The 115,343-nt window shown below is 36.9% G+C and carries 111 protein-coding genes (2 of these 111 running past the window's edge); 65 read left to right on the top strand and 46 right to left on the bottom strand.

The window, feature by feature from the left end; translation table 11 throughout:
• The 7 genes from LZZ90_RS10510 to LZZ90_RS10480 form a co-directional block, all read left to right on the top strand.
• Positions 1-703 carry the final stretch of an ABC transporter ATP-binding protein gene (locus LZZ90_RS10510; RefSeq protein WP_237790654.1) on the top strand. 1,046 nt of this gene lie to the left of the window's left edge, so the window shows 703 of its 1,749 coding nt (coding positions 1,047-1,749); its start codon lies beyond the left edge, outside the window; it ends in the stop codon at positions 701-703.
• Between the two features lie 115 nt (positions 704-818).
• On the top strand, positions 819-1,805 hold the full coding sequence (locus LZZ90_RS10505; protein WP_237790653.1) for a phosphatase PAP2 family protein: 987 nt from the start codon (positions 819-821) through the stop codon (positions 1,803-1,805).
• 141 nt (positions 1,806-1,946) lie between these two features.
• Entirely contained in the window at positions 1,947-3,335 is a 1,389-nt protein-coding gene (gene lpdA, locus LZZ90_RS10500; RefSeq protein ID WP_237790652.1) for a dihydrolipoyl dehydrogenase, read from the top strand.
• 141 nt (positions 3,336-3,476) lie between these two features.
• Positions 3,477-3,917, top strand: coding sequence for a cupin domain-containing protein (locus LZZ90_RS10495; protein WP_237790651.1), 441 nt, complete (start codon positions 3,477-3,479; stop codon positions 3,915-3,917).
• A 143-nt stretch (positions 3,918-4,060) separates the two neighbouring features.
• Positions 4,061-4,843: an ABC transporter permease gene (locus LZZ90_RS10490; protein ID WP_237790650.1), complete on the top strand. Its 783-nt coding sequence runs from the start codon at positions 4,061-4,063 to the stop codon at positions 4,841-4,843.
• A gap of 2 nt (positions 4,844-4,845) precedes the next feature.
• Positions 4,846-5,577, top strand: coding sequence for an ABC transporter ATP-binding protein (locus LZZ90_RS10485; protein WP_237790649.1), 732 nt, complete (start codon positions 4,846-4,848; stop codon positions 5,575-5,577).
• Positions 5,578-5,584: 7 nt separating this feature from the next.
• A complete protein-coding gene (locus LZZ90_RS10480) occupies positions 5,585-6,562 on the top strand; it encodes an MlaD family protein (RefSeq protein WP_237790648.1) in 978 nt (325 codons plus the stop codon).
• A gap of 7 nt (positions 6,563-6,569) precedes the next feature.
• Here LZZ90_RS10480 and LZZ90_RS10475 read toward each other — a convergent pair whose 3' ends face one another.
• From LZZ90_RS10475 to LZZ90_RS10465, 3 genes are all read right to left on the bottom strand, one after another.
• Positions 6,570-7,694, bottom strand: a complete 1,125-nt coding sequence (locus LZZ90_RS10475; protein ID WP_237790647.1) for a cysteine desulfurase family protein — start codon at positions 7,692-7,694, stop codon at positions 6,570-6,572.
• On the bottom strand, positions 7,695-8,603 hold the full coding sequence (locus LZZ90_RS10470) for an EamA family transporter (protein ID WP_237790646.1): 909 nt from the start codon (positions 8,601-8,603) through the stop codon (positions 7,695-7,697). It abuts the gene before it with no gap.
• Positions 8,604-8,673: 70 nt separating this feature from the next.
• A complete protein-coding gene (locus LZZ90_RS10465; RefSeq protein WP_237790645.1) occupies positions 8,674-10,434 on the bottom strand; it encodes an MFS transporter in 1,761 nt (586 codons plus the stop codon).
• A 112-nt stretch (positions 10,435-10,546) separates the two neighbouring features.
• On the opposite strand from LZZ90_RS10465, the gene LZZ90_RS10460 reads away from it, so the two are divergent.
• On the top strand, positions 10,547-11,068 hold the full coding sequence (locus LZZ90_RS10460) for a hypothetical protein (protein ID WP_237790644.1): 522 nt from the start codon (positions 10,547-10,549) through the stop codon (positions 11,066-11,068).
• Positions 11,069-11,076: 8 nt separating this feature from the next.
• Here LZZ90_RS10460 and LZZ90_RS10455 read toward each other — a convergent pair whose 3' ends face one another.
• Together LZZ90_RS10455 and LZZ90_RS10450 are read right to left on the bottom strand one after the other, a co-directional pair.
• Positions 11,077-11,631 (bottom strand): Smr/MutS family protein, encoded by a 555-nt coding sequence (locus LZZ90_RS10455; RefSeq protein WP_237790711.1) that lies wholly within the window; start codon positions 11,629-11,631, stop codon positions 11,077-11,079.
• Positions 11,624-11,806, bottom strand: a complete 183-nt coding sequence (locus LZZ90_RS10450) for a hypothetical protein (RefSeq protein WP_237790643.1) — start codon at positions 11,804-11,806, stop codon at positions 11,624-11,626. The genes LZZ90_RS10455 and LZZ90_RS10450 overlap by 8 nt, the downstream gene beginning before the upstream one ends.
• 103 nt (positions 11,807-11,909) lie before the next feature.
• Here LZZ90_RS10450 and LZZ90_RS10445 point away from each other — a divergent pair, with 103 nt between their 5' ends.
• Positions 11,910-12,182, top strand: a complete 273-nt coding sequence (locus LZZ90_RS10445; protein WP_255702369.1) for a DUF2752 domain-containing protein — start codon at positions 11,910-11,912, stop codon at positions 12,180-12,182.
• 28 nt (positions 12,183-12,210) lie between these two features.
• Complete coding sequence (locus tag LZZ90_RS10440; RefSeq protein ID WP_237790642.1) at positions 12,211-12,543, top strand: CCC motif membrane protein; 333 nt, start codon at positions 12,211-12,213, stop codon at positions 12,541-12,543.
• A 60-nt stretch (positions 12,544-12,603) separates the two neighbouring features.
• On the opposite strand, the gene rocD is transcribed toward LZZ90_RS10440, so the two are convergent.
• Positions 12,604-13,848 (bottom strand): ornithine--oxo-acid transaminase, encoded by a 1,245-nt coding sequence (gene rocD / locus LZZ90_RS10435; RefSeq protein WP_237790641.1) that lies wholly within the window; start codon positions 13,846-13,848, stop codon positions 12,604-12,606.
• A gap of 296 nt (positions 13,849-14,144) precedes the next feature.
• On the opposite strand from rocD, the gene LZZ90_RS10430 reads away from it, so the two are divergent.
• Both LZZ90_RS10430 and LZZ90_RS10425 read left to right on the top strand, forming a co-directional pair.
• On the top strand, positions 14,145-15,593 hold the full coding sequence (locus tag LZZ90_RS10430) for a hypothetical protein (protein WP_237790640.1): 1,449 nt from the start codon (positions 14,145-14,147) through the stop codon (positions 15,591-15,593).
• A 74-nt stretch (positions 15,594-15,667) separates the two neighbouring features.
• A complete protein-coding gene (locus tag LZZ90_RS10425; protein ID WP_237790639.1) occupies positions 15,668-17,434 on the top strand; it encodes a cytochrome c peroxidase in 1,767 nt (588 codons plus the stop codon).
• A 15-nt stretch (positions 17,435-17,449) separates the two neighbouring features.
• Here LZZ90_RS10425 and LZZ90_RS10420 read toward each other — a convergent pair whose 3' ends face one another.
• Together LZZ90_RS10420 and LZZ90_RS10415 are read right to left on the bottom strand one after the other, a co-directional pair.
• Positions 17,450-17,992: a DUF1697 domain-containing protein gene (locus tag LZZ90_RS10420; RefSeq protein ID WP_237790638.1), complete on the bottom strand. Its 543-nt coding sequence runs from the start codon at positions 17,990-17,992 to the stop codon at positions 17,450-17,452.
• A gap of 54 nt (positions 17,993-18,046) precedes the next feature.
• Entirely contained in the window at positions 18,047-18,772 is a 726-nt protein-coding gene (locus LZZ90_RS10415) for a hypothetical protein (protein WP_237790637.1), read from the bottom strand.
• 179 nt (positions 18,773-18,951) lie between these two features.
• Here LZZ90_RS10415 and rlmD point away from each other — a divergent pair, with 179 nt between their 5' ends.
• From rlmD to LZZ90_RS10400, 3 genes are read left to right on the top strand one after another with little or no spacing between them, the layout of a single operon-like run.
• On the top strand, positions 18,952-20,367 hold the full coding sequence (gene rlmD / locus LZZ90_RS10410) for a 23S rRNA (uracil(1939)-C(5))-methyltransferase RlmD (RefSeq protein WP_237790636.1): 1,416 nt from the start codon (positions 18,952-18,954) through the stop codon (positions 20,365-20,367).
• A gap of 13 nt (positions 20,368-20,380) precedes the next feature.
• On the top strand, positions 20,381-20,941 hold the full coding sequence (locus LZZ90_RS10405; protein ID WP_237790635.1) for a DUF6452 family protein: 561 nt from the start codon (positions 20,381-20,383) through the stop codon (positions 20,939-20,941).
• Positions 20,913-21,617 (top strand): DUF6048 family protein, encoded by a 705-nt coding sequence (locus LZZ90_RS10400; RefSeq protein ID WP_237790634.1) that lies wholly within the window; start codon positions 20,913-20,915, stop codon positions 21,615-21,617. The genes LZZ90_RS10405 and LZZ90_RS10400 overlap by 29 nt, the downstream gene beginning before the upstream one ends.
• Before the next feature lie 42 nt (positions 21,618-21,659).
• Here LZZ90_RS10400 and LZZ90_RS10395 read toward each other — a convergent pair whose 3' ends face one another.
• Positions 21,660-21,893, bottom strand: a complete 234-nt coding sequence (locus tag LZZ90_RS10395; protein ID WP_237790633.1) for a hypothetical protein — start codon at positions 21,891-21,893, stop codon at positions 21,660-21,662.
• Between the two features lie 34 nt (positions 21,894-21,927).
• Positions 21,928-23,088, bottom strand: a complete 1,161-nt coding sequence (locus tag LZZ90_RS10390) for a class I SAM-dependent RNA methyltransferase (protein ID WP_237790632.1) — start codon at positions 23,086-23,088, stop codon at positions 21,928-21,930.
• Between the two features lie 109 nt (positions 23,089-23,197).
• On the opposite strand from LZZ90_RS10390, the gene LZZ90_RS10385 reads away from it, so the two are divergent.
• The 12 genes from LZZ90_RS10385 to LZZ90_RS10330 all read left to right on the top strand — a co-directional run bounded on the left by LZZ90_RS10385 (position 23,198) and on the right by LZZ90_RS10330 (position 30,968).
• Positions 23,198-23,929 (top strand): cyclopropane-fatty-acyl-phospholipid synthase family protein, encoded by a 732-nt coding sequence (locus LZZ90_RS10385; RefSeq protein WP_237790631.1) that lies wholly within the window; start codon positions 23,198-23,200, stop codon positions 23,927-23,929.
• A gap of 1 nt (position 23,930) precedes the next feature.
• Positions 23,931-24,626 carry a ZIP family metal transporter gene (locus LZZ90_RS10380; protein WP_237790630.1) on the top strand — a complete coding sequence of 232 codons (696 nt, stop codon included), beginning with the start codon at positions 23,931-23,933 and terminating at the stop codon, positions 24,624-24,626.
• A gap of 30 nt (positions 24,627-24,656) precedes the next feature.
• Complete coding sequence (locus LZZ90_RS10375; RefSeq protein WP_237790629.1) at positions 24,657-25,037, top strand: PH domain-containing protein; 381 nt, start codon at positions 24,657-24,659, stop codon at positions 25,035-25,037.
• 3 nt (positions 25,038-25,040) lie between these two features.
• Positions 25,041-25,853, top strand: a complete 813-nt coding sequence (murQ, locus tag LZZ90_RS10370) for an N-acetylmuramic acid 6-phosphate etherase (protein ID WP_237790628.1) — start codon at positions 25,041-25,043, stop codon at positions 25,851-25,853.
• Between the two features lie 7 nt (positions 25,854-25,860).
• On the top strand, positions 25,861-26,334 hold the full coding sequence (locus LZZ90_RS10365) for a hypothetical protein (protein WP_237790627.1): 474 nt from the start codon (positions 25,861-25,863) through the stop codon (positions 26,332-26,334).
• 20 nt (positions 26,335-26,354) lie between these two features.
• Positions 26,355-26,822 (top strand): hypothetical protein, encoded by a 468-nt coding sequence (locus LZZ90_RS10360; RefSeq protein ID WP_237790626.1) that lies wholly within the window; start codon positions 26,355-26,357, stop codon positions 26,820-26,822.
• Between the two features lie 2 nt (positions 26,823-26,824).
• On the top strand, positions 26,825-27,049 hold the full coding sequence (locus LZZ90_RS10355; protein ID WP_237790625.1) for a DUF6095 family protein: 225 nt from the start codon (positions 26,825-26,827) through the stop codon (positions 27,047-27,049).
• The gene (locus LZZ90_RS10350) at positions 27,039-27,614 is read left to right on the top strand and encodes a DUF1572 family protein (protein ID WP_237790624.1); all 576 of its coding nucleotides are present in this window, start codon (positions 27,039-27,041) and stop codon (positions 27,612-27,614) included. The genes LZZ90_RS10355 and LZZ90_RS10350 overlap by 11 nt, the downstream gene beginning before the upstream one ends.
• On the top strand, positions 27,611-27,982 hold the full coding sequence (locus LZZ90_RS10345) for a DNA topoisomerase IV (protein ID WP_237790623.1): 372 nt from the start codon (positions 27,611-27,613) through the stop codon (positions 27,980-27,982). Before LZZ90_RS10350 ends, LZZ90_RS10345 begins: the two co-directional genes overlap by 4 nt.
• 46 nt (positions 27,983-28,028) lie before the next feature.
• Positions 28,029-28,886: a TerC family protein gene (locus LZZ90_RS10340; RefSeq protein ID WP_237790622.1), complete on the top strand. Its 858-nt coding sequence runs from the start codon at positions 28,029-28,031 to the stop codon at positions 28,884-28,886.
• 163 nt (positions 28,887-29,049) lie between these two features.
• Positions 29,050-30,057, top strand: coding sequence for an NAD(P)-dependent alcohol dehydrogenase (locus LZZ90_RS10335; RefSeq protein ID WP_237790621.1), 1,008 nt, complete (start codon positions 29,050-29,052; stop codon positions 30,055-30,057).
• 92 nt (positions 30,058-30,149) lie between these two features.
• Positions 30,150-30,968, top strand: a complete 819-nt coding sequence (locus tag LZZ90_RS10330) for a cyclase family protein (RefSeq protein ID WP_237790620.1) — start codon at positions 30,150-30,152, stop codon at positions 30,966-30,968.
• 52 nt (positions 30,969-31,020) lie between these two features.
• On the opposite strand, the gene LZZ90_RS10325 is transcribed toward LZZ90_RS10330, so the two are convergent.
• On the bottom strand, positions 31,021-33,732 hold the full coding sequence (locus LZZ90_RS10325) for a DNA gyrase/topoisomerase IV subunit A (protein ID WP_237790619.1): 2,712 nt from the start codon (positions 33,730-33,732) through the stop codon (positions 31,021-31,023).
• A 67-nt stretch (positions 33,733-33,799) separates the two neighbouring features.
• Complete coding sequence (locus tag LZZ90_RS10320) at positions 33,800-35,662, bottom strand: DNA topoisomerase IV subunit B (RefSeq protein WP_237790618.1); 1,863 nt, start codon at positions 35,660-35,662, stop codon at positions 33,800-33,802.
• 192 nt (positions 35,663-35,854) lie between these two features.
• Here LZZ90_RS10320 and LZZ90_RS10315 point away from each other — a divergent pair, with 192 nt between their 5' ends.
• Positions 35,855-38,464 (top strand): TonB-dependent receptor, encoded by a 2,610-nt coding sequence (locus tag LZZ90_RS10315; protein ID WP_237790617.1) that lies wholly within the window; start codon positions 35,855-35,857, stop codon positions 38,462-38,464.
• Positions 38,465-38,500: 36 nt separating this feature from the next.
• Here the strand turns inward: LZZ90_RS10315 and LZZ90_RS10310 are convergent, their stop codons facing one another.
• The 5 genes from LZZ90_RS10310 to ychF form a co-directional block, all read right to left on the bottom strand.
• Entirely contained in the window at positions 38,501-39,184 is a 684-nt protein-coding gene (locus tag LZZ90_RS10310; protein WP_237790616.1) for a TIGR02117 family protein, read from the bottom strand.
• A gap of 412 nt (positions 39,185-39,596) precedes the next feature.
• Complete coding sequence (locus tag LZZ90_RS10305; RefSeq protein WP_237790615.1) at positions 39,597-40,433, bottom strand: DUF4435 domain-containing protein; 837 nt, start codon at positions 40,431-40,433, stop codon at positions 39,597-39,599.
• Positions 40,426-41,712, bottom strand: coding sequence for an AAA family ATPase (locus LZZ90_RS10300; RefSeq protein ID WP_237790614.1), 1,287 nt, complete (start codon positions 41,710-41,712; stop codon positions 40,426-40,428). Before LZZ90_RS10300 ends, LZZ90_RS10305 begins: the two co-directional genes overlap by 8 nt.
• Positions 41,713-42,869: 1,157 nt before the next feature.
• Positions 42,870-43,397: an NADPH-dependent FMN reductase gene (locus tag LZZ90_RS10295; RefSeq protein ID WP_237790613.1), complete on the bottom strand. Its 528-nt coding sequence runs from the start codon at positions 43,395-43,397 to the stop codon at positions 42,870-42,872.
• Between the two features lie 217 nt (positions 43,398-43,614).
• Complete coding sequence (gene ychF, locus LZZ90_RS10290) at positions 43,615-44,709, bottom strand: redox-regulated ATPase YchF (protein ID WP_237790612.1); 1,095 nt, start codon at positions 44,707-44,709, stop codon at positions 43,615-43,617.
• A 230-nt stretch (positions 44,710-44,939) separates the two neighbouring features.
• Here ychF and LZZ90_RS10285 point away from each other — a divergent pair, with 230 nt between their 5' ends.
• A complete protein-coding gene (locus tag LZZ90_RS10285; protein ID WP_237790611.1) occupies positions 44,940-45,479 on the top strand; it encodes a hypothetical protein in 540 nt (179 codons plus the stop codon).
• Positions 45,480-45,518: 39 nt separating this feature from the next.
• On the opposite strand, the gene LZZ90_RS10280 is transcribed toward LZZ90_RS10285, so the two are convergent.
• Positions 45,519-45,869, bottom strand: coding sequence for a 4Fe-4S dicluster domain-containing protein (locus LZZ90_RS10280; RefSeq protein WP_237790610.1), 351 nt, complete (start codon positions 45,867-45,869; stop codon positions 45,519-45,521).
• Between the two features lie 70 nt (positions 45,870-45,939).
• Between LZZ90_RS10280 and LZZ90_RS10275 the strand changes: the two genes are divergently transcribed.
• The 7 genes from LZZ90_RS10275 to LZZ90_RS10245 all read left to right on the top strand — a co-directional run bounded on the left by LZZ90_RS10275 (position 45,940) and on the right by LZZ90_RS10245 (position 51,224).
• Complete coding sequence (locus LZZ90_RS10275) at positions 45,940-46,998, top strand: acyl-CoA reductase (RefSeq protein ID WP_237790609.1); 1,059 nt, start codon at positions 45,940-45,942, stop codon at positions 46,996-46,998.
• A 101-nt stretch (positions 46,999-47,099) separates the two neighbouring features.
• Positions 47,100-47,501, top strand: coding sequence for a phosphoheptose isomerase (locus LZZ90_RS10270; RefSeq protein ID WP_237790608.1), 402 nt, complete (start codon positions 47,100-47,102; stop codon positions 47,499-47,501).
• Between the two features lie 8 nt (positions 47,502-47,509).
• Entirely contained in the window at positions 47,510-48,580 is a 1,071-nt protein-coding gene (gene serC, locus LZZ90_RS10265) for a 3-phosphoserine/phosphohydroxythreonine transaminase (protein ID WP_237790607.1), read from the top strand.
• A gap of 65 nt (positions 48,581-48,645) precedes the next feature.
• On the top strand, positions 48,646-49,602 hold the full coding sequence (locus LZZ90_RS10260; RefSeq protein ID WP_237790606.1) for a D-2-hydroxyacid dehydrogenase: 957 nt from the start codon (positions 48,646-48,648) through the stop codon (positions 49,600-49,602).
• A gap of 165 nt (positions 49,603-49,767) precedes the next feature.
• Positions 49,768-50,325 carry a hypothetical protein gene (locus LZZ90_RS10255; RefSeq protein ID WP_237790605.1) on the top strand — a complete coding sequence of 186 codons (558 nt, stop codon included), beginning with the start codon at positions 49,768-49,770 and terminating at the stop codon, positions 50,323-50,325.
• Positions 50,326-50,430: 105 nt separating this feature from the next.
• On the top strand, positions 50,431-50,868 hold the full coding sequence (locus LZZ90_RS10250; RefSeq protein WP_237790604.1) for a DUF6146 family protein: 438 nt from the start codon (positions 50,431-50,433) through the stop codon (positions 50,866-50,868).
• Positions 50,869-50,897: 29 nt separating this feature from the next.
• Positions 50,898-51,224: a DUF6787 family protein gene (locus LZZ90_RS10245; RefSeq protein ID WP_237790603.1), complete on the top strand. Its 327-nt coding sequence runs from the start codon at positions 50,898-50,900 to the stop codon at positions 51,222-51,224.
• 13 nt (positions 51,225-51,237) lie between these two features.
• Here the strand turns inward: LZZ90_RS10245 and LZZ90_RS10240 are convergent, their stop codons facing one another.
• Both LZZ90_RS10240 and msrA read right to left on the bottom strand, forming a co-directional pair.
• Positions 51,238-51,537, bottom strand: coding sequence for a hypothetical protein (locus LZZ90_RS10240; RefSeq protein WP_237790602.1), 300 nt, complete (start codon positions 51,535-51,537; stop codon positions 51,238-51,240).
• Positions 51,538-51,582: 45 nt separating this feature from the next.
• The gene (gene msrA, locus LZZ90_RS10235; protein ID WP_237790601.1) at positions 51,583-52,227 is read right to left on the bottom strand and encodes a peptide-methionine (S)-S-oxide reductase MsrA; all 645 of its coding nucleotides are present in this window, start codon (positions 52,225-52,227) and stop codon (positions 51,583-51,585) included.
• A 140-nt stretch (positions 52,228-52,367) separates the two neighbouring features.
• On the opposite strand from msrA, the gene LZZ90_RS10230 reads away from it, so the two are divergent.
• The 3 genes from LZZ90_RS10230 to LZZ90_RS10220 all read left to right on the top strand — a co-directional run bounded on the left by LZZ90_RS10230 (position 52,368) and on the right by LZZ90_RS10220 (position 55,351).
• A complete protein-coding gene (locus LZZ90_RS10230) occupies positions 52,368-53,042 on the top strand; it encodes an ABC transporter ATP-binding protein (RefSeq protein WP_237790600.1) in 675 nt (224 codons plus the stop codon).
• Between the two features lie 92 nt (positions 53,043-53,134).
• The gene (locus tag LZZ90_RS10225) at positions 53,135-54,550 is read left to right on the top strand and encodes a T9SS type A sorting domain-containing protein (protein WP_237790599.1); all 1,416 of its coding nucleotides are present in this window, start codon (positions 53,135-53,137) and stop codon (positions 54,548-54,550) included.
• A gap of 33 nt (positions 54,551-54,583) precedes the next feature.
• Positions 54,584-55,351, top strand: coding sequence for a TIGR02757 family protein (locus tag LZZ90_RS10220; protein ID WP_237790598.1), 768 nt, complete (start codon positions 54,584-54,586; stop codon positions 55,349-55,351).
• A 43-nt stretch (positions 55,352-55,394) separates the two neighbouring features.
• On the opposite strand, the gene LZZ90_RS10215 is transcribed toward LZZ90_RS10220, so the two are convergent.
• From LZZ90_RS10215 to LZZ90_RS10200, 4 genes are all read right to left on the bottom strand, one after another.
• A complete protein-coding gene (locus LZZ90_RS10215) occupies positions 55,395-57,680 on the bottom strand; it encodes a cation:proton antiporter (RefSeq protein ID WP_237790597.1) in 2,286 nt (761 codons plus the stop codon).
• 26 nt (positions 57,681-57,706) lie between these two features.
• Positions 57,707-58,126, bottom strand: a complete 420-nt coding sequence (locus LZZ90_RS10210) for a hypothetical protein (RefSeq protein ID WP_237790596.1) — start codon at positions 58,124-58,126, stop codon at positions 57,707-57,709.
• 111 nt (positions 58,127-58,237) lie between these two features.
• Positions 58,238-58,957 (bottom strand): LytTR family DNA-binding domain-containing protein, encoded by a 720-nt coding sequence (locus LZZ90_RS10205; protein ID WP_237790595.1) that lies wholly within the window; start codon positions 58,955-58,957, stop codon positions 58,238-58,240.
• Entirely contained in the window at positions 58,923-59,603 is a 681-nt protein-coding gene (locus LZZ90_RS10200) for a sensor histidine kinase (protein WP_370640671.1), read from the bottom strand. The genes LZZ90_RS10205 and LZZ90_RS10200 overlap by 35 nt, the downstream gene beginning before the upstream one ends.
• Before the next feature lie 367 nt (positions 59,604-59,970).
• Between LZZ90_RS10200 and LZZ90_RS10195 the strand changes: the two genes are divergently transcribed.
• From LZZ90_RS10195 to LZZ90_RS10155, 9 genes are all read left to right on the top strand, one after another.
• Positions 59,971-61,185: a hypothetical protein gene (locus LZZ90_RS10195; RefSeq protein ID WP_237790593.1), complete on the top strand. Its 1,215-nt coding sequence runs from the start codon at positions 59,971-59,973 to the stop codon at positions 61,183-61,185.
• Positions 61,182-62,615 carry a glycosyltransferase gene (locus LZZ90_RS10190; RefSeq protein WP_237790592.1) on the top strand — a complete coding sequence of 478 codons (1,434 nt, stop codon included), beginning with the start codon at positions 61,182-61,184 and terminating at the stop codon, positions 62,613-62,615. Before LZZ90_RS10195 ends, LZZ90_RS10190 begins: the two co-directional genes overlap by 4 nt.
• Positions 62,612-63,862, top strand: coding sequence for a YaiO family outer membrane beta-barrel protein (locus tag LZZ90_RS10185; protein WP_237790591.1), 1,251 nt, complete (start codon positions 62,612-62,614; stop codon positions 63,860-63,862). The genes LZZ90_RS10190 and LZZ90_RS10185 overlap by 4 nt, the downstream gene beginning before the upstream one ends.
• An 8-nt stretch (positions 63,863-63,870) precedes the next feature.
• Entirely contained in the window at positions 63,871-64,242 is a 372-nt protein-coding gene (locus LZZ90_RS10180; RefSeq protein ID WP_237790590.1) for a response regulator transcription factor, read from the top strand.
• 95 nt (positions 64,243-64,337) lie between these two features.
• Complete coding sequence (locus LZZ90_RS10175) at positions 64,338-65,684, top strand: DEAD/DEAH box helicase (RefSeq protein WP_237790589.1); 1,347 nt, start codon at positions 64,338-64,340, stop codon at positions 65,682-65,684.
• Between the two features lie 93 nt (positions 65,685-65,777).
• Positions 65,778-67,706, top strand: a complete 1,929-nt coding sequence (locus tag LZZ90_RS10170) for a BatA and WFA domain-containing protein (RefSeq protein ID WP_237790588.1) — start codon at positions 65,778-65,780, stop codon at positions 67,704-67,706.
• Entirely contained in the window at positions 67,703-68,956 is a 1,254-nt protein-coding gene (locus tag LZZ90_RS10165; protein ID WP_237790587.1) for a dihydroorotase family protein, read from the top strand. The genes LZZ90_RS10170 and LZZ90_RS10165 overlap by 4 nt, the downstream gene beginning before the upstream one ends.
• A gap of 6 nt (positions 68,957-68,962) precedes the next feature.
• The gene (locus LZZ90_RS10160) at positions 68,963-69,289 is read left to right on the top strand and encodes a DUF4870 domain-containing protein (protein WP_237790586.1); all 327 of its coding nucleotides are present in this window, start codon (positions 68,963-68,965) and stop codon (positions 69,287-69,289) included.
• 6 nt (positions 69,290-69,295) lie between these two features.
• Positions 69,296-69,940: an alpha/beta hydrolase gene (locus tag LZZ90_RS10155; RefSeq protein WP_237790585.1), complete on the top strand. Its 645-nt coding sequence runs from the start codon at positions 69,296-69,298 to the stop codon at positions 69,938-69,940.
• 40 nt (positions 69,941-69,980) lie between these two features.
• Here LZZ90_RS10155 and LZZ90_RS10150 read toward each other — a convergent pair whose 3' ends face one another.
• The 3 genes from LZZ90_RS10150 to LZZ90_RS10140 are packed head-to-tail and all read right to left on the bottom strand — an operon-like array spanning position 69,981 to position 71,798.
• Positions 69,981-70,484, bottom strand: a complete 504-nt coding sequence (locus tag LZZ90_RS10150; RefSeq protein ID WP_237790584.1) for a hypothetical protein — start codon at positions 70,482-70,484, stop codon at positions 69,981-69,983.
• A 41-nt stretch (positions 70,485-70,525) separates the two neighbouring features.
• Entirely contained in the window at positions 70,526-71,029 is a 504-nt protein-coding gene (locus tag LZZ90_RS10145; RefSeq protein ID WP_237790583.1) for a hydrolase, read from the bottom strand.
• 4 nt (positions 71,030-71,033) lie between these two features.
• Entirely contained in the window at positions 71,034-71,798 is a 765-nt protein-coding gene (locus LZZ90_RS10140) for an MBL fold metallo-hydrolase (RefSeq protein WP_237790582.1), read from the bottom strand.
• A gap of 86 nt (positions 71,799-71,884) precedes the next feature.
• Here LZZ90_RS10140 and LZZ90_RS10135 point away from each other — a divergent pair, with 86 nt between their 5' ends.
• Positions 71,885-73,351 (top strand): TonB-dependent receptor, encoded by a 1,467-nt coding sequence (locus LZZ90_RS10135; protein ID WP_237790581.1) that lies wholly within the window; start codon positions 71,885-71,887, stop codon positions 73,349-73,351.
• A 58-nt stretch (positions 73,352-73,409) separates the two neighbouring features.
• Here the strand turns inward: LZZ90_RS10135 and bcp are convergent, their stop codons facing one another.
• On the bottom strand, positions 73,410-73,862 hold the full coding sequence (gene bcp, locus LZZ90_RS10130; RefSeq protein WP_237790580.1) for a thioredoxin-dependent thiol peroxidase: 453 nt from the start codon (positions 73,860-73,862) through the stop codon (positions 73,410-73,412).
• Positions 73,863-73,982: 120 nt separating this feature from the next.
• Here bcp and nth point away from each other — a divergent pair, with 120 nt between their 5' ends.
• A complete protein-coding gene (gene nth, locus LZZ90_RS10125; RefSeq protein ID WP_237790579.1) occupies positions 73,983-74,636 on the top strand; it encodes an endonuclease III in 654 nt (217 codons plus the stop codon).
• A gap of 35 nt (positions 74,637-74,671) precedes the next feature.
• On the opposite strand, the gene LZZ90_RS10120 is transcribed toward nth, so the two are convergent.
• Positions 74,672-74,815, bottom strand: coding sequence for a hypothetical protein (locus LZZ90_RS10120; protein ID WP_237790578.1), 144 nt, complete (start codon positions 74,813-74,815; stop codon positions 74,672-74,674).
• 52 nt (positions 74,816-74,867) lie between these two features.
• Positions 74,868-75,452 (bottom strand): RNA polymerase sigma factor, encoded by a 585-nt coding sequence (locus LZZ90_RS10115; RefSeq protein WP_237790577.1) that lies wholly within the window; start codon positions 75,450-75,452, stop codon positions 74,868-74,870.
• A gap of 325 nt (positions 75,453-75,777) precedes the next feature.
• Between LZZ90_RS10115 and uvrA the strand changes: the two genes are divergently transcribed.
• Positions 75,778-78,564, top strand: a complete 2,787-nt coding sequence (gene uvrA, locus LZZ90_RS10110; RefSeq protein ID WP_237790576.1) for an excinuclease ABC subunit UvrA — start codon at positions 75,778-75,780, stop codon at positions 78,562-78,564.
• 189 nt (positions 78,565-78,753) lie between these two features.
• Here the strand turns inward: uvrA and LZZ90_RS10105 are convergent, their stop codons facing one another.
• Together LZZ90_RS10105 and LZZ90_RS10100 are read right to left on the bottom strand one after the other, a co-directional pair.
• Entirely contained in the window at positions 78,754-79,935 is a 1,182-nt protein-coding gene (locus LZZ90_RS10105) for a M28 family peptidase (protein ID WP_237790575.1), read from the bottom strand.
• Positions 79,936-79,971: 36 nt separating this feature from the next.
• On the bottom strand, positions 79,972-81,159 hold the full coding sequence (locus LZZ90_RS10100) for a M28 family peptidase (protein ID WP_237790574.1): 1,188 nt from the start codon (positions 81,157-81,159) through the stop codon (positions 79,972-79,974).
• Positions 81,160-81,268: 109 nt separating this feature from the next.
• Between LZZ90_RS10100 and LZZ90_RS10095 the strand changes: the two genes are divergently transcribed.
• Positions 81,269-81,664 carry a VOC family protein gene (locus LZZ90_RS10095; protein ID WP_237790573.1) on the top strand — a complete coding sequence of 132 codons (396 nt, stop codon included), beginning with the start codon at positions 81,269-81,271 and terminating at the stop codon, positions 81,662-81,664.
• Between the two features lie 227 nt (positions 81,665-81,891).
• On the top strand, positions 81,892-82,626 hold the full coding sequence (locus LZZ90_RS10090; RefSeq protein WP_237790572.1) for a hypothetical protein: 735 nt from the start codon (positions 81,892-81,894) through the stop codon (positions 82,624-82,626).
• A gap of 73 nt (positions 82,627-82,699) precedes the next feature.
• Here LZZ90_RS10090 and LZZ90_RS10085 read toward each other — a convergent pair whose 3' ends face one another.
• The 5 genes from LZZ90_RS10085 to LZZ90_RS10065 all read right to left on the bottom strand — a co-directional run bounded on the left by LZZ90_RS10085 (position 82,700) and on the right by LZZ90_RS10065 (position 87,855).
• A complete protein-coding gene (locus LZZ90_RS10085; RefSeq protein WP_237790571.1) occupies positions 82,700-83,329 on the bottom strand; it encodes a chloramphenicol acetyltransferase in 630 nt (209 codons plus the stop codon).
• Positions 83,330-83,354: 25 nt separating this feature from the next.
• Positions 83,355-84,632 carry a glycosyltransferase family 4 protein gene (locus LZZ90_RS10080; protein WP_237790570.1) on the bottom strand — a complete coding sequence of 426 codons (1,278 nt, stop codon included), beginning with the start codon at positions 84,630-84,632 and terminating at the stop codon, positions 83,355-83,357.
• Positions 84,633-85,004 carry a fluoride efflux transporter CrcB gene (gene crcB, locus LZZ90_RS10075; RefSeq protein WP_237790569.1) on the bottom strand — a complete coding sequence of 124 codons (372 nt, stop codon included), beginning with the start codon at positions 85,002-85,004 and terminating at the stop codon, positions 84,633-84,635.
• The gene (locus LZZ90_RS10070; RefSeq protein ID WP_237790568.1) at positions 85,004-87,436 is read right to left on the bottom strand and encodes a YfhO family protein; all 2,433 of its coding nucleotides are present in this window, start codon (positions 87,434-87,436) and stop codon (positions 85,004-85,006) included. The genes crcB and LZZ90_RS10070 overlap by 1 nt, the downstream gene beginning before the upstream one ends.
• A gap of 101 nt (positions 87,437-87,537) precedes the next feature.
• Positions 87,538-87,855 (bottom strand): DUF4834 family protein, encoded by a 318-nt coding sequence (locus LZZ90_RS10065; protein ID WP_237790567.1) that lies wholly within the window; start codon positions 87,853-87,855, stop codon positions 87,538-87,540.
• 64 nt (positions 87,856-87,919) lie between these two features.
• On the opposite strand from LZZ90_RS10065, the gene LZZ90_RS10060 reads away from it, so the two are divergent.
• A complete protein-coding gene (locus tag LZZ90_RS10060) occupies positions 87,920-88,870 on the top strand; it encodes a transporter (protein ID WP_237790566.1) in 951 nt (316 codons plus the stop codon).
• A complete protein-coding gene (locus tag LZZ90_RS10055; protein WP_237790565.1) occupies positions 88,871-89,989 on the top strand; it encodes a GNAT family N-acetyltransferase in 1,119 nt (372 codons plus the stop codon). It begins immediately after the preceding gene.
• 50 nt (positions 89,990-90,039) lie between these two features.
• On the opposite strand, the gene LZZ90_RS10050 is transcribed toward LZZ90_RS10055, so the two are convergent.
• Complete coding sequence (locus LZZ90_RS10050) at positions 90,040-91,305, bottom strand: aminotransferase class I/II-fold pyridoxal phosphate-dependent enzyme (RefSeq protein ID WP_237790564.1); 1,266 nt, start codon at positions 91,303-91,305, stop codon at positions 90,040-90,042.
• A gap of 281 nt (positions 91,306-91,586) precedes the next feature.
• Between LZZ90_RS10050 and LZZ90_RS10045 the strand changes: the two genes are divergently transcribed.
• The 4 genes from LZZ90_RS10045 to LZZ90_RS10030 all read left to right on the top strand — a co-directional run bounded on the left by LZZ90_RS10045 (position 91,587) and on the right by LZZ90_RS10030 (position 97,870).
• A complete protein-coding gene (locus tag LZZ90_RS10045; protein WP_237790563.1) occupies positions 91,587-91,997 on the top strand; it encodes a hypothetical protein in 411 nt (136 codons plus the stop codon).
• A gap of 122 nt (positions 91,998-92,119) precedes the next feature.
• Positions 92,120-93,202, top strand: a complete 1,083-nt coding sequence (locus LZZ90_RS10040) for an efflux RND transporter periplasmic adaptor subunit (protein ID WP_237790562.1) — start codon at positions 92,120-92,122, stop codon at positions 93,200-93,202.
• A 23-nt stretch (positions 93,203-93,225) separates the two neighbouring features.
• A complete protein-coding gene (locus LZZ90_RS10035) occupies positions 93,226-96,447 on the top strand; it encodes an efflux RND transporter permease subunit (RefSeq protein WP_237790561.1) in 3,222 nt (1,073 codons plus the stop codon).
• Positions 96,434-97,870, top strand: coding sequence for a TolC family protein (locus LZZ90_RS10030; protein ID WP_237790560.1), 1,437 nt, complete (start codon positions 96,434-96,436; stop codon positions 97,868-97,870). Before LZZ90_RS10035 ends, LZZ90_RS10030 begins: the two co-directional genes overlap by 14 nt.
• Before the next feature lie 282 nt (positions 97,871-98,152).
• On the opposite strand, the gene LZZ90_RS10025 is transcribed toward LZZ90_RS10030, so the two are convergent.
• Positions 98,153-98,350 carry a hypothetical protein gene (locus LZZ90_RS10025; RefSeq protein WP_237790559.1) on the bottom strand — a complete coding sequence of 66 codons (198 nt, stop codon included), beginning with the start codon at positions 98,348-98,350 and terminating at the stop codon, positions 98,153-98,155.
• Between the two features lie 259 nt (positions 98,351-98,609).
• Between LZZ90_RS10025 and LZZ90_RS10020 the strand changes: the two genes are divergently transcribed.
• Both LZZ90_RS10020 and LZZ90_RS10015 read left to right on the top strand, forming a co-directional pair.
• Positions 98,610-99,368, top strand: a complete 759-nt coding sequence (locus LZZ90_RS10020; protein ID WP_237790558.1) for a hypothetical protein — start codon at positions 98,610-98,612, stop codon at positions 99,366-99,368.
• Between the two features lie 15 nt (positions 99,369-99,383).
• Entirely contained in the window at positions 99,384-99,644 is a 261-nt protein-coding gene (locus tag LZZ90_RS10015; protein WP_237790557.1) for a hypothetical protein, read from the top strand.
• Positions 99,645-99,883: 239 nt separating this feature from the next.
• Here LZZ90_RS10015 and LZZ90_RS10010 read toward each other — a convergent pair whose 3' ends face one another.
• The 4 genes from LZZ90_RS10010 to LZZ90_RS09995 all read right to left on the bottom strand — a co-directional run bounded on the left by LZZ90_RS10010 (position 99,884) and on the right by LZZ90_RS09995 (position 104,733).
• Positions 99,884-100,543: an ATPase gene (locus LZZ90_RS10010; RefSeq protein ID WP_237790556.1), complete on the bottom strand. Its 660-nt coding sequence runs from the start codon at positions 100,541-100,543 to the stop codon at positions 99,884-99,886.
• Complete coding sequence (locus tag LZZ90_RS10005) at positions 100,527-101,039, bottom strand: hypothetical protein (RefSeq protein ID WP_237790555.1); 513 nt, start codon at positions 101,037-101,039, stop codon at positions 100,527-100,529. Before LZZ90_RS10005 ends, LZZ90_RS10010 begins: the two co-directional genes overlap by 17 nt.
• A gap of 394 nt (positions 101,040-101,433) precedes the next feature.
• Positions 101,434-102,273 carry an RteC domain-containing protein gene (locus LZZ90_RS10000; RefSeq protein ID WP_237790554.1) on the bottom strand — a complete coding sequence of 280 codons (840 nt, stop codon included), beginning with the start codon at positions 102,271-102,273 and terminating at the stop codon, positions 101,434-101,436.
• 33 nt (positions 102,274-102,306) lie between these two features.
• Entirely contained in the window at positions 102,307-104,733 is a 2,427-nt protein-coding gene (locus tag LZZ90_RS09995; protein ID WP_237790553.1) for an aminotransferase class I/II-fold pyridoxal phosphate-dependent enzyme, read from the bottom strand.
• Positions 104,734-104,941: 208 nt separating this feature from the next.
• Here LZZ90_RS09995 and LZZ90_RS09990 point away from each other — a divergent pair, with 208 nt between their 5' ends.
• The 4 genes from LZZ90_RS09990 (at position 104,942) to LZZ90_RS09975 (ending at position 108,430) form a co-directional block, all read left to right on the top strand.
• Entirely contained in the window at positions 104,942-105,325 is a 384-nt protein-coding gene (locus tag LZZ90_RS09990; RefSeq protein WP_237790552.1) for a hypothetical protein, read from the top strand.
• Positions 105,326-105,381: 56 nt separating this feature from the next.
• Complete coding sequence (locus LZZ90_RS09985; RefSeq protein WP_237790551.1) at positions 105,382-106,233, top strand: AraC family transcriptional regulator; 852 nt, start codon at positions 105,382-105,384, stop codon at positions 106,231-106,233.
• A gap of 341 nt (positions 106,234-106,574) precedes the next feature.
• Positions 106,575-108,062 (top strand): MauE/DoxX family redox-associated membrane protein, encoded by a 1,488-nt coding sequence (locus LZZ90_RS09980; RefSeq protein WP_237790550.1) that lies wholly within the window; start codon positions 106,575-106,577, stop codon positions 108,060-108,062.
• An 83-nt stretch (positions 108,063-108,145) separates the two neighbouring features.
• Positions 108,146-108,430: a DUF6520 family protein gene (locus tag LZZ90_RS09975; protein WP_237790549.1), complete on the top strand. Its 285-nt coding sequence runs from the start codon at positions 108,146-108,148 to the stop codon at positions 108,428-108,430.
• A gap of 48 nt (positions 108,431-108,478) precedes the next feature.
• Here LZZ90_RS09975 and LZZ90_RS09970 read toward each other — a convergent pair whose 3' ends face one another.
• The 3 genes in view from LZZ90_RS09970 to LZZ90_RS09960 are tightly spaced (at most 15 nt apart) and all read right to left on the bottom strand, a layout consistent with a single transcriptional unit that may run on beyond the window.
• Positions 108,479-111,109, bottom strand: a complete 2,631-nt coding sequence (locus LZZ90_RS09970) for a prolyl oligopeptidase family serine peptidase (RefSeq protein ID WP_237790548.1) — start codon at positions 111,107-111,109, stop codon at positions 108,479-108,481.
• Positions 111,109-112,482: a RagB/SusD family nutrient uptake outer membrane protein gene (locus LZZ90_RS09965; RefSeq protein WP_237790547.1), complete on the bottom strand. Its 1,374-nt coding sequence runs from the start codon at positions 112,480-112,482 to the stop codon at positions 111,109-111,111. Before LZZ90_RS09965 ends, LZZ90_RS09970 begins: the two co-directional genes overlap by 1 nt.
• 15 nt (positions 112,483-112,497) lie before the next feature.
• Positions 112,498-115,343, bottom strand: the 3' portion of a protein-coding gene (locus LZZ90_RS09960; RefSeq protein WP_237790546.1) for a SusC/RagA family TonB-linked outer membrane protein. It continues 112 nt past the right edge of the window; the window shows 2,846 of its 2,958 coding nt (coding positions 113-2,958); its start codon lies off the right edge, out of view; its stop codon occupies positions 112,498-112,500.

Raw genomic sequence — 115,343 nt, 5'->3', positions numbered from 1 at the left:
CTATATCAAAGGTGAGGAAGTTTTAAAAGGCATCAACCTGAAAATTAATGCAGGTGAAACTATTGCGATTGTTGGAGCAACCGGAGCTGGAAAATCGACCATTATTAATCTTCTGAATCGTTTTTATGAGATTGACAGCGGTAACATTTTAATAGACCAAACCAACATAAACGATTACGATCTGGATAGTCTTCGCAGGCAAATTGCCATTGTTTTACAAGACGTATTCCTTTTCGCAGATACAATTCTGAACAACATTACCCTTAACAATCCAGAAATAACACGCGACCAAGTAATTGATGCTGCAAAGAAAATTGGTGTACATGATTTTATCATGAGCTTACCAAACGATTATGATTACAACGTAAAAGAACGTGGTGTAATGCTCTCATCAGGACAACGACAATTGATTGCGTTTTTAAGAGCCTTTGTAAGCAACCCAAGTATATTGATTTTAGACGAGGCTACTTCATCAATTGACACTTATTCGGAAGAATTAATTCAAAAAGCAACTGAAACCATCACAAAAGGAAGAACCTCTATCGTAATTGCACACCGCTTGGCTACTGTTATCAATGCGGACAAAATCATCGTGATGGACAAAGGACAGATTGTGGAAGAAGGCAAACATTATGAACTCATTGCAAAAGCGGAAGGCTATTACAAGAATTTATACGAATCCCAATTTGCCGTGGAAAACTAGCTTACCACCGGCAAAACATTAATATTTTAAGGAAATAAACACTTCGAAAGCAGTAACAGTTTTTTATCAGAAATAACATTCGTAACTTAACTTATTCTTTTTGAATACTTTAAGCATGTACGACTTCACAAAATATAACATATTACTGTTGCTGCTGACATCTACTTATACTGTTGCTCAAGAGATTATTACGGACACAACTTTAAATGCTATTCGATATTACAAAATAAATGAAACGGTTGCCTACGGATATGCAAAACCAAAATTGAAGGATGTTTTCCGATACATTCCAAAAGACCTTGTTGAATTGGGAAAATTCACAATTCAGAAGGAAAATCTGAAATGGGATGCCATAGCTATTGGTTCCACATTACTGCTCATACCATACGACCAAAGAATACTAAATAGTGCTAATAACTTTGGAAATCAACTGGGCAGTTGGGATGAAGATGCGCAATATGACAGCTTCCTTGGTTTACGGATAATCCCTAAAAACATTCCCTCCGCCGTTTATTACATTGGGAATGGAGGAACAACATTACTTCTTAGCGGTCTTTTCTATACCATTGGAAAAAGCGGCCCGGACGATTACAGAGCTTTAAACACCTCCAATGAACTACTGGAAGTTTTGCTTTCCGTTGGAATAACCACACAAACCATCAAAAGGATTACGGGTCGCCAAAGTCCGAGGTCTGCCACAAAAGAGGGTGGTCAATGGAGTCCGTTTCCCAGTTTTAATGCCTTTCAGGACCAAACCCCAAATTATGATGCCATGCCTTCCGGTCATTTAGCAACTTATATGGCAACAATTACAATTATCAGCATTAATTATCCCGAAATCAAATGGATTAAACCTGTAGGCTATACTGTAGGGGGAATATTGGCTTTTAATATGATAAGCAATAAAGTGCATTGGGCTTCCGATTATCCTGTTGCAATTTTAATTGGTTATGTAATGGGAAAAAACATAGCTAACAGACGTATTATAAAAAAAGAACCTCTATCGGGTATGGATGACAGAAAAAAAGCAAAATACAAAACTAACTTTAGCTTAAATAGGATTAACAATACAAATGTGATAGGAATAAACATAAGATTCTAAAATCACACAAGGAAAGTAGCTGTTCTGATATGGGGTTTAAAAAATAATCCCTATTTTCGTACGCTGAAATTAAACCGAATTTTTTAGAATTTTAATCCTTTAAGGCATTAATTTTCAACTTAATTTAAAAAAATTAGACTAATGAAATACGATGTTATTGTTTTAGGAAGTGGTCCTGGAGGTTACGTAACTGCCATCAGAGCGTCACAATTAGGCTTTAAAGTAGCCGTTATCGAAAAAGAAAACCTTGGAGGAATCTGCCTTAACTGGGGATGTATTCCAACGAAAGCCTTATTAAAATCGGCTCAGGTTTTTGATTACCTAAAACATGCTTCCGACTATGGTTTGAAAGTAGAAAACGTAGATAAAGATTTTGGAGCTGTTATCGCACGTTCGCGCGGTGTAGCTGAAGGAATGAGCAAAGGTGTTCAATTCTTAATGAAGAAAAACAAAATCGACGTTATCGACGGATTTGGAAAAGTAAAACCAGGCAAAAAAGTTGACGTAACCGATAAAGACGGAAAAGTAACGGAATACTCAGCTGATAATATCATCATCGCAACCGGTGCCCGCTCAAGAGAATTGCCAAACTTACCTCAAGACGGTAAAAAAGTTATCGGATACAGACAAGCTATGGTTTTACCGGAGCAACCTAAGAAAATGATCGTAGTAGGTTCAGGAGCAATCGGAGTGGAATTTGCACATTTCTACAACGCAATGGGAACTGAAGTTACTATCGTTGAATTCATGCCAAATGTAGTTCCTGTAGAAGATGAAGACATCTCAAAACAATTTGAGCGTTCACTTAAAAAAGCAGGAATCAATATCATGACAAATGCTTCTGTTGAAAAAGTGGATACTTCAGGAAAAGGCGTTAAAGCTACGGTTAAAACAGCTAAAGGGGAAGAAATCCTTGAGGCGGACATCGTGCTTTCTGCAGTTGGAATCAAAACAAACATCGAAAACATCGGATTGGAAGAAGTAGGTATCGCTACCGACAGAGATAAAATCCTTGTAAACGCATACTACCAAACCAACGTTCCGGGTTACTACGCAATTGGTGATGTAACTCCAGGTCAGGCTTTGGCACACGTTGCTTCTGCAGAAGGAATTTTGTGTGTGGAGAAAATCGCAGGTTTACATGTTGAGCCTTTAGATTACGGAAACATTCCGGGATGTACGTATGCAACTCCAGAAATCGCTTCTGTTGGTTTAACTGAAAAACAAGCAAAAGAAAAAGGATACGAATTGAAAATCGGTAAATTCCCATTCTCGGCTTCCGGTAAAGCTAAAGCTGCAGGAACTCCTGACGGTTTCGTGAAAGTAATTTTCGATGCAAAATACGGTGAATGGTTAGGTTGCCATATGATTGGTGCCGGAGTAACTGACATGATTGCAGAAGCGGTTGTTGCTCGTAAATTAGAAACCACAGGTCATGAAATTTTAAAAGCTGTTCACCCTCACCCTACTATGAGTGAAGCGGTTATGGAAGCTGTTGCCGATGCATACGGTGAAGTAATCCACTTATAATTACTATTTAGGGAATCTTAAAAAATTCTCAGGATCATATTAAAATCCGTTTTGTGAAAGCAGAACGGATTTTTTTTAATCGCTTAATAATCAATATATAACAGATTTAAGTTCGTAAATTTGTATTCGAATACCACTTAATTGGAAATCAACACTAAACTAAATACGCTGAAAACAATTAAGTTAATTTCAAAAACTCAATTTATTGGATTATTTCTAATGTTGAGTGCGGCAATGTATGGACAAGACCCTATTAAGGTTGCTCCAAATGCATATAAAAAAGTTGTTCTTGAAAACGAGAAGGTAAGAGTACTTGAAGTAGAAATTGCTACTGGTGAAACAATTCCGTGGCACACCCACCCTAATCATGTTGCTTATGCTTTAACCGATGCAAAGATAGATATCACAGACAAAGGCAAAGCTCCTGTAAGTGTAGATATCAAAGCGGGAGAAGCTTTATACATCCCAGCCGTTACCCATATGGCTAAAAATGTTGGAGGCACAACTGCTAGATTGATTGTAACCGAAATTAAACACCCAATGGCAAAAAAAATGAAAATGCCAGCTGAAGCAAAAAAATAACCTCCTTTGAATGGAAAAAACTAGTATGCTTAAATCCGTTTTGTAAAAACAGAACGGATTGTTTTTTTTACACCATTAACAATCAACAACTTACAGAAAAAGCTTATATTTGATAATTGTTTTGCTTAAAATAAATTCAGTTCATGAATGCTATTTTAAAAATACATGATTCTTTCCAAGCCTTTTTAACTGAAATTGGTGATCTGTCCTATTTTACCGCACGTTTCTTTAAAGAAGTTTTTAAACAACCGTTCGAATTTAAAGAGTTCCTGCGACAATGTTACAATATGGGGAACCGTTCCCTTTTACTTGTAGCAGTTACAGGATTCATTATTGGTTTGGTTTTTACCTTACAATCGCGCCCCACACTACAGGAATTTGGTGCAGTTTCATGGATGCCTTCCATGGTAAGCATCTCCATCATTAGAGAAATTGGTCCGATAATAACTGCTTTAATTTGTGCCGGAAGAATCGGTTCGGGAATTGGCGCAGAATTAGGCTCCATGCGCGTTACGGAGCAAATCGATGCGATGGAGGTTTCCGGAACCAATCCTTTTAAATATTTGGTGGTTACACGAATTGCCGCAACTACATTAATGCTTCCGCTTTTGGTAATATTGGGAGACTGTATTGCCGTTTACGGATCTTATCTGGTAGAACATTTAAAAGGAGATGTTTCCTTTCAGTTATATTTCAATCAGGTTTTTGAAGCATTGGAATTTGGAGACATTATACCTGCAACCATTAAGTCGTTCTTTTTCGGCTTTGCCATAGGACTGGTTGGTTGTTACAAAGGCTATAATTGTAAAAAAGGTACAGCTGGAGTTGGTCTTGCGGCTAATTCGGCAGTGGTTTATACTTCGATGCTTTTGTTTATCATCGACTTTATAGCAGTTTTTGTAACCGATATTTTTTACGATTTATAACCATGAAACCAGTAATCGAAATAAAAAATCTAAGGAAAAGTTACGGTACCAATCACGTTTTGGATGGTTTCAATATGGTTTTGAACGAAGGGGAAAATCTGGTCATTATGGGAAAATCCGGATCGGGAAAATCCGTTATGATTAAATGCCTTATAGGACTTGAACAAGCCGATAGCGGAAGTATTGAAGTCATGGGGCAAAATATTCTAGAACTGCAACAGGAAGAGTTGGACGAGTTACGAACCGAAGTTGGTTTTTTATTTCAAGGAAGCGCACTTTATGATTCAATGTCGGTTAGAGAAAATCTGGAATTTCCCTTACGCAGACATACCAAAAAATTTGGGATCATTGAAGACACTACTCCATTAGTGGTCGAAGCTTTAAAAAATGTTGGCTTGGAAAGCGCAATAGACTTAATGCCGAGCGAACTTTCCGGCGGAATGAAACGAAGAATCGCCTTAGCCCGAACGCTAATTTTACAGCCAAAAATAATATTGTATGATGAACCTACAACTGGTTTAGATCCAATTACTTCAAAAGAAATTATCCTTCTTATGCAATCGATTCAGCAAAAATACAAAACATCGTCCATTATCATTACCCATGATGTGGATTGTGCAAGGGTTATCGCCAATCGAATGATTCTTTTAATAGATGGAATAAATTATGCCGAAGGAACTTTTCAGGAACTGATTACCTCAAAAGATCCGAAAGTAATGGCTTTTTTCAAATGACAACGATATGGAAAACACAAGCACACAAAAGTTAAGATTGGGGATTTTTGTCCTTCTAGGTTCGGCATTGTTTATAACTGCTATCTATTTTATTGGTAAGAAACAGAACATGTTTGGCAGAACAGTACATCTCAGTGCTGTTTTTAATAACGTAAATGGTCTGCAACTTGGTAACAACGTTCGCTATTCAGGGATAAATGTTGGAACCGTGAAACATATCGAGATGATCAACGATACCACAATTCGGGTAGATATGATAATCGACACCAAAATTTTAACCCATATTAAAAAAGATGCCATCGCCACCATTAGTTCTGATGGGTTGGTTGGAAACATGATCATCAACATCATCCCCGGAAAAGGCAATGCTGCAGCGGTACAAGCAGGAGATATCATAAAATCGTACAGTCGGGTTCGAACCGAAGACATTTTAAAAACACTGAACGTAACTAATGAAAATGCTGCGATATTAACTGCCGATTTAATCAAAATTACTCATGAAATTACTGATGGTAAAGGAACGGTCGGAATGTTATTGAACGATACTGTAATGGCCAACGACTTAAAACAAACTCTTCATTATCTTAAAGTTACCAGCAAAGGAACCAATGAATCAGTACAGAATTTGAACAATTTAATTGCTTCGTTAAATCAGAAAGACAATCTGGTTGGTGTTATAAACGATACGGTCGTAGCTCAAAAAATCAAAAATATTGTTATCAATCTGGAACAATCCAGCATTAAAATAGACAGCGTGGTTGAAAACCTGAACACCACCATCACCAACGCCAAAAAAGGAAAAGGAGCCATAAATTACCTTTCCAACAATGAAAAACTTGTTCAAAAAATAGATTCCACTATGATCAATATTAATCAGGCAAGTATAAAACTCAACCAAAACATGGATGCTTTAAAAAACAATTTTCTCTTTAAAGGTTACTTTAAGAAACAAGAAAAGCTTCAGCAAAAAAATCAGAAGAAATAAACAGTAATTAAATCGATCGAAGCGCTTCCATCAAGGCCTCAACATCTTCTTTGGTATTATAATGACTGAAAGAAATACGCAAACTCGGCTTTATAACATCTTCCTTATCTAAAATCTCTGCTAATACGTGCGAAGGTTTCACACTCCCGCTCTGGCAGGCGCTTCCACGAGAAACAGCAATTCCTTTCATATCCAGATGAAATAAAATCATTCCCGTTTTATCATCTGAAAGCGGTAATAAAACGTTGGCAATGTTGTAAAGACCGTCTTCGCTACCGTTTAATTTAAATTCCGGAAAATCGATTTCCAATTGTGAGATCAGATAACTTTTCAATCCTGAAATATAATTTCTCTCTTCGATTAAATGCTCATAGGAAAGCTCCAATGCTCTTGCCATTCCAGCAATTTGATGTACCGCTTCGGTTCCGGCACGCAAACCTTTCTCCTGCTCTCCACCGAAAAACAAAGGTTGCAATCCGCTGTTTTTCTTCACATAAGCAAATCCTACACCTTTTGGCCCGTGAAATTTGTGTGCACTAGCAACTAAAAAATCAACTCCTAAATGCTGAACATCGATTTCCGTTTTACCAATAGATTGTACCGTATCCGTATGAAACAACGCATTGTAATCGTGTGAAATTCTCACTGCTTTTTCCAGATTCAGCACCGTTCCGATTTCGTTATTTACGTGCATCAAACTAACCAATGTTTTCTTGTCCTGAGAAAGCAATTCCACTAAATCTGTAAAATCAATTTCTCCGTTAGGAAGCAGCGCAACATAATCCACAGCGATTCCGAATTCACTTTGCAAAACTTGGGCGGTATGCAAAACCGCGTGATGTTCAATTTTACTTGTGATGATGCGCTCCACCTTTAAATCTTTAACCGCTGAACGTAAAATCCAGTTGTTGGCTTCTGTTCCGCAGGAGGTGAAAATAATTTCCGAAGCAGTTGCATTAATTTGTTTTGCAATGCTTTTTCTGGCTGTTTCCAATAGCACTTTTGAACTTCGACCGAAACTGTGGGTGGAAGAAGGATTTCCAAAATCTTCGGAAAGAATTTTAGTCATTTCGGCAACTACTTCTGGTCGCAATTGCGTGGTTGAGGCGTTATCGAGGTATATTTTTCGCATTTATTCGGAGACAGATTGAGTGTTTAATTTTCTTCTAAAGATAAGCTTTTCATTAAAAACAATAATCGAAATCAAGATCAGTGAATACGAAATCATCTGAATTTGTGTTACTTCTTCTTTATAATAAAAAACCGCAAGCAGAAAGTTCAGAATCGGGTTGATGTACAACATAATCCCAACTGTGGAAGAATTCACGCCTTTGAGCGCAAACAAATTCAAAAACAACGGAATAATGGTAAACAGCACAACTATAAAAAACAAACAGGTATAGAAAAGGCTCTCCGTAGGAACCGGCCCGCTGAATTTCGGATAAAACGGTAATAACAAAACGCCAATTGTCAGTAACTGAATATTTAAAGCTACAAATTTGTCAATCTCTGTATTAGTGCGTTGTGAAATCAGATAAAGTGCGTAAGTTAAAGCAACAATCAGGCTGTAAAAAATATCACTGAAACTATTAAAAGACAATAATACACACCCTAAAACACTAATCCCAACCGCAATCCATTGCCATTTGCTCAATTTTTCCTTCAGAATCAGAAAAGCCAGTACTGTGGTTAAAATCGGGCATACCAAATACGCGAAGGATGCCGCTTTTACGCTGATGTGGTTCATCACATAAATGAAAATAAACCAGTTCGCCGTTAACAGCAAGCCACCGCCAATATTCACACGAATGATTTTATTTCGCTCGGTTATCGGTTTGGATTTGAACAATTCCCAATTGGATTTCAAAATCGTCCTTCTGAAAATAAGGTTGATGGACGAAATCAGGATAACACTTAAAAATACACGGTAAAACAAAATATCCAATGATGGATAATGATGAATCGGTTTGAGCGCCAAACTGAAAAATCCCCAAATTACAAAAGCAACCAGAGCCGCTAAATAGTATTTATTGATTCGCATAAAAAAGAAATTCGGAGCAAAGGTAAGAATTTCCCATGCTCCGAATTGGATATTATTATTTTCTTAAGATTTAATGAGCGCCTTCTGCCTCAATTTCATCTACATCGATATTTTGCTTTTTAAGGATTGATTTCACAACAATTGCGAAAAACAACAAGTAACCAAAACAAATCACCGGAATAATGTACGATTGGTGGATTCCGATGATATCAGACAGTTTTCCCTGAATTGGAGGAATAATTCCACCACCTAAAATCATCATCACCAAAAAAGCAGAACCTTGCGAAGTGTATTTTCCTAACCCGATAATTGACAAACTGAAAATCGCCGGCCACATGATACTACAAGCTAAACCTCCTGCAAGGAAAGCATAAATAGCAACGGTTCCGTGAGAAAACAGCCCAATTAACATCGCAACAACACCAAAAATGGAGAAAATTGTTAAGGTTCTCGCCGGTTTGTCTTTACTAATAAAGAAAGCGGCAATCTGCAATAGTACGCAAACTACATAGTAATAAAGTGGCGTCATGTCTTTCTGTGCCATTGTATTTACACCGATAATCACTGCAAATGCAATTAACGGGACAATGATTAACGCTAATGTTTTTTTAGCATTGCTCAAGTGGAAAACACTGATCGCACCAGCCCAACGGCCAATCATCAAACTTCCCCAATACATGGAAATATAAGGCGCGATGGATGAAGATTGATGTCCTCCGAAATCCGGTAGTTTTAAAAGTTCTCCTAAGTTACTTCCGATGGCAACTTCAACCCCAACATAGGTAAAGATGGCCAGCATCCCTAAAACCAACTGCGGATACTGTAAAGCACCCCAGCCTTCACTGTTTTTCTTAGCCGATTTGTTAGCATAAAGCAATCCGCCCACAACCACTAATAAAGCAGCCGAAAGACACAACATTCTTTGTTTGTCCAAGCCTGATTTCAATTGATTGATTTGTGCTGTTTTTTCCTCGGTAACATCATCTGCTAAAACCTTATCTTCTTTACCTGCCACTACGGAAAGATTGATGGTTTCAATATCTTTGGTTAACGTTTCAATTTTTAAGGCTTCCTGACTTTTATAACTGTTGAAAACCGGTGCAAAACAAATCGCCAATAAACCGGTCATAATAATAAGAGTTCGCATAGCTTTGTTTGCTTTTTCCATTGGTTCATTGGAAATTCCTGCCGGTACTTTTCTGGAAAAATGAAACATCCCAGCCGCAGCCACAAAAAGTAAACCAACACAAACATAAAGCAAGATTACTTTGTTTAAATCCAGATGTTTGATCTGATCATCGGTAACGGTAGCGGTGGTTCCGAAAAGTGCAAAAGCAACTACCAATGGACCGATTGTGGTTCCGAAAGAGTTGATTCCTCCGCCCAAATTAACACGGTCTGCCCCTGTTTTCGGGTTTCCTAAAGAAATTGCAAACGGGTTGGCTGCGGTTTGCTGCAACGAAAATCCTAATGCCACTATAAACAAACCGGTCAACATTCCTGCGTATAAATTAGCTTCTACGGCCAAAATCATAGCACCAGCTCCTAAAGCCGAAAACAACAATCCGAAAACGATACTTTTCTTATAGCCCCATCCTCCAACGATGTCTTTGTTTTTAAAGGTTCCGAAGATGAAAAGCAACAATGCTCCCACATAATACGCCGTATAAAAAGCAAAATCAACCAGCTGTGACTGAAACTGATCAAGTGAGAAATAACTTTTACAAAAAGGAATAAAAATACTGTTTCCGGCTGCTATAAAACCCCAGAAAAAGAAAACGGTAATCAGCGTATAGAGCGCCGGATAATTGGTTTGGTGTTTAGATGACATAAATACATTTTTCGTTTGGTTTCCAAATATAGCAATATTGATGAATTTTCGTTATTTCTTTTATCGCTTTTGAAAACTAAAAATGTTATTTTTGTCCCAAATACGGCTACTTATGAAAAAGTTTTTAGGATTATTGGTTTTTGCACTACTTTTATCAGGTTGTGATGATGGCGATATGGTTTTGGAATCGTTCAATTTCGGAACTGCGACCATTCAAAAATGTCCCGACAAACAACTGCTTTTCAAAACCAGCAATGAAGAACTTTTACTTGTAAACATCCCTGCTTCTAGTTTTCCAAATGCAGCAACACCGGCTGGGCAACCTACAATTGTAACGATTTCAGGAAGCAATTCAGTGCTTTACAGAAAATACAACGGAGCGGTTACCGGCGGTACAATCTGTTCGGTTGTTCCACCTTCTTCTCCAAGCGTTTTAAAAGAATGGACTGCTGCTCAAGGAGGTAAAATCCAAATAACTTCTACGGAAAGAACCGCTACAGATCCGGTTACCAACGTGACAACCGTAGTGGGACACAACCACCAAATTAAATTCATTAATATTCAGTTTGTAAGTTCCGACAATACGTTTGTATTTGAAGAATACCTTTTCGGAACCTATCAGACCAGCATTTAATTTTGGAATTATCGGTTCGGATTTTGTTTGATGTAAACCTCCGTAGCGCCCAATCCGTATTTTTGGTAATTAGCATCCTGAAAGGAAATGCCATCGTATCTTCCAAGTAGAAAATCGAGCTCTGCTTTCAAAACTCCTTCGCCAACTCCGTGAATGAAAACCACTTTCGGCATTCGGTTTTTTATGGCAAAATCAAGCTGGCGTTTTGCCGTTTCCATCTGTAAAGTAAGAATGTCGTAATTATTCATTCCTTTTTTGGAAGGCACCAACTTTTCGATATGCAAATCCACTTCAAGAACAAATTCGTCTTTGCGGGATTTCTTCTCTTTTACAAAAGAACGTTTCTTTTCTTCTTCTTTTTCTTTTAAAATCTGACTTAAACTCTGGTTTGAAGTAAATGACTTTAAATCACTGGTTTTATTTAAATTAACCAACTCATTTACCGAGTATGTCATGGTGAAACCATCTTCAGTTTCAATGATGACATCCTCTTTCTTAAAACCAACAACTACACCATTAATTGCTTCATCAAGGACAGAAACTTTATCGCCAATACTAAACATCATTCTCTTCTTTATCTTTATTATTTCTTGGTGTTTTTGACATTATTTTCATCATTCCATAAAAGAACGCTAAAACTCCTGCTACCTGAATCCAGATATTGGGATGCGTTTTGGTTTGTTCGTTAAAAGCCAAAGCAATCATTCCGAAAATTAAAATGATGTAAACGGTTTTCATAGTACTGTTTTTAGAACTTCAAAAATACAAACTTTAAAAAAATTCATTTCTGTTTTGAAACTATTTATTTTTTTGTGAACTTGCTTTACAGAAAAAGATTACCATGGAAGAGTACATGTTGCCCTGTCTTACAAAGAAATTTTTAGGAATCGAATGTTTCGGTTGCGGTACCCAGCGCGCTTTGCTTTTACTTTTTAAAGGCGAATTTAAAGCAGCGTTTTTAATGTTTCCGGCCATTTACACTTTACTTCTTTTTTTAGGTTTCGTTTCCCTTAATTTTATCGACAAAAGCAGAAACTATCATAAAATTATCGTTGGACTGGGAATCACAAATGCAATAATCATGGTGGTTTCCTATTTCATCAAACATTTTTAATCTAAAACAATTAATCAATATTTACAGAATGGAAAAACAAAAATTACCTAATGGAACTGCCGTAATTATTTTGGGCATCATGTCCATCATTACTTGTTGCTGCTATGGCGTTCTAAGTTTTATTTTAGGGGGCATTGGGCTTTACCTGGCAAACAAAGACACTAAAGAATACAACGAGAACCCTGAGCTGTACTCAAATTTCAACAATGTAAAAACCGGAAAAATACTTTGTATCATTGGAATTGTCTTAGGAGTAATTTTCCTTTTAATTATGGCATGGTACATCAATTTAGTAGGTTGGGATGCGCTACAGGATCCTGAATTATTAGAACAGCGCATGAAAGAAATCACGGAGCAGTAATACTAAAAAAGCCGTTATGAATTACATAACGGCTTTTTATATCGATTAAAAAATCTCTAATTATTTTTCAAATTCTTTTAATGTAGCAGTAATAATACTGATACACTCAAACAATTGCTCTTCATTCATAACCAAAGGCGGAGCAAAACGAATGATGTTACCATGAGTTGGCTTGGCCAATAATCCGTTTTCTGCCAATTTCATACAGATGTTCCAAGCGGTGTCGCTTTCTTCTGTATCATTGATTACAATGGCATTTAAAAGTCCTTTTCCACGAACTAACGTTGCAATGTTCGACGTTTCAATATATTTGCCGATTTCTGAGCGGAAAACCTTTCCTAATCTTTCAGCATTATCTGCCAATGATTCATCGGTAATAACTTCAAGAGCAGCAATCGCAACGGCAGAAGCAATTGGATTTCCTCCAAAAGTAGAACCGTGTTGCCCTGGCTTAATTACATTCATAATCGAATCGTTAGCCAAAACTGCAGATACCGGATAAACACCACCTGATAAAGCTTTTCCTAAAATTAAAATATCCGGAGTTACATTTTCATGATTAACCGCCAATAACTTTCCGGTACGGGCAATACCTGTTTGCACCTCATCCGCAATAAACAATACGTTATGCTTTTCACACAAAGCTTTAGCTTTTGCCAAATACCCTTCTGAAGGAACATAAACACCTGCTTCCCCTTGAATAGGCTCCACTAAAAACCCTGCGATATTAGGAGACGATGTAATAGCTTTTTCTAAAGCATCAATATCATCGTAAGCAATTTTAATAAAACCAGCTGTGTAAGGACCAAAATTCTTACGTGCGGTCTCATCATTTGAGAAAGAAATAATAGTTGTTGTTCTTCCGTGGAAGTTGTTTTCACAAACAATTATCTCTGCCTCATTTTCGTTAACACCTTTTTTCTCATACGCCCATTTACGGCATAATTTTAAGGCAGTTTCAACAGCTTCTGCTCCGGTATTCATCGGAAGCACTTTGTCAAAACCAAAATACTTTGTCACGAACTCTTCGTACACACCTAGCTTATCATTGTAGAAAGCTCTTGATGTAAGTGTAAGGGTTTGTGCCTGTTCCATCATCGCTCCTATAATTTTTGGATGACAATGACCTTGATTTACAGCAGAATAAGCCGATAAAAAATCGTAATACTTTTTACCTTCAACATCCCACACGTACACACCTTCTCCTTTACTCAACACAACCGGTAACGGGTGGTAATTGTGCGCGCCGTACTTGTCCTCTAACTGAATTGCTTCTGCTGAACTCATCTTTTCTAAAACTTGCATTATTAATTGGGGTTTAGTAGTTTTTTCTCAATATGTAGTATATTTTATCTAATTGAGTGCAAGTTAGCAATTCAATTTGAAAAAAATAACTTTTAACTTTATATTTTAAGTTTTTTATAACAAACAAAGTCTTAAATACGTAAAAATATAACAAAAAAAACAGAAAACTCCTATTTTACAGCAACTTAACATTTGTAAGAATTATGAGTAAATTCGTAACATTTTAAAAATATTAAGTAAAATTTAACATAACAGCACCTTCATAAGTTTGCCCTGTCTAACAAAAAAACAATAAAATGAAATTTAAAAATGCTTTGTTGAGTGCGGCAGTTATTAGTTCTGTCATTGCATGTAACTCAGATGAAAGTTCTACTACAAACGAACCGACAAGTCCAATTCAATTAAAAAACCATTCGGTAACACCTGTTTTATTGAATCCTAAATCCGATTTTAGTTCTGTTCAATTATTCTCATTGTTTTCAAGCGAAGATGATTTTGCAGAAACGCCTGATTACGTTTTTGGAGGCTCTGCAGATGGTTCGGGCTTATTTAAAAACTCTGATGGAACATTTACTTTTTTAGTAAATAATGAGGATAATTATTCTGTATCTAAAATCAAATTTGACCAAACCTTTAAACCTGTAGCCGGGGAATATGTATTAAACTCAAACGGATCAGGAAACAGATTATGTTCTGCAACCTTAGCCACTCCGGAAATTCATGGTTTTGGACCCATTTTCTTAACCGCAGGAGAAAGCGACAGTGAATCGCAAGTACACGGAATTACTCCTTTTGACACCAAAGCCAACAATACAACTCCAAGACCGATTTTAGGGTTTGGAAGATGGTCTACGGAAAATGCAGTTCCTTTAACGAAACAGGCTTATTCAGGCCAAACTGTAGTGCTTTTAGGCGATGATGATTCCGGAACTTATGGAGGACAATTAGTTATGTACAAATCAACAACTGGTGATTTAAACAATGGTAAAGTTTATGTAATTAAGCGCACTGATAATATTTCTAATGAAAGAACCATGGTTGAAAACACAACTTATCCGGTAGAATTCGTTGAGATCACCAATGCAAAAACAAACACCGGTTTGCAAAACAATCAGGCTGCGCAAGCTTTAAATGCAATAACTTTTGGTCGTGTGGAAGACATTGATTACCGCAAAGAATCAGGTAAAGAAAGAGAAATTTACTTCAACGTTACCGGTCAAAACAATACAGGTGCCAATGCAGACAATTCCCGTTCAAAATACGGCCGTGTTTACAAACTTGAATTAAATGCAAACAATCCTTTACAAGGGCAACTGACATTGGTTTTAGATGGTGATAACAGAACCGGAAAAGCCAAAACCTTCCAAAACGTGGATAACATCTGTGTAACTAAAAACTTTGTTTACATTCAGGAAGATGCCAATGGTTATGGTGATGAAACGCACGATGCGTACATCTATCAGTACAACATCGCCACGAAAGAACTTAAAGTAGTTTTTGAATTAGATCAGAAACGTACTGATGCTTCAAACAAATTCCTGAGCGCAGGTTCATCATTAGGAAGCTGGGAATACGGAGCTTTAATCGATGTATCGGAAACAATCGGAATTCCAGACACTTTTATGCTGTCAATCCAACCACACACTTGGAAAACAGACGCTTTCAAAGGTGTAGACGGTGGAACGGTTCGCCCCAACGAAAATCAGGGAAGTCAGGTAGTTTTAATTAAAGGATTACCAAGATAATTCACAAAACAAAGAATACCAATTAATTAGGAGCGCTGTAATCTGTGCTCCTAATTTTTAATTTATATGAATTGATGAAAAGAATCATTGCTCTAATTGCAATCCTTTGTTTACTCTCATGTCAGAGCAAAGAGTATCAAAGTCTGACTTCAGTTGAGAAAACCAAACAAAACTTTATAGAAAATTATAAAGAATTAAGTAAAAAAGTTTCCGAGTTCAACCAAATTATTCAGAATAATCACAACAAAGAAAAAGCACAAGAAAAATTTAAAGAAGCGCGATTGGCTTATAAAAAAACCGAAGCTTTATTAGCTTTTTATCTACCTGAAACCGCAATAAAACTTAACGGAGCGGCCATTGACAAAAACGACGTTCACGAAACCAGCCGCAAAACCGAAGAAGCCACCGGCTTTCAAAAAGTGGAAGAACTTTTATTTTCCGATGAAATTGATGCTGAAGAACTTAAAAAACAAGTTGCTATTTTAAACGGCTATACACAATCCCTTAAAGCAAATATCGAAACCCTCCAACTCTTTGACAGTAATATTTTTGAAGCGCAAAAGTTGGAACTGCTCCGTATGATGAGCTTGGGAATTACAGGTTTTGATTCTCCGGTTGCCTTCCTCTCTATTTTGGAAACCAAAACGGTTATTGAAACTATCGGAAACACGCTTTCTCATTTTAAAGAAGACAAATCGTTCTTGGAACTAATCGAAAACACAAAAACATATCTTGATAAAAATCAGGATTTCAACACTTTTGACCGCGCGGAATTCATTACTTCCTATTGCATTCCGATCTCAAAAAATATTCAAAAAATTCAAGACGAACTCAAAATCAAAAATAATCTGTATTCCGGTGCTATTAATTTTAACGAACCTACAGTTTTTGAAGAAACGGCTTTCAATGTGAATTACTTTGCGCCTGCATACAACCGAAATCCATCAAAAGAACAAATCGCTTTAGGGGAACAGTTGTTTTCCGATACGATTTTAAGTGGAAACAATCAGGTTTCTTGTGTAACTTGTCATATTCCTGCCGAGGCTTACGCCGACCATAAAACAAAAGCCGTAGAAAACGGAAAATTATCCCGAAACACACCAACACTTCTAAACTCCGGATTTCAAAACACTCTATTTTTAGACGGAAGAGTGAATTATCTGGAAGATCAGGCCAAAGCGGTCATCAATAATAAAGACGAAATGCACGGAAGTTTTGCCCATGCGCTTGAAAAAGTAAAATCGAACACAAATTACCAAACGGAATTTAAAAAAGTATTTCCGAATGAAGCTGAAATTACCGAACAGAATCTTTTAAAATCCTTGGCGAGTTATGTGCGTTCATTATCTAAACTGAATTCTAAATTTGATGATTATTTACGTGGAAAAACAACGCTTTCTTCCAACGAGAAAAAAGGTTTCAATCTGTTTATGGGAAAAGCGAAATGTGCAACCTGTCATTTCTTTCCGCTCTTTAACGGAAGTGTTCCTCCGATGTATAGCGAACTGGAAAGTGAAGTTTTGGGAGTTCCTTCAAAAAACACAATTCAAAACGCAATTGTAGATAGTGATTTGGGTGAATATGCGATAACTAAAGCTCCGTTAAAGAAACATGCTTTCAAAACGCCAACCGTTCGAAATTCGGCAATAACATTTCCATATATGCACAATGGAGTATATAATTCGTTGGAAGAAGTAATTGATTTTTACAATCGTGGAGGTGGCGCTGGAATTGGGATTGAACTAGACAATCAAACTTTACCCACAGACAAGTTGAATCTTTCCAAAACTGAAATTCAAGACTTGATTGCTTTTATCAAAACGCTTAACAACAGTTATTAACCTCTAATTTCAAAATCACTCATCATACATTTCCAAAAGCTTAGTAACGGTATTCAGATTGCGCATCGTTGCCGTTACATTGAGCTTTTTCTCGATGTATTTTTGATCGAAGCGGGTTTTTCCGGCACCGACATCGTATTTAATGTAGATTCTGTTTTTGTCTATTACCGCTTCATCGGGTTTTACCTGACTCATTTTTAAATCATGGATGGCATTTTCATTCAATTCTTTGGAGATGAATGTGAAGTAGAGTTTTTTGGTATCTACGTCTTTTTCTTTCAGATAAGGACTGTTCTTTAAGCAAGCTTCAAGATCATCTTTAGTGATGACGATAATTGGCACATCGTAACCCCATTTCTTAAAAATTTCCTGTTTAATTCGAAATCCCACTGTTGCACCGTGCGCTTCATCAGAATCAACAAAAACATTACCCGATTGAATATATGTTCTCACGTTGGCAAAACCCATTTGCCCCAATAAAGCTTTGAGTTCTTCCATTTTTATCATGTTGTGCCCGGAAACGTTAATACCGCGAAGAAGTGCCAGATGTCTGTTCATAATGTTTCAAATAAAACACGAAATAAGTTATTTACAGACGGTTTTGCAAGAAAATCAGTTTTTATATTCCTTTCTTTTCTCTAACATAAATTCAAGAACATCAAGAGTGCCGTTTTTTTGAGTAACCTCTTGAGCTTTCAAATCATTCTCGCAAAAAGTGATAAACGAATCTATTTCGTTCTCTTTTAAGTTTAATTTGGTTATGAAGAAATCGTTTGGAAATTCTCTCCTTACATAACTGTTGAAGCTCTCTATTTTTTTGGGAACTTCTTTTTCATCACTTTTACCCAAAAGCTTCCCTGCAAATTTGTACAGTTTTTTACCAATTGCCACAAAGTCCATTCCGTACTGAATTTCACCGGTATAAACTCCAATCACTTTAGGTTGAGCATCTTTTTTTGTAATTTCTTGCATTTTAAGAGCATCGAAACTGGTATCTATATTAAATTTTGCTGATTTTTCAATAGCAACTTCTTTTAACTCAATAACTTTTTTATCCAGTTTAACTACTACATTGGAATTGAACAATTCCCGTGAAGCATAAATCCTTTTTTCATTATAATTTTTGTCCAGAAAAACCAGCTCGTCCCCAACCGTTGCTTTTATTGTAAACTTACCGTCCTTAGCAGACTTTAAGTTTGTTTTCTTGGTTATATTGACAATTTCAACATCAGACAACGGAGTATTGTCGGCATTAAAAACAACACCAACTAATTCCGTTTGGGCAAAAAGCACGGAATTAAACAACAATAATAAATATGTAACAAGTAATTTTTTCATGTATATACTATATCAAACTTGATATCTAAGGTACTTCATCCTTGAGTAAATCACTATTAATATTGTGTTAATTTCCTAATTACTTTCCATAAAAAAGGAGACTGCAATTTTGCATCTTGTTTCTCAGTTAAATACGATTTGAATTTCTAGTTTCAAAATACAATCCTTACTTTTGCCTCATGGGAAGAAAGAAAACAGACAAAATCGTATTCGAAAACGTAAAAGTCCTTGATGCAGGAGCAAAAGGCGTATCGGTGGCAAAAGCTCCCGATGGTAAAGTAATTTTTATTCCGAATGTTGTGCCGGGCGACGTAGTGGATGTACAAACCTTCAAAAAACGCAAAGCCTATTACGAAGGAAAAGCCTTGAATTTCCACGAGTTTTCCGAGCATCGCATCCAGCCAATTTGTGAACACTTCGGAGTTTGTGGTGGTTGCAAATGGCAAAACATGAAGTACGAACAGCAATTGTTCTACAAAAACCAGGAAGTGTACAATCATTTAAAACGAATCGGTAAAGTTGAATTACCTGAATTTGAACCAATTTTAGGCTCGAAAGAACAATTCTTCTACCGTAATAAAATGGAATTCGGTTTCTCGTCTTCAAGGTGGATGACGCAGGAAGAAATCGATTCTGAAGTGGAACTGGACAACAAAAATGCCGTTGGTTTCCATATCCCGAAAATGTGGGACAAGATTCTTGACATCAAAAAGTGTCATTTACAACAAGATCCTTCGAATGACATCCGAAACGAAATCAGACGTTTTGCCAACGAGAATGGTTTAACTTTTTTCAATCCGAGAGAAAATCACGGTTTGTTGCGTACTTTAATGATTCGTACCGCTTCAACCGGAGAAATCATGGTGCTTATTCAGTTCTATGACAACGATAAAAAAAGCATTGAACTGATGATGAATTTCTTGTCGGAGCGATTCCCGGAAATCACATCATTACAATATGTAATCAATCAGAAAGCCAACGATACCATTTACGATCAGGACATTATTCTTTTCAAAGGAAGAGATTTTATTTTGGAAGAAATGGAAGGTTTGAACTTCAGCATTAATGCAAAATCGTTCTACCAGACTAATTCCGCACAAGCTTATGAATTGTATTCGATTACAAGAGAATTTGCTGGTTTAACAGGAAACGAACTGGTTTACGATTTATATACAGGAACAGGAACCATTGCTCAATTCGTTTCCAAAAAAGCGAAAAAGGTAATTGGTGTAGAAGCTGTTCCGGAAGCGATTGCCGATGCCAAAGAAAACGCAAAACGCAATAACATAACCAATTGTGAGTTTTTTGTGGGAGACATGAAAAATGTGTTCAACGACGAATTCATCAAAACACATGGTCATCCGGATGTAATCATTACCGATCCTCCACGTGACGGAATGCACGCTGATGTTGTGGGACAAATTTTGAAAATCGCGCCTGAAAAAGTGGTTTACGTAAGCTGTAACTCGGCTACACAAGCTCGTGATTTGGCGTTAATGGACGGAATGTACAAAGTGACAAGAGTACGTCCGGTGGATATGTTCCCACAAACACACCATGTGGAAAATGTTGTACTTTTGGAAAAAAGAAGCTAGAAACCTGACCTAAATGAAAAAACTAAAAATAGTTGCTTTATCGCTTTTACTGGCCAATTCGTTTTGGAGTTGTGAAAAAGACGATATCTGTGCAGAAGGAACTTCCGTAACACCCAATGTGATTATTGAATTTTACGACAAGAACAATCCTGCCACGCTAAAATCGGTTACTAATTTAAAAGTGATAGCTGATGGAATGAGTGAAGGCATTATTTTCAATCCGACCGCAACTGTTGCAGAACAAAAATATTTGTTTAACGGTTCAAAATTACGACTTCCTTTAAAGGTAAACGATATTAGCACTGTTTATAGCCTTATATTGAATTCCGGAGCAGCTAATCCGGCAGACACCAATACAGACAAATTAAGTTTCGGCTACAATCATCAAGATATATTTGTGTCCAGAGCTTGCGGTTTCAAAACAGTCTTTCAGTTAAACGCAAACAATCCTGTTTTAACGGACGGAAACACTACGGACGGTCTTTGGATTTCCAATGCGCCGACAACCTCATTACAAGTTATTCAACCTAATATTCAAAATGAAAATGAAACACACATTAAAATCTATTTTTAGTGCGGCTTTAGTGTTGGTTTCATTATCAACATTGGGGCAAGAAAAAGCGAAAGACACTGTAAAAACTCAAAAAACAGAACGGTACGGTTTACGTGTTGGTGCCGATTTACACCGCATTACAAAATCCTTTTACGATAAAGATTACAAAGGTTTTGAACTGGTTGGCGATTATCGTTTAACCAAAAAAATCTACTTAGCTGGAGAATTAGGCAACGAGAAAAAAACGGTGAACGAAGATCAGATGAATTTCACCACCAAGGGAAGCTATTTCAAAGTTGGTTTCGATTACAACGCCTACCAAAACTGGCTGGATATGGAAAACATGATTTATGCCGGAGTGCGTTACGGAGTAAGTTCGTTTTCACAGAATTTAAACAGCTATTCGGTTTATACCACAAATCAATATTTCGGGCAAACTACTTATACGCCAAACCAAAAATTTGATGGCCTTAATGCCAGTTGGATTGAACTTGTTGGTGGTGTTAAAACCGAATTGTTCAGCAACCTGTTTCTAGGATTTTCAGCGCGTTTAAATTATCAGGTAAGCAACAAAAAACCGGAGAACTTCGACAACTTATTCATTCCAGGTTTTAACCGCACTTATGAAGGAAAATTCGGGGTTGGTTTCAATTACACCTTGAGTTATTTCATTCCGCTTTATAAAAGTCAAAAATAAAATGCTATAAAAAATCCCAACCTGTTAAGTTGGGATTTTTTATTACTTAATTTCTTTCACACCTTTTATAAACAGCCATTTCATAAAAATCTTTTCGCCTTCATTTGTTCTTACAGCCTGAAATTTAGGCGCTAAAATTGAAGCTACAACCGCAGCAGTTAAAGGAAGCCAAAAACCGCTCAAATTGGTAAATTTTTCAGCTACGATACGGATTATAACAAACAATAATGCGAATCCTATAAAATTATAAATCAGTGCTTTTGTTTTTAAAGTCATCTTTAGTTATAAATTTTGAATTGAATAAATGAAATTACTCTTTATTTTGGAATTTTGTTCTCTTACTACCTTCATACATTTCATATTTCACCAAACGCGCTTCCAATTTTCCGTTAAAAAGTTTGATTTTTCGTGAAGGCTTTAAACCGACGAATTTCAAAGCTTCCAAATTTGCGGTGATAAACCAAGCGTTAGTTCCCGGATAGCTTTGCTTTAAGGTATCACCAATTTCTCTGTAAAAACGTTCCATCTCAATATCTAAACGTTCTCCGTATGGCGGATTGAATACCATGTGCAATGGTCCTCTTGTTTCTTTTTCCGTATCAAAGAAATTGCGTTCTGAAATCTTTACATATTCATCAAGATTTGCATTTCGGATATTGTCTTTCGCTTTCATTACCGCTGATGGCGCTTTGTCGTATCCGGTAATCGTATAATGAAACTCTTTTACTTTCTTCATTAACGAATCCATAATTTGGTCGAATAACGCATTATCCCAATCGTTCCAACGTTCAAAAGCAAATTCTTTTCTGTTGATGTTTGCCGGGATGTTACACGCGATCATCGCCGCTTCTGCTAAAATCGTTCCCGAACCACACATCGGATCGATAAAATCACCTTGTCCGTCCCAACCGGAAAGCAATAACATTCCCGCTGCTAAAACTTCATTGATTGGTGCAATGTTAGTAGCTGTTTTATAACCGCGATGGTGCAAGGAATCTCCCGAACTGTCTAAAGAAACCGAACATTGGTCACGGTCGATATGCACATTGATGCGCAAATCAGGAAAATCTTTATCGATGTTCGGACGCTTGCCAAATTTCTCGCGAAACTGATCCACAATTGCATCTTTGGTTTTCAAAGCCACGAATTGCGAATGGTTAAAATGTTCCGAATGCAACGTCACATCTACCACAAATGCCTGATGTGCAGACAAATACTTCGACCAATCAATTCCTTGAATCCCTTTATACAAACTGGCTTCATTAAAAGCACGGAAATGATAAATCGGTTTTAAGATTTTTAAAGCCGTGCGCAACGCTAAATTTGCTTTGTACATGAAACCCTTATCGCCCACAAAACTTACCATTCGGGTTCCGGTTTCTATGTTCTGTGCGCCAAGCTGCGCCAATTCTTTTGCTAATATTTCTTCGAAGCCAAATAAGGTTTTGGCGATCATTTTAAAATTTTCCATGCTTAAATTTCACTATTCGGGCAATCTCATTCTTCTATCGTCTATTTTCTGACATCTTATTGATTGCATCGGCAAAAATACGTTAAATTTGTAGGCTTAAAGAAATTCTATGCAAAAAGATACTGCAAATTGGTTTGCCTCTTGGTTCGATACGCCTTACTATCATATTTTATACAAAGACCGCGATTATGCCGAAGCACAGCATTTCATGGACAACCTTACCCATTACCTAAACCTTCCGGAAGATGCTAAAATTCTGGATTTGGCTTGCGGGAAAGGACGCCATTCAGTATATCTTAATCAATTAGGATTTGATGTTACCGGTGCCGATTTATCCGAAAACAGTATCGCTGCTGCTTCAGAATTTGCAAACGAAAAATTGCATTTCAAGGTGCACGACATGCGCGAACCTTTTGAAGAAAAATTCGATGCGGTTTTCAACCTATTTACAAGTTTCGGTTATTTTGAAAGCGATGACGACAACATAACGACTTTAAAAGCCATCAAAGACAGCCTTACTGAATACGGTTTTGCTGTAATCGATTTTATGAACGTGAATTACATCATCAACAATTTAGTTCCTGAAGAAGTGAAAACTGTTGAAGGCATTGATTTTCACATCAAACGTTATGTAAAAGACAATCATATTTTCAAGGAAATCGATTTTGAAGACAAAGGACAAAAATTTCATTTCACGGAAAAAGTAAAAGCCTTAACTTTAAACGATTTTGAGCAGATGATGGAAGAAGCCGGAATTTTCCTTTTGGATGTTTTCGGAGATTACAAATTGCGTAAATTCTATAAAAACGATTCGGAACGCCTTATCATGATTTTCAAATAATATGCTGTACCTGCTGCCCTTACTTTCGGTAATCTTTGGTTACCTGATTGCAACGTTTTTTCGCCCGAAAAGCAAAAAAAACCTGAAGCTTTTATTGGCTTTCAGCGGTTCGTTTTTATTGGCGCTTACGGTTTCGCATTTATTACCGGCGGTTTATGAATCTTCACATGTTGCAGATGCAGACGGACATATTCACAATGGTGTAGGTTTCTTTATCATGTTCGGAATCGTGTTTCAGATTATTTTAGAATACTTCTCTCAAGGTGCTGAACATGGGCACGTTCACGGACACGACACAATGCACCACATTCCTTGGTCGTTATTCATTAGTTTGTGTTTGCACGCGCTTTTAGAAGGAATGCCGGTAAGTCATCATAACGATCTGGCTTGGGGAATCGCCATTCATCATTTCCCTATTGCTATTATTCTAACTACTTTTTTTAGTAGCTCACACCTTAATCGCACTTCCATTTTAATCTTTATGCTCACTTTTGCAGCCATGACCCCGCTGGGAACAGTTGTTTCCGAAAGAGTTCCGTTTATCACCCATTATTATTCTGAAATTACGGCTTTTGTAATTGGAATCCTGTTTCATATTTCATCAACGATTATTTTTGAAACCAGCGAAGGACACAAATTCAACATGGCAAAATTATCTGCAATTATCTTAGGGATTGTATTGGCGTATTTTATGTAAAAAACAACTATATTTAATAAATTCAAAAACATGGGATTATTTTCTGCTTTAATGGGAAATGCTGGTGCTGTAGACAAAGACACTTTAGTGAAAGACTACGGTCAGTTATTAATTACAAATGAAATTGTAGAATTAGGATTTAAATTAATTCGCGACACTTTTATTTTTACTAACAAACGTTTAATTTTAATTGAAAAACAAGGATTAACCGGAAGTAAAATTGAATACAAATCCATTACTTATAAAAGTATTTCACGTTTTAGCATTGAAACTGCCGGAACTTTTGATTTGGAGGCCGAATTAAAAATCTGGGTTTCAAGTGAAGCAAATCCGAGCATTACCAAACAGTTCAACAAATCCGTTAATGTTTACGATGTACAAAATGTGTTGGCACATCACGTATTAGGTTAAATTATGACATTTACAAAAACTACAGAGCAATCCTCAAATTACGAGCATCTTGAAAACATGTCGGTTCAGGACTTACTGACCAACATCAACAACGAAGATAAAACCGTTCCGCTTGCCGTGGAGAAAGCCTTACCGCAAATTGAAGTTTTGGTTTCCAAAATTGTTGATCAAATGAAAAAAGGTGGACGATTATTTTACATTGGAGCAGGAACTTCAGGACGTTTAGGAATTGTTGACGCTTCGGAATGCCCACCTACTTTTGGTGTTCCTTTCGATTTAGTTATCGGATTGATTGCCGGTGGCGATACTGCTATCAGAAAAGCTGTAGAATTTGCAGAAGACGACAAAAACCAAGCCTGGAAAGATTTATCAGAATGGAATGTAAATGAGAACGATGTTGTAATCGGAATTGCAGCTTCAGGAACAACACCATATGTAATCGGAGGTTTGGAAAAATGCAACGAAAACAACATTCCAACAGGTTGTATCACTTGCAACATCGGAAGTCCATTAGCCTTAACCGCAAAATTTCCAATTGAAGTTGTTGTTGGACCGGAATTCGTAACGGGTAGTTCCCGAATGAAAGCAGGAACAGCACAAAAATTGGTTTTAAACATGATTTCAACCGCAACCATGATTCAACTTGGTCGTGTAAAAGGTAACAAAATGGTTGACATGCAACTCAGTAACGTAAAGCTTATCGATCGCGGTGTTCGTATGATTATGGGGGAAATTCCGGTTTCCTACGAAGAAGCAAAAACATTATTAGAAACTTACGGCAGCGTTAGAAAAGCTGTTGACAATTATAAAAAATAAACCTACAATGAAAAAAACATTCCTGACAACACTATTACTTGCAGCAACATTAACTACTTTTTCCCAAGAAATCAAATACAAATCCGGGGGCAGGATTTTTAATTCTGAAGGAAAAAAAATGTCACCTAATGAAGTTCGTGAGTTATTAGCTAAAGAACCTGGAATGCTACAATTTTACAATGCCGGAAGATCCAAAAAAACAGCCGGAAACACTTTAATGATCGCAGGATTAGGTTTAATGGCTACCGATGTGCTTATCGGAGCAAATAAAGACACTCAATTTCCAAGTGCTTTGAGCTATATTGGAGCTGCTTCTTTTTTGATTTCTATTCCTGTCAAAATAGGTTTTTCAAAAAAAATAAAAACAGTAGTAAAAGATTATAATGCAAAATTATCTTCCAAAGATTCTGGAAACACAGACAGCCAATTATATTTTGTTTCTAACGGGAACAATACTTTTGGCGTCAAAATAATTTTCTAACCTTTAATAACATCATAAACATGAAAAATTTTTTTACTCTTATTTACATTCTTTGTGTTTTTAATGCATTTTCTCAGGAAATCAACATGGAAAAAGGAAAGTTTTATCAGCAGGGAAAACAAATTTCAAGCTATGAAACCAAACAGCTTTTAATGTCAAATCCCGAAGCTTTAAAGTATTTCAAACAAGGAAAAACCAAAGAAGGCATTGGAGGCTTTATGCTCGGTCTTGGGATTGGTTTAACCGTTGGTGATTTAGTAAAAGGATTAGTTTCTGATGTAGATTATCCTTCCGGAATGACTTATGTTGGAGCAGCAGCAATTGTAGCCTCAATTCCGATTATGGCCGGAAAGAAAAAAAAGATTAAAAAGGGAATTGAACTTTACAATCAAGGGTTAAAGCCTTCTTCCGACACCGGAAATTCAACAGATTTCAATATGGCTGTTATTGCAAATAATTACGGATACGGTTTACAAATACGATTTTAATCATGTCTACAAACAAGCAATTATTGGTAAAAGGCGTTCGTTATTTGGCGTTTGCATTACCTCTTATGTTTCTGGGACCTTCAGTGATTCACAGTTCGTTTAAAAATCAGGGACATCCGTTTTACATTCCAATTTTAGGATTGGGAATCATTTTTTGTCTGGCCTCAATGTTCTTACTGTTCAAAGGAATTCAAACCATAATGAAAAGTTTATTCGATGGAAACTAATCTCAATTTTCTAGAAAGCTCCAAAAGACTTTTTCTCTATTACAAAACAATAGGCGAAAAAGCGATGGAACAAATCACCCCGGAACAATTGTTTTTTTCTGCCAATGAAGATACCAATTCCATTGCGGTAATTGTTCAGCATCTTTCAGGAAATATGCTATCGCGCTGGACTGATTTCTTAACTTCCGACGGTGAAAAAGAATGGCGTCATCGTGACAGTGAATTCGAAACGGTTTTAACAAACAAAGAAGAACTGTTAAACGCATGGGAAAAAGGATGGAATTGTCTTTTTGATACTTTGAACAGCTTAACTTATGAACAGCTTGACCAAACGGTTTACATTCGGAATGAAGGTCATAGTGTTTTAGATGCGATAAATCGTCAACTTGCGCATTATCCGTATCATATCGGACAAATTGTATTTTACGCAAAAATGCTTAAACAATCTGATTGGACAAGTCTTTCGATTCCTAAAAACAAATCCGGCGACTACAACGCTGATAAATTCTCAAAAGAAAAAAGCAACAGGCATTTTACAGACGACGAATTAAACAAACTCAAATGAAAAAAATTTTTATACTTCCAATCCTGCTAATTTTAGTTTCCTGCTATAATCAACAGCGCAATTGTAACGATTTTAAAACCGGAAAATTCGAATTTACTCAAGAGATAAACGGCCAGCAAAAAAAATCCGTTTTCGAGCGTACTGAAAACCTACAGATCGAAACTTTCAACGGAAAAACCGATTCGGCTTCCATTCGTTGGGTAAACGACTGTGAATTTGTGCTTCAGAAACTCCATCCGAAAAATATGCAGGAGAAAAAAGCTATCAGCATGAAAATACTGACTACCAACGAGATAGGTTATACTTTTGAATATGCCTTTGTGGGCGAAGCAAAAAAACAGCGCGGTACTGTAACAAAAATCGATTAACTTACGTTTAACAGCAGAATTTAAATACAAAAACCAAAAACATTAAATGGAAACATTATTAAACCCAGATGCTTGGATTGCATTATTAACCTTAACTTTTTTAGAGATTATTTTAGGTATCGACAACATCGTTTTCTTATCGATTGTATCCGGAAAATTGCGTGCGGAAGATCAGCCTAAAGCAAGAAGAATAGGACTTTTATTAGCGATGGCCTTTAGAATCATCCTTCTATTTGGTATCACATGGGTAATGAGTTTGAAAGAATCGTTTTTTGATTTTGACTGGAGCTTTGTATCCGGAGGAATATCAGGGCAAAGCTTAATTGTTTTTGGAGGAGGATTGTTTTTACTTTATAAATCAGTATCTGAAATCCACCACAAATTAGAAGGTGAAGAAGAAGCTACATCAGGAAAAGCAAGTGCTTCTTTATCGGGTGCCATCATTCAAATCGCTTTATTAAACATCGTGTTTTCCTTTGACAGTATCTTAACAGCGGTTGGACTTGTAAGTGCTGCTGAACCTCCTGTTGGTTTTGGTCCTGCCGGCGCATTGGAAATCATGGTAGGAGCTATTGTTATCTCGATTATAATTATGCTGATTTTTGCCGGACCGGTTTCAAAATTTGTTAACGAACACCCTACCATCCAAATTTTAGGTTTATCATTCTTAATATTGATTGGTGTAATGTTACTGGCAGAAGGTTCTCATTTAGCCGAATTGAAGTTCTTCGGTGGAACAGAAGTACACAGCATACCAAAAGGCTATTTATACTTTGCCATTTTCTTCTCATTGTTTGTGGAATTCTTAAACCTGAAAATGAAGAAAAATGCAAAAAAACCAGTACAGTTACACAATAATAAAATTCTTGATCAGAAATTAAAAGATACGGACGTTACCAACTAAGGTAGATGTTATATTTAAAAATAAAAATCCCGTTATTAAACGGGATTTTTTTTGCAATCATCTAATTTACAGAATCTTGAAACTCTAGCTCAATAAAAAAATCTAACTTTAAAATCCGAATCTGAAACTTGACCATCAAAAATTGTAATCTAAAACAATCAAGATGAGAACAGTAAATGCATTTGCCGTTAATCAGCCTAAAGGCTCATTTGAAAAATTCACTTATGAACTACCCGATCTTGGGAATGAACAACTCGATATCAAAGTAACCTATTGTGGGGTTTGCCATTCCGATTTGAGCATGGTAAACAACGAATGGGGCATGACACAATATCCGATTGTTCCGGGACATGAAGTTGTCGGTGAAATTGTTGCTCTGGGTAGCGAAGTCAAACATCTAAAAGTAGGAGATAAAGTCGGATTGGGTTGGTATTCCGAATCTTGCATGCATTGTCATGAGTGTATGGATGGCAGCCATCATCTCTGTAGCAATTCAGAACAAACTATTGTTGGGCGTCATGGCGGGTTTGCCAATTACGTTAGAGCACATTGGTCGTGGGCAATTCCCTTACCGAAAGATATCGATATGGCTAAAGCAGGCCCTTTACTTTGTGGTGGGATTACCGTTTTCAATCCAATTATCATCTCAGGAGTTAGACCAACTGACAAAGTCGGTGTAATTGGTATCGGAGGTTTAGGACACATGGCAATAAAATTTTTAAAACATTGGGGTTGTGAAGTAATCGCTTTTAGTTCTAATGCAAATAAAAAAGATGAAATTCTAGCAATGGGAGCTTCAAAAGTTATTGATTCTAAAAATCCTGCAGAATTACAAAGCATCAAAGGACAACTCAATTTCATTCTTAATACCGCCAATGCAACACTCGACTGGAATTCTTATCTGGTTGCCTTAGCTCCAAAAGGGAAATTCCATAACGTAGGTGCGGTGTTGGAACCAATGGCAATTCCAGCCTTTACTCTACTTAGCGGCCAAAAAAGTGTTGGCGGAAGTCCGCTTGGAAGCCCTGCATTAACTCAAACGATGTTAGACTTTTGTGTAAGACATAACATTTATCCGACCGTGGAAGAATTTCCGATGGAAAAAGTTAATGAAGCTTTTAAACATTTAGAAAGTGGAAAAGCGCGTTTTCGTATTGTTTTAAAAAATTAATAACTATAGAAAATTTATATAAGCTAATTCTTTATCATCCCTTTTTAAACCACAGAAAAGGTTATAACTATTTGTGATTAAATTTTAGCGTTATGAAGCATTTTATTTATTTTTCTCTTTTATTGGGTTTATGCTCTTGCGCAAGGTCTGAAAAAAAACAAACCTTGTCTGAAGTACTGGCCACGGGCAAGTGGATTGACCTAACTTATGATTTTTCCCAAGCCACTATTTACTGGCCAAACAATCCAACAGGTTTTAAGCTGAATACGCAGTTCAATGGAATTACATCTGGCGGTTTCTTTTATGCCTCCAATGAATTTTGTGCGCCTGAACATGGAGGAACGCATCTAGATGCACCCATTCATTTCGCAAAAGGAAAGTGGAGTACTGAGCAGATTCCTTTAGAACAACTTAACGGAACAGCAATACTTGTTGACATAAGCGCAAAATCTAAAATTAATCCCGATTATCAAATTAGTATTACAGATGTGGAAGCATGGGAAAAAAGTAACGGAACAATACCAAGAGGTTCATTTTTGCTATTTAGAACGGGTTGGGGCAAATTCTACCCTGATAAAAGTAAATACTTAGGCACAGCCATCAAAGGGGATGCAGCTATTCCTCATTTACATTTTCCGGGTATCGATCCTATACTTTCAGAATGGCTTGTAAAAAACAGAAAAATTAAAGCAGTAGGCATTGATACCCCAAGCATCGATTATGGACAGTCAAAAGAGTTTAAAACGCATCAAATTCTTTGCGGTGAAAATATTTTAGGTTTTGAGAACCTTGCCAATCTTCAGGAATTACCGGAAACCGGAATCTATATAATCGCGCTCCCAATGAAAATAAAAAACGGCACTGGTGGTCCTTTAAGAATCATTGCATGGGTTGGAAATACTGAAAAATAGAGCAACTAAAGAAGAAAAAAGGAGGATCTCATTATTGAAATCCTCCTTTTGTTTATTCTAAAGTTAGTGTTATCTGACCGTCATCGTCTAAACTGATGTTGTAGTCGGTTAAATCAGTACCTTCTTCACCTGAATCCGGATTCACTTCAATTTCTTCCGGAATTACTTCAATTGGCTCTTCATACGGAAGCGGTTCGAGAAGATTCACCTGTTTCAGTTTATCAGTCGTCAGTTGATTTCCTAACGCCTTTATACCTTTTACAGCAATGAACTGCTCCATGTCGATAGTTTGGTTCTCTTTCTGAATGCCTTTATTTTTGGCAAAAACGATTTCTGCAACCGGTCTCCAATCTGTAGAAACGATTTCCAATTGTGATTTTTCGTGTTCCGAAATAAAGATTTCCTCTTTGTTTTCGTTCTCTACCAAGAAACGTTTTATAAAGTAACGCTCTTTTTCTCCGTCATAGTAAATAGCCGAAACCGGTTTCTTCGGATGCCATTTTTCAAGGATGATCATGTCTTCCTCGAAATGTGTGGTCAACTCCGGAATAATCGTTTTTAATTTACCGGATTGGTTAATAATCAACAAACGGTCGTTCGGGCGGAATTCACCTAACAGCTCGCCTCTTCCATCTACATTCAAACGCTGAACCGTATCGTCAAACCAAATTTTACGAGGTCGCAACGTGGAGATTCCTTTTTCCTTTAATTCAATTTTCTTAATCGGATATTTCGAAACCGTATTTCCTTTGGAAGCTCGTCCTTTGATGGCAATGTCGGCAAAATCCACATCCCATTTCAGTTTTTTTACACTTCCAACCTGACGCAGTAAAATTGTAACTACCTCAGCTTCACCGTTCGGGTTATGTGAAAAATACAATACCATAGAACCCGGCTTTTCCTGAGTTAAATCGTAGGCTTTGTCACGTGTTACTCCAGAAACGTTAAAACGTTTTATAAACGAGGATCCCGATTTTCCGTCGCGATAAATCATGTTATAAATCGTACGCTTGTCGTTCTTATCGAAAACCGCTACGTGAATGATATCTTTCCCGACGAATTTCTTTTCATCAACTTTGGAAATCATCATTTTACCATCGCGAAGGAACACAATCACATCGTCAATATCGGAACAATCTGCAACGTATTCGTCTTTTTTCAGTCCGGTTCCGATGAACCCTTCCTCGCGGTTTACATATAATTTTGTATTTCTAAGTACAACTTTCGTCGCTTCAATAGTATCAAAGTTTCGGATTTCCGTCTGACGTTCGCGACCTTTTCCGTACTTCTCTTTCAGCTTGGCGAAATAATCAATAGCAAAGTCTATCAGATTTTCTAAATGATGTTTAACCTGAGCCATTTCGTCTTCCAGTTTCGCAATCAATTCATCCGCTTTATCGGAGTCGAAACGCGTGATACGAATCATCGGGATTTGCGTCAGTTTTTGCAAATCTTCATCGATAATGTCGCGCATTAATTGTTTTCGGAACGGTTCGAAACGTTTGTACATATACTCGAATAACGATTCTTTATCGGAATACAATTTAAAGTCGATGTACATTTCTTCACGGATGAAGATTTTTTCAAGTGTTGAAAAATGCCATTTCGTTTCCAGTTCCTGCAATTGGATTTCAAGCTCTTGTCTTAACAAATCAACCGTTCTGTTGGTTGAGATTTTCAACATGTCGGAAACTCCAATAAACAAAGGCTTGTGATTCTGAATCACACAACCTAACGGCGCAATTGACGTTTCACAAGCTGTAAAGGCGTAAAGTGCATCAATGGTTTTATCCGGAGAAACTCCCGGCGGAAGGTGAATTAAAATTTCAACCTCAGCAGCAGTGTTGTCTTCAATTTTCTTGATTTTTATTTTCCCTTTGTCGTTCGCTTTCAGAATACTGTCAATCAAGGTTGATGTATTGGTCGAAAACGGAATTTGGGTAATCACCAAGGTTTGCTTATCCAACTGGGAAATTTTGGCACGCACGCGTACACGTCCGCCACGCATTCCGTCGTTGTAGTTGGAAACATCGGCAATACCGGCTGTTGGAAAATCCGGGAATAACGTAAACGGTTTCCCTTTTAATATTTTGATCGACGCATCGATTAATTCATTGAAATTGTGAGGCAGAAGTTTTGTGGATAAACCAACGGCAATCCCTTCCCCGCCCTGTGCTAACAACAATGGAAATTTTACCGGTAAGTTAATCGGTTCCGCACGACGACCATCGTAAGAAACACCCCACTCGGTAATTTTTGGCGAATACAAAACTTCCAACCCGAATTTGGAAATTCTAGCCTCGATATAACGCGAAGCTGCAGCTCCATCACCCGTTAAGATATTTCCCCAGTTTCCTTGGCAGTCAATCAGCAAATCCTTTTGACCGATTTGTACCATAGCGTCCCCGATACTCGCATCTCCGTGTGGGTGATACTGCATGGTGTGTCCAACCACGTTCGCCACTTTATTGTAACGCCCGTCATCTAACTCTTTCATGGAGTGCATGATACGTCGCTGCACCGGTTTGAAACCGTCTTCGATAGCTGGCACAGCACGCTCCAGGATTACATAAGAAGCATAGTCAAGGAACCAATCCTTATACATACCGGTTACTTTGGTAATGGTATCTTCGGGATTGTTCTCTTCGTTGTCGTAAAAATGCTCACCTTCGAAAGTTGCATTTTCTTCGGAATGAGTTTCCTCTGAAAAATTATCTTCTTCCGGGTTCAAATCTTCGTTTATATTTTCGTTTTCTTCGCTCATATTTTCAGTTAACAATTATAGTTAACGTTTCTACTTGGTTGATATTTGCTTTAAACTGTGACTGAAATTAACTCGAAAGTTCCTCCACCGTATCCAACTCCACTTTCAAATTCTTGATAATGAAATCCTGACGGTCCGGCGTGTTTTTCCCCATGTAGAATTCCAACAGTTTTTCAATGGACGTTGCTTTATCCAGCATCACCGGATCCAAGCGGATGTCTTCGCCAATGAAATGTTTGAACTCGTCGGGTGAAATCTCTCCCAATCCCTTGAATCGGGTGATTTCCGGTTTCGGTTTTAGTTCTTCAATAGCATCGATTCGTTCCTGTTCGCTGTAACAGTAGATGGTTTTCTTTTTGTTTCGAACTCGGAAAAGTGGAGTTTGCAGAATATACAAATGTCCTTCTTTGATTAATTCCGGGAAAAATTGAAGGAAAAATGTAATCAAAAGCAAACGGATGTGCATCCCGTCAACGTCGGCATCGGTTGCGATTACAATGTTGTTGTAACGCAGGTTTTCCATGTCTTCTTCAATATCCAAAGCCGCCTGAAGCAAGTTGAATTCTTCGTTTTCGTACACGATTTTTTTACTCATCCCGTACGAATTCAAAGGCTTACCACGCAAACTGAAAACCGCCTGTGTATTCACATCACGCGATTTGGTAATCGATCCGGATGCGGAATCTCCCTCGGTGATGAAAAGCGTACTTTCTAAGCTTCTCGGGTTTTTAGCATCGGTTAAATGCACACGGCAATCACGTAATTTTTTATTGTGAAGACTCGCCTTTTTAGCACGATCCCTCGCTAATTTTCTAATTCCGGAAAGTTCCTTACGTTCGCGTTCCGCCTGAAGGATTTTCTTCAGTAAGGCATCGGCGATTTCAGGATTTTTATGTAAAAAGTTGTCTAATTTCGTTTTGATAAAATCGTTTACAAACGTACGAACGGAAGCCAAGCCCGGCCCCATTTCGGTAGAACCCAATTTGGTTTTGGTCTGGGATTCGAAAACAGGTTCTTCCACTTTTACGGAAATTGCGGAAACGATGGATTTTCTAATATCGGACGCTTCAAAATTCTTGTTGTAAAACTCTTTTACGGTTTTCACCAATGCTTCACGAAAAGCACCTAAATGCGTTCCTCCCTGTGTAGTGTTTTGTCCGTTTACGAATGAGTAATATTCTTCGGAGTATTGTGTTTTACTATGCGTTAAAGCAATTTCGATATCATCTCCTTTCAAATGGATGATCGGGTATACAGAATCTTCTTCCGTTATGGTTTCTTCTAGTAAATCTTTTAAACCGTTGTCGGAATAATATTTTTCGCCGTTGTAGATTATTGTTAAACCCGTGTTCAGGTAACAATAGTTTTTCAGCATTCGGATGATGTACTCGTTTCGGTACTTGTAATGCTTGAAAATGGTATCGTCGGCAACGAAGGTTACTTTAGTTCCCTTACGTTTGGTAGTTTCCTGAATATCTTCTTCAAGAGTAAGATTTCCAGCTGAAAACTCGGCTGCTTTTTGCTGATTATCACGAACAGATTCCACACGGAAAAACGTCGAAAGCGCATTCACCGCCTTGGTACCTACCCCGTTCAAACCAACGGATTTCTTAAATGCTTTGGAGTCATACTTTCCTCCGGTATTCATCTTCGACACAACATCGACCACTTTCCCTAACGGAATACCTCGTCCGTAATCGCGAACGGTAACCGTTTTGTCTTTCACAGTGACTTCTATAGTTTTGCCGGCGCCCATTACAAACTCGTCGATACAGTTATCAAGTACCTCTTTTAAAAGGATATAGATACCGTCATCGGGGGAAGAACCGTCGCCTAACTTTCCGATATACATCCCGGGACGCATACGGATATGCTCTTTCCAGTCGAGGGAACGGATATTGTCTTCGGTGTACTGATTTTGCTCTAGCATAAAGATTTTTTGGAATTTCTGCTAATATAATCGAATTCCATAACATTTGAAATAGTCGCTTAAGAAAGTTATCAATAACTTGAGTGTAAAATTTTTTAACTTTTTTAGAAGAAAAAATCTTACACAACAATATAAATTATCTTTATTTTTAACAAATTTTTATATTTTTGACAAAACTTTAACTAAACCAAAATGAAAAAACACATCTTATTTTTGCTCTTGTTTTTAGGGTGCTCTGTAATGGGGTATGCTCAAAAGAGCGTGAGCGGAAATGTTAAGGACAAAAACGGTCAACCCGTGCCAAGTGCAACAATTATTGAAAAAGGAACGCAAAACGGAACCACCACAGATGCTGAAGGAGTTTTCACCATCAGTGTTAAAGACAATAATGCTGTTTTAACAATCAGTTCTTTAGGCTTTAAAAAAACAGAAGTAAAAGTATCCGAAACTACCCTTGCCGTAGTACTTGAGGAAGAAGGTCAAGAACTACAGGAAGTTACCATTCAAACGGTTGGTTCCAGAAACACCAAACGTACCGTTGTAGATTCTCCGGTGGCCGTAGACATCATCAATGTAAGCGATGTAGCGAACAAAACCGGACAGGTGGAAATCAACTCCTTATTGCAATATGTTGCCCCATCGTTTAATGCCAGCAAACAGTCGGGTGCAGACGGTGCCGACCATATCGACCCTGCTACTTTAAGAGGTTTAGGACCAGATCAAACCTTGGTTTTAATCAATGGAAAAAGAAGACATCAGTCGTCTTTGGTAAATTTATTCGGTTCCAGAGGACGCGGAAATACAGGAACGGATATGAATGCTATTCCAGCCGCTTCTATTAAACGTATTGAAGTTTTAAGAGACGGTGCCTCAGCACAATACGGATCCGATGCCATAGCTGGGGTTATCAATATTGTTTTGAAAGATAATGTTGGTGAGTTTACAGGAAACGTAACTTACGGTGCTTACAATGCTTCCACTCCTTACGGAAGCGATATCAAATCAAGCGGAATCGATGGAAACACCGTTCAGGTAAACGGAAATTACGGGTTTAAAATCAAAGAAAAAGGGTTTTTAAATGCTACTGTAGACGTGATGAAAAAAGACCACACCAACCGTCCGGCAAACCCAGACAAATACAGCATTTACAGACAAGAATTTGGGGATGCTGAAGCAAAAAGCGGTAGTTTGTTTTTAAACGGTTCCATTGCCACAGGAGCTACTTCCGATTTTTATTTCTTCGGAGGCACAAGTTTGCGTGATTCCGATGCTTTTGCTTATACAAGAACAGCTGACAGCCCGAGAAACATTCCAGAGATCTATCCGGGTGGTTTCAATCCTATCATCGGCTCTAAAATTAACGATAATTCTTTATCTGCAGGATTCAGAACCAAACTTGCCAAATGGGATGTGGATTTCAATAATACTTTTGGGATGAACCGCTTCACCTATGACATCCACAACACTTTGAACGCTTCCTTACAGGCCAATTCCCCTACTTCATTTGACGCAGGTGGTCATCAATTGATGCAAAACACAACCGGTGTTCATTTCACCAGAAATTTTGAAACCATTAAAAAAGGGTTGAACATCGCTTTTGGTGCAGAATACAGAACCGAAAAATTCAAGATTTTTGCAGGCGAACAGGGCTCATATGCAACTTATGATGTTAATGGTAACGTAATTACCGATCCATCTACGCAAACAGTTCCTACAGATCCGGTTTCAGGTGAACCAAGACCAGGAGGTTCGCAAGGTTTTCCTGGATATAGCCCAGATAACGAAGTAAATAAATCAAGAGGTAATTTTGCTGCTTATGCAGACACGGAATTAGATTTGTCTGAAATGGTTACTATTGCAGCAGCAGCCCGTTATGAAAACTATACTGATTTCGGAAGCACTTTCAACGTTAAATGGGCACAACGCTTTAAAATTTGTGAAACATCAGGAATTCGTTATTCCTTAAGTTCAGGATTTAGAGCGCCTTCTTTAGCTCAGAAGTATTACAATCTTAAATTTACGGATTATATCAGCGGACAAGCTTCAGAAACTTTGCTTGCGAACAACGACAGCCCAATCACAGCTGCTTTTGGAGTTGAAAAATTAAAACAGGAAAAATCATTCAACGCAAGTTTAGGATACACTTACAAAAAAGGAAAATTCACGGCTACCGTTGACGGATATTTCGTAAACGTAAAAGACCGTATCGTTTTAACAGGTCAGTTTGACGGAAGCAGCCTAGGCATGAACGTTTCCAATGTTCAATTCTTTGCTAATGCCTTAGACACAAGAACAGTAGGTTTGGATATGGTAGCTTCTTACGAAACTTCATTCGGAAACAATACTATTAGTGCTTCTTTTGTGGGTAACATAAATAAAATGTTCATTGGCGAAATTCACGGAAACAGTATCTTAAACACAGAAGACGATAAAGAAACGCTTTTTGGAAGACGTGAAAAACACTTCCTTTTGGCCTCGGCTCCGGAAAGTAAATTTGGTTTGAACCTGAACTATAATTACAATAAAAAGTTCAACACCAATTTAAGATTTACACGTTTTGGTCAAATCGAATTAATCGACTGGATCGATACAGTTGACCACTACGGAGCGAAAATCGTAACGGATTTATCTTTAGGCTATCAGTTTACATCTAAAATTGGTTTAACTATTGGTGCCAACAACCTTTTAAACATTTATCCGGACATTCAGGATACAGAAACAGAGACCGGTGGTAACTTTGACGCTGTTCAAATGGGCTTCAACGGAACCTACGGATTTGCAAGGCTTTCTTTCAAATTCTAATGCAAACAAAACCCCGAATTTACTCGGGGTTTTTCTTTACTTGTAATGATATAAAATTCCTTTATCATAAACCGTCCATAAACTTGCTTTTTGATCCGCAGCTTTTAAAGCACTATTGGTCCAGGTATTGCAGGTATAAAATAGATTATAACTTCCTTTCGCCTCATAAAAAATATCGTGTTTACCGTAAACTGCATCCGTATCGATTTTCATTATTTTGTTGTTTTCCAACTCAAAGGAATTTTGAATGAACACTACTAATTGCTGGTATTGTTTTTCTGTAATAATGATTTTTTTACACAACTCGTCTTCTCTCATTTGCTTGTAAAAAGTACAGTGCATTGCCGAGGAACTCAATCCTGAAGCCGCATTAAACGCCGTAGAAAACTTCAAATCCGCCCAGGTAGGTGTGTTCAGATAAAACCCTTTGTCTCCCCAGCCGAAAGCCAAATATCTTGCAGTAGTATCTTTTGCCTTAGTGTGTTGAAATTGTACCTTTTCAGACCAGTCAATTGTTTTCGATTTTACGGGAACTACAATGTCGGTATGAACATCATTTGAGAGTAAATAAACTTCGATTCCTTTTTCCGGTTTTGTTCTGTTTGAGTTTACGGGAATTCTTGAGAATAGTAGTACTGCTATTATGTAAAGGATTATAAATGCTGTAACTCCCAATAGGGTTTTTGAAAGGAATTTTAAAGAGTTTTTTAGGGTTTTCATAGACTGGCTTTTAATTGGTGTTGCAATTATTGAGCCAAAAATTCTATTCTTCTTCTTCTTTTGTCTTGATACAAAAGAAGCAAAAGATCAAGACTGGAACGCTACGCCTATATATCAAGTTGCTTAAAATTATAACATCCTCTTTCTTTTGTCTTGAAACAAAAGAAACAAAAGGTCAAGACTGGAACGCTGCACCTAAAAAATAAAGCCGACTCCTAAATTATCTGAACTCCCTTCGGTCAAACAGCAGATAATTCTTAACGGATTCGGCTTTATTTTTCTTAACGGTTACGCGTTCTGAGGTCGAGGAAATGCTTTAATTTATGATTTTTTTACTCTTTTTATAAAGAATCAATACTAAAAATCTCACACTACTAACTCGAAAAAAAAATTGTTTTACTCTAAATCACATTTAAGCAGTACTTTTTATTTGTTTTATTCTTTCAACCAGATATAATATATCAATTCTATTTTCCCAATCTTGTCTGCAATCAACTGTTATAGAATATAAAAAATCAGGAGTAACACCTTTTGTAACTCCACTGTGCTTCCTTATAGAATATTTGATCATATTTATTAAAGCATGCGTTATAAAATGTCCTTTAATAAAGAACCAAAGATCTTTTTCACTTTGGTTAATAAGTTGTTTTACTTCGAATATTTCATCTTCTGTAAAATTAACTTTTATTGAATCAATAAATTGATTTGTTTTTGTCGAACATAAATTATGGGCATTTTGATTTGGTAAGAATTTATAGCAATTATCTCCAAAAATACTAATTCCTTTTTTATACTTATTATTTGCTATATCATAAATAATTAAATCATAAACACTTTGTGAAAAGTCTTGTATCCAATGTTTAAAATCTTCAGAAAAATTTAATTTTTTTCTACAAAAATCTGAAACTAATTTTTCGATTGGATCAGAATGATAATACATTGAGTTTTCTATCGAATAACCATATGAACGAATGATGTTTGGATGATTAACCGTATCATCCATAAATTCTGAATTATCATTGTCAGTAGCAATATAAAAATCAGCCTTTTCTTCAATTATTTTATTAAAATATTTGTCTAATTCTTCCTTACCACCAACATCTTCAATATGTGCTGATATTTCGGCTAGATTAAATAATTTATCCCAAAATAATGGATCATCCTTTCCCTCAACATATACAGTAATCGATTTATTATAAAATAGCCCTTTTACTGAAAGAGCTTCATTTGAATATTCTAATTTAGCCATTGATAATCTTTTCCATATTAATTGTACTATCTTGAAATTTGCCTACTATTTCGGGAGAATGTGTTGCAACAATAATTTGTGAATTTGGGTTTAATTTCTTTATTGAGGAAATAACTTTTCTTTGCCACTCTATATGCAATGATAATTCAGGCTCATCTGCAATAAATAAAGTTTGCTTCCCCTTTTGAAGTAACGCTTCTGTTAATAGAATAATTAATTGTTTTTCACCTGATGAAAGTTGAGATAATAAGATTTCTTTTTTATCTTTTATAATTGCAAGCCCTCCAATTTTACTATCTTGTAATACAAAATCTTTTGTTTCGTGAAATTCATTCAGTAATTTAATGTAGTCATCAAGTCTTTCAAAAATTTTCTTTTTTCGACCTTCTAATTCACTTGAAAGGTCATTTATTTTTTTTGTCCTCCTTAATAATGTTAAAGGAGTAACATCATTCGGATAAACAGGTTTAGTACGATCTTCTATATAATTGTTGATTGAATTTGCTGCTTTCTCAATTGCTGAAACGTGTTTCTCAATTGTTTTTTCAGTCTCATCATCTAAAATACCTAAGCCTCTATAAGCCTGTTTTAATCCGATATTTATCCTTCTTAAGTCTGGTTTTACTATTTCACTAATATCGACATTGTCAAAATCTTCATTGTAAAGCATTGAACGTAGTACATCTTCCTGAAATTTTTTTGACAGTTTGCTTAATTCTGACTCAAGGAGAAATTGGTAAGTTGTTAATTGGCCTATTAATTCTTCTAATCTTATATCAATGGCATTGTAGATTTCCTCTCTTCTTGTATCCCTAGTGTCATCTTTTAAAATGTTATCTCTATTTACTGATAAATATGAAACATTAATTAGTTTTCCAATTATGCTTTTAATTTCTTGAATTTCAATGAAGAATTTAGGATGAATTCTGCCATTTCTTTTTGAAAGGTATCTTAACTCACTATCAGGTATAATTGGCAGCTTGTATTTTTTTGTACCAACTTGATAATGTAGTTCTTTATATTGAAGATCATGAGCAATTTTTTTTACTTCAATTTTTCTATTTTTACTCCCTTCATTTAAATTAAGAACAATAGAATCAAATTGTAGTCTAAATAACAACTCTAAATCAACGGATATTACGGCTTGTAGTAAATTAATGAAGGTTGTTTTTCCTGTTCCGTTACGTCCTATGAAAATATTTACTTCATTGTTGAAATCCGTTTCAATACTATATTGACCCCAGAATCCATTTATTTCAACATTTTTTAGTCTAAACATTGCTATTTTTTTTAGTTTTTTTTCAAATGAGTTTACTTAGCTTATATGTATTTTGAAAGCCTACCTCTAATCAAGAAACAGAAACTTGTATCTTACTAAAATTGTAATTTATGATAAAACAACTTCAAGAACATACTTATAACCATCCCTCTGTAGAGATTTCAAACATACCTATAAAAAATTACCTACACAATCACTAAATTCAGTGATATTTAAATAATGATTCACACCATTCCCTCAACTACACCAAGTACAAACCCAAAACCCAATCAAAGCCCCACCCCGACCTTAGAACGCGTAACCGTTAAGAAAAATAAAGCCGAATCCGTTAAGAATTATTTTCTGTTTGAGCGCCAGCGAGTTTAAAATAATTTAGGAGTCGGTTTTATTTTTTAGGTGCAGCGTTCCAGTCTTGACCTTTTGTTTCTTTTAACTCATTAGATAATATTTGTTTTGGTATTCGTTGAACCTTCGGTTTGTGTCAAGACAAAAGAAAAAGAGAAAAAAACATGCGTTATATTTACTGCATACTTAATCCGTACCAAAGCCATACATAAGCCATGAAAAGCCATGCTAAAAAGCGTCCACAAAAAAGTTACTACTCCGACTTAAAGCCGACTATACCTTGACTATACCTCGACTACACCTTGACTAAAGCCGAGTAAAAGAATAAAACATTCCCATTCAAAAGCAAAGCCTTATTAGAATACAAACATCACTTCTTGAAAAACCGAACGCAAAGTCTCTGTAGAGCAAAACAATACATGCTTCATAATCCCACCCCTACCTCAGAACTCATAAAAGCTAAGAAAAACAAAGTCAAATCCGTCAAGAAGTATGTGCTGTCTGAGCGCCGGCAAATTCAGATAATTCAGGAAGTACTTTGGTTTATAGGCAGAGTGCTCCAGTCCTGAAGCTTGATATTATACATCAGGACAAAGTATAAGAATTTCTTAAACGACTAAAGATTCTAATCAAGTATAAACAGCTTTGTTTCAAAAAAATATTTTTTAAAAAATAATCACACTTTCTGTTTCAAAATTTTATTTTTAAAAAAAACGAAACAAAAACTGTGTTACTATTTATTTTTTTAAACAATTAACACAAACAAAAAAGGCGTTCGTAATTGAACGCCTCTTCATAAAATAGTTTATAAATTAAAAACTAAAATCCCTCACAATATCCCTAATCTGATTGTCCAAAACAGGATTGGAAATCTTCATGGCCTCCACATCAAAATTATCATTGAAACTTGGAAGAGAAAACGTTGCAATGATGTTGGCTCCATATCTCGGGAAAGCATTGGTGGCTATATCCAAAACGGTTGTTCCTCCTCTGCCGCCCGGTGAAGTCGCCATAAGCAACATCGGTTTTTGCTGGAACACTTTTACATTAATTCGTGAAGCCCAATCGAACAAACTTTTAAAAGCAGCCGTGTAATTTCCATTATTTTCAGCCATGGAAATCACGAGCAAGTCTGCGGAAGCAATTTTATCCAGAAAAGCCTGAGCCAATTTCTGCTGACCAACTTCTTTCTCCAAATCGACACTGAAAAGCGGCATTGCGAAATCATTCAAATCTAAAACCTCAACTTCATAATTCTCAAACAAATGTGAAACGTAAGTGGCTAATTTTCTGTTGATGGAGTTTTGGCTGTTACTGCCTCCGAAAGCTATAATTTTCATGGTTATTGTATTTGATTCGCCTAAAAATACAAAATTCCGTCAATTTGATTATCATTTACTTTTTAAACATTTAAGTCATAAAAGTAGCACTATGCAAAACTTTTATATTATCCGGAATTTCATTTAATAAAAAAGCGAAACATTTCTGTTCCGCTTTTCAGTGACTTTATATACATTTCAAAATAAATCTTATATGACTTATATGTTTGGTTTAAAATTAAACGTTAAAACGGAAATGCATCACATCCCCATCCTTCACAATGTATTCTTTTCCTTCCACTCTTAATTTCCCGGCTTCTTTCACTTTGGCTTCCGATCCGAAGTTAGAGTAATCGTCAAAAGCGATAACCTCGGCACGGATGAATCCTTTTTCGAAATCGGTATGGATTACACCCGCTGCTTTTGGAGCAGTATCTCCAATATTAATTGTCCAAGCACGAACTTCTTTTACTCCGGCCGTGAAATACGTCTGTAATTTCAATAATTTATACGCTGCACGAATTAAAACTGAAGAACCCGGTTCTTTCAAGCCCATATCTTCCAAGAAAATCTGACGCTCTTCGTAGCTTTCCAATTCTGTGATATCCGCTTCTGCACCAACTGAAAGAATAATAACTTCCGCATCTTCATCTTTTACCAACTCACGAACCTGATCTACATATTTGTTACCGTTTACGGCAGAACCTTCATCAACATTACAAACATACAATACCGGTTTGGAAGTGATCAACTGGAAACTTTCCATCAATTCTTCTTCATCTTGATTTTGTAGTTCAACTGTACGAGCTGATTTAGCATTCAATAACGTTTCTTTGATTCGGTTCAACAAGGCTTGTTCCGCCAAAGCTTCTTTGTTACCAACTTTAGCCGCTTTATTTGCTTTCTCCAAACGTTTTTCAACCGTTTCAAGGTCTTTTAACTGCAATTCGATGTCGATGGTTTCTTTATCGCGAATTGGGTTTACGTTTCCATCAACGTGCACGATGTTGTCGTTATCAAAACAACGTAAAACGTGAATAATTGCATTACACTCGCGGATGTTCCCTAAAAACTGGTTTCCTAATCCTTCCCCTTTACTTGCTCCTTTTACCAAACCTGCAATATCCACAATATCAACGGTTGCCATCTGAACGCGCTCCGGTTTTACCAATTCTTCCAAACGGTTGATTCTTGGATCCGGTACGTTTACTACACCAATATTGGGCTCGATAGTACAAAACGGGAAATTTGCACTTTGCGCTTTGGCATTAGACAAACAATTAAAAAGAGTTGATTTCCCAACATTCGGTAATCCTACAATTCCTGCTTTCATTCTGTTTTTTATGTTTACAGTTAACCGTTTCGGGTTAACGGATTTAGATTTTCATTTAAGTGTGCAAATATAGTTTATTATTCGCAAGTATAAAACTGATCATTTAACGCTTTTAAAAGGTTAAAAACCACAAAAAATGAAAAAGATGTAAGTCTATCCGATAATTATATAAAGTCTATCGAAATAGTCTTCGTAAATTTGTAACATACTAATCATAAAAACTAAATATTATGAAAAATTTAATTTTAGGATTTGCACTATTGTTTGCTAATTTTTATGTTCAGTCCCAAAACACAAATGTTCAACAGGAAGTAAAAACAACTGTAAAAACCATTAAAGATTCTGATGGGGAACGAAAAATCATCTCCACCAAAGAACTTAAAGAAGTTCAGGATGTTGAGCTTAAAGATGCCGAATCAAAAACTTTAAACAAAGAAATGATTTTAGGACAACCACAGGTAAGTTCTAAAGTAAAAGTTACTGTAGATGGTGTTAGCCGCTATGTAGATGCAGACCGTACCGGGTTTTACAATTATAACGGCTTAAAATACGAAATGGTTTTAGACAAAACAGGATATACCATTATGAATCCTGATTCTAAAAAAACTTTCGCAGTGGTTCGTGAAGCCAATAACAACAACTATATCATTAAAAGTAAAATGAAAACCTATTTCGGGCATTTTGATGCTGATGGCAACCTGATTTTAGAATCCTATGATTCCAAAACTGATACCGTCACAAGAGAAAAAGCCGAGCTGGTCAAAGAATAAAACGCACAAAAAAATCCCGAGAGTATCGGGATTTTTTTATTATTCGTTATGTAAAAAAGACTGCCTGTTCAACAAGGTGTCTTCGTCTTCCACGTGATTATCATCGGGAACACAACAATCTACCGGACAAACCGCCGCACACTGTGGTTCTTCGTGAAACCCTTTACATTCGGTACATTTTCCGGGTACGATGTAATAAATATCATCTGAAATCGGGGTTTGCGCCGCATCAGAATCTACTTCGGTTCCGTCAGGTAAAACAATTTTTCCGGATAAACGGGTTCCGTCTTTCCAACGCCAATCGTCTGCACCTTCATATATTGCTGTATTTGGACACTCCGGTTCGCAGGCTCCGCAGTTAATACATTCGTCTGTTATAATGATTGCCATAGCTTATATTAATTTTAAACTGTAAATTTGCACAAAATTACAATCAAAACCTCTCATAAACAAATTAACGATGTCACAAAAACTTAAAAAAAATACTGCAATTGCGCTTGGAAACTTTTTAAGTCAGTTTAAAGCCGATGGAAACACCAAAAATCCTGAAGTTCAAAACAACAATTTGTTTTATGATGATTTTGTTGATTTGATTGCACTTTCCCAATCCCACAACGGTTGGTTTACCTCAGAACAGGTATATTTCGCAGTCAATTCTTGGGCAGAGGCTTTAACTGAAGACAATCTAAACGAGTGGCTATCTAAATATGACTTCTCAAACGTTCAGCCCAAAACAGTCGGTTTAATTTTAGCGGGAAATATTCCGTTAGTTGGATTTCATGATTTTTTATCAGTTTTGATTTCCGGTCATAAGGTTATGGTTAAAATGTCTTCCAACGATCAGAAACTATTGCCTTTTTTAGCCAAATACATGATTTCTATACAGCCGGAATTAGAAAGCAGCATCATTTTTGTGGAAGGCAAACTTGAAAACTTTGACGCCGTAATCGCTACAGGAAGCAACAATACTGCCCGTTATTTCGAATATTATTTTAAAGACAAACCAAGCATCATCCGTAAAAACAGAAATTCGGTTGCGATTTTAAACGGGAACGAAACTAAAGAAGACCTGATCGGTTTAGGGGAAGATATTTTCCGCTACTTCGGGTTGGGTTGCCGTAATGTTTCCAAACTTTTTGTTCCGAAAGGTTACGATTTTAAACACTTTTTTGAATCTATTTTTCAATATGGAGATATTATTCATTACGAGAAATACGCCAACAATTACGATTACAACAAGGCTGTTTTTCTGATGAGCCTTTTCCCTTTGTTGGACAATGAATTCCTTACTCTAAAGGAAGACAGCAGTTATGCCTCACCTATTTCTTCCGTTTTTTATGAATTTTATGATGATTTGGAAACGATAAAGCAACGCTTAAAAACCGATGAAGATCAGATACAATGTGTGGTTTCCAATCATCTTACCGATAACAGTATTCCATTCGGAGAAACCCAAAAACCAAAGCTATGGGACTATGCCGACAATATTGACACGCTTACATTTTTAAACAAAATATAGCTTTTAATCCCAAAAAAGTAAGCAATCATCCCTTTGTGGTTATTTTATTTTAGAAATCGTTTCTTTTTTTTGAAATTTGCTTGCATTAAACACACAACATAATGCAATTAGAACACAAAGACAACATTAGTCCGGTTTTAAAAGACGGGATCAAGAACTACCTCATCGACATTGACGGTACCATCACGGAAGACGTTCCCAACGAACAACCCGAAAGAATGGCAATTTGCGAACCTTTCCCGGACGCTTTGGAAACCATTAATAAGTGGTTTGACGAAGGACATCAGATTTGTTTTTTCACCTCCAGAACCGAAGAGCACCGCGAAGTAACCGAACAATGGCTTAACAAACACGGATTCAAGTTTCACAGTATTCTATTCGGAAAACCACGCGGCGGAAATTACCATTGGATTGACAACCATTTGGTTAAAGCAACCCGCTACACCGGAAAATTTACCGATTTGGTAGAAAAAGAAGTCGTAATTCAGGTTTTTAAAGATTAAGTACAAAAATGAAAAAACATAATTTCAGTGCCGGCCCGTGTATTTTGCCTCAGGAAGTTTTTGAGCAAGCAGCACAGGCCGTTTTAGATTTTAATGGTATGGGATTGTCCATTTTAGAAATTTCCCACCGAGACAAAGCTTTTGTAGCTGTTATGGAAGAAGCACGCGCTTTGGCTCTTGAACTTTTAGGCTTGACCGGAAAAGGCTATCAGGCTTTATTTTTACAGGGCGGAGCCAGTATGGAGTTTTTACGAATCCCCTACAATTTAATGAAAACCGATGGAAAAGCTTCTTATCTGGACACCGGAACCTGGGCAAGCGGAGCTATCAAAGAAGCAAAGGCTTTTGGTGAAACTATTGTAGTCGCTTCCTCAAAACCGGAAAATTACAATCATATTCCAAAAGATTTTGTGATTCCTTCGGATGCAGATTATTTTCACTGTACAAGCAACAATACCATCTTTGGAACTCAAATGAAAAGTTTTCCGGAAACCTCCGTGCCGATGGTTTGCGATATGAGTTCAGACATTTTTTCCAGAACTCTTGATTTCTCCAAATTCGATTTGATTTACGCCGGAGCCCAAAAAAATATGGGTCCTGCCGGAGTAACTTTAATCGTAGTTAAAGAATCTCTTTTAGGGAATACAAATAGAGCCATTCCAAACATCATGAATTATCAGCAACATATTGATAAGGAAAGTATGTACAACACGCCGCCGGTTTTTGCGGTTTACACTTCTTTACTAACCATGCAATGGCTTAAAAATTTAGGCGGAATTACAGCAATCGAAAAGCAAAACGAGGCAAAAGCAAAACTTCTGTATGATGAAATTGACCGCAATCCATTATTTATCGGAACAACTGTAAAAGAAGATCGTTCAAACATGAATGCGACTTTTTTACTTGCTGATGGGAACCATAAAGAAGTATTCGATTCGATGTGGAAAGCAGCTGGAGTTTCTGGTATCAACGGGCATAGATCGGTTGGGGGTTATCGTGCTTCGATGTACAATGCCTTGCCTATTGAAAGTGTTCAGGTATTAGTCGATGTAATGAAAGAATTGGAAACGAAAATTTAGTATTCAGTTACAATTTTAGTTTTTCAATCTTTCAATTTTTAAATCATTAAATCTTTCAATTTAAAATGAAAATATTAGCCAACGACGGTCTTTCTCAAAGCGGAATTAATACCTTGGAAAAAGCCGGATTTGAAGTTATCACAACAAAAGTTGCTCAGGAACAAGTAGCTAACTATATAAACACTAATAACATTGACGTGATTTTGGTGCGCAGTGCCACTAAAGTCCGTAAAGATATTATTGACAGTTGCCCATCAATCAAAATCATCGGTCGCGGTGGCGTTGGTATGGATAATATTGATGTGGCCTATGCCCGTGAAAAAGGAATACATGTAATCAACACACCTGCATCGTCTTCGGAATCGGTTGCGGAATTGGTTTTCGCGCATCTTTTCTCAGGTTGTCGTTTTCTTCACGATGCCAACAGAAATATGCCTTTGGACGGAGATTCGCAATTCAACAGCCTTAAAAAAGCCTATTCCGACGGTATTGAATTAAGAGGAAAAACCATTGGAATTATTGGCTTCGGAAGAATTGGTCGCGAAGTAGCTCGCATGGCTTTAGGATTAGGTATGAAAGTTATCGCTTCAGATAAATATGTGGATGAAGCTACCATCAAAGTAGATTTTTACAACGGACAGTTCATCAATGTGGATATTGAGACCGAACCCATGGAATCAATTTTAAAAGATTCTGATTTCATAACCGTTCACGTTCCGGCACAAGACGATTACATCATTGGAAAAGAAGAAATAAGCATCATGAAAGATGGGGTTGGAATCATCAATTGTGCCCGTGGCGGAGTAATTGATGAAGTCGCTTTGGTTGATGCTCTTGATGAAGGAAAAGTGCTTTTTGCCGGTTTGGATGTTTTTGAAGAGGAACCAACTCCTGCTATTCAGGTTTTAATGAATCCTAAAATTTCATTGACGCCTCACATTGGAGCAGCAACTTTAGAAGCACAGGACAGAATCGGGACAGAATTAGCCGAACAAATCATCAGCTTGCTGAAAAACAATTAATTAGTCTTAAAAAAAATGATTCATAATTCGTGCATTGGCAGTAAAAACACTTACTGTTAATGCACGAATTTTTTTGAGAATAAATAACAAACTATTAAAGCTCAACTTCAATTTTGTAACTGTTTTTTGCTTAAATTTGATATTCAACCTTAAAATTCAGTTACAATGTTAGATCAAATATCAGAGTTAGTTAAGCAGTTTGGAGGTGATGCCATAGTGAACAATCAATCGGTTCCAAACGAACATAATGATGCCGTAATGAATGAAACCAGCTCCTCAATCTTATCAGGATTGAAAGATATGGTAGCCGGTGGCAACATTAACGATATTGCGGGATTACTGAACTCCGGTTCGGTAGATTCTTCCAATCCGGTAGTTCAAAAATTAACCGAACAGCTTTCAGGTAATTTAGGACAGAAATTCGGTTTAAGCAGTGATGCAGCTTCAGGCGTTGCAGGAAACATGATCCCTAAAGTACTGGGTTCTTTAATTGGTAAAGCACAGGATCCGAATCAACCCGGATTCAATGTTTCCGATATTGTAAATTCTATCGGCGGAGGAAATTCCGGAGGATTAATGGATGCTGTTTCCAAATACGGAGGACAATTCGGTTTAGACCAAAATAACGACGGAAAAGTAGATATGAGTGATGCCACAGCAGCTATTTCAGGAAAAAGCGGTGGTTTTTTAAGTGGAATACTTGGAAAAATATTCGGAAAATAGAATCGTCTTAATAATTAAAAGCCAGACAAGAATCGTCTGGCTTTTTTGTTAAATAGGTTTTTCAAATCAGGTACATTTAGTAACTTTATAAGAAAATTCAGGGTCATGAAAAATGTATTTTACATAGTTTCACTGGTAGCAATTTCACTTTTTATAGGATGCAATTCAACTACAAAACCCATTGCCGAAAACACATCAAATAAAAAGTTCAGTGATACGGTTAGAATTGCAAATGATTCTATAGAATATGAGGTGATTATCATTGATCCAGGGTTTAACTCATGGCTTGCGTCTAATGCAAGGACCAGAGGTTTTTATTCTCAAAACTATTTGGAAAGCAGAAATTACCCTTGGGTTGTGGAATGGAATATTAAAGCCAGCAGTCCCAGAAACAGTTATGAAGCGAATTTATATCAAATGCCAATAGACTATGAAAGCGGAACAAATTATGGTTATGAAGTAAATTATATGTTGTATAATTATCTGGTATATTTTCAAATAAAAAATAATATTCGTCTTTCAGGTTTTATGCCTCGACCATAATTTGTATTTTTGAGCCTATTTGAAAAAAAATGTCGAATTTAAAACAGCGTTGGGGAATAAAAAGCAATTGGCAGATGACTGTCATCTTTGTCGTTTTTGCCATTACCGGTACAACAGCTTCTTACCTTTCCAAACCGATTTTAAGTTCGATGGGCATAACTCGTGATACTTTAAATCCGTTTTTATACTGGCCGCTTTACATCCTGATTATCCTTCCTGTTTACAAAGTGCTGTTAGTTACAATTGGAACTATTTTCGGTCAACACACTTTCTTTAAAAATTTTGTCTTTAAAATGCTCCGGGGAATGAAACTCGGCTTTATTTCCGATTGGTTTGAAAACAAAAAAGGAGCTTAACAAGCCCCTATTTTTATTTCCTATTTTCATCTTTTATCAAATAAGTGTAAATCCAGGTAAGTGTAAAAGTTGGGATAAAATCAAAACCTGGCAGCAACTCTTCTATAAATTCAAAAATTCCACCAACCATTCCAATTCGTCCTTTATACATTCTTGACAAAATAAACCCTGCAATTGGTGCCCAAACCACATCGGTAATTTCTGCGATAAAAGGAACAACATAAGACGCATAGCCTATCAAATCAAAAATAATTCCTAAGACAAGCTTTCTTCCTCTGTTGTCTGCCTGTGATTTTACCTGAATTTCTTCCATTATTAAACTTTATTACCTCTGGTATCTAACAAAACCAATGCCAAATTATTTCAGCTTCGATTTATAGTTCTTATGCAATTTTTCCAGTTTCGGAGTAATTACCGCCATGCAATACATTTGGTTTTTGTTTCGGTTGTAATAGTTTTGGTGGTAATCCTCGGCCGGATAAAAAACATCAGCCTGAGAGATTTTGGTAACTACTTTTTTTCCGAAAACGTTTTGTGTATTTAAAAGGTTGATAAAATTTTCAGCCGCTTTTTTCTGGGCCTCATTGTGATAAAAAACCTCGCTTCGGTATTGAGTACCAACATCGGCGCCCTGACGGTTTAAAGTGGTAGGATCGTGCGTTCCGAAAAACACTTCAAGAATGTCTTCATAGGCTACTTCTTTGGGATCAAAAGTAATTTCAATAGCTTCTGCGTGACCGGTTGTTCCGGAGCATACATCTTCATACGTAGGATTTTTAACTGTTCCTCCGGTATAGCCCGGCACCACTTTTTTTACTCCTTTTAGTTCAAGAAAAAGTGCTTCGGTACACCAGAAACATCCTCCGGCCACCGTTGCGATTTCATATCCTTTTTGTTCACTCATCATATCGTTTTGTTTGTTTTTTTCTACCGTTAAACTTCTTTCCCTTGGCTGACAGGAAATGGCCGATAACGAAATCAGCACTGCAAAAATAGCTTTCATAGCATTTGTTTTTATCAAAGTTAAAGAATAATCAGGTTTCGGATTTTGTATTAACGAAACTTTATAACACATACGTAAGAATACTTTAAGCGGATTTCATTTTACCCAAATTCTTTGTTTCTTTGTAGAAAATACAGCTAATGATTCAGGCAAAAAATATTCATAAACACTTCGATAAACTTCATGTTCTCAAAGGAGTAAACCTTCATATTAAAAAGGGTGAAATCGTTTCCATTGTTGGGGCTTCCGGTGCAGGAAAGACAACACTTTTACAAATCATGGGAACTCTGGACAAAGCCTCTTCCGAAAAAACCACTGAACTGATCATCAATGGTGAAGATGTATTGAAGATGAATGACAAAACATTGTCAAAATTCCGAAACTTACAATTGGGGTTTATTTTTCAGTTTCATCAGTTGTTACCTGAATTTACTGCTTTGGAAAATGTTTGCATTCCTGCTTTCATCGCCGGAAAAGAAAAAAAAGAAACCGAAGCTGAAGCCAAGCGCTTATTGGATTATCTAGGATTATCACACCGTTACGACCACAAACCAGGGGAACTTTCCGGTGGGGAGCAACAACGTGTGGCGGTTGCAAGGGCTTTAATCAACAAACCCGCTGTTATTTTTGCTGATGAACCTTCGGGAAATCTGGATACGCATTCTGCAGAAAATTTACATCAGTTGTTTTTTAAACTACGGGACGAATTCGGACAAACCTTTGTGATTGTAACCCATAACGAAGAATTGGCGAACATGGCGGATCGTAAATTAATTATGGTAGACGGGGACATTCGCAACGAAGAAATTAAGTAAATATATAATCTAAGGAAAACTATAAAAGTTTGATTATCAGTTAACCTATTTTTAGTCAAAAAGTTTATTTTTGTAAAAAAAAACACCTAAAAATGAAAAAAAATTACCTAATAAAAAACCAAGTCTTATTAATAATCTTTTTACTCATAAGCTGTTTTTCATTTTCACAATGCTGGGAATCTGTTTCGCAACGAGGAATTCATTCTGCAGGAATTAAAACCGATGGATCTTTATGGACATGGGGAAACAACATCCATGGACAATTGGGTGATGGAACTTTGGTAAAAAAATCTATTCCGATACAAATTGGCACCGACACCAATTGGAGACAGGTTAGTTGCGGTGAACAACACACAATAGCCTTAAAAACAGATGGAACTTTATGGGTATGGGGAGATAATGGTGACCATCAATTAGGTATAGGCCCAAATCAAGCAGATGTCTTAACACCAACACAATTAGGTACAGATACTAACTGGGATAAAATATGTGAATTAAGCCCTTTCCGATCCTATGCAATAAAAACAGACGGAACACTTTGGGCCTGGGGAAGTGGTTATTTGGGAAACAATCTGAATTACGGAACTGATACCCCTATTCAAATTGGAACTGCAACAAATTGGAAAACAGTTTCATCAGGTTGGAATTTCACTATTGGTCTAAAAACTGACGGAACCTTATGGAGTTGGGGAGATGCTTATAGAGGTGCATTAGGAAATGGTTCCTTTATAAGCTTTGATAGTTCTTTAATTCCAAGGCAAATCGGAACAGATTCCAACTGGAAATCCATATCTACAGGAGACTATCATACTATAGCAACAAAAACCGACGGATCGCTTTACGCTTGGGGATATAATACATTTTTTCAATTAGGAAACAATTCGAATTCTGACAGAAATGTTCCCACCCGAATTGGAACAGCAACAGATTGGGATGTTGTTTATGCTTGTGCTTTTCATTCAATGGCCAAGAAAAATGATGGTACTGTTTGGGCTTGGGGCAACAACTCTCAAGGGCAATTAGGCGTAGACACCTATAGTTACTATAATTATACAGAAGAAGTTCCCATGCAAATTAATGCCTCAACAGATTGGAGCTATCTTGGAGCCGGCTATAATCATACCCTTGGATTAAAAAATGATGGTTCATTATATGCCTGGGGACATCCCAATAATGGTTCTCTCGGAAATGGTAATTTCAATGCCAGCGGAACATCAAGACCAATACTTATAAACAATTGTTCTGCATTAAATACCAATGATTTTGATATTGAGAATCAATTTTCTGTTTATCCAAATCCAACAAATGGTTTTATATCAATAGTATCCAAAGGGTCACAATTACAAAAAATTGAATTTTACGACCTTCAGGGAAGATTAGTTATTACAGAAATAATCAACAATAACAACTTCTCTAAAATAAACATTTCTCATTTGGGAAGCGCAACCTATCTTATGAAAATAACTACTGAGAAAGCAATTACTAATTATAAAATAATCAAAAATTAAAATTCCTAGAAGAGCAAAGTAGTATTTCGCATTATGCTTAACGGATCAGAACTAAAATCCTTTCTCGATGAAAAAGTCGAGTTATACAACCGACCGGATTTTATCGAAAGTGATCCGATACAGATTCCGCATTCCTATTCTTTAAAGGAAGATATTGAAATTGCCGGTTTTTTGGCTTCCGTAATCGCTTGGGGCAATCGTAAAATGATCATCAGAAACGCCCATAAGAAAATGGAACTGATGGGGAATTCGCCTTATGATTTTGTAATGAGTCACAAAGAAAAAGACCTGGAACCGCTGCATAATTTTGTACACCGAACTTTTAACGGTCTGGATTTTGTTGGGTTTATCAAAAGCTTGCAAAACATATACACGAATCATGGTGGTTTAGAAGCCGTTTTTGCCAAACATCAGGAAGAAAATTCCATGCAGAAAAGCATTTCCGAGTTCAAAAAAATCTTCTTCGAAATCAATCATTTAACCCGAACCGAAAAACATTTACCTGATCCTTTAAACGGCTCGGCAGCCAAGCGCATCAATATGTATTTACGTTGGATGTGCAGACAAGACAACAAAGGCGTGGATTTTGGCATTTGGAAAAGCATTGCACCTTCAAAATTATCATGTCCTTTGGATGTGCATTCAGGTAATGTGGCGCGAAAATTAGAACTGCTTACCCGAAAACAAAACGATGCAAAAGCGCTTTTGGAATTGGATGCAAACCTTCGAAAATTAGATCCCAATGACCCCGTAAAATATGACTTCGCCCTTTTCGGATTAGGCATTTTTGAAGGATTCTGATAAAACAAAAAAGAGAAACCAAAGCTGATTTCTCTTTTCACTGTTAATTCAGGCTTTTATCTGAAATTATCAATGTGGATGGAATATCGGAAAGCCACAAACTTTTCGTTTCCAGTAGCTTTTTCCAACTATCAATGGAGATTATCATCAAATCCTGACTTTTCAAAAAGTCTTTTTCAATTACCCGCTGGTTTTGCAATGTAATGTGATTTGGTGCATTTTGTTCAATCGCCCGAATTTTCTCTTTCATTTCGGCATTATTTTTAATTTGCCCGGCTGCATCCAAAATCACGATTTGAGCTCCCGAATTGTGTATCAGTTTTTGAGCGTAATTGATAAGAACGCTATCTTTCGCATCAAAAACAGGAATGAAAACCCTGTCTGCTTTACTAAAATTCTTATCAATCAAAATACCTACGGGAATAGTTGTTTTGGATAAGATGAATTTGGTTCTGTCGTCAAACGGAGAACTGTCAAAAAGGTTTTCACCTCTGCCTGTTACGGTGTTCAATAATTTCCCCGGATTGATGATTCGTGTGGTAAATCCAAGTAATTTACCTAACAATGTTCCTTCATAAATGGATTCGCCAAGCCCAATCAAAAGTAAATCGTAATCGCCTTTGTTGGCCACCATTGCTATTTCACTGTCAATATCGGTCGATGCTTTGAACAATGTTGTAATTTTTCTGTTCAATACTTCAGACTCATCCACGACTTCTTTAAAACTTTCCTTTTCGTATTCTTCGGTATCGTAATGATGTAATTCATCCACAGGCGTCAGGTGCATACCGGTAAGAACTGCATTGTTGTTAAGTTTTTTTGTTAAATCGTTAGCCAGTTTAAGTAACGTTCTACCGGATTGCGGGCTTGCAAACGAAAACAAGATCTTGTATTTGCTCGTTTGTTTAACTTCTTGCGGAACATCATCCTGCTTCGATTTGAAAATCCAATTGATTAAATCTAAGGCCGGCCCAGTCATAAAGGTAGTTACCAAAGCCATGATTACCATCATCGAAAAGACTTTTGGAGTCAATACACCTAAATCGTAACCGATGTTCAAAACCACCAATTCCATTAAACCTCTGGTGTTCATTAATGCTCCGATAGACAAACTGTCTTTCCAATTCTGACCTACAAATTTTGCGGCTAAGGCACTTCCTAAGAACTTACCTGCAACAGCAACAAGAATAATCAAACCTGTTATCTTCCACAAATATGGATCATTAAGCAATCCGATTTGAGTTCTAAGTCCTGTAAAAACAAAAAATAATGGCAATAATAAAACCAAAGCGACATCTTCGATTTTCTCAATGAACAAACTCCTGAATTTAATATTTTCAGGCATGATGGCTCCGGTCATAAAAGCTCCGAACAAAGCGTGAATACCAATTACTTCTGTAGCATAAGCCGAAATAATCAAGGTTAAAAAGAAAATCGCAACAACCGGTTTGCTCATACTTTCTTTTGAAGCGTGCAAATCCCCCACTCGTTTTAAAAATGGGCGCACTACTTTTATCATTAAAAGAACATAGGTAACCGCCATCAAAATCGTATAGAAAGAACTTACTACGGAACCCGCTTTTACAATGGCAATAACGGCAGCCAAAATACACCATGCCGTTATATCATCGGCAGCGGCGCAGGTAATTACAACTGTTCCCAGTTTGGTTTTATTGATGTTTCGTTCCTGAACAATTCGCGCCAAAACCGGAAATGCCGTTATACTCATCGCAATTCCCATGAACAATCCGAAGGATAAAAACTGAACGCCTTCAGGAGCAAAAGACTGGTAAATGAAATACGCCAATCCCATTCCTAAAGCAAACGGAATGATGATACTGGCATGACTGATTACCACCGCATCATGTGCCTTGTTTTTCAAAATTTTCAGATCCAGCTCCATCCCGACGATGAACATGAAAAGGATCAACCCGATCTGGCTCAAGAATTTTAAATTCCCAAGTGATTCTTCAGGAAAAAAGATAGCAGAGAATTCAGGAAAATACATGCCAACCAAGGAAGGACCAAGTACAATACCGGCGATCATTTCTCCAATTACAGTAGGTTGCCCTATTTTGGTGCAAATCCATCCGAATAACTTAGCAACCAAAACAATAGTTACAATCTGAGCTAACAATACAGCCAGCGGATGCTGAAAATTATGAGTTAACGCTTCTATGAAACTTTCCCATTGGTTTTTTTCTGTAACTATGGCTTTGATGTTTTTACCTGATTCAAGTTTTGTTCCGAATTCTATGATCCAGTACATCAAAACTGAAAAGAGACTTATGATACCAACATAAAAAAAGCTGTTTTTGAATTTTTTCATGGATACAATTTTAAATAATTTTTGATTTAACTTTTTAAACGAATTCCTAAACCGATGCCTATGTTCCATTTTCCATCGGATGCAGCGGTTTTAGTATTATAGTACATCGGCAACTGAAACGCTATTTTTTTATAACAATAGGTAAGTCCAACTCCCAAACTTGGCGTGATTGTGGAATTTTTTGGGGTTTTATTATCCTCTTTTATTCGTAAAGAAGGTAACATCCCTAACATAATTTTAGAACTGTTATAACTCCAGTTGATGTTTGGTCCGGTGAAATTCAGAAAGGCTCCTTTATCTACGTAACCAGCAATTATCATTCCGTCGTAGGCAGCAAATTTCACTTTATGTTCGATTGTTTTCAGTTCGATTGTTTTCTGCTGCTGAGCCTGCATCGGAAGCTGTTGCAAGGCAAATAAAAATAGAGCCGTCAAATAAAACTTCATTATTCATTTGATTAAATTCAATACAAAAATGAATCTAATTATTTCGCAAAAAACAGGCTCGAAGTAAATTCGAATAAAAATGTAACGAAACGGAGAAAATCGGTAACGAAATTAAAGCTTCACTTTGGCTATGAAATCATTTCGGTAGGTTTCGCTCAAAGTCAGTTTTAAATTATTTCCTGAAGACAATTGCAGGTTAGTGATGATTTCATCAAAAGAAAACACCTGAACTGTCTTTAGTGCAATAATTTCTTTTTTGTTGATTCGCACAAAATTGTTCTGAGGAAGCACCTGCAGCAATTTATCAAACGAGATGTTCTTAAGTGTAATTATTGTGCCATCCAAAAGTTGAAGAATTTTATCCCTGCTGTCAATTTCCGAAACCTTTATATAGCAAAGCTGATTAAAAAAAATAAGCGCTTTACCTTTATCGGTATTAAGTTGAATGAATTCCTTTTCTTCCTTTTTAGAATCCAAACGGCTTTTAGCTTTAGAAATTGCTTGTTGCAAACGCTCCATTTTTATTGGCTTACGAACATAATCCACTGCATCGATATCGTAGGCTTCTGCAGCATATTCTTTATAGGCAGTAGTGAAAATAATCGGCTTACCGTTTAACAGATTTGCCACCTGCAAACCATTCATTTCCGGCATTTCAATATCCATGATGCACAAATCAAAATTCAGATCCGGCATTTCTTTTAAAAAAGTTGCGGGGTTGTTAAAGGCTTTAACCACCTCCAAGTCAGCAATTTGTTCGCAAAGCATTTTCAGATAGGTTAGCCCGGGCAGTTCATCATCCAGCAACAAGCATTTTATTTTTGTGTTCAAGCAGATTGATTTTTAAATGAGCAAAATGTACATCGTCTTCGATAAACTTATCGAGTTTGAAATTGTCTTTGTAAATGATTCGCAATCTTTGTTCTAAGGTTTCCGCTCCTATCCCACTTTTGTCTTTTTTGATTGGAATCTTTTTTGACATTTTATTAGACACGGTTAATGAAAACGAATTGTTCCTGAATTCAAAAACGATGGAAATAAACGCATCTTCACTCTGCAAATCGGCATGTTTAAACGCATTTTCAATCAAATCGATGGAAATTAACGGGGCTAATAATCGTTGCTCGTAAAGCAGTTCCGATTCATCAATTTTCGTTTTAACTTTCAATTCAAAAAGCGGGCTAAGCTTTATTTTATTGATTTCGATAAGATTAAGTGCAAAATCGATTTCTTCTTTGGGCGTCACGAATTTATTCTTGCTCTCGTATAAAATAAAATCCAGCACATTGGCCAGTTTATCCAAGGCAAAATAAGTTTGATAAGCGTGTGATTGTATCGAATTCAAGATGTTTTTAAACAAATGGGGATTTAACCGTGATTCAAGATTTTCAAGCTGCAGCGAATTAATTTGTCCTTCCAGTTGTTGAAATTTATATTCTGTCGCCTCTTCGTTTTTTTGGGTTTTCAGGAGTCTCATAACCAAATAAACAACCAAAATTAAAAGCAAGATACTAATACCAAGTATAGTATAAAAAAACCCAACCGATATGTAACTTCCTGAATTCATGCTGATTTGTTCTATAAAACGAAAAAAAACAGTTCTGATTATGGTTCCAAATATACTAATATCTCTTTCAGGAAGTTTAAAAAAAGCTTTGTAATCAATTTATCACAACAGACACAATTAAAACAACGGTTTTGACAAATTCTAACTAAAATTAATTTTTTATTAGAAATTATTCAAAATTAAACCTACATTCGCACTGTTTTTATATTTTTTCCATACAAATCCCCCAAATCTGTTATGAAAACCTATAATATAAACACAATTTGTTATTTTTTTGATGTTTCATTTATTGAACGACTATTCAGAAGGTCATAAGCTTATAAAAATTCCAGAAACAGCTTTAGAAATTTTTAAACTACCAATTGAAAAATTTAACAGCTTAAAACCTACTTTTTTTCAACAGTATTTAAACGCCGGATTTATATATATTTTTTTAAAAATTATTGTAATTCCTGTCATTATTCTGGTAATTCTTCTTCTGATACTATCCTTACTAAGTAATCGTTACAAATCTGAACAACTGGATTTTAAGAAGAAAAAAATCGATGCAACCTTAAACGATTTTCTTACCGAGCTAATTTTTAGTGATTTTAATACTGAAGAAATAAAACAGAAAATAGCAGAATTTAAAGGAACTATTCCTTATCAGGAAAAATGGTGCCGCTACTTGATTCTTAACAAGTTAATTCAATTTAAGCAAAACCTTCACGGCTTCGATCAAAATCGGATTTTACTCATTTATAAATATTTTGACTTACAACAATACAGTCAGCGTTTACTGAATGACAAACGCTGGTATTTTAAATCATTAGGGATTTATCATTATCAGGTACTCGATTATAAAATCAAGAAAGGGCACATGAAATCGTTTCTGAAAAGCAAAAACAAATACCTGCGTTCCAACGCTTTAGTTGCTGTAATCGCTTTGTCGGATGAAAAATTCGGAGTTCTTGACAATTATCAGGATAGAATTTCAAGGGCTGATGAACTGAAAATACTCGACATCATTTATCAGAAGCAATCCGAAGTACCAGAAAACATAGAACTATGGCTTCAACATAAAAACAACTCGATCGTACTTTTAGCTCTAAAATTGGTCATTCGTTACAAAGTTAACCTAAACCTTTCCCAGATTACCTATTTATTGATGCACGACGACGCTTTAGTAAGGAAAGAAACGCTTTTAGCGATCCGTGAATTGAAAATTGTTCAGGCAAACCAACTGCTCCTAGCCCATTATTCGAAAGAGAACCACAAACGAAACAGAATTTCATGCCTGAAAACTCTTGGTGTAATTGGTAACGATGAAACTTTGGAATTTGCTCAAACACTTCTTCCAGAGGAAAACGATCTGGAAATTAAGTTTGAACTGGTGAGCTGTATTCATAAGTTGGATGCATTCTTTTTCGATGATTATACCATTGAAGATTTAAACCAAAAGAGCCTCATTCATAAAATTGCGCTACATGTTAAAAACCCTTACCTGAATTGAAAACCATAGAATCCTTTATAAAAAATTACGAACTTTTTTCTGCTTATTATTCCATAAGCTATGTCACGATATATTTGATCTTAGCGGTTTTTTCCTATCTGGCAATTAAGAAATACTATAATTCAAAATATTATCTGCATAAAGATGTACTGATAAAGTCAAATCACACCATTGGTGTTTCCGTAATAGCACCTGCCTTTAACGAAGCGGCTACAATAGTTTTTAATGTTAAATCACTACTTGCCCAGGTATATCCGAAATTTGAAGTCATTATCATAAACGACGGAAGTACAGACAACTCTCTCGAATTACTTATTGAGGAATTTAGCTTGATCAAAGTAGATTTTTTTTATCAGGAGAAAATCAAAACAAAACCGGTAAGAGGCCACTACAAATCTACAAACCCGATTTATTCAAAACTTTTGGTAGTTGATAAAATAAACGGAAACAGTAAAGCAGATGCATCCAATGCCGGAATCAATTCTGCAAAATACTCACTTTTCTTGTGTACCGATGTGGATTGCATATTAAGAAAAGATACTATAGCGATGCTGGCAAAACCATTTATTGAAAACACTGAGAAAGTCATTGCTTCGGGAGCGACCATTAGAATTTCAAATTCTTGTGAATTCAAGGACGGGGAACTCTACCAGTCGCATTATCCGGATAATTTCTTTTCGCGTTTTCAGGAGCTGGAATACATCCGCGCGTTTATTTTCGGACGAATGGCCTGGAGCCGAATGAACAGTTTGCTTTTAGTTTCCGGAGGCTTGGGAATGTTCGACAAAGAAACAGTTATTAAAGTTGGCGGGTATTGGCACAAATCTTTAGGTGAAGATATTGAGCTGATTACGCGTATGCGCAAATACATGCACCAGAAAAAAGAACACTTCCTTATCAAGTATATTCCGGAAACACTTTGCTGGACGGAAGTTCCCAGTACGATGGAACTTTTCATGAAGCAACGGACCCGTTGGTCAAGAGGACTTATCCAAACTTTATGGCTTCACAAGAAAGTGTTTTTCAACCCGAAATATGGAAGAACCGGTATGTTTGCCTTTCCTTATTTTGTACTTTTTGAATTTGCCGTACCTATTTTAGAACTTATCGGAATTATTGTTCTGATTTTGGATATGTTATTTTTTGAAATCAATTATGATTTTCTATTAATTGTCAGTGTGTTCATCTATTTATTTTACACTACAATCACTTTAATTTCCGTGTTATTGGACCAATTGCTGTACAGGCATTATTCAAATATCAAAGAGATTGCCACACTAATTGCAATGGTTTTTATCGAACCTTTTGTTTACCACCCGATTAACGTATATGCTTCATTAAAAGGTTATTGGAATTTCATTGCCAGAAGAAAACAAAAATGGGGAATAATGTCGCGCAAAGGATTTATTAACTCAACTCAGCAATCGTGAAAAGAATCGTAGTTTTTATCGTTTTAAATATTCTTTGGACTGCTAATTTACAGGCTCAAAAGATTGATACAGACAGCCTTTTAACAGAAGCTTCAAAGCAATTCAACATCCAAAAAGATGCTTCTAAAACCCTTAAATTGGCTCACATCGGAATCAAAAATGCTCCGGATTATCTCGATTTTCACTTACTTTTAGGAAGAGTGCATTTGCAAAACAAAACTAGTGACAGCGCGCGTTATTACTTTAACCATGTTATCAATAAAAACCCGAAATACAAAGACGCTTTTCTGTATTTGTCCAAATTAGAACTGGAACAGAAAAACGATGAAAACGCAAATACAACCATCGATAAAGCACTAACGTTCTATCCCGAAGAAAAAGAATTTTATCTGTTGAAATCTGATGCAATTCGTTTAAAAAACAACGATGAACAAACGATTTCCTATCTTTCTTATTTAGCCGAAAAATTCCCGGAAGACCAACGTTTCAAAAACGAAATCACGGAACTGAAACTCAAAACAAATTCCGACCGCTTCGGCTTCAATTACAATTACACCACTTTCAGTAGAGATGGTGTTGGTCCTTGGCATTTGGTTGGTTTACAATACATTCGCGAACGCAAAAAACTAACACTTATCGGTCGTATTAATTATGCCGACAGACGCTCATTTGGTGAAAGCATAAATTCCGGATTGCAATACGAATTTGAAACGTATTTCCTGAACGGGCCAAAAAGCTACTCTTTTGCGAATATTGCCGTTAGTGATGAAACCGTTTTCCCAAAATTACGCCTTGCTTACTCCTATTTCCATAATTTAGGAAAAGGATGGGAAGGTGATTTAGGCATCCGATACACCAAAACAAGCGATAAAGAATTATACGCAGGAGTTATAGGAATCGGAAAATATGTGGGTTCATTCTGGCTTAACCTGAAATCGTATTTACAATGGGACAATGATAAACTGTACCCTGCTTTTACAGCTACTGCTCGTTATTATTTCGATACCAAATACGATTATGCAACGCTTATAACCGGTTACGGAACTTCTCCCGACGAGCGCGTAACCTTAGGGCAGTTCCAACAACGCATCACCTTAAATTCATACCGCTTTGGAGCCGGATATTACAAATTGCTGTGGCAACATTATTGTGTAGGAGTACAAGGAATGTACAACCGTCAGGAATATTCGCCTAACAATTTTCAGAATGAATACGATTTGTTTTTAACCTTTCACTATAAATTTTAAAACAACCAATGAAAAAAATCCTAATTATCGACGATGATATGATTGTCATCAACATTCTGGACTTTCTGCTGAAAAAAGAAGGTTTCGAAACACATACCGCCAGTAATGGTATCGAAGGCATTGAAAAAATCAGTCAAATAAACCCCGATTTGATTATTACCGATATCATGATGCCTTACAAATCCGGATTAGAAATCACCCTTTTTGCCAAAACAAATTATCCTACTACCCCAATTTTAATGGTTTCCACGCTGGGAAAAGAAGATCAAACCGTAATTGAAGTATTCAATTTAGGTGTGGACGAATTTGTAGCCAAACCATTTGATCCGATACAACTGGTAAACAAAGTCAAACAATTATTGCAACTGAATTTGGTATAAAACTACTTTCGTTTTTAACGCTAAAACTCCTCAACTGAATCCTAAACAAGGATAACTGGCTCAGAAATTGTATCTTTGCCCAAAATATCCGTTTTATGAGCAGTTTTGAGCAATTTAACCTACCGAAATCATTACAGAAAGCAATCGATGAAATCGGTTTAACCACGCCTACTCCTATTCAGGAACGATCATTTCCTGTAATCATGTCGGGCCGTGATGTAATGGGTATTGCCCAAACGGGAACCGGTAAAACCTATGCGTACCTGCTTCCCATCTTAAAACAATGGAAATTTACACCAACGCACACTCCGAAAGTGGTCATCATCGTACCAACCCGCGAATTAGTAGTGCAAGTAGCCGAAGAAGTTGAAAAACTAACCAAATACATGTCTGTTCGTGTTTTGGGTATTTACGGAGGTGTGAACATCAATACACAAAAAACCTCTGTATATCAAGGTGTTGATATTTTAGTAGGAACTCCGGGCCGTATGATGGATTTGGCTTTGGACAATGTGGTTCGTTTTGATGAAATGCAGAAATTGGTTATTGATGAATTTGATGAAATCCTGAATTTAGGTTTTAGATTTCAGATTACCTCCATCCTTTCCATGATGCGTCCCAAACGTCAGAACATTTTGTTTTCCGCAACCATGACCGATGAAGTGGACGAGCTTTTGGACGAATACTTTGATTTTCCTGAAGAAGTTTCTTTGGCGCAATCCGGAACGCCTTTGGAGAAAATTAAACAGATTGGTTATCACGTTCCTAATTTCCTTACTAAAGTTAACTTACTGAAACATTTACTTACCGAAGATGAAACGATGGAGCGTCTTTTGGTTTTTGTAAACAATAAAAAAGTTGCCGATATTTTGATGGATTTATTAGAAGAAGATTTTCCGGAGCAATTCGGGGTAATCCACTCCAACAAATCGCAAAATTACCGTTTGAACACCATGGCGAGTTTCCAAAACGGAGAAATTAGAGGAATTGTAACTACAGATATCATGGCGCGTGGTTTGGATATTTCCGATATTACCCACGTAATCAACATGCAGTTTTCAGAAGTTCCGGAGCAGTACATCCACAGAATTGGACGTACCGGTCGTGCTGATAAAGACGGAATTGCCATCAGCATGATTGCACCAACAGAGGAAGAATTCCAAGTTGAAGCCGAACTTTTAATGGAAAAAGAACTGGAAATTCTCGAAATCCCAGCTTCCATCAAAATTGAAGAAAAGCGTCTGGAATTTGAAAAAGACAAGAAAAAAGTAAAATTCCTGATGAAAAAAGTGAAACTTGAAGGCGGTGCTGCATTTCACGAAAAGTCTGAGAAAAACAAAAAAGTTAACCTTGGCGGCCCTGGAAAACGTAATCCAAGAAAAACAAAACCAACCAATCGCGGTGTAGAACGAACACGTGCAGCGAAAAGAAAGAAAAAATAGTCTCGGTTTTCAGTCCCTGTTACCAGAAAAACTCAACACTGAGACTGTGACTGAATACTAAAAATGATTATCTTTGAAAAATCTTTAAAATAAATGCAATTCAAACATCCTGAAATTCTGTATTTCCTTTTTCTGTTGGTCATACCAATTTTAGTGCATTTATTTCAGTTACGCCGTTTTAAAAAAGAATATTTTACCAACGTTCGCCTGCTGAAAGAACTCAGTATGCAAACCCGCAAAAGCTCCACTATTAAGAAATGGTTGTTGCTTGTTACACGCTTACTTTTACTTGCCTGCTTAATTTTTGCCTTCGCACAGCCTTTTTTCAAAGCGAAAGACAGTGAGAGTTCCGCCAACGAAATGGTTATTGTTTTGGATAATTCCTTCTCAATGCAGGCCAAAGGAAGTAAAGGTGAATTGCTCAAACGCGCCGTTCAGGATGTATTGGAAAACACTCCTGAAAACCAACGTTTTTCATTGGTAACTTGTACCGAAACCTTTTGGGATACCGACATTAAATCAATTCAAAAGGAGTTACAGAATTTAAAATACAGCTCAACTCCTTTTCAATTAGATTTTCTTCTGACTAAAATCGAAACGAAAAAACACAACCATCCGCTTGATATTGTTGTGGTTACCGATGCAATTGGTACCAACCAGAAGGGCTTTGACAAATTATCCCAACACAAATCGGTTTACGCTTTGCTTCCGGCCGCGGAAAATAAAACCAATGTAAGTATTGATAAGGTTTCCATCAGTCAGCATTTGGAAAATTTTTACCAGATCAAAGTAGATGTTTCGGTTTACGGCGAAGGTAAAAACGAAATCCCAATGTCTGTTTTTGATGGTAAAAACCTGATTGCTAAAACTGTAATCCAAACAGAAACCGATAAAAAATCAGTTGCATTTACACTACCAAAGAAAGATTTCCACGGATATGTTTCCATCGAAGATAATAGTTTAACATATGACAACAGCTATTATTTCAGCATTTCAAAACCTGAAAAATCAAATGTTACCGTAATTGGTGAAGCATCTAAAAACGATTTTCTTTCCCGAATATATACTGCAGACGAATTCAATTTTACTAATTCAGACTTAAGTTCCCTGAATTACAATTCTATTGATAATCAAGACGCTGTGGTTTTAAATGAGCTAAAAGAAATTCCACAATCTCTTGGAACCACCTTAAAAGATTTTTATGCCAAAGGTGGAAATGTAGTACTGATTCCTTCTTCAGAAAGTTCTGCTCAAAACATTAATGATTTTTTAAGTAATTTCAGCGGAGTAAAAATTGGGACGCTACAAAATCAGGAAAAACAGATAACCAAAATTGCATTCAGTCATCCATTGTACCAAACGGTTTTCGAGAAAAAAACAGAGAATTTCCAATACCCGAAAGTAAGTTCCTTATTTACCTTCAGCGGAAACCTTTCGCCTATTTTAAGCTTTGCCGATCAGTCTTTTTTCTTAGGCTCGACAACAAATAAGATTGGAGCTTTTTATCTTTTTTCTGCACCGATAAACAAAACAAACAGCAATTTTCAAAATTCCCCATTAATTGTTCCGACGTTTTACAACATGGCGCAAAACAACATGAAAACGGGAATTTCTGCTTATACAATCGGAGAAAATCAAAACCTTATTTTAGACGTTTTACTCTCAAAAGACGAAGTGGTCACAATTGCAAACCAAACGTCTGATTTCATTCCGATGCAACAAATCCTGAACAACAAAATAAAGCTTTCATTTGGTGATTACCCATCAGTTTCAGGGAATTTCTCCGTGATGAAAAATAAAGAAAACCTTAAAAACATCAGCTTTAATTACCCGAGAACTGAGAGTGATTTAAGCCTTGACAACACCAACTTATTTGATGATTTTACTTCTGTGAATTCGGTAGCTACAGTTTTTGACGATATTCATTCGTCACGAACCGGTAACGAAATCTGGAAGTATTTCATTATTGCAACACTACTATTTTTACTACTTGAACTACTAATCCAAAAATTCGTAAAATGAACGTAATTTTTAAAAACGCAACTGTATTAGATAACCAAAGTCCGTTTCACAATAAAAAAGCAGACCTTAAAATCGAAAATGGAATCATTAAAGAAATTGGCTTAAATATCACGGCTGGTAATGATTTCAAAGTTGTGGAATTAGAGAATTTACATATTTCACAAGGTTGGTTCGATTCTTCAGTTTCTTTTGGCGAACCGGGTTTTGAAGACCGTGAAACCATTGCAAACGGATTGAACACAGCGGCTAAAAGCGGTTTTACCGATGTTGCTTTACAACCCAATTCTTTTCCCATTATAGACAATCAATCTCAAGTAAGCTTTGTACTGAATAAAGCCAACGGGTTTGCAACAGCATTACATCCGATCGGTGCATTCACTAAAAACAGCGACGGAACTGATTTGGCCGAAATGTTCGACATGAAAAACGCCGGAGCAATTGCTTTCGGTGATTACACTAAAAATTTAGATAACGCCAATCTGTTAAAAATCGGATTACAGTACGTTCAGGATTTTGACGGTTTGGTAGTCGCCTATTGCCAAGACAAAACCATAAAAGGAAACGGTGTGGTTCATGAGGGATTGGTAAGCACAAGACTAGGACTTAAAGGAATTCCTTCTTTAGCCGAAGAACTTGAAGTGGCACGAAACCTTTTCTTATTAGAATATACCGGTGGAAAATTGCATATTCCAACTATTTCATCTGCAAAATCGGTAGAATTGATTAAAGCGGCAAAAGCTAAAAGTTTGAACGTAACCTGTTCGGTAGCGGTTCACAATTTGGTATTGACTGATGAAGTCTTGACCGGATTCGATTCAAGATACAAAGTAACACCGCCATTACGCGATGAAAACCACAGAAAAGCATTGATTCAAGGCGTTTTGGATGGAACCATTGACATGATTACTTCCGATCACAATCCTATGGACGTCGAATTGAAAAAGATGGAATTCGATAACGCCAAAAACGGAACCATTGGTTTGGAAAGTGCTTTCGGAGCCTTACAAAATGTTTTGCCTGTTGAGACTATCATCGAAAAACTTACCAATGGAAAATCTGTTTTCGGAATTGAAAAATTAACCATCAAAGAAGGTAACAAAGCCTCTTTATCCTTATTTACCACAGACGGAAACTGGGAATTTACAAAAGAAAACATCTTATCAAAATCTAAAAATTCGGCCTTTTTAGGACAACCTATGAAAGGTAAAGTCTATGGAATTTACAATAACGGACAATTAATCTTAAACTAATTCGTCATGGAAAACAATACAGTTGAAGAAGGAAAAACAACCGCAATCATAAGTTATATCACCATTATCGGAACATTGATTGCAATTTTAATGAACAACGAAAAGAAAAACCCTTTCGCTTCGTTTCACAACCGCCAGGCATTGGGAATCAATCTGATGTTTTACATTATTGGCTACTTTGTTGGTTATTTTGACAGCTGGGCCATTACAATTCCATTCTATGTTTTTTGTGTTGTTCTTTGGGTTTTTGGATTCGTTGGTGCAGTACAAGGCGAACAGAAAATCACACCATTAGTTGGAAATTATTTTCAGGATTGGTTTAAAAATTTATAATTGAACATGAATTTATCTTTATATCATCTGGTTAGAGAACCAAAAATCAAATTAGAAAAAAATCCGTTGTTGCTTTTATTGCACGGTTATGGAAGTAATGAAGAAGATTTATTTTCCTTTGCCAGTGAATTACCGGAAGAATATTATGTGATTTCGGCTCGCGCACCTTATTCGCTTCCACCTTATGGAAATGCTTGGTATGCCATTCATTTTGATGCGGATGAAAACAAGTTCTCAGACAATGATCAAGCCAGAGAATCCCGTGATTTAATTGCTTCATTTATTGATGAACTGACTGCAAATTATCCAATTGATAAAAATAATGTTACGTTAATCGGTTTCAGTCAGGGATCAATTTTAAGTTATGCTGTTGCGCTTTCCTATCCGGAAAAAGTGCAGCGTGTGGTAGCTTTAAGTGGTTATTTGAATTTAGACATTATTGACGAAAATTTCAGAAATAACGCTATTTCAAATTTAAGGTTCTTTATTTCCCACGGAAGTGTCGATCAGGTAATCCCAGTAGATTGGGCCAGAAAAGCACCCGAGTTTTTAAAAGAATTAGGCTTGGATGTAATTTACAAAGAATATCCCGTAGGACATGGTGTCGCTCCACAGAATTTCTATGATTTCAAAAACTGGTTGCAGTCCTAAAAAACATAAAAAATCCCGCTCTTGTAAGCGGGATTTTTATTTATTCCCCAGTATCACTACCGGTAAATTTCTTTTCTTTTGCAATGGCCGAAACGTATTGAATTTTTCCGGATTTCTTTAAAACATAACCTTTCCATGATTCCAGCATCCAATCTTCATGAAGATACGGCTTTCCTTCAGCTTCACGTTGCAGCAGCACCGATTTGGTTTCGTTTGGAAGAAATAGTTCGGCCACGTTTTTATCATTACTGAAAACAATATAGGCATTTAAAGTAGCCTGTTCGTTATCCTCTTCGGAGGCTTCCGCCTGATCTTTATAAGGAGCTAGCCGGTAACCTTCTTCAAAAACACGGATACAACCTTTGCGAACTTCCGACCACATATAACCTGCCGAAGTTACACATCCTTTATCATCTTTATCATTACCTACAACAACTGTATTTTGTTTCATGATTACTTCGTCGTCTTTACTGTGATCTTTAAGGATAAAATCACACGAAGTGAACAAAAAAGCTGCTGCTGCTATTTGTAAAGCTATTCTCATTTGGTATAGTTAAGCTAATTTAAAACTAAAATACTACAATTTTATTGTTCGATTTTAATTTTAGAATGTAAAATCGTTTCAATGGTCTCAAAATCCGTTGGTTTGTTCTCATTTACAAAATATTTGATTAGAATTTCACCTCTTAAATTACCGGAATAGACATCTGCAATAATCCAACGATGGTTAAGAATCTTGATTTTATTAATGATGAATTTGTTGCCATCAACTGGATCATAAGGAACCAGACGATTACCTTCTTTGGCATCGTTCATGGCCATTAATTCAGATTTAATTTTTTCCGAAAGCTGATTAATATCGTAATTCGAAAAATAATTGATGGATTCGTCGTTGGTTTCCAAAGCAAAATAATTGGCGTCCAGCATATTGTTGTAATAAATATTGGACGAATCCCTAACCGTTTGGATTTTGGCTTTGGCATTTTCAATTTCCTTTATTTGGGTTTTCAGGATTTTTGTAGAATTCATGTACTGAAATACATTCAGCAACAACGAAAGAATAAATAAATATAAAATTGCTTTTTTCATAAAATTAAATAGTAATTTCTAAATTATCATAAGCCAAAAACACATTCTCAGGAAGATTTTTTTCAACTTCTTCATGGAATCCCAAGTTATGACTGATGTGGGTAAAATAAGCTCTTTCAGGTTGGATAAGCGCCACAAAATCAAGCGCTTCCTCTAAATTAAAATGGGTTGAATGTGGTTCTTCACGTAAAGCGTTAACCACTAGAGTTTTTACGCCTTTAAGCTTTTCAATTTCACGCTGGTCAATGGTTTTCACATCGGTTAAATAGGCAAAATCATCAATTCGAAAACCAAAAACGTCTAAATTTCCATGCCAAACCTTTATTGGAACAGCTGTTTTATTTCCTATAGAAAACGGCTTATCATTCTCAATTTCTACCACTTCAACTGATGGTGCTCCTGGGTAACGGTTCTCCGTTTCAAAAATATAACCGAAGCGGTCTTTCAGACTTTTAACAACGCGTTTATCAGCATAAACCGGAATTGCTCCCTGACGGAAATTAAATGGGCGAATATCGTCAAGTCCGGCGGTATGGTCTGCATGCTCGTGGGTAAAAAGAATGCCGTCCAAATGGTCTGTTTTGGAAACGATCATTTGCTGACGAAAATCGGGTCCGCAGTCAATAACAAAAGAATAATTTTCCCACTGCAACCGCACGGAAACCCTTAAACGTTTGTCTTTAAAATCGTTACTCAAACAAACCGGATGCGTGCTCCCAATTACGGGAATACCTTGCGAGGTTCCGGTTCCTAAAAAATATACTTTCAAAGTTTGTGCTAATTTTTACAAAAATAGGATTATTTATCTTTTGTGAAAATACCTAATTTGTTAACTTTGTCAATATTATCTATTTTATGAAGAATTCCGAAGGAGAAATTATACTAAAAGGCGATCGAGAGATTGAGCACATTCCTGCAATTTCAGACAAAGCTTTACGAATCAATTTAAATAAAAATATTTACGGGACCTTTTCAGAGATTGGTGCCGGACAGGAAACCGTACGCCATTTTTTCCGTGCAGGAGGTTCTTCAGGTACTATTGCCAAAGCGATGTCAGCTTACGACAAAGATTACAGTGACGCAATTTATGGTGTAGAAGATGATGGACGTTACGTAACCGAAAGTCGTTTAAGAAAAATGCTTTCCCATGAAGCGCGTTTAATGGAAGAACGTTTAAACCGCGAAAAACATCCGGACAAAATGTTTTTTAGTTATGCCAATACGGTCGCTACTATTGATTTCGCAAAACAATTCAAAGGACACGGTTGGGTTGGAATCAAATTTCAGGTTGATCCTAATGAAGACTATAACGAAATCATTTTACATATCCGTTTTAAAGAAAATGACTCTAAATTACAACAGGAAACCCTTGGTATTCTTGGAGTTAACCTAATTTACGGAGCTTTTTACAAATACAACGAACCAAAACGTTTATTGCGTTATTTATACGACCACTTAGACAAGGATCAGTTGGAAATTGACACCATCAATTTCTCTGGGCCTCGTTTTGAAGATGTAGACAACCGTTTGATGAGTTTGCAATTGGTTAAAAACGGTATGACCGACGCCGTAATGTTTGGACCTGACGGGCACAATGTATTACCGGCTGCCGTTTTATATAAAAAGAATATTCTTGCCTTACGCGGAAGTTTTCGTCCGGTTACAAAAGTAAACATGGACATGTACGAGAAATCGTTGGAGATGTTTGTTCAGGAGAAAAAGGTAGAAAAAGAAAATACGCTTGTGGTTTTTGAAATTACACTTTCCAACTTGCGTTCGGAAGGAGAAATTGACGAGCGCGACTTTATGGACCGAGCAGAACTACTTTGTTCTTTAGGTCAAACGGTAATGATTTCCAACTTCCAGGAATACTATAAAGTAGTGGAATACTTCTCCGAATACACCAAGGCTCGTATGGGATTGGCCATGGGAGTAAGTAATCTTATCGATATCTTTGACGAGAAATACTACCGTCATTTGAGTGGAGGAATTTTGGAAGCTTTTGGTAAATTATTCTACCGCGATTTGAAAGTATTCTTATATCCGATGGAAGAAAACGGGGAAATTGTAAACTCTCAAAACCTGAAAGTGCATCCGCGTATGAAAGAATTGTACAAATTCTTCGCCTACAACGGAAAAGTAATCGACATTACTGATTTTGATAAAGACCACCTTAAAATTTTCTCGCGAGAGGTTTTAAAAATGATCAGCAAAGGAAAATCGGGATGGGAAGATATGCTTCCGGAAGGTATTGCCGAGCTTATCAAGAAAAATCACTTGTTTGGATTTGGTGAAAAAAAACAACTTGAACAAGCAAATTAATTGTTAACCACATAATTAAAAAAGGGAAACTTGTATAAAGCTTCCCTTTTTTATGGTCTTATTTCAAAATTTGTGAACTGTGTTCCTTTGTTTTTACTTTGGTAATCACCTCTTCAATTATTCCTTTTTCATCAATAATAAAGGTAGTTCTATGGATTCCGTCAAACTCACGGCCCATGAATTTCTTTGGTCCCCAAACACCAAAGGCTTCGATGACTTTTTTGTCTTCATCAGCTAAAAGCGGAAAAGGCAATTCAAACTTATTCTTGAAATTGGATTGTTTTTTTTGTGTATCGGCACTAACTCCTAAAAGCGAATAACCTTTGCTTGTGAACTCAGAATAATTATCTCTCAAATTACAAACTTCAATAGTACAACTTGGTGTGCTGGCTGCCGGATAAAAAAATACAACCAGTTTTTTCCCTTTATAATCGGATAATTTATGTGCAATTCCATCCTGATCAACTGCAGAAAAATTGGGAGCCTTATCGCCTTTTTGTAATGTAGTCATGGTATTTATTTCTTAGTTTTGAATTGCAAAGGTACAAAGTTTCCGAGCATCAAAACTTCCTTAATCTTTAAGATTAAAATAGTATTTTCGTATACCGTAATGATTAACTTGAACTTACAGATGACTAAAGACGAAAAAGTACAATTCGTAATTGACACTTTAAACGAAAAATACCCCGAAATCCCAATACCGCTAGATCATAAAGATGCTTACACATTGCTGATTGCAGTACTGCTTTCGGCACAATGTACTGATGTTCGCGTGAATCAAATTACACCAATTTTATTTGCTAAAGCCGATAATCCGTACGATATGGTAAAGCTTTCTGTAGAAGAAATCAAGGAAATCATCAAACCTTGCGGATTATCACCGATGAAATCAAAAGGAATTCACGGTTTATCACAGATTCTAATCGAAAAACACAATGGAGAAGTTCCACAAAGTTTTGAAGCTTTAGAAGCTTTACCGGCTGTCGGGCATAAAACGGCAAGCGTAGTAATGAGTCAAGCCTTTGGAGTTCCGGCTTTTCCGGTTGATACTCACATTCATAGGTTAATGTATCGATGGAATCTTACTAACGGAAAAAATGTTCAACAAACCGAAAAAGACGCCAAACGCATTTTCCCAAAAGAACTCTGGAACGATTTGCACCTGCAGATTATTTGGTACGGACGAGAATATTCTCCGGCTCGCGGTTGGAATCTGGAGAAAGACATCATTACCAAGACTATAGGAAGAAAATCAGTACTTGAAGAATACTATAAAACGAAATAAAAAATGCCCCGAAATTATCATCTCGGGGCATTTTCCTAATTAGCAATGTTCTCAAAAGTAAAGTCTCCTACTTTTGTAATGCTCAAAGCTTTAGAATAATTGAGCAAAAAACTTACTGTTTCTTTTTTAGGTGACATTTTTGGAGTTGCTTTTTTCTTCTTAGAGTAGAGTTTTGCCATTTTTTTGCATTTAAATTATATAGCAATAACGCAACTCAAATCCAAATATTGTCTAATTGGTCAAAATTATTTGATTTTTTTCAATTACTTTTCTCAGGTTCATTAAAGCGTAACGCATCCTCCCTAAAGCAGTATTGATGCTAACGCCTGTTAAATCTGCAATTTCCTTAAAGCTCAAATCGTCGTAAATTCGCATTACCAAAACTTCTCTTTGATCGTCGGGCAATTCGTTAATTAAACGCTGTAAATCAACCTCAACCTGTTCGGTTATGATCTTACTTTCGATGTTCGGGCTGTTATCAGACATTATTGAAAAAATAGAAAATTCCTCTGTTTCTCGGTTGAAAGGCATTTTCTTGGTTTTTCTGAAATGGTCTACTATCAAATTATGGGAAATACGCATTACCCAAGGAAGGAATTTACCCTCTTCGTTATAGTTTTTTGTCTTTAAAGTTTTAATAACCTTAATAAAAGTGTCCTGAAAGATATCCTCGGTAACATCTCTGTCCGTTACCTTAGAATAAATGAAACCGTAAATCTTAGATTGGTGTCTTTCAATTAATGTAGCTAAAGCATTTTCGTCTCCACCTACATAATTTTTCACTAGGACTGCGTCCGGAAGTACAACATTAGCCATAATAATACCTTTTAGTTTTTGGTTTGGGAATAGTTTTTACAACTCTAAAAAGTATTTTTATTCGATAGGCAAATGTTATTTTTTGATTTAGTGATACCCAAATATAACAATAAATATTTTTAATACACAAATAAAAATTCAAAATTTAACAGATTTTAGTACAATAAACGTAAAAAATCGACGAAAAAACAATCAATAGTTCAAACTAGTCTTTTCTTAACCATACTGATTATAAATAATTTACACCACACCCAATTAATAATTGCTAAACCACAAACATTAAACTTTCGTTTTTGATTATCTTTGCATTTCATCGACTTTTTCTATGAAAACCGACATCACAACACTCGAGCCTAAAAAAAACATTATCATTAAAGGAGCGCAACTTCACAACTTAAAAAATGTGGATGTTGCCATTCCCCGTAATAAACTGGTAGTCATTACCGGGCTTTCCGGCTCGGGAAAATCAAGTTTGGCTTTTGACACCTTATATGCTGAAGGCCAGCGCCGATATGTGGAAAGCTTATCTTCTTATGCCCGTCAGTTTTTAGGACGATTAGACAAACCCAAAGTCGAATACATTAAAGGAATCGCACCGGCTATTGCCATCGAGCAAAAGGTAAATACAACCAATGCGCGTTCAACCGTTGGAACCTCTACAGAAATTTACGATTACCTTAAACTGCTTTATGCTCGAATCGGGAAGACTTTTTCTCCGGTTTCCGGTCTTGAAGTAAAAAAACATACTGTAACCGATGTAATTACTCAGGTAAAAACTTTTGCTTTGGAGAGTAAATGGTTGCTCCTTTCCCCTATTCATTTAGAGGAAGGAAGAGCTTTGGAAGACAAACTAAAAGTTCTGTTACAACAAGGATTTGCTCGTATTTTGGTAAACAACAACATGGTTCGTTTAGACGAGATCGATCAGCATTCCTTAGACAATAAAGATGTACTTCTAATTATTGACCGTATTGTGGTAAAAGAGGAAGAAGAATTCTTTAACCGATTGGCCGATGCTATTCAAACCGCTTTCTATGAAGGAAAAGGCGAATGTTATCTGCAGGAATTAAATACCGACCAAAAATTCACATTCAGCAATAATTTTGAATTGGACGGGATTACGTTTTTGGAGCCTAACATCCATTTATTCAGCTTTAACAATCCATACGGAGCCTGCCCAAAATGTGAAGGCTATGGAAATGTAATCGGTATTGATGAAGAATTAGTAGTTCCAAATACCGCGCTTTCCGTTTATGAAAATGCAATTTATCCTTGGCGCGGCGAGAGCATGGGCTGGTACCGTGATCAGCTGGTGAACAACAGTCATCATTTTGATTTTCCAATTCACAAACCTTATTTTGAATTATCACAACAACACAAAGATTTAATCTGGAAAGGAAACCAGTATTTTGTTGGACTGGACGCTTTCTTTCAGGAATTGGAAGAGAAAAATTATAAAATCCAAAACCGTGTAATGTTGTCGCGTTACCGTGGGAAAACCAAATGTAATGTTTGCAAAGGAAAACGATTACGCGAGGAAGCCAATTATGTTTTAGTTGGAGGCAAAACCATTTCGGATTTAGTGGATTTGCCAATAAAAAACCTGATTACGTTTTTCAAAGACCTGACACTGAATGAATACGACGAAAAAGTAGCCAAACGTCTTTTAATAGAAATCAACAACCGTTTGCGTTTCTTGGATGAAGTTGGATTGAGCTATCTTACCTTAAACCGAAATTCTGCGACGCTTTCCGGTGGTGAATCTCAACGAATTAACCTAGCAACTTCTTTAGGCAGCAGCTTGGTTGGTTCGATGTATATTTTAGACGAACCTAGTATCGGCTTACACCCAAAAGACACTGAACGTTTAATAAAAGTTCTGGAAGATTTGCGCAATTTAGGTAATACCGTAATTGTAGTTGAACACGACGAAGACATTATGAAAGCGGCCGACATGATCATCGATATCGGTCCGGAAGCTGGAACTTTTGGAGGAAAGTTAGTAGCTCAAGGCACTTATGATGAAATTCTTAAAGCAGATTCCTTAACGGCTCAATACCTTAACGGGAGAATGGAAATCGAAGTTCCGAAGAAACGTAGAAAGTACAAAAACCATATTGATGTAATTGGGGCGCGTGAAAACAACCTGAAAAATATCGATGTTACTTTTCCTTTGGAATGTTTAACCGTTATTACCGGGGTTTCCGGTAGTGGAAAAAGTACCTTGGTAAAGAAAATATTGTTCCCAGCCATGCAGAAAAAACTAGAAGGTGTGGGAGAAAAAGCGGGACAATTCACCGATTTAGCCGGTAGTTTTTCACAAATCAAACATATTGAATATGTAGACCAGAACCCGATTGGGAGAAGTTCACGTTCCAATCCGGTAACCTATATTAAAGCGTATGACGACATTCGCGATTTGTTTTCAAAACAGCAATTATCCAAAATGCGCGGATACCAACCCAAACACTTTTCTTTTAATGTGGATGGAGGGCGTTGCGAAACCTGTAAAGGCGACGGTGAAGTAACCATCGAAATGCAATTCATGGCCGATGTACATTTAGAATGTGAAACCTGTGGCGGAAAACGCTTCAAAAAAGAAATTCTGGAAGTAAACTACGAAGGCAAAAACATAGACGATATTTTAACCCTTACCATTGATGATGCCATTGCATTTTTCAATGAGCACAAACAAACCAAAATCACACAGAAATTACAACCTCTTCAGGATGTAGGACTTGGCTATGTTCAGTTAGGACAATCTTCTTCTACACTTTCCGGAGGAGAAGCCCAACGAATTAAACTGGCTTCGTTTCTGGTAAAAGGAGCAACCAAAGAAAAAGCATTATTTGTTTTTGACGAACCCACAACAGGATTGCATTTCCATGATATTAAAAAACTATTGGCTTCCTTTGATGCTTTAATTGAAAAAGGACATTCCATCGTAGTGATTGAACACAATCTTGATTTAATAAAATGTGCGGATTACATCATTGACATCGGTCCTGAAGGAGGAGAAACCGGTGGAAAATTAATGGCTTTCGGAACGCCTGAAGAAGTGGCTAAAAACTCAAAATCAATAACGGGTAAATACCTAAAAGACAAATTGTAAAAGCAAAGCTGCGTGAGGGATGGAAGTGGCATCCTTTTTTAAAGGTCATTGAGGTGTTATACTGAGTTTGTCGAAGTACTCTCGAAATGACCTTTATAAAAAGATACAACGGACAGCCCGACCTGAAAGGGCACGCCCAAATAATTTAAAAAAAAAACGGTAGTTGAAAATCAGCTACCGTTTAATGTTTTACTCAATTACAATCTTTTTGGTGATTCGGTTTTCTGCAGATTCCAGAACACCTAAGTAAATCCCGCTGCTCACTCGCGAAACATCAACCGTTTGTAGTTGAACTCCGTTATTAATAGTATTTTGAACTACTTTTTTTCCTTGTACATCGAGAAGAGAAAAGGTATAATTATCTTGCTTTAAAGTTCCAAAATTGATATTCAATTTTCCTTTGGCAGGATTCGGAAACAAACTAACCTGAAAATCAGTAGCGAACTCTTCATTCGATAAAGCCGTAGCAGCAACAGCAAAGTGCATGGTCGCTCCAACCGCCGCTTTACCAACATTGAACACATATTCCGGATCCATATTGGCTAAAGTATCAGAAGTAGTATGCGGATGGTTAGAGATGTTGGTTTCGTAAAAACCCGTAATTATTTCATTGTTGTTCTCAAACGGAATATAATCAGTAGCATCGGCGTAGTTGATAAAGGTATTTAACGGAGAATATAAACTTACGCAAGCTGCCAACTCATCGGTAACCTGAGCCGAAGCTGCATTATTGGTTGTTGGTGTGGACTGATCTACATCACAGGTAATGGTATCATTGTTCATTCCGGCAACACCTCCTACTTCATCAATATTGAAAACAACTTTAATATCCATTTTGGGATTAGTTCCGTTTACTACAGAAGTCACATAATGCTGACTTCCGCGTAATCCATCTTCTTCCCCACTGAAATTGATAAACTTAATCGAATATTCAGTTGGTACATTTTGCAATAATCGGGCAATTTCCAAAATAATGGAAGTTCCAGAACCATTGTCGTTGGTTCCCGTTCCGGCAATCGTGTCGTAATGTCCGCAAACAATCACATAAGTATTCGGGTGAACCGTTCCAATTTTGGTAAGAACAAGGTTTTTACAAGTGTATCCCGAGTACGAATACGAATCTTCAACCATCTGACCAGCCGTATATCCGTAACTCAAATATTTATCCTTCAACCAGTTAAGAGTATTCTGAAGTGCTGCAGTCCCTTTTCGTTTTACCCCTAAACTTTCGAATTCCGTTAAATTATTAGTAATATTATCCTGGGTTACCTGGTTAGCAACATCGGCATAGTGTTGAATAAAATCTTGAGCATTACCGCTTACCGTTCCTAAAAAAAAGCAAATTGCAATTCCTAGTAAAGTCTTTTTCATAAATTTCTAGTTGTTAATCTAGTTATTAAGTTGCAATTAGTTTATTGCTATTTTCTTGGTTACTTCTTTATCACCTGCTTTTAAAACAGCAAGATAAACTCCTTTACTTAAATCTTTTACGTTAATTTTTTCCAATTGACCTGGATTAACGACTTCTTTATTAACCACAACTTTTCCATTAACATCGATTAGGGAAAAATTATAATTGTTCTCTGTTAAGTTTCCAAGGTTAATGTTGATAAAATCCTGAGTTGGATTAGGAAAAAAGCTTACCTGAAAATCTTTATTAAATTCATCATTAGTCAATGTTGTACTTGCACCCGAAAAATGTAACATGGCTCCTGTAGCCGCTTTTGAGATGTTATAAACATAAACCGGGTCCATATTTTCCAATAAATCAGTATCAGTATGGCGGTGAGGTGTTTCGTTTTTTTCAAAAAGTCCGGTAATCACTTCATTATTTTCCTCAAAAGGCATATAGTCCGAGGCATAAGCATAAGACAAATACGTATTTAACGGAGAATATAAACCTACACAAGTAATCAATTGGCTTGTTATTGTATTTGAAGCTGCATTATTAGTGGTTGGACTACCCGTATCCCTCTCACAAGTTATAGTATCATTGGTCATTCCTGCTACACCTCCTACTTCATCAATATTTAAGACAACCTTGATGCTCATCTTCGGGCTAGTTCCATTAACAACTGATGAGACATAATGCTGACTTCCGCGCAGTCCGTCTTCTTCCCCACTGAAGTTGATAAACTTAATTGAATAATCCGATGGGATATTTTGCATTAATCGGGCAATCTCTAAAATTGTTGCCACACCGCTTCCGTTATCGTTGGTTCCGGTTCCGGTAATGGAATCATAATGACCACAAACAATAACGTAAGTATTTGGGTAAAGAGTTCCGATTTTAGTAACAACTAGGTTTTTACAAGTACTCCCTGAATAAGAAAATGTATCTGTAGATAACTGACTGGCCGTATAGCCGAAACTTAAGTATTTGTTTCTAAGCCATTGATAGGTATTCTCCAGAGCAGCAGTTCCTCGGTATTTTACTCCTAAGTCTTCAAATTCCTGAAGATTGGTTAAAACTCCTTCCTCAGAACATCCGCTGACGATGTCTGCATAACGCTGTTGAAAAGTTTGCGCTGTGGTGGTTTGCAAACTCAACACTGCTGGTAACAACAACAGTGATTTTCGTAAAGAAAATTTCATTTTTGTAAGTTTATAGTTAAGTTAGTTAGTTTTGGTGTACGAATTTATAAAAATTTAACTTATAAAATACATTTTTTTATATTTTTCACTTATTTAATAACATTTTCCCATGAAACATCTTTTAGCTGCCGAATTCATCTTATATGTTAACAATCAACAGGAGAGTTCCAGATTCTATGAACAATTATTCAGAACCCAACCTTCCCTTGAAGTTCCCGGAATGACGGAATTCACTTTATCCGAAACACTAAAAATCGGTTTAATGCCCAATAATGGAATTGCAAAAATCTTAACTCCCGCAATGACCCATCCGGAAAAAGGAAATGGTATTCCTCGTTGTGAACTTTATTTCTATGTGAAAAATATTTCATACGAATTTGAACATGCTGTAAAATCCGGTGCGAAAATCATTAGTGAAATTCAAGACCGAAATTGGGGCGATCGGGTTTGTTATTTTGCTGATTTAGACGGTCACATTATCGCCTTTGCAGAAAAAATCATTTAAAAGAATAATTTTCAACACTACAGAATCTCATTTCGCGATTGAAATGAGATTTTTTTATTTATATCAAACGCTTTATTTACAATCGATTACAATCAAAACCAACAAATTCTAAATCATAAAATATTTTTTTGGCACGTAAATTGGATATACCTAAACAACAAGAAACTTTTCTTGTTCGAGGAAGCCGAAAATCGAAAGAGTAAGCAAAAAAGAAAAACTATTATATCATGAGAAAAATTACTCTTTTAGTAGCCAGTACTATCCTGGTAGGAAGTATGGCTTTTGCGTCAGAAAACCCTGTTTTTTCTGATACTAATGGAAAAGGTCCACGTCATTATGTGGATTACAGAGATGCAGAACCTATTAAGTTCATGGAACGAGGAATTGAGTTTTTCGTCTTCCCTAACGGTGAATTCGACTTTAACACTCGTCCTTCAGGACCTAGAGCAACAGTTGTAAACACAACTTACGGAGCACCCGGCGTGTACACAACAAGTTACGGTCCTACAAATTACGGAGTACGTGTAGAGCACGACAACTTCGGCAGAGTTAGACGAGTTGGGAACGTTTTCATCAACTATGATGGTCACAACCGAGTAAAACGTGTAGGTTCTGTTTATATGAGATACAACAGTTTCGCATTAACTCAAGTAGGTGGTTTACGAATTGTCTATAACAGAAGAGGTTGTATTATTGATGTTGTTGGCTTTGTGAATGGTGCAAGTCATGCTTATATGTATAGCCCTTTTACCGGAGCTGGTTATGATGGTAACTACGGCGCAGGAAACGGAAACTACGATTATGACGACAACTATGGTGGTTATGAAAGTGGATCAGGATACAACGAAGATGATTACTACTATTACAGAGCCGATGGTACAAAAACCAAGATGAGTAAAGAGGAAATCGATGCCGTTAGAAAAGACGAAATGAGCGTTGCACAAAAAAATAAAAGGTCTTAGTCTTAGTTAAGATTTTGGTTGGTTAGTTTGGTTAATTTCCCGTGGAGCAGCAATGTGAAGCGGGATTTTTACATTATAAGGCATTCATAAAATGTTGGAATTTTTCCAGATATCTTGCAATGTGCAAACCGTCAACCAAACCATGATTGGCTTCGACGGAAACCGGCAGAAAACGTTTTCCTTCTCTGATAAAAGCTTTTCCAAAAGTAATCTTCGGAACCGATTCATTGTTTTTGAAGTTTGTAGGATGTAACAATCCTGTAAACGAAGACCAAGGCAAAGTTGAATGGCGAATCAAATCGCTTTTCAAATCGTCGTTATTTAAACGCAGACCGGTTGAGTTTTGAACTTCCTGAATTTCCCTTTGCAATTCAGCATTAAAAGTTTTAAAATCTTCAGAAAAAGGAATGAATGCAAAACCAAAAGTCCCGTCTTCCCTACCGATGGTTGTTCCGGCGTGAATTACATCAAAAACCACAACCTGATTGTCAACTATTCTGTATTTAAATTCTTCTGTTTGATTTACAGCCATCATCGATTTATGCATATAAGTCGCAAAAAACGATTGCTTCAACTCTTTCGCTTTTGTATAAGCGTGAGTACACTCCACTTCGGTTACAATTCCGAAATAAGGACTGTCCATTTTTGTAAAAAATTCAAAATGTTCTTTTCGATTCCAGCTCTCTACATCTATTATTCTCATCTTAGAAACATTTTTAATTTTACACTTATTGAAGTAACGCAGCTAATTCTTTGGTTAGATTTTTTCGGCTGTATTGTTGCAAACCAACCGGATAAACTTTCAGATTCTTTTCTAAGTATAAGTTGAAATACTTCAGAATGGTTTCCTTGATTTTGTCTTTTTCATCATATAAGGCAAAAGTTCCGGTATTGGTTTGCTGCAGAATTACTGAAAAATCAGCGTCATTTGGACCAATTGCCAAAATTGGGCGCTCCGAAACCATATATTCGAACAATTTACCTGGAATTATACTTTTAGTTTCTTCCGAATCGATTTCAATTAGTAACAAAACCTGTGATTTACGCTGCTCTTCCACCGCTTCCTTATGCGAAACATAACCCAGATTATTCACAAAATCCGTTAGTTTGAATTCCTGAATCGTGTCCAGAACTTCCTGACTGGTCGCCCCTATTAATTTCAACTGAAAATTATTTCTAAAATCTTGATTCTCTTTGGTTAGTTCACGCAACGCTTTCCACAAAACACGCGGATTGCGTTCCGATAAAAAAGAACCGATGTGTGCCAACGTAAATTTTTCATCCAAAGCTGGTCGTCCCACATTTTCCACATCGTAACCATTGGTAATCACATGAATTGGTTTTGTAGTAATTGCTTCAAATTCTTTTTTGGTGGTTGGGCTGGTAACCAGAAGAAAATCAGCGGTATTCATCACTTTTTTTTCCAACTCTTTATGCTTTTTAGCGGAAGACTTGGTAAGTTTTAAAGCTTTATGATAACCGATGGTTGTCCACGGATCGCGAAAATCGGCAACCCAGTTAATATTCATATTTTCTTTCAGTTGCAAACCGATTAAATGCAGACTATGAGGCGGACCGGTTGTAATTACTGTGTCAATTCCGTTCTCTTTAATGTATTTGGAAAGATAGTTCACGGATGGTTTCACCCACAAAACGCGAGCGTCGGGAATAAAAAGATTCCCGCGCACCCAAAGCATCATTTTTTGAACAAACGATTGCTTCTTCTGATTGGGAATGATTCCGGAACTTATTTTTTTGGTGCTCTTTTTTGAAAAAACCGAAGCCCAAGCATAAGGTTCGATAATCTTATTTCTAAGAATCGTTACATTTTGAGGAACTTCATTTACCAGCTTTTCGTCTAATAATGGATAAGTCGGGTTTTCCGGAATATAAACAATGGGCTCGATGTCAAACTCCGGTAAGTACTTCACAAATTTTAGCCAGCGTTGTACGCCCGGTCCTCCGGCGGGTGGCCAATAATACGTTATGATAAGTACTTTTTTCATTTATAGTTTAGAAATCATTAAACCTGCCCAAGTAGCTGCCAAACCTAAAATTACACTCAATCCTATGTAAAGGAAAGCAGTTCCCATTTGGTTGGCCTGAAACAATTGAACATTCTCATTTGAAAACGTAGAAAACGTGGTATATCCTCCGCAAAATCCGGTAACTAAAAAGAACTTCAAATCGGGATTGGCAATATTGTTTTTCTCTAACAAACCCAAAAACAACCCAATTAAGAAACAACCCAAAATATTGGTTACAAAAGTTGCGTAAGGAAAAAACAACTGAGCATATTTATTAATCCATTGTGCGGTCAGGTAACGAAAAACGCACCCTAAAGCTCCACCCAATGCAATTAATAAAATGGTTCGCATTATGCTTCTTGTTTACGTTTTTTAAATTCCGTAAAAATTCCAAATGCAATCAGAATTAACATCCCAAGGAAACTCACTAAGGAAATCATACTTCCGTTTTTAACCACTTGTGGCTCAAATTTGAATTCGATGGTGTGTTTACCGGCTGGAACATTGATAGCTCTTAACACATAATCTGCACAGAAAATATCAGTTTCTTTACCGTCAACTGTTGCAACCCATCCTTTAGGATAATAAATTTCCGAGAATACTGCTACACCATTATTGACATTATTCGATTCGTATTTTATATGATTAGGTTTATACGCTTTTAATTGAATTGTTGCCGTGCTGTCTTTTGCAAACGAAGTTCCTTTAACTTTAGTTCCAAAATCCTTTTGGTTTACAATGGCAGTTTTCTTAGAGTCTAATTTATCCAAAGCCTTCATTTCTTCATCTGCAGAATTGACCAGTTTCACCTCGTTTACAAACCAAGCATTTCCATTCGCATTAGGGTTGGCCATCGGCACATCCTGACCTTGTTCGTCTTTTTGGATGATGTATTTTACATTTAACATGTTAAGTACACCGATATTATTTTTAGCAATTTGATAGTCAAACAACTGCTGCATTTTTCTCGGTTTTGCCGCATGATATCCTCCAATGGATTTATGAAAATACGAGGCTCTTGCGCTAGACATGTTTCCGTCCACCTCAAAAACACGGTAATGCGTTGTATCCTTCAAAATGTGCTGATCGGCTTGTGTGGCTTCGAACGGCATATCCGCTTGACGGGCAGAAACAAAACTGTCGTTGTTCACATAATTTTTATCAACAAAGAACAAATCTCCCACCATTAAAACCCCAACAATAATTACCGTTGTAAGTTCCGATAATTTATTTTTGATGAACAGCCATAATACTCCTGCAGTCAATAAAATCAGGATTCCTGAACGCATCAAATCCGAAGAATACATTTCCTGACGCTGCTCTTTTAAAGCATCGATGAACGGAGGGCCCATCTCCCCGTACATTTGCACATACATGCTGTCGCTTCCGCCTGTAAAACTGAACATTCCTTTGCAGATGAATAATAAAACAATAACTCCCAATGTAGTCGCAGCAGTCATCCACAACGCTTTAAAACGTTCTTTTTCTTCAGCCTTGAAAAAAGCTTGCAATCCTAAAATTGCCATTACCGGCATACACAATTCCAAAAGCACCTGAATGGAAGAAACTGCACGGAATTTGTTGTACATCGGCACAAAATCAATAAAAAAATCTGTTAAAATCGGAAAGTGTTTTCCCCACGATAATAATAAAGAAAGTACCGCTCCGGCTAAGAAAGCATACTTCACTTTTCGCTTATCAATAAACATGGCCAAGACAAAAAGGAAAAATACGATTGCTCCAATATAAGCAGGGGCAGCAACAATAGGCTGATCTCCCCAATACGTTGGAACTGCAGAAGCAAAGTCTTTAGCCTCTGCCGCAGACGCGCCCTGACTAAGGACAAAGTTGTACATCGGAGAATTCTCTCCCGTGTTTTCATGGTTGGAACCTCCGAAAAGTCGTGGTGCTATAAGGTTGAAACTTTCAGCAATACCGTAACTGTATTCGGTGATGTATTCGTAGGACATGGCGTTGTTGCTTTCCGTTTTTTTTCCATCGGCAGAAAAGGTCAATTCACTGTCGCTACGAGTGGAATATTTTGCGTATTCTGAAGTTGCCATCAGATTCGTGGCATTGGCGCCAACGGCAAGGATTCCGGCAACTAAAAATACACCGGCAGCTTTCCAAAGTCCTTTAAAATCTTTTTCTTTTAGGTACTGGATTTTATAATACGCTGCGATCACCAATAAAAGTAAAAGCAAGTAAAACGTCATTTGAAAGTGGTTGGCATTAATCTCAAAAGCTGCAGCGAGCATCGTCAGTAAACCTCCGACCAAATAGCGCTTCTGATATACCAAGATCACACCGGCAACCACCATAGGCATATAGGCGATTGCGTGTGCTTTGGCGTTATGCCCTACTCCGAGAATGATTATCATATAAGTAGAAAAACCAAAGGCAAGTGCACCAAAAAAAGCCTTGAGATTGTCTACTTTTAAAGCTTTCAGTAAGATGAAAAAGCCAATAAAATACAAGAAAAGGTAATCGGCCGGACGCGGTAAAAACCGAATCAGGTTATCCAGTTGCTTGATATAATTGTGCGGATAATTTGCTCCTAACTGATAGGTTGGCATTCCTCCAAAAGCGCTGTCGGTCCAATAGGGCTCTTCTCCGGTTAATTTACGGAAATCCGATTGCTCTTTGGACATTCCGATGTATTGGGCGATATCACTTTGGTACACTTTCTTCCCTTGCATAACCGGGTAGAAATAAACAAGTGAAATGATTGTAAAACCAACAACGGCCAACAGATAAGGATAAATCTTGTTCAGGTTTTTCATATAAAGATGCTGAATTAGCTTAAAAATCAGGCTAAAATAACAATAAAAACCCTTTTAAAAAAAGAAAACGAATAACTGGGCGCTATTCGTTTGGCTTAAAACTATTCAACCTCTTCAAAATCAATGTACTCTCCTATTTTTTTCTTCTCTCGAGGCTTTTCGGATTGTGTACTTTGCTGTGTATTTTGCTGAGTGTAATTTTGTTGGTAATTCTGTTGCTGGCTTCTGAAATTCTCTTCGGCTTTTTTCACAACCTGCTGAAACAGATAAGGTGCCAGTAAACGCATTAAAAATTTCAGAACGTAGTATATAAAAACTATCCAAAGCAACGTTCTAACTAAACCGGTAAATGATGCCGTTTCCATCGTATTGTAAATTTTATCAAAAGTAAGCAAAGCTACATTTAAAATTAAAACCATATTCTTAAAATAATAATAAAATAACTATTTTTGGAAAGCACAATTAATCTGAAACACAAACAGCATGCGAAATCTAAAAACCAAAGTACTTGGGCTTCTATTGTTAACCAGCGGAATCTCCTTTGCACAACATACCGACGAGATCAACACCAACCGCCCCGGGAAATCTTTCGGTGCGTTCTCAGTTGGAAAAAATGTTATCCAGGCAGAAACCGGAGTTTACTACATAAAAGAAAAACACAAATTACTGGATTATGATGCCAAAGGTTTTGGTCTTGATTTGACAGCCCGTTATGGAGCCTTACTTGAGCAGCTTGAATTTATTGCTGAAATGCAATATCAAACCGACAAATACTCAAGCCCTTACCTAGACGAAAACAGAAACGGTTTCAAACAACTTACTGTAGGAGCAAAATATCTTTTCTATGATCCTTGGAAAAACTATAAGGAAAAAGTAAACGTTTATAGTTGGAAGGCAAACAAAAAATTCAAATGGAGAAAATTATTACCTGCCGTTGGATTTTATGCCGGTGCTAATTTTAACGTTGGCGATAATCCATATACCTTCCCGACAGATCCGAAATTCAGTCCTAAAGTTATGGTGCTTTTGCAAAATCACTTTGGAGAAAAAACCGTACTTACAACCAATTTAATTGCCGATAAATTCATTACCGATTATCCTACTTACGGCTATATTTTAACCTTAAGTAGAGCTGTTGGTGAGCAATGGTCTGTGTTTTTTGAAAATCAAGGTTACATGAGCGATTGGTATTCCGACAGTATCATTCGTGGTGGTGCCGCTTATTTACTAAAGAAAAACATGCAGTTGGACGCGTCTATCGGAACCAACTTTAAAGATACCCCATCCATTTTGGGAGCTGCAATTGGTTTCTCATGGCGCTTTGACAAAAATTACAAACCAATCGAAATCAAAGACGGAAAAGAAACAAAAGGAGCTACCAAAGGCAAAAAAGCCGAAATGGAAAAACAAAAACGCAACGACGAAGTAAAATAAATGATCACAATAAAAGAAATCAGTTCTCAAAAAGAGCTTAAAGAATTCATCTTATTCTCTTTCGAACTTTTTAAAAACAATCCGTACTGGATTCCTCCAATTATTGCCGACGAGCTCGAATCGTTCAATAAAGACAAAAATCCTGCTTTCAAAAATGCTGATGTACATTTTTATCTGGCCTACAAAAACGGTAAAATTGCCGGTAAAATAATTGCTATCATCAATTGGGACGAAGTAAATCTGCTGGGTAAAAAGAAAGTACGTTTTGGTTGGTTTGATGCCATAGACGATATTGAAGTAACCAAAGCGCTACTAAACAAGGTTTCAGAATTTGGAAAGCAACAAGGCATGGACCATATTGAAGGACCGATGGGATTCTCAAATTTAGACAAAGTTGGAGTACTTACCGAAGGGTTCGATCAGTTAGGAACCATGATATCCTGGTACAGCCCGCCTTATTACAAAGAACATTTCGAGAAATTGGGCATGGTTAAGGAAAAGGAATATTTTGAAAGTTATTTTTCAATGGAAGCTGTAAACCCAGAGCCTTTTCAACGTGCCAGTAAAATGATTAAAGAGCGTTATGGCTTAAAGGTTTTGAATTTTAAAAAATCAGAGGAAGTGATGCCTTATGTAGATCAGATGTTTGATTTATTTAACAGCACTTATTCTTCCCTGCAGTCTTTTGTTGCCATTAACGACGAAACCAAAGAATATTTCAAGAAGAAATACATCAGTTTTATCAATCCGGAATACATCAAATTCATTATTGACAAAGATGAAAAGATGATTGGTTTTACCGTGGTAATGCCTTCTTTTGAAAGGGCACTGCAAAAAGCAAAAGGAAAACTGTTTCCCTTCGGGTTCATCCATCTTTTACAGGCGAAAAAAAATGCCAAAGAAGTGGTGTTCTACTTAATCGGTGTTAGCCCGGAATATCAAAACAAAGGAATTACAGCCGTTATTTTCGATGAATACTACAAAGTTTTCAAAGAAAAAGGAATCAAACGTTTTATCAGAACACCGGAATTGGAAGAAAACCACGCGATGCACAATTTGTGGAAGAATTTCGACCCGACTATACACAAACGAAGACGAACCTACCGAAAAGAAATATAAAAAAAACCGAAGATTGCTCTTCGGTTTTTTTTATGATTTGCTTGTTGAAATTACTCAGCAGAAACGTCTACCGTAGTTTTCTCAGCAATTGCTTTATACGTTCCATTACTTAATTTTTCACGGATTGCTTCAAATGCAGACAATGTTTCATCAATATCAGCAATTGTGTGTGAAGCTGTCGGGATCATACGCAATAAGATGATTCCTTTCGGGATTACCGGATACACAACGATTGACAAGAAGATGTTGTAGTTCTCACGTAAATCGTTCACCATAACCATTGCTTCCGGAATAGAACCTTCTAAATACACTGGAGTCACACATGTGTTCGTATCTCCAATGTTGAATCCTTTAGATTTTAAACCGTTTTGTAAATAATTTACGTTTTCCCAAAGTTTGTCTTTCAACTCCGGCATTGTACGCAACATCTCTAAACGCTTTAAGGCTCCCACCGTAAAAATCATCGGTAAGGATTTTGCGAACATTTGTGAACGCAAGTTGTATTTTAAGTAATCAATGATGTCTTTATCTCCGGCAACGAATGCTCCGATACTTGCCATTGATTTAGCAAACGTTGAAAAATAAACATCGATTCCGTCCTGACAACCTTGCTCCTCACCTGCTCCGGCTCCTGTTTTACCAAGGGTTCCGAATCCGTGTGCATCGTCTACCAACAAACGGAAGTTGTATTTTTTCTTTAGTTCAACGATTTCTTTCAATTTACCTTGTTGTCCTCGCATTCCGAAAACCCCTTCAGTAATTACCAAAATACCACCGCCTAACTCGGTAGCCATTTTAGTAGCACGCTGTAAGTTCTTCTCTAAACTCTCAACATCATTATGTTTGTAAGTAAAACGTTTTCCCATGTGAAGACGAACTCCATCAATGATACATCCGTGTCCGTCAACATCATAAACGATAACGTCGTTTTTAGTCACTAAAGCATCAATGGTAGAAACCATTCCCTGGTAACCGAAGTTTAGCAAATAAGCCGCTTCTTTCCCAACGAAAGACGCCAATTCATCTTGTAATTGCTCGTGTAAGGTTGTGTGACCAGACATCATACGTGCTCCCATCGGGTAAGCTGCTCCGTATTGCGCAGCTGCCTGAGCATCTACTTTACGAACTTCCGGATGATTAGCCAATCCTAAATAATCATTAATCGACCAGTTTAAAATTTCTCTTCCGTGGAATTGCATTCTCGGTCCTAACTCTCCTTCCAATTTCGGAAACACATAGTAACCTTCTGCCTGTGAAGCCCATTTCCCTAAAGGACCTTTATTGTTTTGTATTCTTTCAAATAAATCTTTAACCATAATTCGAATGTGTATAAGTCTGATTTTTAATCGCTCCAAAAGTAACTATTTCTGTTTTTCTATCAATAAATAATTTGCATTTTTTAAATCTAAAATTCCAAATAGCATTTAGAATCTAAAAACTTGGTAGTAATTTATTTTTTTGAGATACAGATGAAGGCATTTTTTTAAAAGTAAACAAAAAAAGAACACGATCATTTATCACCATCTAATTATTTTAACAACAATTTATCGCCACTAGCTTCATTTAACAAAAAAGTTTAACTACTTTTGCGCATTCTATGAAAAGACTGTTTACTTATATCCTGTTTCTTTTCACCACCTTATTGGTTAGCAATCAATTATTTGCCAATTCCGATAAGGCTATCACTCATTTTTCATCTACTGAAGCTTCGTATCAAAATCCAAGTTCGTTGGTTTTTGAATTCGAATCATCCGATCTTAAACAACCGTTCTTTGCACAAAAAGACTTTAAAGACAAGATCGAGCTTTCAGAAAGCGAAAATGAAACCGAAGATTCGCAAGCTTTTCATTTATCAGGTAATTTCAATTTCTTTGAAAACTACCTACCTACTTACACATCCGGAAATCTTACCACGCAAATACAAAATGGCTTAGCGCCCTGCAAGCATCTTTTATATTTAGCAACCATCCGATCGTTTTGCATCATCTTCTGTGTTTACAGGATTTGATTCTTCTGATTTTCTTACAGTTAGCGCTATAAACCTTTTTTAGGCAAAACTTTTTTCTTTTAAAGAAGATAAAGCGGCGCATCCTAATTTTATTTCCAATTACAATCAATCCATTATTTATCATGGCTAAAAGACTTTTAATGCTTATTAGCTTGTGTGGTCTGCTATTGAACACAAGCTGCAATTCTGAAAAAGAAAAAAAAGAAGAAAAAAATAAATTCCTGGTTACCAGTCCGATACAAAAAGACACCTTGATTACCAAATCGTATGTGTGTCAGATCCATTCTATCAACCATATCGAGTTAAGAGCTCAGGAAAGAGGTTATTTACAGAAGATTTATGTAGACGAAGGGCAATTTGTAAAGAAAGGCCAATTGTTGTTCCAGATTATGCCAAACCTATATCAGGCGGAAGTTCAGAAAGCTCAAGCCGAAGTTGGCTTTGTTCAGATTGAATATCAAAATACAAAAAAATTAGCCGACAAAAATGTAGTTTCTCCTAACGAACTTGCAATGGCTAAAGCGAAGTTAGACAAAGCCAAAGCGGAATTAGCTTTAACCAAAGTACATTTACAATTCACGGAAATTCGTGCTCCATTTGATGGGATTATCGACAAATTCCATGTTCGTTTGGGAAGTTTACTTGAAGAAGGTGATTTACTTACCAATCTGTCCGACAACAGCAAAATGTGGGTATACTACAATGTTCCTGAGGCTGAATATCTAGATTACAAAGCTAAAGTTAACAATGGTAAATCTAAAGTTAACTTATTGATGGCCAACAACGAACTATTTGATTATACCGGAATTGTAGAAACCATTGAAGCCGATTTCAACAACGAAACCGGTAATATTTCCTTCAGAGCTACTTTCCCTAACCCGAAAGGTTTATTAAGACATGGTGAAACCGGAAGCGTTCAATCTACCATTCCGTTGAAACACGCGCTTTTGATTCCTCAAAAATCTACCTTCGAAGTACTTGACAAAAAATACGTTTATGTGGTGGATAAAAACAATGTAATCCACTCTAGAGCGATCACAATTGCTGCGGAATTACCACACGTTTTTGCCATCAGCAAAGGATTATCTGAAGGCGATAAAATTCTTTTGGAAGGATTAGGTTTAGCTAAAGAAAATGAAAAAATTGAGTACAAAGTAGTGGCTCCATCATCTGTAATGTCTCATTTAGACTTATATGCTGAATAATCCCAAATCTTAAAAAGAGAAAAATGTTTAGCAAATTCATACACAGACCCGTATTTGCGATTGTAATTTCAATCATAATACTTTTTGTGGGGTCGTTAGCCATCAAACAGCTACCTATCTCTCAGTTCCCTCAAATCGCGCCAACCACGGTAAATATCTTTATTGCTTATCCGGGGGCAAGTGCCGATGTACTAGTAAAATCTACCTTAATCACCTTAGAAAACTCCATTAACGGGGTTGAAGGAATGCGTTATATCGCTACCGATGCCACCAGTGCCGGAGAAGCAACCTTAAGAATCATTTTCGAACCCGGTACCGATCCCAATCAGGCCGTGGTTCGTGTAAAAACCAGGGTCGATCAGGTAATGCCGCTTTTGCCGGAGCTTGTTCAGCGTGAAGGGGTTGTTATTACCCCTATTCAGCCCTCCATGTTGATGTATGTGAATCTTTACTCGAAGGATAAAGGTATGGATGAAAAATTCCTGTACAATTATGCCAGCGTAAAAATGATTCCTGAAATCAACCGATTAAAAGGAGTTGCTCGTTCCCAGATTTTAGGAAGTAGAACTTATGCGATGCGTGTTTGGTTAAACCCGGACCGTATGCGCTCTTACAATATTTCCGTTGATGAAGTTATGAATGCCTTAGGCGAGCAGAGTATCATCGGGCGTCCGGGTCGTATCGGGCAAAGTTCGGGTATTTCCGCTCAATCGCTTGAATATGTATTAACTTACAAAGGACGTTACAGCGAGCCTAAAGAATATGAAAACGTTATCATCCGAGCCAATGCCGATGGAGAAAGCATCCGTTTAAAAGACATTGGAAAGGTGGAATTGGGAAGTGAGTTCTTCGATATCTATTCCAACCTAGACGGAAGCCCTTCTGCCGCTATCGTATTAAAACAAAACTACGGAAGTAACGCGAGTGAAGTAATTGAAGAAATCAAAGCGAAACTGGAAGAAATGAAAGAATCGTTCCCTCCGGGCATGGATTATAAAATCAGTTACGACGTTTCGCAGTTCCTTGATGCTTCGATTGAACAGGTAATTGATACTTTACGAGATGCGTTCATCCTTGTTGCTTTAGTAGTATTTATTTTCTTAGGAGATTGGCGTTCGACCTTGATACCGATTATTGCCGTACCGGTATCTCTAATTGGGGCGTTCTTTGTGATTCAGTTCTTCGGACTATCCATCAACTTAGTAACCCTTTTTGCCCTTGTACTTGCTATTGGTATTGTGGTGGATGACGCGATTGTCGTCGTCGAGGCCGTCCATGCCAAGTTTGAGGAAGACCCGCACATTACTCCTTACAAAGCCGTTAAAAAAGTATTAGGTGAAATCAGTGGAGCGATTATCGCAATTACAGCGGTAATGGTATCTGTATTCTTACCTATCTCCTTCATGTCTGGTCCTGTGGGGACGTTCTACCGTCAGTTCTCTATTACTATGGCCAGTTCGATTGTCATTTCCGCTCTTGTTGCCCTTACCCTTACACCGGTATTGTGTGCCATCATGCTTAAAAACCACCACGGACACGAAAAGAAAAGCAATCTTTTCACCAAAGCACTTGACCGTTTCAACAGCGGATTTGACAAACTTACTGGAAAGTATGTAACTATATTAAGAGCCATTGCCAACCGACGATGGGTAACTTTTGGAATTTTGTTAGCGTTTTGTGCCGGAATCTTCTTTGAAAACCAGATCTTACCTTCAGGATTTATCCCAAGTGAAGACCAGGGTACGATTTACGCGATTATCCAAACACCTCCGGGATCAACTTTAGAAAGAACCAATCAGGTTTCTCAGAAACTTCAGAAAATCTGTAAGCAAGTTGAAGGAGTGGAATCAGTATCTTCATTAGCAGGTTATGAAATTATGACCGAAGGTCGAGGATCGAACGCCGGAACCTGTCTTATCAACCTTAAACCTTGGTCTGACCGTAAGCACACCGTAAAAGAAATCATGGAAGAGCTGGAAGAAAAATCCAAAGGATTAGGAGCCATTGTAGAATACTTTGAGCCGCCGGCCATTCCGGGATTCGGTTCTTCAGGAGGTTTCTCGATGCGTTTATTGGATAAAAACACCACAACAGATTACCATGAGTTTGACAAAATCAACAAAAAATTCATGGCAGATTTGGCTAAACGTAAAGAACTTACCGGTTTATTTACCTTCTTCGCCGCGAACTATCCGCAATATGAATTGGAGATCAATAACGATTTAGCAATGCAAAAAGGAGTTTCCATTGGTAAAGCCATGGAAAACCTGAATATTATGATTGGTAGTACGTACGAACAAGGTTTCATCAAGTTTGGACGTTTCTTTAAAGTGTATGTGCAGTCCGATCCTAAATTCAGAAGATTACCGTCTGACATTTTGAACATGTTTGTGAAAAACGAGCATGGGGAAATGGTGCCGTATTCTGCCTTTATGACTCTTAAAAAATCGCAGGGACCTAATGAGATTACACGTTATAATATGTACAACTCATCAGCAATTCAGGGGCTTCCGGCAAAAGGATATACTACAGCCGACGCGATTAAAGCCATTCGCGAAGTAGCAGATGTATCCTTACCAAAAGGCTACGATATTGCATGGGAAGGTCTTTCTTATGACGAGTCGAACCGTGGAAACGAATCAATATACATTTTTGGAATCGTATTAATCTTTGTGTACTTGGTTTTAGCGGCGCAATACGAAAGTTTCATCATCCCGTTATCGGTTATTTTCTCTTTACCGGCTGGTATTTTCGGATCGTTTTTCCTGCTTCAGTTAATGGGCATGGAAAACAATATTTATGCACAAATCGGGCTCATCATGCTTGTCGGACTACTCGGTAAAAATGCGGTACTTATTGTGGAATTTGCCATACAGAAGCACAATGAAGGAATGACCATTCTGGAGGCTGCCATCGAAGGAGCAAAAGTACGTTTCCGACCGATTCTGATGACTTCCTTCGCGTTTATTGCGGGACTAATTCCGTTAATTATCGCATCTGGTGCCGGTGCTATCGGTAACCGTACCATTGGAGGTGCTGCCTTAGGTGGTATGTTATTAGGAACCATATTCGGTGTAATTGTGGTTCCCGGATTGTATTACATTTTCGGAACACTTGCTGATGGACGAAAACTGATCAAAGACGAAGATGAAAGTTCATTATCTGATGAATTAGTGCACATGATTGATGCTTTTAAACCACAAAATGAAACAGAAGAAACAGACGATAAAAATGAAAACAACTAAAAATTGGAATTATAAAGTTATGGCTTGCGGGCTTATTCTGTTAAGTATTGCAAGCTGTAAAACACCCGGTTTGGTTGAAAAAAATGCAAATACCACTACTCCTGGACAGTACACCACTGTTCAGGACACGGTAAATTCCGGGAAAATTTCCTGGAAAACGTATTTCAAGGATACCAATTTGCAAGCGCTGATTGATGAAGCACTTAAAAACAATCAGGAGCTGAACATCACGATGCAGGAAATTGAAATTTCTAAAAACGAGATCAAAGCCCGTAAAGGAGAATACTTACCTTTTGTTGGTGCCAAAGCCGGTGCGGCTGTTGATAAAGTAGCCCGTTACACCAACATTGGAGCCATGGAAGCTACTACCGAAATCAAACCCGGGGAAGAAATGCCAGAACCGCTAAAAGATTTCAATATAGGGCTTGTTGCCAATTGGGAACTGGATGTTTGGAAGAAGCTTCGCAACGCTAAAAAATCGGCGGTGAACCATTATTTGGCTTCGGTTGAAGGAAAAAACTTCATGGTAACCAATATGGTTTCAGAAATTGCTAATTCTTACTACGAATTACTGGCGCTTGACAACCAATTAGATATTGTAAATCAAAACATTACCATTCAAAGTAACGCTTTAGAGATTGTTAAGTTACAAAAAGAAGCAGCGCGTGTTACTGAATTAGCGGTTAAGAAATTTGAAGCCGAAGTGTTTAAAACCAAAAGTCTTCAATTTGATATTCAGCAAAAAATTGTTGAAACGGAAAATCGAATCAATTTCTTGGTTGGAAGATTCCCACAGCATGTTGAGCGTAATTCAGGTTCCTTTAATGATAATTTACCTAATGTTGTACATGCAGGTGTACCTTCAGATTTGTTGACCAACCGTCCGGACATTAAACAAGCGGAATTTGAATTGGCAGCTGCAAAACTGGATATTAAAGTGGCCAAAGCACGCTTCTACCCTTCTATTGGTATTACTGCAGGAATTGGTTATCAGGCTTTTAATCCGGAATATATTTTCAAACCGAAGTCTTTATTGTACTCGCTAGCCGGTGATTTGGTAGCGCCTTTAATCAACAGAAATGCAATTAAAGCAAGCTATAATACTGCCAACGCGAAACAAATTCAGGCAGCTTACAATTATGAGCAGACTATTTTGAAAGCGTATATTGAGGTGAGCAACCAGGTTTCAAAAATCAGTAATCTTGAAAAAAGCTACACTTTAAGAAACCAACAGGTTGAGGCTTTGAACAGTTCTGTAAGTATTTCAAATGATTTGTTCCGATCTGCCCGTGCGGATTATATGGAAGTTTTGTTAACGCAGCGTGATGCCTTGGAATCTAAATTTGATTTAGTGGAAACCAAAATGCAGCAATTAAATGCCATGGTTAACATATACAGAGCCTTAGGAGGCGGATGGAAATAATTATAGTTAGTTATTAATGATTGGTAAAAAGCCTCTTTATTTCGGTAAAGGGGCTTTTTCTTTTCACTCCCAGATAAAATTTATTTCAAAAAAAAAGAAAAAAGCAAGCTATATCAAAATATTTGATTTACATTTGCACCCGAACGCACAGCAATGTGGTTACACGTTCACCTTAAAAGTCGGGGGCTCCACCTCGGCTTTTTCTTTTTTAATATCTACTCTACTACAAACGTCATTCTTTATCTTAATAGAATACTCACTGTTAGTACTTTTTACAATCTGTTATAAGAACTCTTCAACTATTTGCTGTTTAAGGCCTGTAAAGTGGCAAAACTCTTCAACACTTACCAAATTGGATTGTGACTTATTAAGCTCTTCTTTTATTTTTTGTAATAGCCTAGCGCTCTGCCTGTAACTTTTACCTGTTATACATTGAACATCCTTTGGATAAATACATATTCTTTTTGGTGCTGTCTTCATACACTATCCATACTTTAACTATGCCTTTTGCTTTATTTATCTATTTACTACTGATATACGAAATTACTCAAATTAAGTATTGCTTTTAAGTGACCATTTTTGACCAAAAATGTCATTTGGATTTGTAACTGTCTTATGGAACAATAACACTTCAAACTCTTTTATATAATTCTAAAATTTGCTCTCGATTCAATCAGGAAATGTTGCAACAGAATTATGATTGACCAGTAAAATGAATTATTAATTTAAAAAGAAAATTATGGCCAGACAGAAAGGCATATTTAAAATTAAAGGTACCATTGGCGATGTTACTTTTTACAAATCAGGTGACGGATATTTAGTTCGTGAAAAAGGAGGCATTGATGCCAAACGAATTGCAAGTGATCCAGCTTTTCAGAGAACCCGCGAAAACGGTTCGGAATTTGGAAGAGCAGGAAAATCAGGTAAAATTCTAAGAACAGCATTACGCCCGCTACTGATAAACTCAGCAGACAGCAGAATGGTGAGCCGTTTAACCCAAAGCATGATGAAAGTTATTCAGGCTGATTTAACCAGCCCAAGAGGGCTACGCAATGTCATCGATGGCGAAGCGGAATTACTAGCTGGCTTTGAGTTTAATATTCGCGGAAAACTAGGGACTACCCTATTTGCTCCTTTTGTACCTACTATAGACCGAGTCACCGGTGCAATTAAAGTAGATATTGCCCCATTTATCCCGACCAATATGGTAGTTGCTCCAAGTGGAACCACTCATTTTAAAATTATTTCTGGTGGCGCTGAAGTAGATTTTGAAAACGAAACCTATGTTGTAGCAACATCAGAAACTGCAATTCTTCCTTGGAATGCAATAGCAACAACTGCTATTAGTCAAACTAATACCATCACAGCCAACGCTACCAAACCACTTTTTCTGGCTTTAGGTATAGAGTTCTACCAGGAGGTTAACGGACAAATGTATTCCCTAAAAAATGGAGCTTTTAATCCGTTATCCATAGTAAAAGTTGATGGTGGTGTTTAATTTAAAAACTAAAATATGACTATAATTGAAAGAGCTAAAGCTCCTACCCCTAAGTTTTTTAAAGTTTTAAGAACAATAGGACTCACCCTGTTGGCAGTTAGTGGAGCTATTGTAACAGCACCTATAACTCTTCCGGCAGCAGTGGTAACTGTTGCTGGATATGCCGGAGTAGCCGGAAGTGTTCTATCAGCCGTAAGTCAAATTACGGTTGATGATTCAAAACTAAAAGTAAAGACTGAAGCCAATAAAAACAACTCCAATTATGGAGGCTCCTAATTCTTTACATCCCTGCACGGTGGGAGGAACATTACTTAGTATCAGTCCTGTAATCACATCTGCTGATATAGTTAAAACAATTATTTTAGCTGTTTTAGGCGCTTTTGTAAGCTTTTTAGTTTCAATCACTTTAAAGTACCTAATTGGTAAACGGAAAAAATAAGAATGTTTGTTCAAAAAAGCCCAAACAATTAAGTTTGGGCTTTTCCATAATTATATCCTTTGCTGATAACAAAGTATCAAGTTCTTTTATCTAGAGATGAACTGTCAAAAGCAATCAGGTTAAACATTTCACGCATCCTTGAACGTAACCGATTTCCATATATTTTCTCGATCTCGGATGCTGATAAATTAGTTGTAATATGTGTTACCGCATTATTTTCGACAAACTTATCGTAACGACTTAAAAGAATTTCCGCCATAACATTGCATTCACTTCCAAAATGCTTTATCTGTTTTTCTGAACCCAGATCGTCAAAACAAAATCCAGAAAGACGGTTTAAATTATTAAGCTTACTACTATATTGAGACAAAGCATCGTAACCGTTTTTAGCAAATTCAAAAGCTACCTCACGAGTTGTTTTTATCTTATAATCGTGCTTTGCATAAATAAAGGGTTTTATCAAATGCATTAAAGATGTTTTGCCACAACCTACTGGCCCCGTCAAAGCAATTCCTTTATTAAGATCAATCCCTAATTTAAGCGCACTTTCCTTATCTCTAATTGCATATACTAACAATTTTAAAATTACAGACCTGTCTTGCTCATGTATTGCAAACGATTGACCGTACGTTTTTTTACCCTGCTTTTCCAGATACTTAAAACAACGCTGCATTTGATATACTTTCACGTTGTTTTCAATTGTGAATGTGTCACTGATATCAAAATGGTTCTTCATAGCTTTTTACTGGAATGGTGTTTAAATGATTGCAGCTATTTTCTTGAATTGAATTCTTTTTAAACTGTTTTAAATTTTTATTGTTTGTATTGTTTATATATGATACCAATACTTGTCCTGTTCCTGTTTCATTACCTGTTTGCAAGCTATCCAGAAGCTGTCCCGAAATTGTACCTTCCTTCGTCTCTTTATTTATTGAAATACAATGATCCAATTGAATCATTTGCACACTACTCCCTTTTAAAGGACTATAGGAAGGCTGATAAATTAAGTACTCTTTATTGTGCAACTCTTGCATACACTTGTGATAAGTACTTTTAGAACCAATTTTACTGATTTGCATTACTTCATCCCTAATTATATTTAAGGGATTTTGAAATCGGTTAAGATTCCAAAATTGAAAAAGTGCCATATAAAGGCTGATATGAGTTGCATTGAGTGTAGGATCTTCCGACACCCTATTGAAATAGGCTGTTAAATGTTTTATGTAATTCATGATTTTTGATTATTAAACTTTTACTTTTTGTTCGAACGGGACAAAGGTGTGGAAGGTGAGGTTTATTTTATCCCAGTGGGGTTCGGAGTTACGAGAAAGTTTAACAGTTTTGGTGTTTTTCTTGTACTTTGTCTTGACACAAAGTACCAAAAGTCAAGACTGGAACACTACGCCTAAAAAATTAAAGCAACTCCTAAATTATCCGAACTCGCTATGCTCAAACAGCGGATAATTCTTAACGGAGTTGCTTTAATTTTTCTTAACGGCTACGTGTTCTAAGGTCGAGTGGACTTTGATTAAAGTTTATTTTCACCAAGCATTATAAGATGTTCTTCTTATTTCTTATTTCTTATTTCTTATTTCTTATTTCGTAGTTACGAGAATTTTCGAAATGCTAAACACATTCTTCTTTATGGATTTTTTGGTGGAGGTTTAGCATTAACTCTTCAAGGAATTTGGTTTTGCTACTTTTGCGTTCCTTGATTTCATTATAGGTTTTGTAAACATTGTCTAATTTGACGTTGAAAAAATCTTCGAAGGATGAAGTTATACGGTTGATATCTGCAGAACCATTATTTAAGGCTCCATTAGAATATAATGCGTAGATTAGTTCTATTAATGCTGTTTTTGGAGCTGTCCAAACCAAAACTTTGTGCTTTTTCTCTTCGAAAATTTCCGTGTTGCTTACTTCCAATTTTTTGAGTGCTTCACGAATATGGTGAATATAACGGTACATCGCTTTTACCTTAGCCCACAACATATCCTGAGCAGTTGAAAACTCAGGAAACTGATAATAATCCGTCATTGGGGTAAACGGAAAATTATCCCTTTGATTGCGAGTAAAAAACTGATGGTCGAGATAACTATATCCTTGCTCCATGTAATGCACAAAATCTGCATTTTTATAAAAGAACTTGTTTATTTTTTTAAGTTCTTTCTGCAAGAACTCAATTTTATAGGAGGTTCCTGCCTTTGGCATTCGTAGCTCACAAGACCTCACTTCCGTAAAATAAATAAGGTAACTCATGGGTACCGGTTTATAATTTTTAAAAAAGTCTATCTCCTCCGGAACATTTTCAAAATCATGCTGTTCCACTTTATCCTTTAAAAGAGAAAGTGCTTTGTTGCACAATTGAATTCCTTCATTAGCTTTCTTTAAATAATTTTCTCCAGATTCCAGAATTACATTGCATTTTTGGTTAAAATCGTTGATTTGGGTTTTGATTGTTTTCATTTTTTATAGGCTTATATTAATAATTTTCAGGCTTTACTTTATTTCGTTCAGGATTGTACTTATTGCTTCCTGAGCAAAATTCTCTTTGGTTTGTACATATGCAATCTTGGGCTTTATTATTGCTCCCAATTTTCTTTTTTCAAATGTAGCAGAAAATCCAAGATTGATTTTTCCTACACCTAAATGGTTAGCACGCTTAGTAATTTGGTATAGCAATTGACGATACAGATTAAACTCTTGGACATAATTATAATTCATACCAATAAGAACAGGAATGTATACTTTTTCGGAATTTTCATAAGCAAAAACCACTCCTACAATTTCCTCTTCCTCAGCTTCTTTAGTTTTTGAGTATAACAGAATAAATTCCCATGAATTGTGTTTTATCATTTCCTGAAAGACCCGTATTGGATAAGTGAATGTATTAATCGCCAAATTGTTATTCTTAACATTCTTATATAGCTGATAGGCTTTTTCTAATTCACTTTTTGACAAATCCTTTTTAATTTGAACATTGTAATACGATTCAAAAGGAAGTATTTCTTTATTAAAATGTTTTCTTGAACGTGGTGACAACCTCTTGAGAAAATCTTTCGTGGTTAACCAATCTGGATTATTTATTGCACAAGCTTCAGGCATATCTATTTTCACAAAACCTTGTTGATGTACTATTTCGTCCCACTTGTTATTCTTATCAAAATCTCTCAATATCAACATATCTGCATCTAAATCGTGGTACAATTCATCTAACTGCGAGAGTAATAATCGAATAGCTTCTTTACTTAAAGCATGTTGCTCATTAACATAACAATGAGTGCCTTCAGTAAAAAGTGATCCCATACTCAAAACCTTAGAAGTATGATATAACGGAGTTGATTTTCTCTTTTCCTCCAATTGCATTGAAACAGATTCCGGCAACAACATATCATCTTTCCAGATACCATAAGTGCTAAAGGTTACCAACAATGGAACATTATTGTTGTCTTTTATAACCCAGTAGTAAAATTGCCAATTGTCTTGCTCAAGAGGGTTATTTTTAAATGCTTCTTCCAGATAACTGAGCCCTTCCCAGTCAAAAGCACCTTTACCTCCTAATAAACTATTCCAAAGGCTTTTATCTATACTGTGAATTGAAGTTTCAAATTGTAAATTAAACAGTTTACTATTTTCAATTTTTTGAACTTTAAAATCCGATAATTGCTCTAACCCAAAACTTCTTTTAATTTTCCCTAAACTGTTACCTGTTTCTTCCAATGCTTTTGGAAAATGGAATTGTAAAGCTTGCACCAAACCTTTAATATCTTCATTCTGGTTGTGCCTTGATATTGTCATTCTTATCCCAGTATTTTTAACAGGAACTGCGGGATATAAGCCTGGATTCACAAAAAATCCTTCTTTGAAAATCCTGCTGGTAAGGTTATATGCAGTTACCGGAATGCCTGTACCAATGAAAAATACCGGGGTATCATTTTGAATAATTAAAGGAAGTGTTGTTTCACTTAACAATGAATTAAAATAATTTACTTTTTCAGACAATTCATGTTGTAAGTACTTTATTTCGGGTGATAGATGAATAGTTGCGGAAGCTATTGCAGCAGCCAATGATGCCGGTTCAAGTTGCGCTGAAAAAGTTAAAGGACCTCCAAAATTCTTAATCTTCTCTCTAAACCTATTGTTTGAAGTAATAAGCATTGCTCCACTTGCTCCAAAGGTTTTACTCAGAGTTGCAAAGACAAAAACATTTTCCGGTAATTCATTAAAAAAATCGAATACATAACCAACTCCGTTTTTTCCTTTCCAACTCATTCCATGAACATCGTCGAAATAAAGATTCAATTGAGGATACTTACTGGATAGTTCCATTAATTCCTTAATTGGTGCATAATCTCCAAACATAGAGTATACCCCATCTGCCATGTACCAAATTTTATGACATTTACCCTTAAGCTCTTTTATTTTGCTTTCCAGCATTTCCAAATTATTGTGACGCACCATTTCTACTGAAATACCTCTCAACTTTAACTGCATACAAGCATTTTGGACACTCCAATGTACCTGATGATCCAACATAACACCATCATTGTCACCAACAATTGTAGGTATGACAGCCATGTGACCTAAAGTACTGTTTTTAGTTATTACAGGCGGAATCCCATACATACTTTCAATTTTTGATTCCAACTCTTTATAAAGCGGGTTTGAAATGTATGTTTTTGAAAGTGGGAACTGTGTCCCGTATCTTTGAATTGCCTCTATAGTAGCTTGTTTAATACGACCGTCTTGCTCTAACCCTAAATATCCTGTTGTACCAAAATGGCACATGCTTTTTCCCTTAATTTGTATTGTCCTTCCGTTTAGAAAACTATCTTCCGCATACAAGTGCAAAACCTGTTCTTGTTTCGCTCTTGAAATAATCCCATCGACCGTATCGATAAAATTATTGTGTTTGATTTTTGCCATTCTTTTCCATTTTTAGGTGTGTGTTATTTATTCATTAAGCTGTCAAAATTGACCATAAAATTTATTGTAAGCTCTGTGGATATCGCATTTTATCCCTTTTTGACAACACTTATTCCCAAATGGATAAGCAATTTGCTTTTCCTACATTCAAAATCATTATTTGTAAGTTTTTTATTTCTAATTTTGATGTTCATATATCTCGTACCTCATGAATGCAGCTCATGATTTTTACGAGAATACCTATGCCAAATTCTGGATTGAGCATGGTATTCTCTATTTTGAATACAAACCAAACACTACTGTTACCTTAACTGTGGCACGAAAAGTCGTGACCGACCGAATCCGATTTCAGAATGAAATAGCTTATCCTGTTTTATGTGACATTAGAGGAATTATTGAATCTGATAAAGCCGGGCGAGATTATCTGGCTCAAACCGGCTCAGTACTTACAAAGGCGGTTGCCATTCTTAGTAATCAGGGCATTTCTCAGACTATGAGTTCTTTTTATCTGAAAGTTAACAAACCCATAGTTCCAACTTCTTATTTTAATGACAAGCAAAGTGCTTTAGCTTTTCTGGAATACTATAAATAACCCCTTAGAATATGGAACGAGAAATCAACCGACAACGAATACAAAGTATTCGGCAAATGTTACTTGAAATGGCTTCGGGAAATTTTGACGAGCGGATTCCCAGAACTACTCAAGATGATGAATTGGAATCTGTTGTTATATTGGTTAATATGCTTGCTGAAGAAATGAAAGAAAGCTTATTCCCTAAAGGCTATCTTAATTTACATCATTTGCAAAATGCTCCTGTTTCGATAAGTTTTATTACTGAGAGTGATTTTACTATTCGTGAAATGTCTTTTACATGTATGAGAATCTTAGGCTATGCAACTAAAGAAATACAGCATTTATCCTTTCAAGACTTATTAACCGAAGATTGCAAAGCAAATCTTGTAAATCTTAAAAAATCAATTCTATCTAATGAAGACAGTTCACTCTTAACCCTAACTTATAAAAGCTCTGCCGGGAATGAAATTGCAACATTGTTTAGCTCAATTGAGAGGCTTCAAGAAAACAATGGTTTTATAATTCATTCTATTGTAAATCATCCGGAAATAGATTTACCCTTTAACGAAGACTATCACTCCAAACGTTTACCTAAAACCCGAAGAACAGAGGCTAAACTCATGCAACAGGTTTACGATTATATCCTTGCGCATTTGGAAGCCCCTTTACCCACACTTAAAGAATTGTCTCGAATGTTCGGAACTAACGAATATAAATTGAAGGAAGGATTTCGACATTTTTTTAATACCAGTATCTATCAGTTCTATAATGACGAGCGGTTGAAGCGTTGTTATTTACTTATTCGTGAGACCACTATTCCGCTTAAACAGATTGCTTATATGTATGGGTTTAATTCTTATCCTAGTTTTTCTAAGGCTTTTAAGAAGCAGTATGGGGTTGCGCCTAGTTCTTGTAATAGAAAATGATTTGTTATTTTTCTTTTGTCTTGACACAAAAGAAACAAAAAGTCAAGACTGGGACACTACGCCTAAAAAATTAAAGCAACTCCTAAATTATCTGAACTCGCTGGCGCTCAAACAGCAGATAATTCTTAACGGAGTTGCATTAATTTTTCTTAACGGCTGCGTGTCCTTAGGTCGAGGCTTGACAAAGACGTTATTTGTTTATAACATGTTTTCTATTTCAAAATCTTCTGAATTTGCGTAATGTGATTTCTCCCTTTTGGATAAGTTGTTGTCCCGAATTGAAAAGTCTTTATTGATTGTATTTCAGAATTTTACATCGTTGAACTAAACGAGTTAATGTTATGAAACTGAATGCAACTTTTAGAACTATTTTGATTGAGAGTATTTGTTTACTGTATGTTGTTTTGTTTGTTTATGCGGCTTTAAGTAAGCTACTTGAATTTGACAATTTTCAGGCACAACTTGGACAATCACCTCTTTTGAGTGCTTTTACAGGGTTTGTGTCTTACAGCGTTCTAGGGACTGAGCTTGTTATTGCATTACTTCTTTGTTTTTCTAAAACCCGATACGTTGGTTTATTATCTGCTTTTGGGCTGATGGTTCTTTTTACTGCTTATATCATTATCATTTTGAATTACTCCTACTTTGTACCGTGTTCCTGTGGTGGCATTTTGGAATCGCTTAGATGGAAGGAACATCTTGTTTTTAATATAGTTTTTGTGGTTTTGGCTTTGATTGGTTTATTTCTTATTACACCAAATATCCGCAAAACAATACTTCAACTCTTTGTTGTTTTTCCCGCTTGCATTGTAACTATGATTGGGCTTTATATAGCTTCGGAGAGGACATTACATCAGGAAAATCCCTTTATCCGCAGGTTTATTCAAGGTTCAGCATTAAAGTCTAATGAAGCAAAATTGATTAATAACTCGCAATACATAGCAGGTTCTGATAATGGGACTGTTTACTTAGCCGATCATTTAGCTCCTTTGCACCTTACAGCTTTTGATACTACACTTAAAACCAAAAAGCGAATTAAAATTGAGCTGGAACGAGAAGATTTCCCTTTTCGCACTGTTCAAGTGAAAGTGTTCCCTCCTTATTTTTATTTGATGGATGGTACTGTTCCTATTATCTATCGTGGATTGCTGTCTGACTGGAAAGGAAAAATCCTAATGAAGCCGAATGGCTATTATTTCTCGAAAGCGGAAGTTACCACGCCTACAACTATTGTTTTTCGCGCTCAGAATGTAAACAATGGCTACAATGTATTGGGAACGTTTCAACTTGAAGATTCCTTAAAAGTTACTTATGCTCCTAAACTTTTAGAAAAACAAGTTGACGGTTTTTTTGATACTGACGGGACTATGACATTTGACAACTTAACCAAAAAATTTATATACACTTATTATTACCGAAATCAGTTTATTGTATCTGACCCTAGTTTAAAACTTGATTATCGTGGTAAGACCATTGATACTATTAGTCATGCAAATTTTAAAACTGCCTACATAAAGGAAACCAAACAACGAAAAATGGCTTCACCACCTCTTACAGTAAATCAACTGACTGTTTTTTCAAACGGTTTGTTGTTTGTGAATTCTAAAATTGCTGGTCGCTATGAAGCTAAAGAAATGTGGCAGCAAGCTTCTATCGTGGACATTTATGACACACGGAACAATTCTTATTTATCGAGCATTTACATCTATCATGTGGGAAAAGAAAGGCTACAATCGATGTATGTTATTGGGGATAATCTATATGCCATTATTGGTTCCAACTTGCACCGATACCATCTGAATAGAAATCTTATCCGTAAAAAGACTTAAAAATATACCGGCCGGTAGCAGGACTGAGATCGAAAACCTGTAGAAAAGAGTAGATCAAAAAACCATATCTAAATTTTATTATTATGAAAACAATTGCAAAAGTGATTTTGCCAGTATTGGCATTCACAATGGCCAGCGCAGGTGCTATCAGTACTAATGACGCAAAAGTTAAGGAAGCTGAAAAACCTGTTCTAATTACAGGATTCATTCAAAATCCTTCTCCATCAAACTGTTTGGAAGTTACCATTGATTGTACTCCCGTAAACACCGGACAGTTTTGTATGTCGAGCGAGGCAACTCCGAGACGCGTTTGGCTAAAAAACGCAGCTAACCAATGCAGTTTGAACCTGTATAAAGTAATTCACTAATACAGAAAAACAAAGTGCCTCCATAAAACAACGGAGGCACTTTCACATTTATTCTGTTCCTTTTTGAATCCAATTTGATGCTGGTTCTTTCTTCAGAAAATGGTCGAACCATTCTTGTATGCGATTGGTTAAATCTGTCTGATTTTTTCCATTAACAAAAATATGCCCATCACTAGGATAACGGAGCATAATGTGTTTTTTATTTAATCTTCGTAAGGCAATATATAAAGTTAAGGCTTGTTCCGGTAGCACGTTTTCGTCCTCTAAACCAGCCCACGTTAATAAAGGGGTGTTTATCCCAGCTGCCTGCATTAATGGTGAATTATCGAGATAGTCTTGCGGATCATCAAAAAATGATTTTCCCATACGGTATTGCTGGCTTTCATAACGCCAAGCGTCTATTTTATTATCATCTTTATTAAGTGTGAAATAATGTCTTGCAACATCGGAAACTCCCGAACCGCTAACAGCTGCGGAAAACAAATTGGTTTGGGATATAATGTAGTTGGTTTCATAAGCCCCGAAGGATTGCCCTTTTAATCCAATTTTTCCCTTTTCCGTGCATCCCATGTCTATTACTTTATTAACCGCCGTAGTTACACAATCTAAAGCGGATTTTCCCGGGCTTCCTTTTTGAAATTCGATATCCGGTAATAAAACAAAATATCCATTAGCAGTAAGATTTGTAATGTTTAAACCAATGGGGTTGCTGAGTGTTGGGTTTACATATTGGTTTAATTCCCGTGAAACTGTGTCGTAAATCCAGACTATCATAGGGTATTTTTGACCCGGCTTGTAATTTGCCGGATAAAACAATGCTCCGTTTAGTTGATTTCCTGAGGGCGCTTTGAAGTGTATCATTTCTGACTTACCCCACTGGTAACGAAAATGTTGTGGATTACTTACAAACAGTTCTTTGTCTTTTGCATTTGCATTTTTTCTGAATATGATTGTTGGTGGATTATCAAACTTTTGTTTTTCGTATACAAACGCTTCACTTCTTTTGGATTCAATAATACGACTGGACAATGATTCGTCCATAACCAATTCTGTAAGTCTTTTATCGGGGTTTAGTCTATAGTAGCCCGAATTGCCATTATGATGATTAAATGCTGTGAGGATAATACTTTTTGTAATATCTATATTATTATCAACCAAACCTGAATAATTTCCCTGTCCTACAACCTGTTTTTTTTGGAACCTGAAGCGGGTATTATTTTTCTTACCTTGGGTAAGTCTTTCTCTTTTTTTACCATCTATTGCAATACACCAAATATCATAATAGTCGTAAAGTAAAACCGCTTGATTATCCTGTGTCCATCCTGCCAAACCCCAAACATTTAATTGTGCTCCCGGATCTGTTTTACTGTTGTCCCAATCTGCATTCAATTCCTTTGTTAGATTAGTGTGGGTTCTTTTTAGAGTATCATAGCACCACCAATTTCCTTGTTTGAAGTAAGTAATATATTTACCATCAGGAGAAACTCTAATCATTTCCTCTTGGCCTGATTGTTTTTCCAAAAGTTTTATTTTATTTCCGGTGGCCAGCTCGGTAAGGTAAAAATCTCTGTCTGCAAAGAGTTTGTATTCGGGTTCGTACTGCATTGGATTGGCAGTTATGGCGTATTGTTGATTTCCGGTTAACATTACCCATGATTCTTCTTCTGAGGTAATTATTTTCACCTTTCCGGTTTTAGTCCACCATACTGCCAACAATTGTGGATTACCTACAGAAGCCCGCAATTTTCTTTCAGGATATAATATCTTATCATTCGCATTCCACACTTCTACCCCCTCAAAGTTTTCTTTATCAGGTTTTTCGAGTGTGCTTTGTATTCCGAAAAACACTTTACTCCCATCGGTTGAAAGTTTTAATGCAATGTTAGAATTGGTCTCTATTCTAAAGTCTTTTGGAAAACCTGAACCTGTTTCATTTAAGCGGTAGCACTTGTTTTCTTTACTGTTGAAATACACCACTTCAGATTGTTTATCGCTTTTAGTACTTGTTTGATACAAGACCACATCTTCCCCATTTTCCTGCCAAGTTAAAGCACTGTAAACTGTATTTGTATTTTTATAAATCAATTTAATCTGAGGTTTTGTGACAAGACTGATTATAGTAACCGAAGGCATTGAACCTGTTGTTGTGAACAGGATTTTTGTCTTGGCATTATTCCAAGTATACTGCCCTACCTCATCGATGGCTTGCAATAGTTTGCCTTGAATATTTCTAATGCCAAGCGTTTTACTTCCAGTTGGTGTTGGTTCTTCAGTAATGAGATAATTTCCGTTTGCGGTTATCTCGTAATTGGAAACATTAGTAATGATAGTTTCCATTCCTTTTGAAAGGTCTAGCAGTATCAAGTTGTTGTTTTTGCGGTATGCAAAAATGTTATCCTGTATGAACCTGCTGTCTATGGCTTTGGGCAGTGTATACTTTTTCTCGATTTGGGTGTTTGAGACAAAAAGGGTATCGGCACCTGATGGGTAGGACATAGTATAACTTACCCATTGGCCGTTATCTGAAATAGATCGGGTTTGTAACGTGCCCCATAAGTGATAGTCTTTTTCGGTAAGCGGGATTTTGGTTGCTACCTGCCCCATTACAGGGCAGGAAACAAACCCAAATATGAATACAGCCAATACGCCGTAAACAACTTGTAAATATGTTTTTTTCATTAGTATCCGGGATTTTGTGTCATGTTGGGGTTTGCCAGTAATTCGGTTTCGGGAATTGGCCAATGGGAATCTGTAGTATTCCAACCGGGTTTGTTTGGACTTAATTCTGTGTTTAAACGTCCTGTGCGTTTCAGGTCAAAAAAACGGTGGCCGTATTCGGTAAAGAATTCTAAACGGCGTTGTAACATAATATCATCGAATAAAGCTGCTTCGGTTGTTGCGGGAGTATCACCCAAACCAGCCGTGTTTCGGATTAGGTTTAGATCTGATTTTGCTCCCAACTCGTTACCTTGCTTTAACCTTGCTTCTGCCCTAATTAAATATTGTTCTACCAGACGGAAGATTACCGAATATTCTAAAGAGGTTCCGGTGTTAGTATTTTGCTTGTACTTATAAGCGTGATACCAAGTATTTGATCCGTCTGTGATAGTGTTAATCCAATGGGATTTGCGAAGGTCTTCGGACTGGAAAGCTGCAACCAAATCGGGGTTTAAGCCTACGAAAGGCGGTGGACCACTTGTGAAAATGAAAACCGAGGCTTCGTCTGCATTATTACCAGCCAGCTTGGGCGAAAACTGCCAAATGGTAGTGGTGCTTTCCTTTAAAAATATTTTATCTAAATCTGTTTCCCAAACATAGTGCGGAGAAGTAATTACTTCAGTTGCCATTGTTTCTGCCAGCAGCCAATTTTCCTGATAAAGAAACACTCTTGCCAATAATGCTTTAACTGTGGCTTTGTTGGGACGGACACGGTCTGGCGTTTGGTAATTTTCCGGTAACATTTCTATTGCCTGAAGTAAATCTGTAACCACTTGTTCGTATACCTGCGTTTTGGACATACGGGTAGCAAAGCGGTTTTGCTGATAATCTGTAGTGGTGATATACGGAACATCGTTATAAAGATTTACCAGATAGAAATGCAGTAAAGCCCTGATAAAGTATGCTTCTCCCGTAAACTGAGTTTTATAGGGTTCTTGCAGGTTTAGTGCTTGCTGACAACCTTCGATAATAGCATTGGCACAATAGATTTGATGGTAGCTGTCGTTCCAGTACTGACGCGCTGTTGGATTGGTAGCCATAAGACTGTTGTTGAAAATATGAGAAACGTTCTCGTCGGCTGTTCCGTAGTAGATTAACTCGTCTGCATATAAAGCAAGATTTACGGAAGTACCTAGTGATGAACCAGTGATTAAACCATTGTCGCGTACTTTAGCAAAAAGGTCTATGACGGCAGCGTTTGCGGTGTTGTGGTCCTCGAAAACCTCGGAGCCTGTGAGTTGGGATTTAGGAGTTTCGACTTCGACAAAATTCTCGCAAGCTGTTGTTAGGGCTAACAGGGTTAGCGATGCGGATACTATAAATAGCTTTTTCATTTGTGCAGTGTTTGGTTATAAGGTTAGTTTTACCCCGGTGGTGAATACCTTTAATGGCGGCAGATAGCCTGAGAATTTAAACTCGGGATCGCCACTGTTGTAGGGCGTGAAGGTAAGCAGGTTTTGTCCCAGGAAATACAACTGACATTTTAAACTCTTCGCCTTTAAAGGAATATCATACGTTAGGGAAACGTTTTTAAGCCTTACAAATGAAGCGTCTTGTAACGCGGCATCGCTTAGACCATAACGGTAATAGGCTGAAATGACGGCTCCGTTTGCTCCCGATGTATACGGTAATTGTTGGCCACTTACCTCTGAAAGTTGGTTTACCGCAGTACCGGGAACGCCCGGCATGTACCCGAAACTCTCTTGTTTAACAAAATGAAACAAGAAATCTAATTGCAGGTTTTTGTAACGGAAATTGTTTTGTACCCCTCCAAAATATTTAGGACTTAGATTGGCGATGGTTTGCCTGTCTGCCAATGAAGTAATCTGACCGTCGTTATTTACATCTTCAAACTCGTATAGGTTTGTTACTGGATTAAAACCTGTGTAATGGTACAATTTTACAATGTTGACCGATTGCCCTACTACATAAGTATTTGCATAAGATGAGGTTTCCAAGTCCGGATATGACAGTAACTTGTTTCTGTTGAACGAAATATTGAAATTGGTTGTCCAAGAGAAATTGTTCCCCACAATGTTTTTAGAGGAGAGTGTAAACTCTAAACCTGTGTTTTGCACCGTAGCATCGAGGTTACCTTGAAGGGTTTGAAAACCTGTAGTACCCGGAAGAGGAATGCCTACCAATTGATTTGTGGAGCGGTTGTTATAGTAAGCAGAGGTTAGGAAAATACGATCCTGAAAGAAGCCCGTTTCTAATGCTACTTCAAACTTTTTATTGGTTTCCCAGCCGAACTCTGGATTGAATAATCGAACAGGTTGTAAACCGATTGTACCGTTGTAGGTATTGCCGGAAGACACGTAAGTATCTAAAAACTGGTAATCGCCGATTTGGTCGTTGCCTGTTGTACCGTAACTGGTGCGAAGTTTTCCGAAGCTTAAGATGTTGTTCCCTTGCAGAAACTTTTCTTCTGAGAAAACCCAAGCGGCACCAACCGCCCCGAAGTTGGCGAACTGTTTGCCGGGACCGAAACGGCTTGAACCATCACGTCTGCCTGTAACGTTCAGGATATAACGGCTATCGTAATTGTAGTTGATTCGTGCGAAAACTGCCTGATATTTATAAACCGTTTCGTCGCTAAGGTCGATGGTTTTTAAGTTTGCTGAAGCTAAGTCGTGAATTAGGCTGTTGCTGGAAAAACCAAAGCCGGACTGAAACAAACGATTGGTGGTTTGGCTTTGAAAAGTAGTACCCATCAATGTTTCAATTTTGGCTTTCCTGAGATTCCAGTTCCAATTGATTTGCGGTTCGGCTATCCAAGACGTTCTTGATGTGATGTTGTTACTGATTCCTGAAATTTCACTGCCTAAACCATACGCAGGATTGTACATGGTTGAAGGTTGAGTATTGCTTTCGTTACTGCGCAAATCGGTATAGCCTAAACTGGTTTTGAGTTGTAGGTTGGGTAAAATATTGTAGGACAGCACCGTGTTAGCATTGAAGTCTTTGATTTTGGAAAGAAATTCGGATTCTAATAAAGCTAACGGATTGTCCCAAGTGCTGTTTTCCCAATTTAGGTTTCCATTGGCATCGTATAAAGCCGGAGCGTTTGGTGCCAATGTTCTTGAAACAGCCGTTAAATCTGTAGCCGGTTGGTTGTTGTTTTGCGCGGTGTAATTGGCTGAAAAGTTTAATTTGAAGCGGTTATCATCTGCTGCATGGTTCATGCTGAAATGTGCTGCGCTTTTCTTGTATTTGAAAGCTTTGGGGTAAACCGTGGTTTCGGAGCGGGTGTTACCGCTTAGCATATATTGCGTGTTTTTAGAACCGCCGGATACGGAAGCCTGCAAGTTGTTGATTTCGGCTGTGCCTCCTATTAACTCTTCCTGCCAGTCTGTGTATCTATTTTGGCTCCAAGTACCGTTGCTATCGTAGGCATAATCGGGATAGGTTGTGATGCCGTCGTTTGCGAAAGCCTGGGCGCGCATTGCCAGATACTCCTGCGTGTTCATTAGGTCGAGCTTTTTAGTGATGGAGGCTACCCCTGTTGATGCATTAACACTGAAAACCGTTTTACCCGACTTTCCTTTTTTTGTGGTCATGAGTACTACCCCGTTTGCCCCTCTTGAACCGTAGATAGCGGTGGCATCGGCATCTTTGAGTATTTCGATACTTTCGATATCGGAAGGGTTTATGCTGTTTAGCGGACTTGTCATGGTGGGCATCATCCCTGAGGTATTGATGGAACCTATGGTTTCGGACGAGTATGGTACTCCGTCGATAATATACAACGGTTGGTTACCATCTGCCCTAAGACTGTTTTGCCCCCTGATTTTGATTTGGAACGTTCCGCCCGGAGCTCCGCTGTCCTGTGTTACCTCTACCCCTGCCAGGCGACCTTGCATAACTGCCAGTACATTGGTTACCGGTTGTTTTTCGATGTCTTTGGAGGAAACTTTAGCAATACTGCCTGTGCGTTCTTTTTCTTTAACGGAATAGTAGCCGGCGTTTACCTTTACTTCCTGTAATTGCGTGGCATCTTCCTGAAGGGTTACATTGATTTTTGATTGATTGTTTGCGGCAATAAACTGGGTTTTGTAACCGATGAAGGAAAATACCAAAGTATCTGTAGGTTTGGCCTCGATGGTATACACACCGTTACCGTTTGAAATAGTCGCAATTTGCGAATTTTTAATAGTAATGCTTACACTCGGTAAGAAACCAGTATTATCTGACA

Source organism: Flavobacterium sp. SM15, assembly GCF_022012335.1.
GTDB lineage: Bacteria > Bacteroidota > Bacteroidia > Flavobacteriales > Flavobacteriaceae > Flavobacterium.
This window is presented reverse-complemented; position numbering and strand designations above follow the sequence as displayed.

What these genes read in the sequence shown, in the direction of transcription:
- LZZ90_RS10505 (WP_237790653.1), top strand. Translation starts at nt 819, where the DNA reads ATGTACGACTTCACAAAATATAACATATTACTGTTGCTGCTGACATCT.
- lpdA (WP_237790652.1), top strand. Translation starts at nt 1,947, where the DNA reads ATGAAATACGATGTTATTGTTTTAGGAAGTGGTCCTGGAGGTTACGTA.
- LZZ90_RS10490 (WP_237790650.1), top strand. Translation starts at nt 4,061, where the DNA reads ATGAATGCTATTTTAAAAATACATGATTCTTTCCAAGCCTTTTTAACT.
- LZZ90_RS10485 (WP_237790649.1), top strand. Translation starts at nt 4,846, where the DNA reads ATGAAACCAGTAATCGAAATAAAAAATCTAAGGAAAAGTTACGGTACC.
- LZZ90_RS10480 (WP_237790648.1), top strand. Translation starts at nt 5,585, where the DNA reads ATGGAAAACACAAGCACACAAAAGTTAAGATTGGGGATTTTTGTCCTT.
- LZZ90_RS10475 (WP_237790647.1), bottom strand. Translation starts at nt 7,694, where the DNA reads ATGCGAAAAATATACCTCGATAACGCCTCAACCACGCAATTGCGACCA.
- LZZ90_RS10470 (WP_237790646.1), bottom strand. Translation starts at nt 8,603, where the DNA reads ATGCGAATCAATAAATACTATTTAGCGGCTCTGGTTGCTTTTGTAATT.
- LZZ90_RS10465 (WP_237790645.1), bottom strand. Translation starts at nt 10,434, where the DNA reads ATGTCATCTAAACACCAAACCAATTATCCGGCGCTCTATACGCTGATT.
- LZZ90_RS10460 (WP_237790644.1), top strand. Translation starts at nt 10,547, where the DNA reads ATGAAAAAGTTTTTAGGATTATTGGTTTTTGCACTACTTTTATCAGGT.
- LZZ90_RS10455 (WP_237790711.1), bottom strand. Translation starts at nt 11,631, where the DNA reads ATGTTTAGTATTGGCGATAAAGTTTCTGTCCTTGATGAAGCAATTAAT.
- LZZ90_RS10450 (WP_237790643.1), bottom strand. Translation starts at nt 11,806, where the DNA reads ATGAAAACCGTTTACATCATTTTAATTTTCGGAATGATTGCTTTGGCT.
- LZZ90_RS10445 (WP_255702369.1), top strand. Translation starts at nt 11,910, where the DNA reads ATGGAAGAGTACATGTTGCCCTGTCTTACAAAGAAATTTTTAGGAATC.
- LZZ90_RS10440 (WP_237790642.1), top strand. Translation starts at nt 12,211, where the DNA reads ATGGAAAAACAAAAATTACCTAATGGAACTGCCGTAATTATTTTGGGC.
- rocD (WP_237790641.1), bottom strand. Translation starts at nt 13,848, where the DNA reads ATGCAAGTTTTAGAAAAGATGAGTTCAGCAGAAGCAATTCAGTTAGAG.
- LZZ90_RS10430 (WP_237790640.1), top strand. Translation starts at nt 14,145, where the DNA reads ATGAAATTTAAAAATGCTTTGTTGAGTGCGGCAGTTATTAGTTCTGTC.
- LZZ90_RS10425 (WP_237790639.1), top strand. Translation starts at nt 15,668, where the DNA reads ATGAAAAGAATCATTGCTCTAATTGCAATCCTTTGTTTACTCTCATGT.
- LZZ90_RS10420 (WP_237790638.1), bottom strand. Translation starts at nt 17,992, where the DNA reads ATGAACAGACATCTGGCACTTCTTCGCGGTATTAACGTTTCCGGGCAC.
- LZZ90_RS10415 (WP_237790637.1), bottom strand. Translation starts at nt 18,772, where the DNA reads ATGAAAAAATTACTTGTTACATATTTATTATTGTTGTTTAATTCCGTG.
- rlmD (WP_237790636.1), top strand. Translation starts at nt 18,952, where the DNA reads ATGGGAAGAAAGAAAACAGACAAAATCGTATTCGAAAACGTAAAAGTC.
- LZZ90_RS10405 (WP_237790635.1), top strand. Translation starts at nt 20,381, where the DNA reads ATGAAAAAACTAAAAATAGTTGCTTTATCGCTTTTACTGGCCAATTCG.
- LZZ90_RS10400 (WP_237790634.1), top strand. Translation starts at nt 20,913, where the DNA reads ATGAAACACACATTAAAATCTATTTTTAGTGCGGCTTTAGTGTTGGTT.
- LZZ90_RS10395 (WP_237790633.1), bottom strand. Translation starts at nt 21,893, where the DNA reads ATGACTTTAAAAACAAAAGCACTGATTTATAATTTTATAGGATTCGCA.
- LZZ90_RS10390 (WP_237790632.1), bottom strand. Translation starts at nt 23,088, where the DNA reads ATGGAAAATTTTAAAATGATCGCCAAAACCTTATTTGGCTTCGAAGAA.
- LZZ90_RS10385 (WP_237790631.1), top strand. Translation starts at nt 23,198, where the DNA reads ATGCAAAAAGATACTGCAAATTGGTTTGCCTCTTGGTTCGATACGCCT.
- LZZ90_RS10380 (WP_237790630.1), top strand. Translation starts at nt 23,931, where the DNA reads ATGCTGTACCTGCTGCCCTTACTTTCGGTAATCTTTGGTTACCTGATT.
- LZZ90_RS10375 (WP_237790629.1), top strand. Translation starts at nt 24,657, where the DNA reads ATGGGATTATTTTCTGCTTTAATGGGAAATGCTGGTGCTGTAGACAAA.
- murQ (WP_237790628.1), top strand. Translation starts at nt 25,041, where the DNA reads ATGACATTTACAAAAACTACAGAGCAATCCTCAAATTACGAGCATCTT.
- LZZ90_RS10365 (WP_237790627.1), top strand. Translation starts at nt 25,861, where the DNA reads ATGAAAAAAACATTCCTGACAACACTATTACTTGCAGCAACATTAACT.
- LZZ90_RS10360 (WP_237790626.1), top strand. Translation starts at nt 26,355, where the DNA reads ATGAAAAATTTTTTTACTCTTATTTACATTCTTTGTGTTTTTAATGCA.
- LZZ90_RS10355 (WP_237790625.1), top strand. Translation starts at nt 26,825, where the DNA reads ATGTCTACAAACAAGCAATTATTGGTAAAAGGCGTTCGTTATTTGGCG.
- LZZ90_RS10350 (WP_237790624.1), top strand. Translation starts at nt 27,039, where the DNA reads ATGGAAACTAATCTCAATTTTCTAGAAAGCTCCAAAAGACTTTTTCTC.
- LZZ90_RS10345 (WP_237790623.1), top strand. Translation starts at nt 27,611, where the DNA reads ATGAAAAAAATTTTTATACTTCCAATCCTGCTAATTTTAGTTTCCTGC.
- LZZ90_RS10340 (WP_237790622.1), top strand. Translation starts at nt 28,029, where the DNA reads ATGGAAACATTATTAAACCCAGATGCTTGGATTGCATTATTAACCTTA.
- LZZ90_RS10335 (WP_237790621.1), top strand. Translation starts at nt 29,050, where the DNA reads ATGAGAACAGTAAATGCATTTGCCGTTAATCAGCCTAAAGGCTCATTT.
- LZZ90_RS10330 (WP_237790620.1), top strand. Translation starts at nt 30,150, where the DNA reads ATGAAGCATTTTATTTATTTTTCTCTTTTATTGGGTTTATGCTCTTGC.
- LZZ90_RS10325 (WP_237790619.1), bottom strand. Translation starts at nt 33,732, where the DNA reads ATGAGCGAAGAAAACGAAAATATAAACGAAGATTTGAACCCGGAAGAA.
- LZZ90_RS10320 (WP_237790618.1), bottom strand. Translation starts at nt 35,662, where the DNA reads ATGCTAGAGCAAAATCAGTACACCGAAGACAATATCCGTTCCCTCGAC.
- LZZ90_RS10315 (WP_237790617.1), top strand. Translation starts at nt 35,855, where the DNA reads ATGAAAAAACACATCTTATTTTTGCTCTTGTTTTTAGGGTGCTCTGTA.
- LZZ90_RS10310 (WP_237790616.1), bottom strand. Translation starts at nt 39,184, where the DNA reads ATGAAAACCCTAAAAAACTCTTTAAAATTCCTTTCAAAAACCCTATTG.
- LZZ90_RS10305 (WP_237790615.1), bottom strand. Translation starts at nt 40,433, where the DNA reads ATGGCTAAATTAGAATATTCAAATGAAGCTCTTTCAGTAAAAGGGCTA.
- LZZ90_RS10300 (WP_237790614.1), bottom strand. Translation starts at nt 41,712, where the DNA reads ATGTTTAGACTAAAAAATGTTGAAATAAATGGATTCTGGGGTCAATAT.
- LZZ90_RS10295 (WP_237790613.1), bottom strand. Translation starts at nt 43,397, where the DNA reads ATGAAAATTATAGCTTTCGGAGGCAGTAACAGCCAAAACTCCATCAAC.
- ychF (WP_237790612.1), bottom strand. Translation starts at nt 44,709, where the DNA reads ATGAAAGCAGGAATTGTAGGATTACCGAATGTTGGGAAATCAACTCTT.
- LZZ90_RS10285 (WP_237790611.1), top strand. Translation starts at nt 44,940, where the DNA reads ATGAAAAATTTAATTTTAGGATTTGCACTATTGTTTGCTAATTTTTAT.
- LZZ90_RS10280 (WP_237790610.1), bottom strand. Translation starts at nt 45,869, where the DNA reads ATGGCAATCATTATAACAGACGAATGTATTAACTGCGGAGCCTGCGAA.
- LZZ90_RS10275 (WP_237790609.1), top strand. Translation starts at nt 45,940, where the DNA reads ATGTCACAAAAACTTAAAAAAAATACTGCAATTGCGCTTGGAAACTTT.
- LZZ90_RS10270 (WP_237790608.1), top strand. Translation starts at nt 47,100, where the DNA reads ATGCAATTAGAACACAAAGACAACATTAGTCCGGTTTTAAAAGACGGG.
- serC (WP_237790607.1), top strand. Translation starts at nt 47,510, where the DNA reads ATGAAAAAACATAATTTCAGTGCCGGCCCGTGTATTTTGCCTCAGGAA.
- LZZ90_RS10260 (WP_237790606.1), top strand. Translation starts at nt 48,646, where the DNA reads ATGAAAATATTAGCCAACGACGGTCTTTCTCAAAGCGGAATTAATACC.
- LZZ90_RS10255 (WP_237790605.1), top strand. Translation starts at nt 49,768, where the DNA reads ATGTTAGATCAAATATCAGAGTTAGTTAAGCAGTTTGGAGGTGATGCC.
- LZZ90_RS10250 (WP_237790604.1), top strand. Translation starts at nt 50,431, where the DNA reads ATGAAAAATGTATTTTACATAGTTTCACTGGTAGCAATTTCACTTTTT.
- LZZ90_RS10245 (WP_237790603.1), top strand. Translation starts at nt 50,898, where the DNA reads ATGTCGAATTTAAAACAGCGTTGGGGAATAAAAAGCAATTGGCAGATG.
- LZZ90_RS10240 (WP_237790602.1), bottom strand. Translation starts at nt 51,537, where the DNA reads ATGGAAGAAATTCAGGTAAAATCACAGGCAGACAACAGAGGAAGAAAG.
- msrA (WP_237790601.1), bottom strand. Translation starts at nt 52,227, where the DNA reads ATGAAAGCTATTTTTGCAGTGCTGATTTCGTTATCGGCCATTTCCTGT.
- LZZ90_RS10230 (WP_237790600.1), top strand. Translation starts at nt 52,368, where the DNA reads ATGATTCAGGCAAAAAATATTCATAAACACTTCGATAAACTTCATGTT.
- LZZ90_RS10225 (WP_237790599.1), top strand. Translation starts at nt 53,135, where the DNA reads ATGAAAAAAAATTACCTAATAAAAAACCAAGTCTTATTAATAATCTTT.
- LZZ90_RS10220 (WP_237790598.1), top strand. Translation starts at nt 54,584, where the DNA reads ATGCTTAACGGATCAGAACTAAAATCCTTTCTCGATGAAAAAGTCGAG.
- LZZ90_RS10215 (WP_237790597.1), bottom strand. Translation starts at nt 57,680, where the DNA reads ATGAAAAAATTCAAAAACAGCTTTTTTTATGTTGGTATCATAAGTCTC.
- LZZ90_RS10210 (WP_237790596.1), bottom strand. Translation starts at nt 58,126, where the DNA reads ATGAAGTTTTATTTGACGGCTCTATTTTTATTTGCCTTGCAACAGCTT.
- LZZ90_RS10200 (WP_370640671.1), bottom strand. Translation starts at nt 59,603, where the DNA reads ATGAGACTCCTGAAAACCCAAAAAAACGAAGAGGCGACAGAATATAAA.
- LZZ90_RS10195 (WP_237790593.1), top strand. Translation starts at nt 59,971, where the DNA reads ATGTTTCATTTATTGAACGACTATTCAGAAGGTCATAAGCTTATAAAA.
- LZZ90_RS10180 (WP_237790590.1), top strand. Translation starts at nt 63,871, where the DNA reads ATGAAAAAAATCCTAATTATCGACGATGATATGATTGTCATCAACATT.
- LZZ90_RS10175 (WP_237790589.1), top strand. Translation starts at nt 64,338, where the DNA reads ATGAGCAGTTTTGAGCAATTTAACCTACCGAAATCATTACAGAAAGCA.
- LZZ90_RS10170 (WP_237790588.1), top strand. Translation starts at nt 65,778, where the DNA reads ATGCAATTCAAACATCCTGAAATTCTGTATTTCCTTTTTCTGTTGGTC.
- LZZ90_RS10165 (WP_237790587.1), top strand. Translation starts at nt 67,703, where the DNA reads ATGAACGTAATTTTTAAAAACGCAACTGTATTAGATAACCAAAGTCCG.
- LZZ90_RS10160 (WP_237790586.1), top strand. Translation starts at nt 68,963, where the DNA reads ATGGAAAACAATACAGTTGAAGAAGGAAAAACAACCGCAATCATAAGT.
- LZZ90_RS10155 (WP_237790585.1), top strand. Translation starts at nt 69,296, where the DNA reads ATGAATTTATCTTTATATCATCTGGTTAGAGAACCAAAAATCAAATTA.
- LZZ90_RS10150 (WP_237790584.1), bottom strand. Translation starts at nt 70,484, where the DNA reads ATGAGAATAGCTTTACAAATAGCAGCAGCAGCTTTTTTGTTCACTTCG.
- LZZ90_RS10145 (WP_237790583.1), bottom strand. Translation starts at nt 71,029, where the DNA reads ATGAAAAAAGCAATTTTATATTTATTTATTCTTTCGTTGTTGCTGAAT.
- LZZ90_RS10135 (WP_237790581.1), top strand. Translation starts at nt 71,885, where the DNA reads ATGAAGAATTCCGAAGGAGAAATTATACTAAAAGGCGATCGAGAGATT.
- bcp (WP_237790580.1), bottom strand. Translation starts at nt 73,862, where the DNA reads ATGACTACATTACAAAAAGGCGATAAGGCTCCCAATTTTTCTGCAGTT.
- nth (WP_237790579.1), top strand. Translation starts at nt 73,983, where the DNA reads ATGACTAAAGACGAAAAAGTACAATTCGTAATTGACACTTTAAACGAA.
- LZZ90_RS10120 (WP_237790578.1), bottom strand. Translation starts at nt 74,815, where the DNA reads ATGGCAAAACTCTACTCTAAGAAGAAAAAAGCAACTCCAAAAATGTCA.
- LZZ90_RS10115 (WP_237790577.1), bottom strand. Translation starts at nt 75,452, where the DNA reads ATGGCTAATGTTGTACTTCCGGACGCAGTCCTAGTGAAAAATTATGTA.
- uvrA (WP_237790576.1), top strand. Translation starts at nt 75,778, where the DNA reads ATGAAAACCGACATCACAACACTCGAGCCTAAAAAAAACATTATCATT.
- LZZ90_RS10105 (WP_237790575.1), bottom strand. Translation starts at nt 79,935, where the DNA reads ATGAAAAAGACTTTACTAGGAATTGCAATTTGCTTTTTTTTAGGAACG.
- LZZ90_RS10100 (WP_237790574.1), bottom strand. Translation starts at nt 81,159, where the DNA reads ATGAAATTTTCTTTACGAAAATCACTGTTGTTGTTACCAGCAGTGTTG.
- LZZ90_RS10095 (WP_237790573.1), top strand. Translation starts at nt 81,269, where the DNA reads ATGAAACATCTTTTAGCTGCCGAATTCATCTTATATGTTAACAATCAA.
- LZZ90_RS10090 (WP_237790572.1), top strand. Translation starts at nt 81,892, where the DNA reads ATGAGAAAAATTACTCTTTTAGTAGCCAGTACTATCCTGGTAGGAAGT.
- LZZ90_RS10085 (WP_237790571.1), bottom strand. Translation starts at nt 83,329, where the DNA reads ATGAGAATAATAGATGTAGAGAGCTGGAATCGAAAAGAACATTTTGAA.
- LZZ90_RS10080 (WP_237790570.1), bottom strand. Translation starts at nt 84,632, where the DNA reads ATGAAAAAAGTACTTATCATAACGTATTATTGGCCACCCGCCGGAGGA.
- crcB (WP_237790569.1), bottom strand. Translation starts at nt 85,004, where the DNA reads ATGCGAACCATTTTATTAATTGCATTGGGTGGAGCTTTAGGGTGCGTT.
- LZZ90_RS10070 (WP_237790568.1), bottom strand. Translation starts at nt 87,436, where the DNA reads ATGAAAAACCTGAACAAGATTTATCCTTATCTGTTGGCCGTTGTTGGT.
- LZZ90_RS10065 (WP_237790567.1), bottom strand. Translation starts at nt 87,855, where the DNA reads ATGGTTTTAATTTTAAATGTAGCTTTGCTTACTTTTGATAAAATTTAC.
- LZZ90_RS10060 (WP_237790566.1), top strand. Translation starts at nt 87,920, where the DNA reads ATGCGAAATCTAAAAACCAAAGTACTTGGGCTTCTATTGTTAACCAGC.
- LZZ90_RS10055 (WP_237790565.1), top strand. Translation starts at nt 88,871, where the DNA reads ATGATCACAATAAAAGAAATCAGTTCTCAAAAAGAGCTTAAAGAATTC.
- LZZ90_RS10050 (WP_237790564.1), bottom strand. Translation starts at nt 91,305, where the DNA reads ATGGTTAAAGATTTATTTGAAAGAATACAAAACAATAAAGGTCCTTTA.
- LZZ90_RS10045 (WP_237790563.1), top strand. Translation starts at nt 91,587, where the DNA reads ATGAAAAGACTGTTTACTTATATCCTGTTTCTTTTCACCACCTTATTG.
- LZZ90_RS10040 (WP_237790562.1), top strand. Translation starts at nt 92,120, where the DNA reads ATGGCTAAAAGACTTTTAATGCTTATTAGCTTGTGTGGTCTGCTATTG.
- LZZ90_RS10035 (WP_237790561.1), top strand. Translation starts at nt 93,226, where the DNA reads ATGTTTAGCAAATTCATACACAGACCCGTATTTGCGATTGTAATTTCA.
- LZZ90_RS10030 (WP_237790560.1), top strand. Translation starts at nt 96,434, where the DNA reads ATGAAAACAACTAAAAATTGGAATTATAAAGTTATGGCTTGCGGGCTT.
- LZZ90_RS10025 (WP_237790559.1), bottom strand. Translation starts at nt 98,350, where the DNA reads ATGAAGACAGCACCAAAAAGAATATGTATTTATCCAAAGGATGTTCAA.
- LZZ90_RS10020 (WP_237790558.1), top strand. Translation starts at nt 98,610, where the DNA reads ATGGCCAGACAGAAAGGCATATTTAAAATTAAAGGTACCATTGGCGAT.
- LZZ90_RS10015 (WP_237790557.1), top strand. Translation starts at nt 99,384, where the DNA reads ATGACTATAATTGAAAGAGCTAAAGCTCCTACCCCTAAGTTTTTTAAA.
- LZZ90_RS10010 (WP_237790556.1), bottom strand. Translation starts at nt 100,543, where the DNA reads ATGAAGAACCATTTTGATATCAGTGACACATTCACAATTGAAAACAAC.
- LZZ90_RS10005 (WP_237790555.1), bottom strand. Translation starts at nt 101,039, where the DNA reads ATGAATTACATAAAACATTTAACAGCCTATTTCAATAGGGTGTCGGAA.
- LZZ90_RS10000 (WP_237790554.1), bottom strand. Translation starts at nt 102,273, where the DNA reads ATGAAAACAATCAAAACCCAAATCAACGATTTTAACCAAAAATGCAAT.
- LZZ90_RS09995 (WP_237790553.1), bottom strand. Translation starts at nt 104,733, where the DNA reads ATGGCAAAAATCAAACACAATAATTTTATCGATACGGTCGATGGGATT.
- LZZ90_RS09990 (WP_237790552.1), top strand. Translation starts at nt 104,942, where the DNA reads ATGAATGCAGCTCATGATTTTTACGAGAATACCTATGCCAAATTCTGG.
- LZZ90_RS09985 (WP_237790551.1), top strand. Translation starts at nt 105,382, where the DNA reads ATGTTACTTGAAATGGCTTCGGGAAATTTTGACGAGCGGATTCCCAGA.
- LZZ90_RS09980 (WP_237790550.1), top strand. Translation starts at nt 106,575, where the DNA reads ATGAAACTGAATGCAACTTTTAGAACTATTTTGATTGAGAGTATTTGT.
- LZZ90_RS09975 (WP_237790549.1), top strand. Translation starts at nt 108,146, where the DNA reads ATGAAAACAATTGCAAAAGTGATTTTGCCAGTATTGGCATTCACAATG.
- LZZ90_RS09970 (WP_237790548.1), bottom strand. Translation starts at nt 111,109, where the DNA reads ATGAAAAAAACATATTTACAAGTTGTTTACGGCGTATTGGCTGTATTC.
- LZZ90_RS09965 (WP_237790547.1), bottom strand. Translation starts at nt 112,482, where the DNA reads ATGAAAAAGCTATTTATAGTATCCGCATCGCTAACCCTGTTAGCCCTA.